At 39.3% G+C, this 115,343-nt stretch carries 118 protein-coding genes, 7 tRNA genes, 3 pseudogenes, 2 riboswitches and 1 other annotated feature (1 of these 131 cut by a window edge); of the genes and pseudogenes, 102 read left to right on the forward strand and 26 right to left on the reverse strand.

The genetic code is table 11. From position 1 onward, the window contains the following. Positions 1–26: 26 nt before the first annotated feature. Positions 27–770, reverse strand: a complete 744-nt coding sequence (locus ACIFPW_RS10835) for a GDSL-type esterase/lipase family protein (RefSeq protein ID WP_430244148.1) — start codon at positions 768–770, stop codon at positions 27–29. A 113-nt stretch (positions 771–883) separates the two neighbouring features. Continuing rightward, a complete protein-coding gene (yfkAB, locus tag ACIFPW_RS10840; protein ID WP_430244150.1) occupies positions 884–2,002 on the reverse strand; it encodes a radical SAM/CxCxxxxC motif protein YfkAB in 1,119 nt (372 codons plus the stop codon). Between the two features lie 187 nt (positions 2,003–2,189). Between yfkAB and ACIFPW_RS10845 the strand changes: the two genes are divergently transcribed. Then, complete coding sequence (locus tag ACIFPW_RS10845) at positions 2,190–2,357, forward strand: hypothetical protein (RefSeq protein WP_194219472.1); 168 nt, start codon at positions 2,190–2,192, stop codon at positions 2,355–2,357. A 67-nt stretch (positions 2,358–2,424) separates the two neighbouring features. On the opposite strand, the gene mnhG is transcribed toward ACIFPW_RS10845, so the two are convergent. Genes mnhG through ACIFPW_RS10875 form a run of 6 tightly spaced genes read right to left on the reverse strand, consistent with a single transcriptional unit; the run spans position 2,425 to position 7,685 of the window. Then, the gene (gene mnhG, locus ACIFPW_RS10850; RefSeq protein WP_194219473.1) at positions 2,425–2,790 is read right to left on the reverse strand and encodes a monovalent cation/H(+) antiporter subunit G; all 366 of its coding nucleotides are present in this window, start codon (positions 2,788–2,790) and stop codon (positions 2,425–2,427) included. Further along, a complete protein-coding gene (locus tag ACIFPW_RS10855; RefSeq protein ID WP_194219474.1) occupies positions 2,762–3,052 on the reverse strand; it encodes a Na(+)/H(+) antiporter subunit F1 in 291 nt (96 codons plus the stop codon). The genes mnhG and ACIFPW_RS10855 overlap by 29 nt, the downstream gene beginning before the upstream one ends. Next, entirely contained in the window at positions 3,049–3,525 is a 477-nt protein-coding gene (locus ACIFPW_RS10860) for a Na+/H+ antiporter subunit E (RefSeq protein WP_194219475.1), read from the reverse strand. Before ACIFPW_RS10860 ends, ACIFPW_RS10855 begins: the two co-directional genes overlap by 4 nt. A gap of 5 nt (positions 3,526–3,530) precedes the next feature. Then, on the reverse strand, positions 3,531–5,012 hold the full coding sequence (locus ACIFPW_RS10865) for a Na+/H+ antiporter subunit D (RefSeq protein ID WP_430244154.1): 1,482 nt from the start codon (positions 5,010–5,012) through the stop codon (positions 3,531–3,533). Then, on the reverse strand, positions 5,005–5,343 hold the full coding sequence (locus ACIFPW_RS10870; protein ID WP_194219477.1) for a Na(+)/H(+) antiporter subunit C: 339 nt from the start codon (positions 5,341–5,343) through the stop codon (positions 5,005–5,007). The genes ACIFPW_RS10865 and ACIFPW_RS10870 overlap by 8 nt, the downstream gene beginning before the upstream one ends. After that, the gene (locus ACIFPW_RS10875) at positions 5,343–7,685 is read right to left on the reverse strand and encodes a Na+/H+ antiporter subunit A (protein ID WP_430244156.1); all 2,343 of its coding nucleotides are present in this window, start codon (positions 7,683–7,685) and stop codon (positions 5,343–5,345) included. The genes ACIFPW_RS10870 and ACIFPW_RS10875 overlap by 1 nt, the downstream gene beginning before the upstream one ends. 178 nt (positions 7,686–7,863) lie before the next feature. Here ACIFPW_RS10875 and ACIFPW_RS10880 point away from each other — a divergent pair, with 178 nt between their 5' ends. Then, positions 7,864–8,322, forward strand: coding sequence for a hypothetical protein (locus ACIFPW_RS10880; protein WP_194219479.1), 459 nt, complete (start codon positions 7,864–7,866; stop codon positions 8,320–8,322). Between the two features lie 42 nt (positions 8,323–8,364). Here ACIFPW_RS10880 and ACIFPW_RS10885 read toward each other — a convergent pair whose 3' ends face one another. Then, positions 8,365–8,508 (reverse strand): sporulation histidine kinase inhibitor Sda, encoded by a 144-nt coding sequence (locus ACIFPW_RS10885; RefSeq protein WP_226614430.1) that lies wholly within the window; start codon positions 8,506–8,508, stop codon positions 8,365–8,367. A 354-nt stretch (positions 8,509–8,862) separates the two neighbouring features. On the opposite strand from ACIFPW_RS10885, the gene ACIFPW_RS10890 reads away from it, so the two are divergent. From ACIFPW_RS10890 to ACIFPW_RS10925, 8 genes are read left to right on the forward strand one after another with little or no spacing between them, the layout of a single operon-like run. Beyond that, positions 8,863–9,378, forward strand: coding sequence for a YqeG family HAD IIIA-type phosphatase (locus ACIFPW_RS10890; RefSeq protein WP_194219481.1), 516 nt, complete (start codon positions 8,863–8,865; stop codon positions 9,376–9,378). 2 nt (positions 9,379–9,380) lie between these two features. Further along, positions 9,381–10,490: a ribosome biogenesis GTPase YqeH gene (gene yqeH / locus ACIFPW_RS10895; RefSeq protein WP_430244159.1), complete on the forward strand. Its 1,110-nt coding sequence runs from the start codon at positions 9,381–9,383 to the stop codon at positions 10,488–10,490. A 10-nt stretch (positions 10,491–10,500) separates the two neighbouring features. Beyond that, positions 10,501–11,340: a shikimate dehydrogenase gene (gene aroE, locus ACIFPW_RS10900; protein ID WP_430244160.1), complete on the forward strand. Its 840-nt coding sequence runs from the start codon at positions 10,501–10,503 to the stop codon at positions 11,338–11,340. Then, positions 11,340–11,630, forward strand: coding sequence for a ribosome assembly RNA-binding protein YhbY (yhbY, locus tag ACIFPW_RS10905; protein WP_404681512.1), 291 nt, complete (start codon positions 11,340–11,342; stop codon positions 11,628–11,630). Before aroE ends, yhbY begins: the two co-directional genes overlap by 1 nt. Further along, entirely contained in the window at positions 11,630–12,220 is a 591-nt protein-coding gene (locus ACIFPW_RS10910; RefSeq protein ID WP_371018229.1) for a nicotinate-nucleotide adenylyltransferase, read from the forward strand. The genes yhbY and ACIFPW_RS10910 overlap by 1 nt, the downstream gene beginning before the upstream one ends. Further along, positions 12,207–12,773 (forward strand): bis(5'-nucleosyl)-tetraphosphatase (symmetrical) YqeK, encoded by a 567-nt coding sequence (gene yqeK / locus ACIFPW_RS10915; RefSeq protein ID WP_194219486.1) that lies wholly within the window; start codon positions 12,207–12,209, stop codon positions 12,771–12,773. Before ACIFPW_RS10910 ends, yqeK begins: the two co-directional genes overlap by 14 nt. 20 nt (positions 12,774–12,793) lie before the next feature. Next, a complete protein-coding gene (gene rsfS, locus ACIFPW_RS10920; RefSeq protein WP_194219487.1) occupies positions 12,794–13,147 on the forward strand; it encodes a ribosome silencing factor in 354 nt (117 codons plus the stop codon). 1 nt (position 13,148) lies between these two features. Further along, positions 13,149–13,877 (forward strand): class I SAM-dependent DNA methyltransferase, encoded by a 729-nt coding sequence (locus tag ACIFPW_RS10925; protein ID WP_430244358.1) that lies wholly within the window; start codon positions 13,149–13,151, stop codon positions 13,875–13,877. Between the two features lie 87 nt (positions 13,878–13,964). On the opposite strand, the gene comER is transcribed toward ACIFPW_RS10925, so the two are convergent. After that, positions 13,965–14,801, reverse strand: a complete 837-nt coding sequence (comER, locus tag ACIFPW_RS10930) for a late competence protein ComER (protein ID WP_430244163.1) — start codon at positions 14,799–14,801, stop codon at positions 13,965–13,967. A 101-nt stretch (positions 14,802–14,902) separates the two neighbouring features. Here comER and ACIFPW_RS10935 point away from each other — a divergent pair, with 101 nt between their 5' ends. The 4 genes from ACIFPW_RS10935 (at position 14,903) to ACIFPW_RS10950 (ending at position 18,456) form a co-directional block, all read left to right on the forward strand. After that, positions 14,903–15,544, forward strand: coding sequence for a helix-hairpin-helix domain-containing protein (locus ACIFPW_RS10935; protein ID WP_430244165.1), 642 nt, complete (start codon positions 14,903–14,905; stop codon positions 15,542–15,544). A gap of 67 nt (positions 15,545–15,611) precedes the next feature. Further along, the gene (locus ACIFPW_RS10940; protein ID WP_194219491.1) at positions 15,612–16,175 is read left to right on the forward strand and encodes a ComE operon protein 2; all 564 of its coding nucleotides are present in this window, start codon (positions 15,612–15,614) and stop codon (positions 16,173–16,175) included. Next, positions 16,175–17,926 carry a DNA internalization-related competence protein ComEC/Rec2 gene (locus ACIFPW_RS10945; RefSeq protein ID WP_430244167.1) on the forward strand — a complete coding sequence of 584 codons (1,752 nt, stop codon included), beginning with the start codon at positions 16,175–16,177 and terminating at the stop codon, positions 17,924–17,926. Before ACIFPW_RS10940 ends, ACIFPW_RS10945 begins: the two co-directional genes overlap by 1 nt. After that, entirely contained in the window at positions 17,905–18,456 is a 552-nt protein-coding gene (locus ACIFPW_RS10950; protein ID WP_430244169.1) for a ComEC/Rec2 family competence protein, read from the forward strand. Before ACIFPW_RS10945 ends, ACIFPW_RS10950 begins: the two co-directional genes overlap by 22 nt. 25 nt (positions 18,457–18,481) lie before the next feature. On the opposite strand, the gene ACIFPW_RS10955 is transcribed toward ACIFPW_RS10950, so the two are convergent. Continuing rightward, complete coding sequence (locus ACIFPW_RS10955; RefSeq protein ID WP_194219493.1) at positions 18,482–18,613, reverse strand: YqzM family protein; 132 nt, start codon at positions 18,611–18,613, stop codon at positions 18,482–18,484. A 403-nt stretch (positions 18,614–19,016) separates the two neighbouring features. Between ACIFPW_RS10955 and holA the strand changes: the two genes are divergently transcribed. After that, positions 19,017–20,039, forward strand: a complete 1,023-nt coding sequence (holA, locus tag ACIFPW_RS10960; protein ID WP_430244171.1) for a DNA polymerase III subunit delta — start codon at positions 19,017–19,019, stop codon at positions 20,037–20,039. 44 nt (positions 20,040–20,083) lie between these two features. On the opposite strand, the gene rpsT is transcribed toward holA, so the two are convergent. Continuing rightward, positions 20,084–20,350 (reverse strand): 30S ribosomal protein S20, encoded by a 267-nt coding sequence (rpsT, locus tag ACIFPW_RS10965; protein WP_194219495.1) that lies wholly within the window; start codon positions 20,348–20,350, stop codon positions 20,084–20,086. 156 nt (positions 20,351–20,506) lie between these two features. Between rpsT and gpr the strand changes: the two genes are divergently transcribed. The 12 genes from gpr (at position 20,507) to deoC (ending at position 34,502) form a co-directional block, all read left to right on the forward strand. Next, positions 20,507–21,625, forward strand: a complete 1,119-nt coding sequence (gpr, locus tag ACIFPW_RS10970) for a GPR endopeptidase (protein WP_430244173.1) — start codon at positions 20,507–20,509, stop codon at positions 21,623–21,625. A gap of 67 nt (positions 21,626–21,692) precedes the next feature. Beyond that, the gene (locus ACIFPW_RS10975; RefSeq protein ID WP_430244175.1) at positions 21,693–22,043 is read left to right on the forward strand and encodes a DUF3679 domain-containing protein; all 351 of its coding nucleotides are present in this window, start codon (positions 21,693–21,695) and stop codon (positions 22,041–22,043) included. A 248-nt stretch (positions 22,044–22,291) separates the two neighbouring features. Further along, the gene (lepA, locus tag ACIFPW_RS10980) at positions 22,292–24,124 is read left to right on the forward strand and encodes a translation elongation factor 4 (protein WP_194219497.1); all 1,833 of its coding nucleotides are present in this window, start codon (positions 22,292–22,294) and stop codon (positions 24,122–24,124) included. A 103-nt stretch (positions 24,125–24,227) separates the two neighbouring features. Then, positions 24,228–25,370 carry a radical SAM family heme chaperone HemW gene (gene hemW / locus ACIFPW_RS10985; RefSeq protein ID WP_430244178.1) on the forward strand — a complete coding sequence of 381 codons (1,143 nt, stop codon included), beginning with the start codon at positions 24,228–24,230 and terminating at the stop codon, positions 25,368–25,370. Between the two features lie 220 nt (positions 25,371–25,590). After that, positions 25,591–26,631 (forward strand): heat-inducible transcriptional repressor HrcA, encoded by a 1,041-nt coding sequence (hrcA, locus tag ACIFPW_RS10990; protein WP_430244180.1) that lies wholly within the window; start codon positions 25,591–25,593, stop codon positions 26,629–26,631. A 92-nt stretch (positions 26,632–26,723) separates the two neighbouring features. Beyond that, positions 26,724–27,296: a nucleotide exchange factor GrpE gene (gene grpE, locus ACIFPW_RS10995; RefSeq protein WP_194219499.1), complete on the forward strand. Its 573-nt coding sequence runs from the start codon at positions 26,724–26,726 to the stop codon at positions 27,294–27,296. 31 nt (positions 27,297–27,327) lie between these two features. Continuing rightward, positions 27,328–29,160 carry a molecular chaperone DnaK gene (gene dnaK / locus ACIFPW_RS11000; protein WP_194219500.1) on the forward strand — a complete coding sequence of 611 codons (1,833 nt, stop codon included), beginning with the start codon at positions 27,328–27,330 and terminating at the stop codon, positions 29,158–29,160. Between the two features lie 346 nt (positions 29,161–29,506). Continuing rightward, complete coding sequence (gene dnaJ / locus ACIFPW_RS11005) at positions 29,507–30,616, forward strand: molecular chaperone DnaJ (protein ID WP_194219501.1); 1,110 nt, start codon at positions 29,507–29,509, stop codon at positions 30,614–30,616. Between the two features lie 98 nt (positions 30,617–30,714). Further along, positions 30,715–31,659 (forward strand): 50S ribosomal protein L11 methyltransferase, encoded by a 945-nt coding sequence (gene prmA, locus ACIFPW_RS11010; RefSeq protein ID WP_194219502.1) that lies wholly within the window; start codon positions 30,715–30,717, stop codon positions 31,657–31,659. Between the two features lie 12 nt (positions 31,660–31,671). Then, positions 31,672–32,424: a 16S rRNA (uracil(1498)-N(3))-methyltransferase gene (locus ACIFPW_RS11015; RefSeq protein ID WP_430244184.1), complete on the forward strand. Its 753-nt coding sequence runs from the start codon at positions 31,672–31,674 to the stop codon at positions 32,422–32,424. Positions 32,425–32,428: 4 nt separating this feature from the next. Beyond that, a complete protein-coding gene (mtaB, locus tag ACIFPW_RS11020) occupies positions 32,429–33,784 on the forward strand; it encodes a tRNA (N(6)-L-threonylcarbamoyladenosine(37)-C(2))-methylthiotransferase MtaB (RefSeq protein WP_430244186.1) in 1,356 nt (451 codons plus the stop codon). 46 nt (positions 33,785–33,830) lie between these two features. Continuing rightward, on the forward strand, positions 33,831–34,502 hold the full coding sequence (deoC, locus tag ACIFPW_RS11025) for a deoxyribose-phosphate aldolase (protein WP_430244188.1): 672 nt from the start codon (positions 33,831–33,833) through the stop codon (positions 34,500–34,502). Between the two features lie 144 nt (positions 34,503–34,646). On the opposite strand, the gene ACIFPW_RS11030 is transcribed toward deoC, so the two are convergent. Then, the gene (locus ACIFPW_RS11030) at positions 34,647–35,582 is read right to left on the reverse strand and encodes a Na/Pi symporter (RefSeq protein ID WP_430244190.1); all 936 of its coding nucleotides are present in this window, start codon (positions 35,580–35,582) and stop codon (positions 34,647–34,649) included. Between the two features lie 307 nt (positions 35,583–35,889). Between ACIFPW_RS11030 and rpsU the strand changes: the two genes are divergently transcribed. The 25 genes from rpsU to ACIFPW_RS11155 all read left to right on the forward strand — a co-directional run bounded on the left by rpsU (position 35,890) and on the right by ACIFPW_RS11155 (position 59,410). Next, positions 35,890–36,066, forward strand: coding sequence for a 30S ribosomal protein S21 (gene rpsU, locus ACIFPW_RS11035; RefSeq protein WP_048312787.1), 177 nt, complete (start codon positions 35,890–35,892; stop codon positions 36,064–36,066). A gap of 17 nt (positions 36,067–36,083) precedes the next feature. Next, the gene (locus ACIFPW_RS11040) at positions 36,084–36,527 is read left to right on the forward strand and encodes a GatB/YqeY domain-containing protein (protein WP_194219507.1); all 444 of its coding nucleotides are present in this window, start codon (positions 36,084–36,086) and stop codon (positions 36,525–36,527) included. A 427-nt stretch (positions 36,528–36,954) separates the two neighbouring features. After that, on the forward strand, positions 36,955–38,241 hold the full coding sequence (locus ACIFPW_RS11045; RefSeq protein WP_430244193.1) for an NfeD family protein: 1,287 nt from the start codon (positions 36,955–36,957) through the stop codon (positions 38,239–38,241). A gap of 21 nt (positions 38,242–38,262) precedes the next feature. Next, positions 38,263–39,252 carry a flotillin-like protein FloA gene (gene floA, locus ACIFPW_RS11050; RefSeq protein WP_430244195.1) on the forward strand — a complete coding sequence of 330 codons (990 nt, stop codon included), beginning with the start codon at positions 38,263–38,265 and terminating at the stop codon, positions 39,250–39,252. Between the two features lie 35 nt (positions 39,253–39,287). Then, a complete protein-coding gene (locus ACIFPW_RS11055; protein WP_430244197.1) occupies positions 39,288–39,752 on the forward strand; it encodes a hypothetical protein in 465 nt (154 codons plus the stop codon). A gap of 154 nt (positions 39,753–39,906) precedes the next feature. Beyond that, entirely contained in the window at positions 39,907–40,197 is a 291-nt protein-coding gene (gene yqfC / locus ACIFPW_RS11060; protein ID WP_194219511.1) for a sporulation protein YqfC, read from the forward strand. 46 nt (positions 40,198–40,243) lie between these two features. Further along, positions 40,244–41,431, forward strand: coding sequence for a sporulation protein YqfD (gene yqfD, locus ACIFPW_RS11065; protein WP_430244199.1), 1,188 nt, complete (start codon positions 40,244–40,246; stop codon positions 41,429–41,431). Positions 41,432–41,437: 6 nt separating this feature from the next. Next, positions 41,438–42,400, forward strand: coding sequence for a PhoH family protein (locus tag ACIFPW_RS11070; RefSeq protein WP_194219513.1), 963 nt, complete (start codon positions 41,438–41,440; stop codon positions 42,398–42,400). Positions 42,401–42,602: 202 nt separating this feature from the next. Then, positions 42,603–44,732, forward strand: coding sequence for an HD family phosphohydrolase (locus ACIFPW_RS11075; protein ID WP_430244201.1), 2,130 nt, complete (start codon positions 42,603–42,605; stop codon positions 44,730–44,732). Continuing rightward, a complete protein-coding gene (gene ybeY / locus ACIFPW_RS11080) occupies positions 44,729–45,202 on the forward strand; it encodes an rRNA maturation RNase YbeY (protein WP_194219514.1) in 474 nt (157 codons plus the stop codon). The genes ACIFPW_RS11075 and ybeY overlap by 4 nt, the downstream gene beginning before the upstream one ends. After that, on the forward strand, positions 45,186–45,575 hold the full coding sequence (locus ACIFPW_RS11085) for a diacylglycerol kinase family protein (protein ID WP_194219515.1): 390 nt from the start codon (positions 45,186–45,188) through the stop codon (positions 45,573–45,575). Before ybeY ends, ACIFPW_RS11085 begins: the two co-directional genes overlap by 17 nt. 12 nt (positions 45,576–45,587) lie before the next feature. Continuing rightward, entirely contained in the window at positions 45,588–45,986 is a 399-nt protein-coding gene (locus ACIFPW_RS11090; protein WP_430244204.1) for a cytidine deaminase, read from the forward strand. Beyond that, positions 45,979–46,887, forward strand: coding sequence for a GTPase Era (gene era / locus ACIFPW_RS11095; RefSeq protein WP_430244206.1), 909 nt, complete (start codon positions 45,979–45,981; stop codon positions 46,885–46,887). Before ACIFPW_RS11090 ends, era begins: the two co-directional genes overlap by 8 nt. Before the next feature lie 101 nt (positions 46,888–46,988). Continuing rightward, the gene (locus tag ACIFPW_RS11100) at positions 46,989–47,126 is read left to right on the forward strand and encodes a YqzL family protein (protein ID WP_194219518.1); all 138 of its coding nucleotides are present in this window, start codon (positions 46,989–46,991) and stop codon (positions 47,124–47,126) included. Positions 47,127–47,165: 39 nt separating this feature from the next. After that, entirely contained in the window at positions 47,166–47,915 is a 750-nt protein-coding gene (recO, locus tag ACIFPW_RS11105) for a DNA repair protein RecO (RefSeq protein ID WP_430244208.1), read from the forward strand. A gap of 205 nt (positions 47,916–48,120) precedes the next feature. Continuing rightward, positions 48,121–48,762, forward strand: coding sequence for a helix-turn-helix transcriptional regulator (locus ACIFPW_RS11110; RefSeq protein WP_276511807.1), 642 nt, complete (start codon positions 48,121–48,123; stop codon positions 48,760–48,762). A gap of 14 nt (positions 48,763–48,776) precedes the next feature. Further along, positions 48,777–49,601: a pyruvate, water dikinase regulatory protein gene (locus ACIFPW_RS11115; RefSeq protein WP_194219519.1), complete on the forward strand. Its 825-nt coding sequence runs from the start codon at positions 48,777–48,779 to the stop codon at positions 49,599–49,601. 378 nt (positions 49,602–49,979) lie between these two features. After that, on the forward strand, positions 49,980–50,471 hold the full coding sequence (locus ACIFPW_RS11120; RefSeq protein WP_430244211.1) for a YaiI/YqxD family protein: 492 nt from the start codon (positions 49,980–49,982) through the stop codon (positions 50,469–50,471). Between the two features lie 19 nt (positions 50,472–50,490). Next, the gene (dnaG, locus tag ACIFPW_RS11125) at positions 50,491–52,311 is read left to right on the forward strand and encodes a DNA primase (RefSeq protein WP_430244213.1); all 1,821 of its coding nucleotides are present in this window, start codon (positions 50,491–50,493) and stop codon (positions 52,309–52,311) included. A 47-nt stretch (positions 52,312–52,358) separates the two neighbouring features. Next, on the forward strand, positions 52,359–53,474 hold the full coding sequence (gene rpoD, locus ACIFPW_RS11130) for an RNA polymerase sigma factor RpoD (protein WP_194219522.1): 1,116 nt from the start codon (positions 52,359–52,361) through the stop codon (positions 53,472–53,474). A gap of 366 nt (positions 53,475–53,840) precedes the next feature. Next, positions 53,841–54,980: an acyl-CoA dehydrogenase family protein gene (locus ACIFPW_RS11135; protein ID WP_430244215.1), complete on the forward strand. Its 1,140-nt coding sequence runs from the start codon at positions 53,841–53,843 to the stop codon at positions 54,978–54,980. A 226-nt stretch (positions 54,981–55,206) separates the two neighbouring features. Beyond that, the gene (locus ACIFPW_RS11140) at positions 55,207–56,862 is read left to right on the forward strand and encodes an AMP-binding protein (protein ID WP_430244217.1); all 1,656 of its coding nucleotides are present in this window, start codon (positions 55,207–55,209) and stop codon (positions 56,860–56,862) included. A gap of 215 nt (positions 56,863–57,077) precedes the next feature. Further along, a complete protein-coding gene (gene cccA, locus ACIFPW_RS11145; protein WP_194219525.1) occupies positions 57,078–57,440 on the forward strand; it encodes a cytochrome c550 in 363 nt (120 codons plus the stop codon). A 141-nt stretch (positions 57,441–57,581) separates the two neighbouring features. Then, a complete protein-coding gene (locus ACIFPW_RS11150; protein ID WP_194219654.1) occupies positions 57,582–58,292 on the forward strand; it encodes a tRNA (adenine(22)-N(1))-methyltransferase in 711 nt (236 codons plus the stop codon). Then, on the forward strand, positions 58,289–59,410 hold the full coding sequence (locus ACIFPW_RS11155) for a Nif3-like dinuclear metal center hexameric protein (protein WP_430244219.1): 1,122 nt from the start codon (positions 58,289–58,291) through the stop codon (positions 59,408–59,410). Before ACIFPW_RS11150 ends, ACIFPW_RS11155 begins: the two co-directional genes overlap by 4 nt. Before the next feature lie 35 nt (positions 59,411–59,445). Here ACIFPW_RS11155 and ACIFPW_RS11160 read toward each other — a convergent pair whose 3' ends face one another. Then, positions 59,446–60,390, reverse strand: a complete 945-nt coding sequence (locus tag ACIFPW_RS11160; protein ID WP_430244221.1) for a 4-hydroxy-3-methylbut-2-enyl diphosphate reductase — start codon at positions 60,388–60,390, stop codon at positions 59,446–59,448. Positions 60,391–60,483: 93 nt separating this feature from the next. Next, positions 60,484–61,092 carry a VrrA/YqfQ family protein gene (gene vrrA / locus ACIFPW_RS11165; protein ID WP_430244223.1) on the reverse strand — a complete coding sequence of 203 codons (609 nt, stop codon included), beginning with the start codon at positions 61,090–61,092 and terminating at the stop codon, positions 60,484–60,486. A 367-nt stretch (positions 61,093–61,459) separates the two neighbouring features. On the opposite strand from vrrA, the gene ACIFPW_RS11170 reads away from it, so the two are divergent. Together ACIFPW_RS11170 and ACIFPW_RS11175 are read left to right on the forward strand one after the other, a co-directional pair. Beyond that, positions 61,460–62,737: a DEAD/DEAH box helicase gene (locus ACIFPW_RS11170; protein WP_430244225.1), complete on the forward strand. Its 1,278-nt coding sequence runs from the start codon at positions 61,460–61,462 to the stop codon at positions 62,735–62,737. A gap of 152 nt (positions 62,738–62,889) precedes the next feature. Next, entirely contained in the window at positions 62,890–63,783 is an 894-nt protein-coding gene (locus tag ACIFPW_RS11175; RefSeq protein ID WP_430244227.1) for a deoxyribonuclease IV, read from the forward strand. Positions 63,784–63,809: 26 nt separating this feature from the next. Here the strand turns inward: ACIFPW_RS11175 and ACIFPW_RS11180 are convergent, their stop codons facing one another. Continuing rightward, entirely contained in the window at positions 63,810–64,070 is a 261-nt protein-coding gene (locus ACIFPW_RS11180) for a DUF2624 family protein (protein ID WP_194219531.1), read from the reverse strand. 205 nt (positions 64,071–64,275) lie between these two features. On the opposite strand from ACIFPW_RS11180, the pseudogene ACIFPW_RS11185 reads away from it, so the two are divergent. The 5 genes and pseudogenes from ACIFPW_RS11185 (at position 64,276) to ACIFPW_RS11205 (ending at position 68,336) form a co-directional block, all read left to right on the forward strand. Continuing rightward, positions 64,276–65,142 (forward strand): annotated as a pseudogene (locus ACIFPW_RS11185) (YitT family protein). Between the two features lie 79 nt (positions 65,143–65,221). Further along, on the forward strand, positions 65,222–66,022 hold the full coding sequence (locus tag ACIFPW_RS11190; protein ID WP_430244229.1) for a lytic transglycosylase domain-containing protein: 801 nt from the start codon (positions 65,222–65,224) through the stop codon (positions 66,020–66,022). A gap of 257 nt (positions 66,023–66,279) precedes the next feature. Then, positions 66,280–67,056 carry a metal ABC transporter ATP-binding protein gene (locus tag ACIFPW_RS11195; RefSeq protein ID WP_430244231.1) on the forward strand — a complete coding sequence of 259 codons (777 nt, stop codon included), beginning with the start codon at positions 66,280–66,282 and terminating at the stop codon, positions 67,054–67,056. A gap of 3 nt (positions 67,057–67,059) precedes the next feature. Then, entirely contained in the window at positions 67,060–67,899 is an 840-nt protein-coding gene (locus ACIFPW_RS11200) for a metal ABC transporter permease (protein WP_194219534.1), read from the forward strand. A 17-nt stretch (positions 67,900–67,916) separates the two neighbouring features. Continuing rightward, positions 67,917–68,336, forward strand: a complete 420-nt coding sequence (locus tag ACIFPW_RS11205; protein ID WP_430244234.1) for a Fur family transcriptional regulator — start codon at positions 67,917–67,919, stop codon at positions 68,334–68,336. Between the two features lie 16 nt (positions 68,337–68,352). On the opposite strand, the gene ACIFPW_RS11210 is transcribed toward ACIFPW_RS11205, so the two are convergent. Beyond that, on the reverse strand, positions 68,353–68,931 hold the full coding sequence (locus tag ACIFPW_RS11210; protein ID WP_430244236.1) for a hypothetical protein: 579 nt from the start codon (positions 68,929–68,931) through the stop codon (positions 68,353–68,355). 159 nt (positions 68,932–69,090) lie between these two features. On the opposite strand from ACIFPW_RS11210, the gene ACIFPW_RS11215 reads away from it, so the two are divergent. Then, on the forward strand, positions 69,091–69,498 hold the full coding sequence (locus ACIFPW_RS11215; protein WP_226614328.1) for a hypothetical protein: 408 nt from the start codon (positions 69,091–69,093) through the stop codon (positions 69,496–69,498). Positions 69,499–69,569: 71 nt separating this feature from the next. Here ACIFPW_RS11215 and ispG read toward each other — a convergent pair whose 3' ends face one another. Together ispG and ACIFPW_RS11225 are read right to left on the reverse strand one after the other, a co-directional pair. Then, positions 69,570–70,688 (reverse strand): flavodoxin-dependent (E)-4-hydroxy-3-methylbut-2-enyl-diphosphate synthase, encoded by a 1,119-nt coding sequence (ispG, locus tag ACIFPW_RS11220; RefSeq protein WP_194219537.1) that lies wholly within the window; start codon positions 70,686–70,688, stop codon positions 69,570–69,572. Between the two features lie 139 nt (positions 70,689–70,827). Next, complete coding sequence (locus ACIFPW_RS11225) at positions 70,828–71,163, reverse strand: hypothetical protein (protein ID WP_404681555.1); 336 nt, start codon at positions 71,161–71,163, stop codon at positions 70,828–70,830. Between the two features lie 182 nt (positions 71,164–71,345). On the opposite strand from ACIFPW_RS11225, the gene ACIFPW_RS11230 reads away from it, so the two are divergent. The 10 genes and pseudogenes from ACIFPW_RS11230 to ACIFPW_RS11275 all read left to right on the forward strand — a co-directional run bounded on the left by ACIFPW_RS11230 (position 71,346) and on the right by ACIFPW_RS11275 (position 79,272). Next, the gene (locus ACIFPW_RS11230) at positions 71,346–72,221 is read left to right on the forward strand and encodes a DUF1002 domain-containing protein (protein WP_430244239.1); all 876 of its coding nucleotides are present in this window, start codon (positions 71,346–71,348) and stop codon (positions 72,219–72,221) included. A gap of 69 nt (positions 72,222–72,290) precedes the next feature. Beyond that, the gene (locus ACIFPW_RS11235; protein ID WP_430244241.1) at positions 72,291–72,947 is read left to right on the forward strand and encodes an NfeD family protein; all 657 of its coding nucleotides are present in this window, start codon (positions 72,291–72,293) and stop codon (positions 72,945–72,947) included. Between the two features lie 116 nt (positions 72,948–73,063). Continuing rightward, positions 73,064–73,169, forward strand: a riboswitch (SAM riboswitch). Positions 73,170–73,265: 96 nt separating this feature from the next. Beyond that, positions 73,266–73,409: a YezD family protein gene (locus ACIFPW_RS11240; RefSeq protein ID WP_194222197.1), complete on the forward strand. Its 144-nt coding sequence runs from the start codon at positions 73,266–73,268 to the stop codon at positions 73,407–73,409. Positions 73,410–73,520: 111 nt separating this feature from the next. Next, positions 73,521–74,243 (forward strand): phosphoadenylyl-sulfate reductase, encoded by a 723-nt coding sequence (locus ACIFPW_RS11245; RefSeq protein WP_430244243.1) that lies wholly within the window; start codon positions 73,521–73,523, stop codon positions 74,241–74,243. 5 nt (positions 74,244–74,248) lie between these two features. Next, positions 74,249–75,314 (forward strand): annotated as a pseudogene (locus tag ACIFPW_RS11250) (inorganic phosphate transporter). A gap of 24 nt (positions 75,315–75,338) precedes the next feature. Further along, positions 75,339–76,487, forward strand: coding sequence for a sulfate adenylyltransferase (gene sat / locus ACIFPW_RS11255; protein WP_430244245.1), 1,149 nt, complete (start codon positions 75,339–75,341; stop codon positions 76,485–76,487). Between the two features lie 14 nt (positions 76,488–76,501). Continuing rightward, positions 76,502–77,110 (forward strand): adenylyl-sulfate kinase, encoded by a 609-nt coding sequence (gene cysC / locus ACIFPW_RS11260; RefSeq protein WP_430244247.1) that lies wholly within the window; start codon positions 76,502–76,504, stop codon positions 77,108–77,110. Positions 77,111–77,166: 56 nt separating this feature from the next. After that, positions 77,167–77,952 carry a uroporphyrinogen-III C-methyltransferase gene (gene cobA / locus ACIFPW_RS11265; RefSeq protein WP_283153972.1) on the forward strand — a complete coding sequence of 262 codons (786 nt, stop codon included), beginning with the start codon at positions 77,167–77,169 and terminating at the stop codon, positions 77,950–77,952. Between the two features lie 13 nt (positions 77,953–77,965). Continuing rightward, on the forward strand, positions 77,966–78,712 hold the full coding sequence (locus ACIFPW_RS11270) for a sirohydrochlorin chelatase (protein ID WP_430244249.1): 747 nt from the start codon (positions 77,966–77,968) through the stop codon (positions 78,710–78,712). After that, on the forward strand, positions 78,709–79,272 hold the full coding sequence (locus ACIFPW_RS11275) for an NAD(P)-dependent oxidoreductase (protein WP_430244251.1): 564 nt from the start codon (positions 78,709–78,711) through the stop codon (positions 79,270–79,272). Before ACIFPW_RS11270 ends, ACIFPW_RS11275 begins: the two co-directional genes overlap by 4 nt. 122 nt (positions 79,273–79,394) lie before the next feature. Here ACIFPW_RS11275 and metH read toward each other — a convergent pair. The 5 genes and pseudogenes from metH to ACIFPW_RS11300 all read right to left on the reverse strand — a co-directional run bounded on the left by metH (position 79,395) and on the right by ACIFPW_RS11300 (position 88,064). Further along, a pseudogene (metH, locus tag ACIFPW_RS11280) lies at positions 79,395–82,841 on the reverse strand (methionine synthase). Further along, entirely contained in the window at positions 82,822–84,678 is a 1,857-nt protein-coding gene (locus ACIFPW_RS11285) for a bifunctional homocysteine S-methyltransferase/methylenetetrahydrofolate reductase (RefSeq protein ID WP_430244253.1), read from the reverse strand. The pseudogene metH and the gene ACIFPW_RS11285 overlap by 20 nt, the downstream one beginning before the upstream one ends. Beyond that, the gene (gene metC, locus ACIFPW_RS11290; RefSeq protein WP_430244255.1) at positions 84,675–85,868 is read right to left on the reverse strand and encodes a cystathionine beta-lyase; all 1,194 of its coding nucleotides are present in this window, start codon (positions 85,866–85,868) and stop codon (positions 84,675–84,677) included. The genes ACIFPW_RS11285 and metC overlap by 4 nt, the downstream gene beginning before the upstream one ends. Further along, positions 85,855–86,985, reverse strand: a complete 1,131-nt coding sequence (locus tag ACIFPW_RS11295; protein WP_430244257.1) for a methionine biosynthesis PLP-dependent protein — start codon at positions 86,983–86,985, stop codon at positions 85,855–85,857. Before ACIFPW_RS11295 ends, metC begins: the two co-directional genes overlap by 14 nt. A 73-nt stretch (positions 86,986–87,058) precedes the next feature. Next, positions 87,059–87,169: riboswitch (SAM riboswitch) on the reverse strand. Between the two features lie 85 nt (positions 87,170–87,254). After that, complete coding sequence (locus tag ACIFPW_RS11300; protein ID WP_283153977.1) at positions 87,255–88,064, reverse strand: DUF1189 domain-containing protein; 810 nt, start codon at positions 88,062–88,064, stop codon at positions 87,255–87,257. Between the two features lie 237 nt (positions 88,065–88,301). Here ACIFPW_RS11300 and ACIFPW_RS11305 point away from each other — a divergent pair, with 237 nt between their 5' ends. The 10 genes from ACIFPW_RS11305 to ACIFPW_RS11350 all read left to right on the forward strand — a co-directional run bounded on the left by ACIFPW_RS11305 (position 88,302) and on the right by ACIFPW_RS11350 (position 92,334). Further along, positions 88,302–89,930: a Na/Pi cotransporter family protein gene (locus ACIFPW_RS11305; protein ID WP_430244259.1), complete on the forward strand. Its 1,629-nt coding sequence runs from the start codon at positions 88,302–88,304 to the stop codon at positions 89,928–89,930. Positions 89,931–90,031: 101 nt separating this feature from the next. Then, complete coding sequence (locus ACIFPW_RS11310; protein ID WP_430244261.1) at positions 90,032–90,514, forward strand: DUF456 domain-containing protein; 483 nt, start codon at positions 90,032–90,034, stop codon at positions 90,512–90,514. 134 nt (positions 90,515–90,648) lie between these two features. Beyond that, positions 90,649–90,723, forward strand: a tRNA-Asn gene (locus ACIFPW_RS11315). Positions 90,724–90,726: 3 nt separating this feature from the next. Further along, positions 90,727–90,803, forward strand: a tRNA-Met gene (locus ACIFPW_RS11320). A gap of 22 nt (positions 90,804–90,825) precedes the next feature. After that, positions 90,826–90,901: transfer RNA gene (locus ACIFPW_RS11325), tRNA-His, on the forward strand. A gap of 12 nt (positions 90,902–90,913) precedes the next feature. Further along, a tRNA-Ile gene (locus tag ACIFPW_RS11330) sits at positions 90,914–90,990 on the forward strand. Between the two features lie 10 nt (positions 90,991–91,000). After that, positions 91,001–91,093 (forward strand) — tRNA-Ser (locus ACIFPW_RS11335). Positions 91,094–91,149: 56 nt separating this feature from the next. Beyond that, positions 91,150–91,226, forward strand: a tRNA-Met gene (locus tag ACIFPW_RS11340). Between the two features lie 150 nt (positions 91,227–91,376). Beyond that, positions 91,377–91,452: transfer RNA gene (locus tag ACIFPW_RS11345), tRNA-Phe, on the forward strand. Between the two features lie 270 nt (positions 91,453–91,722). Further along, a complete protein-coding gene (locus tag ACIFPW_RS11350; RefSeq protein ID WP_194222182.1) occupies positions 91,723–92,334 on the forward strand; it encodes a superoxide dismutase in 612 nt (203 codons plus the stop codon). A gap of 48 nt (positions 92,335–92,382) precedes the next feature. On the opposite strand, the gene ACIFPW_RS11355 is transcribed toward ACIFPW_RS11350, so the two are convergent. Continuing rightward, entirely contained in the window at positions 92,383–92,673 is a 291-nt protein-coding gene (locus ACIFPW_RS11355; protein ID WP_430244264.1) for a hypothetical protein, read from the reverse strand. A 101-nt stretch (positions 92,674–92,774) separates the two neighbouring features. On the opposite strand from ACIFPW_RS11355, the gene ACIFPW_RS11360 reads away from it, so the two are divergent. The 16 genes from ACIFPW_RS11360 to ACIFPW_RS11435 all read left to right on the forward strand — a co-directional run bounded on the left by ACIFPW_RS11360 (position 92,775) and on the right by ACIFPW_RS11435 (position 109,124). Beyond that, positions 92,775–94,019, forward strand: a complete 1,245-nt coding sequence (locus ACIFPW_RS11360; protein WP_430244266.1) for an MFS transporter — start codon at positions 92,775–92,777, stop codon at positions 94,017–94,019. Between the two features lie 112 nt (positions 94,020–94,131). After that, positions 94,132–96,153, forward strand: a complete 2,022-nt coding sequence (locus tag ACIFPW_RS11365; protein ID WP_430244268.1) for a peptidoglycan D,D-transpeptidase FtsI family protein — start codon at positions 94,132–94,134, stop codon at positions 96,151–96,153. A 289-nt stretch (positions 96,154–96,442) separates the two neighbouring features. After that, positions 96,443–97,402: a PstS family phosphate ABC transporter substrate-binding protein gene (locus tag ACIFPW_RS11370; protein WP_430244270.1), complete on the forward strand. Its 960-nt coding sequence runs from the start codon at positions 96,443–96,445 to the stop codon at positions 97,400–97,402. Between the two features lie 79 nt (positions 97,403–97,481). After that, positions 97,482–98,414, forward strand: coding sequence for a phosphate ABC transporter permease subunit PstC (gene pstC / locus ACIFPW_RS11375; RefSeq protein WP_098444237.1), 933 nt, complete (start codon positions 97,482–97,484; stop codon positions 98,412–98,414). After that, positions 98,414–99,292, forward strand: a complete 879-nt coding sequence (gene pstA, locus ACIFPW_RS11380; RefSeq protein ID WP_160918775.1) for a phosphate ABC transporter permease PstA — start codon at positions 98,414–98,416, stop codon at positions 99,290–99,292. The genes pstC and pstA overlap by 1 nt, the downstream gene beginning before the upstream one ends. A gap of 41 nt (positions 99,293–99,333) precedes the next feature. After that, positions 99,334–100,155 (forward strand): phosphate ABC transporter ATP-binding protein PstB, encoded by an 822-nt coding sequence (gene pstB / locus ACIFPW_RS11385; protein WP_224883996.1) that lies wholly within the window; start codon positions 99,334–99,336, stop codon positions 100,153–100,155. A gap of 21 nt (positions 100,156–100,176) precedes the next feature. Next, the gene (phoU, locus tag ACIFPW_RS11390; RefSeq protein WP_194222174.1) at positions 100,177–100,836 is read left to right on the forward strand and encodes a phosphate signaling complex protein PhoU; all 660 of its coding nucleotides are present in this window, start codon (positions 100,177–100,179) and stop codon (positions 100,834–100,836) included. Between the two features lie 116 nt (positions 100,837–100,952). Further along, on the forward strand, positions 100,953–102,935 hold the full coding sequence (locus ACIFPW_RS11395) for a glycoside hydrolase family 15 protein (RefSeq protein WP_430244275.1): 1,983 nt from the start codon (positions 100,953–100,955) through the stop codon (positions 102,933–102,935). Positions 102,936–103,011: 76 nt separating this feature from the next. Beyond that, positions 103,012–103,161 carry a 50S ribosomal protein L33 gene (gene rpmG, locus ACIFPW_RS11400; protein WP_048308894.1) on the forward strand — a complete coding sequence of 50 codons (150 nt, stop codon included), beginning with the start codon at positions 103,012–103,014 and terminating at the stop codon, positions 103,159–103,161. A gap of 78 nt (positions 103,162–103,239) precedes the next feature. Further along, a complete protein-coding gene (locus ACIFPW_RS11405; protein WP_194222172.1) occupies positions 103,240–103,806 on the forward strand; it encodes a 5-formyltetrahydrofolate cyclo-ligase in 567 nt (188 codons plus the stop codon). Positions 103,807–103,900: 94 nt separating this feature from the next. Continuing rightward, on the forward strand, positions 103,901–104,572 hold the full coding sequence (locus ACIFPW_RS11410) for a DUF92 domain-containing protein (protein WP_430244277.1): 672 nt from the start codon (positions 103,901–103,903) through the stop codon (positions 104,570–104,572). Then, complete coding sequence (gene mobA, locus ACIFPW_RS11415) at positions 104,563–105,165, forward strand: molybdenum cofactor guanylyltransferase (RefSeq protein WP_430244279.1); 603 nt, start codon at positions 104,563–104,565, stop codon at positions 105,163–105,165. Before ACIFPW_RS11410 ends, mobA begins: the two co-directional genes overlap by 10 nt. Next, positions 105,166–106,185 carry a ThiF family adenylyltransferase gene (locus tag ACIFPW_RS11420; RefSeq protein WP_194222169.1) on the forward strand — a complete coding sequence of 340 codons (1,020 nt, stop codon included), beginning with the start codon at positions 105,166–105,168 and terminating at the stop codon, positions 106,183–106,185. Between the two features lie 112 nt (positions 106,186–106,297). Beyond that, positions 106,298–106,496: a binding site (T-box leader), on the forward strand. A gap of 86 nt (positions 106,497–106,582) precedes the next feature. Further along, positions 106,583–107,968: a Na+/H+ antiporter NhaC gene (gene nhaC, locus ACIFPW_RS11425; RefSeq protein ID WP_430244282.1), complete on the forward strand. Its 1,386-nt coding sequence runs from the start codon at positions 106,583–106,585 to the stop codon at positions 107,966–107,968. A gap of 54 nt (positions 107,969–108,022) precedes the next feature. After that, the gene (locus ACIFPW_RS11430) at positions 108,023–108,196 is read left to right on the forward strand and encodes a hypothetical protein (RefSeq protein WP_194222167.1); all 174 of its coding nucleotides are present in this window, start codon (positions 108,023–108,025) and stop codon (positions 108,194–108,196) included. Between the two features lie 220 nt (positions 108,197–108,416). Next, the gene (locus ACIFPW_RS11435; protein ID WP_430244284.1) at positions 108,417–109,124 is read left to right on the forward strand and encodes an HAD family hydrolase; all 708 of its coding nucleotides are present in this window, start codon (positions 108,417–108,419) and stop codon (positions 109,122–109,124) included. A gap of 8 nt (positions 109,125–109,132) precedes the next feature. Here ACIFPW_RS11435 and ACIFPW_RS11440 read toward each other — a convergent pair whose 3' ends face one another. Beyond that, on the reverse strand, positions 109,133–110,038 hold the full coding sequence (locus ACIFPW_RS11440; protein WP_430244286.1) for a hypothetical protein: 906 nt from the start codon (positions 110,036–110,038) through the stop codon (positions 109,133–109,135). Positions 110,039–110,151: 113 nt separating this feature from the next. Here ACIFPW_RS11440 and ACIFPW_RS11445 point away from each other — a divergent pair, with 113 nt between their 5' ends. The 6 genes from ACIFPW_RS11445 to ACIFPW_RS11470 form a co-directional block, all read left to right on the forward strand. Further along, entirely contained in the window at positions 110,152–111,204 is a 1,053-nt protein-coding gene (locus ACIFPW_RS11445) for a M42 family metallopeptidase (protein ID WP_430244288.1), read from the forward strand. Positions 111,205–111,311: 107 nt separating this feature from the next. Continuing rightward, positions 111,312–112,775, forward strand: coding sequence for a spore germination protein (locus ACIFPW_RS11450; RefSeq protein ID WP_430244290.1), 1,464 nt, complete (start codon positions 111,312–111,314; stop codon positions 112,773–112,775). Between the two features lie 123 nt (positions 112,776–112,898). Continuing rightward, on the forward strand, positions 112,899–113,099 hold the full coding sequence (locus ACIFPW_RS11455) for a YqgQ family protein (RefSeq protein ID WP_303530630.1): 201 nt from the start codon (positions 112,899–112,901) through the stop codon (positions 113,097–113,099). After that, a complete protein-coding gene (gene nfsA / locus ACIFPW_RS11460) occupies positions 113,096–113,845 on the forward strand; it encodes an oxygen-insensitive NADPH nitroreductase (RefSeq protein ID WP_430244292.1) in 750 nt (249 codons plus the stop codon). The genes ACIFPW_RS11455 and nfsA overlap by 4 nt, the downstream gene beginning before the upstream one ends. A gap of 27 nt (positions 113,846–113,872) precedes the next feature. Beyond that, on the forward strand, positions 113,873–114,844 hold the full coding sequence (locus tag ACIFPW_RS11465; RefSeq protein WP_430244294.1) for an ROK family glucokinase: 972 nt from the start codon (positions 113,873–113,875) through the stop codon (positions 114,842–114,844). Positions 114,845–115,137: 293 nt separating this feature from the next. Then, positions 115,138–115,343 carry the 5' portion of an LTA synthase family protein gene (locus tag ACIFPW_RS11470; RefSeq protein WP_430244296.1) on the forward strand. 1,669 nt of this gene lie beyond the right edge of the window, so only the first 206 of its 1,875 coding nucleotides appear in the window; its start codon is at positions 115,138–115,140; its stop codon lies off the right edge, out of view.

The raw sequence follows: 115,343 nt of genomic DNA on the forward strand, positions 1-115,343 counted from the left end.
AAAGCAATAACGCATTGAAGAGTTTATTATTTCTCCTCTGCGTTAGTGTTATATGTTGAGAGAACTTTTCGTGTCCATATTTTATATCCTTCTCCATTAAGATGAAGCCCATCAAATGTGAAATCTTTATTTAACTGACCAAACTCTACTAGCTCTGGATAAATATCAATAAATTGATAATCATACAGATTCGAAAGATCTTCTAGGCGTTTATTTAAATCCTTAATGATTGAATTATTTAGTGGGTGACCAGTTAATGCTGTGTTCACCGGAAATAAACTTTGCACATAAACTTTTGTGTTAGGTGATTGCGTTTTGAGCGTATCTAGAATTTGCTTATAATTGGTTTCAATTTTGTTTACTGACTGCCCAGCAATCATATCATTAATACCAATTAACAAATAAATCCGATCTGGCTTTGCTTTTACGACTTCTTCAATCCTGTTTAGAACTCCTGTAGTCGTATCCCCAGCAATACCGCGATTTAATACTTCATGGTCACTAAGAGCTTCCCCCCACTCATAATAATCAGTCAAACTATCACCGAGGAAAATGGTTTCGCTTTCCTCATGTTTATAAGAGTCATAAATGCTCTTTTTAGTCTGATAATATTTAGTATAATACGTAATGTTTTTCTTCTTTGATTCTGAATCATTTTCGGGCATTTCATTTGCATTGGTTCTTAGAAAATCTGTTTGGTTCTCAGCCAATGCAAGCAAAATAACAAGAGATCCCGCAACTAGAATCAGAATCCATGTCTTTTTCTTCACAACTATCACACTCCTATAGATTACGATAGGTATTATACCCTATCTGAGTTAATGCGAAAGCTGAAAATGGTATTAAATTTAAAAATGAGTAAAAAAACCCCCAAAATTGGAGGTTATAGCGAGATGTTTGTCTTTTTTTGTAAGAAATCAACATCCTGATAGTAAGCATCCTTTACAAGAAGGTTGGGTCCTAGACACTTTACTGCAGGGCAATGACAACTTATGCTTTGAGCCATTTTACTTTCTTGCCATTTTTCGTAAGCATCATTCAGATTAGTATCTTTAATATTTCCAAGTGGTGGCGTATCTCCAAAATCAGTTACGATAATATCGCCATCGAAAATATTCATATTTAATCTAGAACGTCCATCTGGGTCATTTCTAACAGTGACATTAGGTTCTGAATATAATCTTTCGAGAAGTCTAAGGTCTTCTTGATTGGAACTGCATGGGTAAAATGGAAGGGTACCGAATAAGAGCCAAACATCTGGATCTCGATTATCTAATAAACGGTGAATTCCTTCTCGAATTTCATCCAAAGAGGCAATATCAAGACCTGAAGCGAAGTCTGACGGATACATCGGATGAACTTCATGACGCTGGCACCCCATGTCTGCTATTTGTTGATGAATGCTCACGATATTTGGAAGAGTTCTACGATTAATCATTGTCTCCGCTGATACGATGACACCTTTAGATGTTAAATCTTTTGCATTCTCAACCATACGATGGAAATAAGCTTCCCGCTGTTTGAGAGATGGCTTCCTTTCCATAACAGCGAATCCAATGTCAGTGAAATCGTCTATGCTTCCATAATTATGTGAAATATGTAAAACATCAAGATAGGGTATGATCAAATCATATCGCTTACGATCAAGCGTTAAATTTGAATTGATTTGTGTTCTCGCTCCGCGTTCATGAGCGTATTTAAGAAGTGGAGCTACATATTGCTTAACCGATTTCATGGAAAGCATTGGTTCACCACCCGTAATACTTAACGCCCTAAGTTTTTCTACTTCATCAAGACTACGAGTAATAAGGTCTAGAGGAAGTGGATCAGGATCCTTTGGTTGCAATGTATAACCAACTGCACAATGTTCACATCTCATATTACATAAAGTAGTCGTTGTTAGTTCTATGTTGGAAAGAATCATATTTCCATATTCTTCAACATCCATATAAGCTTCCCATGGGTCATAGCTAGGCGTTATTGTTTTCATTGGTGTTATCATTTAAATCGACCCCTTAGTGTTAGTTCAAGGCTTACACCCTTCTATAATTGTAGAACATAAAATGAAGGATGAACAGATGTAGTAATGAATTTAGAAAACTCCGCCAATGTCCATACATTTTTGATCAACCTATCATAGACTGTAATATCTACCAATAGATTGTTTGAAGGAGAGAAGGAGGGGGAGCATGAGTTACGGTTATCCCGGTTGTGGTTATCCTTATCCGCCTTACCCATACCCATATCCAGGCTATGGCGGAGGATATTTTGCCTTAATCGTTGTTCTACTAGTATTACTACTTGTTATTGGCGGAGGATACTATTACTACGCTAATCATTATGGAAGCTATAAATAACTTGATAAATCTATAACAATAATTTCAAGGACACGGTCAACATGTAAAAAAGCAAGTACGAAAGGGTTTAACCCTTTTTCGTACTTGCTTTTTGGTTTTGTGCTTTATCAAGATCATCTCTCGTAGTTTTATCCCAGAGCGGAACACCTTTTTGATAAGCAGCTCTAGAAATCATATGTCCAGAAACTGGAGCTGTCATCAAAATGAAAATAATACCGAGAATGAGCTTTCCACTTACCATTTGTTCTTCAAAGATAAAATAAAGGAAAGCGGCAATGAGGATTCCAGCTACTCCTAGAGTAGCGCTTTTTGAAGCAGCATGTAGACGAGTATAAACGTCAGGAAGTCGAAAAATTCCAAGTGCTCCAGAAAAAAGGAAAAACGTGCCAATGATCATAAAAATGCTAATCACGACTTCTTTCAATGATAACACCCTTTTCCAGAAATTTAGCAATAGCTACTGTGCCTATAAAAGCGAGAATTCCAATAAGAAGAATAATATCATTGAAATACGCTGTTTCCAGTTTGATTGCTAGAATACCCGCTATTGCCATAAGATTAATGCCGATTGTATCCAGTGCAACAGCACGGTCAGGATTTGAAGGTCCTTTTATTGCTCGATAGAGTAAAAATAGGGTAGAGATTGCGATGATGACGATACAAATGGTTGATACAGTAGATAAAAGAGAAGTCATCTCGTCACCTCCATAATTGCTTTCTCAAATGTGCCTTTAATTTCTTTAATAACCTCATCTGCATCAGGTGCGTCCATAGCATGGATATAAATGTGCATATTATCTGGAGCGACTGAAACCGTTAGTGTCCCTGGTGTTAATGTAATGAGATTTGCGAGCATCGTAATTTCCCAGTTTGTTCGAACATCAATGGGTACAGCGATAATGCCTGGTTCCATTTTAAGTTTGGGACTATATACGAGCTTAACAACCTGAACATTAGCCATAATCAGCTCTTTAATAAACAAAAACAATAACTTAAGAATCGCCCAAAGACGATAAAAGTAAAAGCGGTCTGGAATGAAACGCTCCATTAATAGAAGTAATCCGATTCCAAATAAATAGCCTACAAAGAACGTACTAAAAGAGTAACTTTCAAAAAGAAACATCCAGAGAACGGCAATAATCAGGTTTATGATAATTTGTATTGGCATGCCATCTACTCCTTCATAACCGAATCAATATAATTTGCTGGATCAATCATTTGATCCGCAATTGTTTGAACCGTAGGATAAATAAATTCTGCACCTAATCCAAGAAATATCGTGAAAATGAGTAAGAAAGTAGCAGGCATTATTTTACCTTTAGTAGAGTTAACTGTTGAAACATATTCCTGCTTTGCCTCTCCCCAGAATCCATTAATAAAGATGCGGATAACAGAAAGAAGAATTAAAAGACTGGTCACTAATCCTATAATCGCTAGTACATAATGTCCTTCCTCGAAAGCACCTCTTAGAATAAGGAGTTTACCGATAAATCCACTAAATGGCGGTAATCCAGCAAGCGCTAATGCTGCAATGAAAAAGAGCCATCCAAGGACTGGTTGATTTTTAATAATGCCACCCATCTTTCTTAAATCTGATGTGCCGGCGTAAGCCACCATAGCACCAACAAGGAAGAAGAGTGCTGCTTTAATAATCATATCATGAAGCAAATAATAAATTGTGCCTGCAAGAGCAGTTGCTGAGAACGTGCCAATACCAAGAATCATATAACCAACTGCTGGAATGATATTATAGGCAATAATCAATTGCACATTATTCGTGGAAAGGGCCCCAATCACACCGAAAACAAGCGTGAATCCTGCCAGTACAAGCAAAATTTGATGCGTAACTGTAAGGTTATAGACGAAGATCAGAGAGAAAACTCTTAGTATAGAATATACCCCAACTTTGGTAAGTAACGCTCCAAATAATGCTGAAATAACAGTTGGTGGAACTGTATAAGACTTAGGGAGCCAGAAATATAATGGGAAAAGCGCACCTTTCGTTGCAAAAACGATCAATAACAAAATGCCAATGGTCGTTAACACACCATCCTGTTGAACTTCACCGATCCGTTCAGCTAACTGAGCCATATTGACTGTCCCAACTACTGCATATAGAAAGGCGATCGTTGTAACAAACAGCATAGATGAAAATAGATTGATAATGATGTATTTAAAGGACTCTCTGAATTGTTCTTTGGTCCCACCAAGAACGATTAATCCGTATGAAGCAATAAGCAGTACTTCGAAGAAGACGAATAAGTTAAATAGGTCTCCTGTTAGAAACGCACCACTAACACCCGCAATGAGAAGTTGAAAAAGCGGATAAAAGTAAAACCGTTCGCGTTGTTCATCAAGCGAATTAAAAGCATAAAAAGCACATGCAACCGCAATGATATTCGCAGTGACGACTAACAACATAGCAAGCGGATCGGCGACCAGAACAATGCCATAAGGCACTGTCCAATCCCCGGCTTTTAATACGATCGTGCCGTTTTGAATCACATTAAATGCGATGACAGATACAACTGCGAGATTGACTAGCACCATAATGCGTGTAATCAATCGTACAAGTGGCAACCGTTTATTGAGGAATACAAGAATGATTCCAGTTAATAACGGTAATAAAATTGGTAGTATAGCTAGATTACTCATTTTCGTTACCCCTTAACTTCTCCATATTATCAGTACCGTTCGTTTGATATGTCCGATACGCTAGCACAAGAAGAAACGATGTCACACCGAAACTAATAACGATGGAAGTTAATATAAGTGCCTGTGGCAACGGATCAACATAACTTGTTACGCCTTCTGCAAGGATAGGAGGTTTTCCACGATTTAACTTTCCCATCGTAATAATAAAGAGGTGTGCTCCATGAGACAACAGTGCCGTACCGATAATGATTTTAAGAATTTGTTTTTGCAGCATCATGTAGACACCTGCTGTAAAAAGCAGACCTGCAAGTACAGACATGATAATTTCCATTAATCATTTCCCTCCTTCTTACTCGGACGCAATTTAATCATTGTGAAGATGCCGAGCGCAGCAAGTCCAAGTACAAGGATTTCAAGCATCGTATCAAGTCCACGGAAGTCAACAAGAATAACGTTAACAACGTTGTCTCCTCCGCCCAATTTATAGGAGTTTTTAAGAAAGTACTCTGAAATTGGTTCAAACAATTTCGTACTGTGTGAAGCGATTCCTATCATAGTTACAAGAACCCCTACAGATATAGAGATGACCCAGTTAACGGCGTTTGTTCTTTTGGATTCCTTCTGTTTATCAAAATTAGGCAAGTGATAAAAACATAGAAGAAATAGTGCAACCGTTACGGTTTCTACAATAAGCTGAGTGAGCGCTAAGTCTGGTGCTCGGAAGAAGACGAATAATAGGGATAATCCATACCCTACGATTCCAAGTACTAGAATAGCGGCAATACGATTCTTCATAAAAATCGTTCCAAAAGCAGCGCCGGCCATCACAATCGCTATAAGTAACTCAGGAATAGCAATCGGGGCCAGGTCATCAAATGACATTTCGAAGCCTCCAGTAACACTTATGGTGATGGAGACAAGAGCTATGAAGAAGATTAGGATATATATCATGTAATGCCTGAGAGATCCAGTCATATAACCATTCGTTAATTTCTTAGATCCATTTATGATGCCGTTTATAATACCATCATAGGCTTTAGCTGCAGAAAGTTTACCAGGTAAAATAGTGTATATACGTTCCCATTTTGTACGGGTCAGATAGAAAACCGTTCCTAGCAAAAGTACAGCTAAACTCATGTAAAGAGCAGGCCCTAATCCGTGCCAGAATTTAATATGCGTTTCACCAGCTGAACCGGCTATGGAATCCACCATTGGCGAAAGAAGAGAATGCCCAAAAACGTTCGGAACAAAAGCAATGACGATCACAAGAAGTACAAGAATGATTGGCGAGATAAGCATACCAATCGGTGCTTCGTGTGGTTCTTTAGGTAATTTATCCCTTTGTTTACCGGTAAATGTTCGGAAGAAAAGCATAATGGAATAAACAAAAGTGAAGATACTTCCGCCAACTGCTAAATAAGGGAAATAAGGTGAAACAGCTTCAACAATTGTAGATGCATTTTCAAAATGCAGGGACGATTCAAAGAACATTTCTTTACTCAGGAAACCGTTTAGAAAAGGTAGCGGGAATCCTGCCATTGAGAATGTGCCAAAGAATGCTAAGGTTGCAGTGATTGGCATGAACGTAAATAGGCCTCCGAGCCTTCTAATATCTCGAGTGCCTGTCTCGTGATCAATAATACCTGCGACCATAAAGAGACTCCCTTTGAACGTAGCGTGGTTCAAAATGTGGAATACCGCTGCAAGAATAGCCACTTCAGTACCAAAACCTAACATAGCCATGATCATACCCAGTTGACTAATCGTCGAATAGGCGAGGATAGCTTTAAGATCTGTTTGTCTAACCGCCATATAAGATCCCCAGCATAGCGTGAGCAATCCAAATCCACTAACAATCAAGAAAAAGAGATCGGTACCTGCGAAGATGAGGCTTAACCTCGCAACAAGGTAGATACCAGCTTTAACCATAGTAGCTGAGTGTAGGAAGGCACTGACTGGTGTTGGTGCTTCCATTGCGTCAGGTAACCATGTATGAAATGGAAACTGAGCTGATTTCGTAAAAGCTCCCAGTAGTACGAGTACTAAGATGAATGGGAAAAGGGAAGACGTAACAATCATCTCTCCGCTTTCAATAATCCCCCTAATACTTGCCGTTCCTGTGATATCTGCCATGAGTAAAAAACCACCGAGCATGGCTAGACCGCCAAAAACAGTAATCATCATGGATTTAAGGGCACCAGATGTTGATTTCTCTCGTTGGTACCAGTATCCAATTAGCAGGAATGATGAAATGCTCGTTAATTCCCAGAATGTGTAGAGAACAAATAAATTATCCGACAACACAACCCCGAGCATGGCTCCCATAAACAATAGGAGATAGACATAAAAATGGCCAAGCTTTTCGGCTTTACTTAAATAATAAATGGAATAGAGAACAACGAGTGATCCAATTCCAGTGATCAAAAGCGCGAAAAACAGGCCAAGACCATCAATATAGAATGTAACGTTCACTCCGAGTGATGGAATCCACTCAAACGTTTTAAGTGTATGTACACCCTGCGTAACTTCTTTTATAAACGTAAGAAAATACCCAAACAACACTATCGGAACTAAAAGAACAAACCATCCTAAATGGACTTGTTTGACGCCCCGATAAAGTAACGGGATGAAAAACGCTGCCAGAAAAGGTAGCAAGACAGCTGCATGAAGCATTCTACAAAAACCTCCCCACTAATGCTCAATATGATAAAAGTTCAAATGAACTCATATTGCGATACTTCAATTGTAATCAAAAACCGACACGTTTATCAACTTTTCCTGTTTAAAAAAGCAACTTTCCCGTATAAGTTTTCCAAACATCGCCGATTCTATTTGCGAAAGGAGGATTCACGTGATAAAATCCATTTCTATTCTTATTCCTATCCTTATATTGTTAACGGCGTGTCAAACGATATATAAAAGCGAGGATCAATCTCCATTTGGGCCAAGAGAATATTTTCGCTCAATAGAAATGGCTCCCATCGGAGCCGCAATAATGAAAGATCATAAACCGTTAAGTTCATTAGAAGCTATTCGGAAAAAAATAAAAAACGAGTCTGCTATAAATGATGTCATTATTTTATCCCGTAATGACCAAACGGTGGTGGCGTTGAAACCTTTTGCATATACAAGACAAGATATAGAGCCATTGCTTACAGAGTACAAGGAATGGTTTCAAGCAGAAGGATTGGCGGTTGTCTTCTTATCAGAACCTGATCACTTTCGAAAAGCGAAGAAAATGAAGACGACTGATGAAGTAACAAGCGAAGAGTGGACTTCTTCATGGGGGAACTACTTTGAAATCGAATAAAACAAAAAGGCCAACCCTGGATACGATCAAGGTTGGCAATGTTTAAATCCCGATAAGAGAAACTTGCTTATCAAGTCTGCGCCTTTCGATCTCACGTTGAATAAGACCAATAAAGTCGCTACTTAGCTTTAATTCTTTTGCCTTATAAAAGGATTCAATCAATAAGTCATCTGATAACTTTTCCATGATTAAGCACCTCCTGAATAAGGTTCTATTCTCCGTCTAGTCCGCATATTGTGTATGTGGATCTTTTATTTGCAGTAAGCTTACCACGTAAACATACGGAGAACAACCGTTCCGTTATCCACAGTGAAGAGTGGATAATTTGTGGGTATCATGTTTATATCTTAGTCATTCACAATGATTTTATGGTTTGTTTATGTTAATAATGTTATCCACATATTTTGTGAATGACATAATGTGTCGAAAAATTTTGATTTTATTATTTTGTTTTCATTTTGTTCATTCGTAAGTTAATAGTTGTACGAGGTGAAAATATTGATACAATAGGGATGTCACTAATAGTAGGAGTGTTGCAATTTGCTAAATAAGTTTTTACCAAATGAACATGTACAAGACATCTTTCAAATAAGTCCAGAATTATTGAAAGAGCGAGGCATTAAGGGCATTATTACTGATCTCGATAACACCCTTGTGGAATGGAATAGAGCTGACGCCACACCTAAGTTGCTAAAATGGTTTAAGCAAATGAGTGATGAGGGCATTCTCGTTACCATTGTTTCGAATAATAATAAGACAAGAGTAGAAAAGTTTGCCTCACCAGTTGAGGTGCCATTTATATATGAAGCTCGAAAACCGATGACTAAAGCTTTTCGGAAAGCGTTGAAGGATATGAATCTTAGCGCAGATGATACTGTAGTTATTGGAGATCAAATTTTCACGGATGTGGTCGGAGGAAATCGCATGGGCCTTCATACAATTCTTGTCGTGCCGGTTGCAAGCACAGATGGGTTCTTTACGAAATTCAATCGAAAAATAGAAAGCATTTTCCTTACCTGGATGAAACGAAAAGGGAAGATAAATTGGGAGGAATAAGTTTGGACAACGAACAAATTATTTGCGCCGGATGCGGTGTACACATTCAAACAGAAGATAAAAACGTACTTGGCTATGCACCACCGTCTGCACTTAATCGAGACGTCATTATATGTCAGCGTTGTTTTCGTTTAAAGCACTATAATGAAATTCAAGACGTTTCTTTAACAGATGATGACTTTTTGAAAATACTAAATGAAATTAGCCAAACGGATGCTCTTATCGTCAAGATTGTCGATATCTTCGATTTTAATGGAAGTTGGCTTCCTGGTATTCAGAGATTCGCAGGAGGAAATCCTGTTTTATTAGTTGGAAACAAAGTAGATTTGTTGCCCAAGTCAGTAAACAAATCAAAGTTAGTAAAGTGGATGCAAACAAGCGCCAAAGAGAATGGACTAAAGCCTGCTGATGTCATGTTAATGAGTGCAGAAAAAGGCGATAGCGTTATGGATGTAGCAGGTGAAATTGATCGCTTGAGAGATGGAAAAGATGTTTATATAATTGGCTGTACAAATGTTGGTAAATCAACTTTTGTAAATCAACTTATACAAGAGTTTGGCGGAGATGAAGAGCAAATGATTACAACAAGTCAGTTTCCAGGTACAACACTTGACTTGATTGATATTCCGCTTGATGATGGAAACACATTATATGACACTCCAGGTATTATTAATCATCATCAGATGGCACACTTTGTCAACGCTGAGGAATTAAAAGTGATTAGTCCAAAGAAAGAAATTAAGCCTAAAGTATTTCAGTTAAATGAAGGACAAACGCTGTTTTTCGGTGGACTTGCACGCCTTGATTTTGTTGAGGGCGGAAGACAGTCTTTTATTTGTCATGTGTCAAATGATCTCTATATCCATCGTACAAAAATTGAGAAGGCTGATGATCTTTATGATGAGCATCTAGGAGAACTTCTTTATCCTCCAGGAGATCAGTCAAAGAAAGAGCTGCCTGCTCTAGTTGGTCATGAACTCCGGATCAAAGAGGAAAAGATGGATATCGTTTTTTCAGGTCTAGGATGGGTAACCGTATCCGGTAAAGGAACAACTGTGAAAGCATATGCACCTGAAGGAGTGGGCGTGTCTATTAGAAAATCACTCATCTAGGAGGCAGATAATGGGGAAGTTATATGGACTGATTGGTCATCCTATAGGACATTCGATGTCACCGGTCATGCATAACGGTGAATTTAAAGAGCTTGGTTTATCGCATCATTACCATGCATTTGATCTATCGCCAGAACAGCTGGAAGATGGTGTGGATGCAATGAAAATGCTTGATATTCAAGGTTTCAATGTGACCATTCCACACAAAGTCGCCATTATTCCATTACTAGATGAGGTGGAGCAAGAAGCTATTGATATTGGTGCGGTTAATACGGTTTATAAGCGTGATGGTAAATATATCGGTACGAACACTGATGGATCAGGTTATTTACTTTCGTTGCTCACTTTGATTGGAGAAAAAAACTTGAGCGGAAAGAAAATCCTTGTTATTGGTGCTGGAGGCGCTGCTCGAGCAGTTGCTGTTTCTGTTTCCCAATCCGAGGTAGCATCTTTAACGATTGCCAATCGAACACTTGAGAAAGCAGAAGAGCTATCAAAATTATGTCAACATTACAGCGTTGCAAATGCTATAACGCTATCTGAAGCAGAGACTTCATTGGGACAGTTCGATATCGTTATTAATACAACGTCTATTGGTATGAGCCCTCACCTTGATCGAATGCCAATATCACTTGAACATATAAGATCAGGTACGGTTGTTAGTGATTTGATTTATAATCCACTAGAAACAAAATGGATGAAGCTTGCAAAATCAAAAGGCGCAGTCACTGATAATGGCATCTCGATGTTCGTTGAACAAGGGGCGCTTGCATTTGAAAAGTGGACAGGAGTCTCGCCTGATCGGAAACGAATGCGAAATACGGTTTTAAAAGAGCTAGGAGGATATTAATGTTAACAGGAAAACAAAAGCGTTTCTTACGCGCAAAAGCTAATCGTCTAAACCCTATTTTCCAAGTAGGAAAAGGTGGCGTGAATGAGAATATGACAAAACAAATTGAAGAAGCATTAGAGGTTAGAGAGCTTATTAAAGTAAGCATTCTTCAAAATTGTGACGAAGATCGCAATACAGTTGGGGAACAACTATCAACTGAAACAGGGGCGGAGCTCGTACAAATTATTGGGAATATGGTTGTTTTGTATAAAGAATCAGAAGAGAATAAAGAAATTATTCTTCCATAATGACTGTTGAGAAAAAATTAAGAGTCGGCCTACTCGGTGGAACATTTGACCCCCCTCATCTCGGTCATCTTACCATTGCGCAAGGGGTGCTCGAAACTTGCCAAATGGATGAAATTTGGTTTATGCCAAGTCATCGACCTCCACATAAAAATGGTAGTCATATTACTGATAATCATCACCGTGTGAAGATGGTACAGTTGGCAATAGAGGGGAACCCTTACTTTAAGCTTTCTTTAATCGAATTTGAACGTAATGATCGATCCTATACAATTGATACAATTGAAATATTGAAAGAAAATTATCCTAATATCGATTTTTATTTTATCATTGGTGGAGATATGATTGAGGATCTCCCCAATTGGCATCGAATTGATGAGTTGTCTTCGATGATTTCATTTGTAGGAGTAAATCGACCTGGGTATGATCCAGATAAAGAACGTTACAATGTTTCTGTTATAGACGTTCCTCAAATCGATGTTTCTTCAAGTGAATTAAGAGACGATTTACGCCATAGAAAGAGTGGACGGTACTTGCTTCCAGAAGCCGTCCGAACTTTTATTGAAGAGAAGGGATTATATGAATCGAACTGAAGCGTTAAAGTTAGTTGAGCCTCATTTAACTGAGCATCGCTACGTTCATACTGTTGGAGTAACGGATACTGCAATTGAGCTTGCAGAAAAATATGGCGCAGATCGTCAAAAGACAGAAATTGCGGCTATTTTTCATGATTATGCTAAGTTTCGTCCAAAGGATGAAATGCGCCAGGTTATTATTGATCAAGGATTTCCTGAAGATTTGCTGGAGTATTCGCCTGAACTCTGGCACGCTCCAGTTGGAGCTTATTTAGTACGTTGTGAGATAGGGATTGAGGATGAAGAAATTCTAAATGCCATCAAATATCATACTTCAGGTCGTCCTGAAATGACATTAATGGAAAAATGTGTGTTTATAGCTGATTACATTGAACCAGGACGGTCATTTCCTGGTGTAGATGAGGTCAGAGAAATGGTTCAACAAGATCTCGATCAAGCTATTGCGTTGTCTCTCAGGAATACTGTGCAGTTTCTAATGAAGAAGAATCAACCCGTTTATCCGGCGACGTTCTTAACATATAACAGCATTGTAAAATCATTGAACGCCTGAGAAGAATTGGAGGAAACAATATGAATGAAAACCAAATGATTAACCTTGCTGCAAAAGCAGCCGATGATAAAAGAGCTGAAGATATTGTAGCCCTTAATATGAATGGAGTTTCTTTAATTGCAGATTACTTCTTGATTTGTCACGGGAATTCAGAGAAGCAAGTTCAAGCTATTGCAAAAGAGGTTAAAGACCAGGCATTAGAGCAAGGTATGGATGTGAAGAGGCTTGAGGGATATGACCAAGCGAGATGGGTTCTTGTTGATTTAGGGAACGTCATTGTCCATATTTTTCATAAAGATGAGCGCAACTATTATAATCTTGAGAAATTATGGGGCGATGCACCGCATTTAAGCCTTGAAGAAATTCTGGCATAATATGCAATCGTATGAACGCTTTTCTTATGTTTACGATCGTTTGATGGAAGAAGCTCCTTATGAGAAATGGTCTGCTCTTGTTAAAGGGGAATTGTCTCATGGTCGTATTTTGGATTTAGGATCTGGTACTGGAGAATGTTCAATTAGACTTGCGTCAGCGGGATATGATGTTACTGCAGTGGATCTTTCAGAACATATGCTTTCCGTGGCGCAAGATAAAGCACTAAAATACAATCTTCCTTTAAACCTGCTCCAACAAGATATGAGAGAACTTGATACTGGTGAAACGTACGACATAGTAACGATTTTTTGTGATTCTTTGAACTATGTCACAGATGAAAATGGTGTTCAAGATTCTTTTCGAAGCATTTATAAGCATTTAAAACCAGGTGGGGTTTTGTTATTTGATGTTCACTCTCTTCACAAAATGGAAAACCATTTTATTGGTCATACTTTTGCGAGTAGTGAAGATGACATTTCTTATATATGGAATAGTTATGCCGGGGAAGAAGAGGGATCTGTTGAGCATGAATTAAGCTTTTTTGTAGAAAATGAAGAAGGTCTCTATGAACGATTTGATGAGCTTCATTTTCAAAGAACGTTCCAAACGGATGATTATATAGCCTGGTTAACAGAGGTAGGCTTTTCAAATATTTCAGTAACAGCTGACTTTACTGAGCTAGCTCCAACTCCTACATCTGAGCGCCTGTTTTTTAGAGCTGTGAAATAAAAAAAGAGTGATTTCAATTGAAATCACTCTTTTTTTATTTGGTTAAAGGAAACGGCTAAGTTTTGACGAATGAACTTTAAGTAGTTATTATTTTTGTCTCGATTCTTCCTTGAATTGAATTTTAATTCCTTCGCGATCTTCATCAAATTTTTTATGAGTGCTCTGTATTAAATGACGAAACATCTCTCCAGTTTCCGCTTCGAGAACTTTCAACCCTTCTCCAGTTACGCCTCCTTTTACAGTTACTTTTCTCTGCAATGTTTCAAGTGAAAAATAATCTTTTTCAAGAAGCTTCCCCATCCCGATCAGCATTTCAGTAGCCAAAATGGAAGCCTGTTCATTTGATAAGTCTGTTTCAGCTACTGCTCCTTCGATGAACTGTTGGATCAAGTAACTTAGAAAAGCAGGACCACAACTGACAATATCAGATGAAACTCTAGTGATTTCTTCTTCTGTTTCGATCGGCGTTGAAATTTGTGACATGAGGTAAAGCAATTTCACTTTATTTGCTTCAGAACACTGACTGCTGAATGTTACGAGTGAAGCGCCGCTTAGGGCCCTGTTTGTAATGCTTGGGATGGCTCTTGCAACATCACATGGAACAAACGATTGGAGTTCACTCACCTTTATTGGACTTGTGATGGAAACAACAAGATGCTGGGGTTTAAGTCCAGGTCGAATTTTCTTTAAGAGTGGGAAATACTCATGTGGCTTTACACAAACAAAGATCATATCAGATTTTTTCACTACTTCTTCTGCGCTTCTCACAAGGTTTAACGAAGGGTACTGCCTTTTTAATGTTGCCGCTTTTTCGATTGATCGATTTACTATTGTGAGATGGGAAGGTATTACGGCGCACGAATCAATAAAGGAAGAAATAAGAATTGTCCCCATATTGCCGGTACCAATTACACCGATTTTCAATTTACTCCCCCTCCTTCCATACTCATTTCTCCTACAACATATGTATGAAAGTCTCAATATATGTTTAAGACCATGAAACATTAGAAAGGTATGAGAGAAGAATGAAGTATTTTCGAAATTTAACTGTTCGTGAAAAAGTAATTCTTTCTATTCTGGCCGTTTCGGTTGGTATTAGTTTCCTCTTTTATTTTAATGTATTTGCAGAAAATCAAGACAATCTCTCATTTGATCATGCGCTTTTAGAAAGTGAAGGTGGTGAACTCCAAGAAACAAAAGAAACGGTTGTAGAGAAGCCGGATGAAGTAGTTAGTGTCGTACTGGTAGACGTGAAAGGAGCTGTAGTAGCGCCAGGCGTGTATGAAATAAATAGCAATGGGCGCGTAAAGGATGTCATTAAAAAAGCTGGAGGATTTCTTGAAGATGCCGATCAGGTTCAGCTGAACTTAGCAAGCAAAGTAGTGGATGAAATGGTCATTTATGTACCAATAGTTGGGGAAGTGACATCTAGTTCAGTTAGTTCAGTTAGTGAGAAGCCAAGTGTTGAATCACAGCTCGTTTCAATTAATTCAGCTGATTTAAATGAGCTTCAAAAACTGCCGGGGATAGGTCCTGCCAAGGCTGAAGCAATTGTCCAATTTCGAGAAGACAATGGTAGTTTTACTGCAATAGAAGAATTGATGAACATCAGTGGGATCGGGGAGAAAACGTTTGAGAAATTAAAGGATTTGATTACGGTTCAATGAGATAGATTGACGAGACAGTTTATTTAGATCAAACTAATAGAAGATAAAAGACATTGGGGGGAGAACCTTGGAACGCATTTCGTGGGATCAATATTTTATGGCGCAAAGCCATTTACTTGCACTTAGGAGCACATGCACTCGTTTAACTGTAGGGGCAACAATTGTGAGGGATAAGCGTATGATTGCTGGCGGATATAATGGATCTGTGTCAGGTGGAGTGCATTGTATTGATGAAGGATGTTACGTCATTGATAATCATTGTGTTCGTACCATTCATGCTGAAATGAATGCAATTATACAATGTGCTAAATTTGGTGTGCAAACAACTGATGCTGAAATTTATGTTACTCATTTTCCCTGTCTCAACTGCTGTAAAGCAATTATACAGGCTGGAATTAAAACGGTCATCTACGCTGAGAATTATAAAAATCATCCTTATGCGATTGAATTATTTGAGGATGCAGGAGTAAGTGTTAGACAAGTTGAGCTGGAAGAAATGATTTTGGATACAAATAGTCAAGAGAAACTTGATTTAACGGCTGATTTGTTAAGAAAAGTATCTGATGCTGGACTCGATCCAACAGAAGTAAAACCTTTATATGAGAAAGCTTCAAAACTATACGGCATGTAATGAAAGGGAATTTGTGGGTCATAGCAGCTGCTGCATTCATTGGCGTAATGAGTGTCAATTTTTCAGGCGCCTTTTTTGTATTATTTGTAGTATTACTATGGTTATGGAAGGGCAAGCGAAAGCTATTAATGCTGTTAGTTTGCCTAACCTGCATTCTTTTCTTTAGTTATACAGTTATTGTGAATGTTTTTAATGTAACATCCTTAAAGGAAGGGCCAAGTATTATTCTAGGAACCATTTCGTCAATACCAGAAATTGATGGCGATTTCATGTCATTTGAACTAAAGACTGAAAAAGAGAAATTGAAGGTCAATTATTATATCTCCTCTATACAAGAAAAAAATGAAGTTGAGCAATTAGAAGTTGGTTATACATGTTACCTTTCTGGGTCGCTAGAGCCTCCATCCCCTCTCAGAGTTCCCTCTTTATTTGATTATGAGCGTTATCTTTATTACCAAAACATTCATTGGATTTATGAACTAAAATCAAAGCCTGAATGTCACAAATTATCAAAGTCATTTTTTTCTTTAGTTCAGCAATCTCGTCAAAATGTTTTATCGACCATTGTTTCAGAATACCCAGCCCGCCTTCATGGATTGGCTGCTTCTTTGTTAATAGGCGAACGAAGCCTATTACCAGATGAAGTTGAGGAAGCTTATCAAGTTTTAGGATTAAGTCATGTTCTGGCTGTTTCGGGGTTACACGTTGGCGTTGTGGGAGGGGTGTTCTTTTGGTTATGTATCCGTTTAGGACTAACCAGAGAAAAAGCGTATACTTCACTCATTGCATTTTATCCGATTTATATGACTCTAACAGGATGTGCTCCTTCTGTTATGAGAGCTTCATTAATGGCTATGCTAGTTGTCATCAGCTTGCGGCTAAAGTTAAATGTCAATCCGCTTGATGGTGTTTCATTCGCTTGTGTGGTTATTTTATCTGTAAACCCATATTACGCCTACCATATTGGATTTCAGCTTTCTTTTCTCATTGCGTTTGCTTTAATTGTTTCTTCCAAATCGATCATTAATCGTTCAACTCATCCATTCGCTCAGCTTCTTTCTCTTTCTGTTCTCCCTCAAATTATTTCATTCCCCGTTGTTATTTATCACTTTCATCAAATTTCCATTCTAAGTCTTGGATTAAACCTCATATATGTTCCAATTATTTCAGTCATTGTATTACCAGGTTTGATGCTTACCTTTCTATTGCATTTCCTCCACTTACATTTTCTTTTTCAATTTATTTCTGAAATTCTCGTTTTTTTTATAGATCATATTCATACTTTCTTTGTATTTATTGCAGGTAAGGATACGATTGTTGTATTCGGGAAAATATCAGCCATAACGCTAATTGTCTCATTAGGCGTAAGTATTGGTATTTTGCTTTTGTGGGAGCGTGGAAATGTTCTCTTAGGCGGAACTTTGTGGAGTGTATTTTGCATCGTATTATACGTTATGCCTTATTTGAATCCATATGGAGAAGTGTCGTTTATTGACGTGGGTCAAGGAGATAGTATATTAATTACATTGCCTTTTCAAAGGCAGGTCATCTTAATTGATACAGGAGGAAGACCGATGTATGGCAATGAGGAAGAGTGGCAAAAAAGAGCTTCATCATTTGATATAGGGGGTGATGTAGTCCTTCCATATATCAAGTCTAAAGGAATTCGTGCCGTTGATTTGTTAATTTTGACACATGGGGATTATGATCATGCGGGGGGGCCAAGGAGTTGCTTGAAGGGGTCTCTGTAAGAAGGTTATTACTCGATCACAGCACAGAACAAACGGCATTAGAAAAAGAGTTGATTCATATTGCGAAAGAAGGGGGGACCACTATTTCTTTAGCGGAGGCGGGGCAATCCTGGTCTCTGAATGACGCTCGATTTACAATTTTTCAGGCTTTAGAGAAAGCAGAAGAGAACGACGGTAGCATTATACTTCATGCACGATTAGGCGGATATAGTTGGCTATTTACAGGAGATCTGGAAGAAGAGGGAGAACGTCGATTGCTTTCAAGTGGTTACCTCAAAGAAATCGATGTACTAAAAGTAGGGCATCATGGAAGCCCTACATCCAGCTCTAAAGAGTTTATTGAGCATTTATCACCTGAGTTTTCGATTATTTCAGTAGGTGTAAATAATCGATATGGTCATCCAAACGAAGAGGTTTTGAAAAGGTATGAAGAACTTCATATTCCAGTCCTCAGAACAGATGAGAATGGTACGGTGAGATACATCTTTAGAAACAACAAAATTGGAAGGTGGTCTGTGATGTTAAATTGAAAATAGACTGCCTGGGGCAGTCTATTTAGCCTAGCGCTTTAATAATTACAGCCGTGAAGAAAATGATGGAAAAGAATAAAAATGGTACTGCAAAGCCAACAGCTGATTGAACAGCGTCGTTCTCCTTAGCTTGAACATCTTTTTCGAACTCGTTCATTTGCCTTCCCTCCTGCTTCCCCAATAGTATTCACTGTTAACTACCTATGTAGTCTTTATGTAGGGGTTTTCCTTTAAATGTACATTTCAAACAATATTGTATCATGTATTATTCCTCATGTCTTTATTATCCATGAACTGTTTACGTTTTTAATGAACGTAATTTATGCGAAAAAATCACTCCCTTTCCTGTAAAGAGTTGTCACCCATACTTTAACTTTGCATAGGATATCCTATCTACTACACACCGAACATCGTTGCTTGGTAAGAGTCCTAGGCCTTACGGAGCAGCGTTTACTATAAATGGGAGGCTGGTTGTAGCAGCCGGCTTCCCTTTTCTACTTGCCAACTTTGTTGTCTGCTATTAGGATAGGAATGGACGAATAAAATCGAGGTGTACATAAATGTCCATTTCAGACTTAAAAAAGAAAATCAAACAGAACAAGTTAGATCCACTATATCTCTTAACAGGAACAGAAGCTTTCCTAATTGATGAGCTGCAAAAAATGATCATTGAACAGGCACTACCTGAAGAGGAAAGAGAATTTGGACTTGCTTATTATGATCTAAACGAAACCCCCGTACAAGCTGCCGTGGAAGATGCTGAAACGCTGCCGTTTCTCGGGGAGAAACGGGTGATAATAGTAAAGAATCCTTTGTTTTTAACAGCTGCTAGGGACAAAAGCAAAGTTGAGCATGATCTTGATTCCCTTCAACGATATGCTGAAAACCCTTCTCCTTTTACGATACTCATTATTGAAGCACCTTATGAAAAGCTGGATGAGAGAAAAAAATTGGTAAAATCAATTAAAAAAGCAGGAGCCTTTGTGAAGGCTGAGGCTTTACAAGAAAGTCATCTTGGAGACTGGCTTCAGCAACGAGCAAAAGAGAATGGTGTTACATTTGACCAGGAAGGCGAAGAGAGGCTTGTTCAATTAACAGGTAGTCATTTGATGTTATTGCAGCAGGAAATTGATAAAATGGCTCTATACGTTGGTGAGGGTGGAGTTGTCAATGCGGAGGTTGTTGATCTCCTTGTTGCAAGAACATTAGAAAATGATATTTTTGCGCTAATAGACCGGATTGTTAGAAAAGACCTAGATAAAGCCTTTCGTATTTTATATGATTTATTAAAAATAAATGAAGAACCAATCAAAATTCTTTCTTTAATCGGCAGGCAGTTTCGAATTATATACCAGGTTAGTGAACTTTCTAAGCGAGGTTATGGTCAAAAGCAAATGGCTTCGACACTTAAATTGCATCCTTACGCGGTTAAAATTGCACAGCAGCAAAGTCGAAGTTTTCATGAAGAAAAGTTGCGTTTTATTCTAGACCAAATCGCAGAATCGGATTATGAAATGAAAACAGGTAGAATGGATAAAAAACTTATTCTTGAATTGTTAGTTACTAAAATTAAAAACACATAAAAAAGCTGTTGGGTTGCCCCAACAGCTTTTAACGTTTTAAGGAATTACGCTGAAATCTCGTTGTACATTTTAGTTAGACGAGATTTTTTACGTGCTACTGTGTTTCTATGAATGATTCCTTTATCAGCAGCTTTGTCGATGCGCTTAGAAGCTTGGTTAAGAGCTGTTTTCGCAGCTTCAACGTCTTTTGCTTCAACTTTCGCTTCAAAAGTCTTGATTGCAGAACGCATTTCAGATTTGAAAGCGAGGTTATTAGCGCGACGATCAGATTGAGTTCTAACGCGTTTAACCGCAGATTTAATATTTGGCATACCTTTCACCTCCTTGCAAGGCTTAACAATTCCATGTCATATCCGTGCATAGAACAAGAAACATTCTATCAAATAGCACAATGAATTGCAATAGAGAATGAAAACCTTATTTCAGGGTTACGCTAACATGTAACAGATAGAATGAGAGGTGATCTGATGGGATTCGTTGATCTAGAAAAATATCAGGTGAGAACAGATCTTGCGGTTGAAGCGCAAGAAATGGTGAAAGAGAAAAAAGCAAAAAGCATGAAAGAAGATAAGCCTGATGGGCTTAAAGGCGTTATTGTGAAAGAAAGAAATGAAAAGGGAGTAAATATTACAACCGTTGAAGTGACAGAAGAGGGTGAGAAAGAGATAGGAAAAAAAGCTGGTCATTATCTTACCTTCGAGGTACAGGGAATTCGTCGAAAAGACTCCGCTCTTCAACAAACCGTTCAGGATGTCTTTGCTCATGAATTTGCGGCTTTCCTTAAACAACAAAATATTGCGAAAGAAGCGAGTTGTCTTATTGTTGGGCTGGGTAATTGGAATGTTACCCCAGATTCACTAGGGCCATTAGTTGTTTCAAATCTGCTCATTACAAACCACTTATTTGAGCTTCAACCAGAAACCGTTTCAGAAGGGTTTCGCCCTGTAAGCGCAATTACTCCAGGTGTTATGGGGGTAACAGGAATTGAAACGAGCGATATTATACATGGGGTTATCGAAAAAGCTAAGCCAGACTTCGTGATTGCAATAGATGCGCTTGCTTCAAGATCAATCGAGCGTGTAAATACAACTATACAAATTTCTGATACAGGAATCCATCCCGGTTCGGGTGTAGGAAATAAGCGTAAGGAGCTAAGCTTTGATACCCTCGGCATACCAGTAATAGCGATTGGCATACCAACAGTTGTTGACGCTGTCTCTATAACGAGTGATACGATTGATTTTATTTTGAAACATTTTGGAAGAGAGTTGAAGGAAAAAGGAAAGCCATCGAAATCATTAGCTCCTGCAGGAATGACTTTCGGAGAAAGAAAAACATATACAGAGGATGATCTCCCTGATGCAGAGAAAAGACAAACATTTCTTGGCATGATTGGGACGCTAGAAGATGAAGAAAAACGTAATTTAATCCGAGAGGTTCTTGCTCCTATGGGACACAACTTAATGGTTACACCTAAAGAAGTAGATGTTTTTATAGAAGATATGGCGAATGTCATATCTGGAGGGCTTAATAGCTGCCTTCATGGGGAAGTAAACCAACAAAATAGTGGAATGTATACCCATTGAGTATATTTTGGTTTTTTTTGCATAGGTATTACTGAAGGACGAGCTATTTCAGGAAGGGGCTAAAGTGATGGCATCTTTTTTTCTTAAATGTTTTCTTCTTGTTACATTGCTTTTATTTGGTGTGCTTCTTGGAATGGAACAAGCTTCTAGAAATATGAATTATATGCAGGATCATGAGAGTACTGGAGCTTTTCAAATCAAGACTGCATCCAATGGTGTTGAAGCTGAAATTTTAGGAACATCCATTACACAAAGCGATCTCCAAAATAAACAAGAAACGTTAGAAGGTGCAAATGAGTTTAATGTGCTAGGAGACCTCGGTTCAAAGCTTAGTAACTGGTTATCAGCATTAATCAAATCCCTTTTAGCGTTTGTATTCACATTAATTACGACAGTTCTTTCCTTTTTTCAATCATAAAGGTCGCATTTGCGGCCTTTTTTAAATTATTGGCTATGTAAAAAATCGAGAATCGAAAGTATAAGCTTAGTTATTCTATATTATTTGAGTCTCGAAAGGTAACAGAGTGTTATGCTTTCTTGTGAAAAAGAGAGGAATTTCTAAGAGAAATTCATAGTCTATGTAAATGGGCGGATTCCGGATTGAATCTGGACAGCGGTATTGCTATAATCTATACTAGCGTAGTTTCGCCTTAGGAGTGATTGTAGATGAACCTTGAAGAAAAATTGAAAAGACAGTCCAGGATTCGAAATTTTTCCATTATTGCTCATATCGACCATGGAAAATCGACTCTTGCAGACCGCATTTTAGAACGGACAGGTGCGTTAACTGACCGTGAAATGAAAGCTCAAACGCTCGATGCGATGGATCTCGAACGTGAAAGAGGAATTACGATTAAACTGAATTCTGTTCAGCTTACTTATACAGCGAAAGATGGAGAAGAGTACATTTTTCATTTAATCGATACACCAGGACATGTCGACTTCTCTTATGAAGTATCTAGGAGCCTGGCAGCTTGTGAAGGAGCATTATTAATTGTTGATGCAGCACAGGGAATTGAAGCTCAAACGCTAGCGAACGTTTACCTTGCTCTTGATAATGATTTAGAAATCCTTCCAGTTATTAATAAGATCGATTTACCGAGTGCTGAGCCTGAACGAGTGAGGCAAGAAGTAGAAGATGTAATTGGATTGGATGCTTCTGACGCAGTGCTTGCTTCAGCTAAGTCTGGAATTGGTATAGAAGACATTCTAGAACAAATTGTGGAGAAAGTACCCGCGCCACAAGGAGATCCTGAAGGGCCGCTTCAAGCGCTTATCTTTGATTCTCTTTATGATCCATATAGGGGAGTAGTTGCTTATATTCGAATAACAGAGGGATCTGTTAAGGTCGGCGATAAGATCCGTATGATGGCGACAGGTAAAGAATTTGAAGTAAATGAGCTTGGCGTGTTTAATCCTAAGCCGGTATCTAAGAAAGAACTTTCTGTCGGCGATGTTGGTTTCCTTACTGCAGCGATTAAGAATGTGGGAGATTCTCGTGTAGGGGATACAATTACAGCTGTGAAAAATCCTGCTGCAACTCCTCTGCCTGGTTATCGGAGAATGAATCCAATGGTATACTGTGGTCTTTATCCAGTAGACTCAGCGCAATACAATGATCTCCGCGAGGCTCTTGAACGTCTTGAGTTAAACGATTCTTCGCTTCAATACGAAGCAGAAACATCTCAGGCCCTCGGCTTTGGTTTCCGCTGTGGTTTCCTTGGACTTCTTCATATGGAAATCGTGCAGGAGCGGATTGAACGAGAATTTAACATTGATTTGATTACGACGGCTCCGAGTGTTATTTATCAAGTTAAACTAACAGACGGAGAAGAAGTGATTATCGATAACCCTGCAATGATGCCTGATGCGCAATCTATTGCGGAAGTGCAAGAACCATATGTAAAGGCGACAATTATGTCACCTAATGATTATGTCGGTGCTATTATGGAATTATGTCAGGGTAAACGCGGTGACTTTATCGATATGCAATATATGGATGAAAGTCGTGTGAATATTGTCTATCATATTCCTCTTTCCGAAATTGTTTATGATTTCTTTGATCAATTGAAGTCAAGTACGAAAGGCTATGCGTCCTTCGACTACGAATTAATTGGGTATAGAGCTTCAAACCTTGTTAAAATGGACATTCTTCTTAACGGTGAGACAATTGATGCTCTATCCATTATCGTTCACAGAGACTTTGCCTATGACCGTGGTAAAGACATTACTGAGACATTGAAAGACCTTATCCCAAGACAGCAATTTGAAGTCCCGATTCAGGCTTCTATTGGACAGAAAATTGTTGCCCGTTCTACAATCAAAGCTATGCGTAAAAACGTACTAGCAAAATGTTACGGTGGAGATATTTCTCGTAAGCGTAAGCTTCTTGAAAAACAAAAAGAAGGTAAGAAACGAATGAAAACGGTAGGTAAAGTAGAAGTGCCTCAAGAAGCATTTATGGCTGTCCTCCGTCAGGATAACACGAAGAATAATTAAGGTGCTTTAGTTGAAGTGCTGAGTTGATTTTTATACTATGTAGGTTAGAAGACCGCAGAGCGTTTCTGCGGTCTTTACATTATGCCAGAAAGCAGTGATTGAAATGGTTAACGCTGTTTATTTACACATTCCGTTCTGTGACTATATATGCCACTATTGTGATTTTAATAAAGTTTTTATGCAAGGTCAGCCTGTGGATGACTATTTAGCTCATATGGATACTGAAATGAAAAATACATTGGAGCGATTCCCGACCAATCGAATAGACACAATATTTGTAGGTGGAGGAACACCTACAGCATTAAACGAAGCGCAGCTTGAGCGCTTTTTAAAAGACGTTCAAGAACGCTTTGGTCCGTATGTATCCGAGCACCTCGAGTTTTCAATGGAGGCAAATCCTGGGAGTGTCACACCTGAGAAGCTTCGAATTATGAAGAAGTACGGTGTGAATCGATTAAGTATCGGAGCTCAGGCATTCCAAGATACGCTTCTAAACAAGCTTGGCAGAGGTCATTCCGTTGAAGAAATCGGAGAAATTGTTCAGATGGCTCAGAGTGAGGGCTTTGTTAACCTCTCACTGGATCTGATGTTTGGATTACCAGAACAAACTATTGAACAATTCTCAGAGTCGATTACAAAAGCAATTGAATTAGGGATTACTCATATTTCTTCTTATTCCTTGCAGGTAGAGAAGAAAACAGTGTTTTATAACAAATGGCGTAAAGGAGAATTACCTCTTCCAACGGAAGAAGCTGAAGCTGATATGTATGAGCTTCTAATGAAACGCCTTGAGGAAGCTGGTCTTTTGCAGTATGAGATTAGTAACTTCGCAAAGCCTGGATACGAGAGCCGACACAACATAACGTACTGGAAGAATAATGAGTACTATGGAATAGGTGCGGGTGCTCACAGCTATATTGATGGGGTACGACGAGCAAATGCTGGTCCGCTTAAGCAATATATGACTAAAATAGATGAGAACAAGTTTCCGTATAAGGATGACAATGTTCTAACGAAAAACGAACGAATGGAAGAAGAAATGTTTATGGGCCTTCGAATGAAAGAGGGCGTTTCAAAAGAGACGTTTAAGTATAAATTTAATCAGTCGATTGAGGAAGTTTTTAGTGAACAAATTGAAAAGTTAGTCCGAAGCGACCTCTTGAAAGATACTGGATCACATATTGCATTGACAGAGCAAGGCTTCTTTTTAGGCAATGAAGTATTTCAAGAATTTCTTGCTATCTAGTGACATCGTTGTCAATTAGGGCCTTAGGTTGTTAACTAAGGTAGTGATGGTGGTCTTCAGAGTACCCCGATAAAGCGATAATTAAGAGCCTTTCTATTGTTGGAAATGTTTAGTCACAATAATGATTAACGTAATGATTGACAACTAAAATAAGTTTCTGTTACCTTATTAATAGATTTAGCACTCAGCACATTAGAGTGCTAACAGAGGTGATGAGGAGATGTTAACAGAACGTCAACTATTCATTTTGCAGTTATTGATTAATGACTACATTCAAACGGCTGAGCCTGTTGGATCACGCACGATTTCCAAGCGTGAAGATGTGACATTCAGTTCTGCAACCATTCGTAATGAACTTGCGGACCTTGAAGAGATGGGCTACATCGAGAAGACACATAGTTCTTCTGGAAGAGTACCTTCTGAAAAGGGATATCGTTTTTATGTTGATCATCTTCTGTCTCCACCTGTGCTTTCGAAAAAAGATGTGAATAACATTCATTCTCTTTTTGCAGAGAGAATGGTGGAAGTAGAGAAAGTGATTCAACAATCTGCTGGAATACTTTCAGAGCTAACTCAATATACGTCCATTATTCTTGGACCTGAAGTATTTGAAACGAAACTTCGACAAATTCAGATCATTCCCTTGTCAAAGGATACGGCCGTTGTGATTTTGGTAGCTGACAGTGGACATGTCGAGAACCGAACAATGCAAATCCCGCCTTCGGTCAGTATGTCTGATATTGAAAAAGTTGTGAACATCATGAATGAACGCTTGAAGGACGTTCCACTAATCTCCTTGAAGTTGACAATGATGAAAGAAATGGCAACTGTCTTAAAGAAACATATTGAAAATTATAATCAGGTTAATACAATGCTTGAAAATCTTTTTCTCTATACCAATGCTGAAAAAGTGTATTACGGAGGCAAGACTAATATTCTGACCCAACCTGAATTCAAAGATATTGATAAAGTCAGGTTGTTACTTAATACATTTGAACAAGAAGACGTTATGTATAACATACTTCGACCTGAGAAAAATGGAATTGAAGTTAAAATTGGTCAGGAAAATGATCTTGAGGCGATGCAGCATTGTAGCATCGTAACCGCCGACTATTTCATAGAAGGCAAGCGAATGGGCTCTATCGCTTTGCTTGGCCCGACTAGAATGGAATATCATCGTTCAATGAGTATTCTTGGTTTTCTAGCAAATGATCTTACTCGAACCTTGACCGATCGATATCAAAGTTTCAAACACTGGTAAATTGGTAATAGTGAAGAAGGTGGGAGAAACATTTCTTCCATCCTTTTCTATGGGAGAAAGATTTGTTATATTTCGTTAGGGAGGTGAAATTCGTGGAAAAGCAAAACAGTCATCAAGAGGAAGAAGAACTTCTAACTGAAGAGGAAGAGAATCTTGAGCAAAATGCTGAAGAGAATGATGAACCTGAAGTGATTGAAGTATCTGAAACCAATGAAAATGAAGAGCTTGAGAACTTGCAACAGCAGGTTGAAGAGCTTGAGAATAAATATATGCGCACTCAGGCAGAATACGATAACTTCCGCCGCAGAACGCGTGAAGAACGAAATGCAGATGCAAAATACCGTTCTCAAAAATTAGCTGAAGGGTTACTCCCAGCTATGGATAATTTCGAACGTGCACTAGCTGTTCAAAGCGATAGTGAGCAAGTAACGTCATTGCTTACCGGAATGGAAATGGTGTATCGTCAGTTGAAAGAGGCACTTGCTAATGAAGGTGTCGAAGAAATTGGTTCTGTAGGAGAAGCATTCAACCCGCATCTCCATCAGGCTGTCATGCAGGTTGAATCAGATGAACATGATTCAGATGTGGTTGTAGAGGTCTTACAAAAAGGCTATCAACTAAACGATCGCGTCCTTCGGCCAGCAATGGTAAAGGTAAGCTCTTAACTACATATTAAGAAATAGGAGGTAGAATGTAATGAGTAAAATTATCGGTATTGACTTAGGTACAACAAACTCTTGTATTGCAGTAATGGAAGGCGGAGAAGCTACTGTTATCCCGAACCCGGAAGGTAGCCGTACAACTCCATCTGTCGTTGCATTTAAAGATGAAGAACGTCTAGTAGGTGAAGTTGCGAAGCGTCAAGCAATCACAAACCCAAACACAATTCAATCCATTAAGCGTCATATGGGTACTGATCATAAAGAAGACGTTGAGGGTAAATCATTTTCTCCTCAAGAAATTTCTGCGATCATTCTTCAGAAGCTAAAATCTTACGCTGAAGATTATCTTGGTGAAGGCGTTGAAAAAGCGGTTATTACAGTGCCTGCTTACTTTAACGATGCTGAGCGTCAAGCAACAAAAGATGCTGGTAAAATCGCTGGACTTGAAGTAGAGCGTATTGTAAACGAACCAACTGCTGCAGCGCTTGCTTACGGTCTTGATAAAGAAGATGAAGATCAAACAATCCTAGTATTTGACCTTGGTGGCGGTACTTTTGACGTATCAATCCTTGAACTTGGCGGAGGCGTATTTGAAGTTAAGTCTACTGCTGGTGATAACCGTCTTGGTGGTGACGACTTTGACCAAGTTATTATCGATCATCTAGTAGCTGAATTTAAGAAAGATACTGGTGTTGACCTAGGTCAGGATAAGATGGCACTTCAACGTTTGAAAGATGCTGCTGAAAAAGCGAAGAAAGATCTTTCAGGCGTAGCACAAACTCAAATTTCTCTTCCATTTATCACAGCGGATGCTTCAGGTCCTAAACACCTTGAGCTTAACCTAACTCGTGCTAAATTCGAAGAGCTTTCTGCAAATCTTGTAGAGCGTACAATGGCACCTACTCGTCAGGCTCTTAAAGATGCTGGAATGTCTCCATCTGAACTTGATAAAGTAATTCTTGTTGGTGGATCTACTCGTATTCCTGCAGTACAAGATGCGATTAAGAAAGAAACAGGACAAGATCCACACAAAGGCGTTAACCCTGATGAAGTCGTTGCACTTGGTGCAGCAATTCAAGCTGGTGTTATTGCTGGAGATGTGAAAGACGTTGTTCTTCTTGACGTAACTCCACTTTCTCTTGGTATTGAAACAATGGGTGGCGTATTTACGAAGCTTATCGAGCGTAATACAACGATCCCAACTAGTAAGTCACAGACTTTCTCAACTGCAGCTGATAACCAACCTTCAGTTGACATTCATGTTCTTCAAGGTGAGCGCGAAATGGCTCAGTATAACAAGACTCTTGGTCGCTTCCAGCTGACTGATATTCCTCCAGCACCACGAGGAACTCCGCAAATCGAAGTATCATTTGATATCGACAAAAACGGTATCGTGAACGTTCGCGCGAAGGATCTTGGTACGAATAAAGAACAGTCTATTACAATCAAATCTTCAAGCGGTCTTTCAGATGACGAAATTGAAAACATGGTGAAAGACGCTGAAGCTAACGCTGAAGAAGATAAGCAGCGTCGTGAAGAAGTTGAAACACGTAACGAAGCTGATCAGCTCGTATTCACTACTGATAAAACTCTAAAAGACCTTGAAGGTCAAGTAGAGGAAGAAGAAGTGACAAAAGCTAATGAAGCAAAAGATAAAGTGAAAGCAGCTCTTGAAAATGATGACATTGAAGCAATTCGCACTGCGAAAGATGAGCTTCAAGAAATCGTTCAAGCCTTATCAATGAAAGTCTATGAGCAGGCTGCACAAGCTCAACAGGCTCAAGCTGGCGAAGAAGGCGGAGCTGAACAAGCAGATGATAACGTCGTTGATGCTGAGTATGAAGAGGTAGACGACGACAAAAAGTAAGAAGATGATACGAAAAAAAGTCAAAGTCAGGCGTATCTTGACTTTGACTTTTTTCGTTTAAAATGAAATGCAAACCATTCAATTCCATATAATACGTATGCTAAGAATGTTGTTTGCAGTTGAACAATAACTAATCACAGGTCACGTTTTCTCCATACTTGAAAAATTCTAAAAATCGGGTGGAAGCGACGTATCATGGTAATATTCACCAATTAACTTTTGGGTTATTATCCAACTTTGCCCAATTTGCTATTAGCGTTCACTGGTGCTTACGATAGAGTATTGCAGAGCGTATAAACTCAATGATATGATAAACGTTATGTGAAGAGAATCGGGAGTGGATACGATGAGTAAACGAGATTATTATGAAGTGCTGGGCGTAAGTAAGGATGCTTCTGATGCCGAGCTGAAAAAAGCTTATCGAAAGCTTGCTAAGCAATATCACCCAGACATCAACCAGGAGCCGGGTGCAGATGAGAAGTTTAAAGAAGTAACGGAAGCTTATGAAGTATTAAGTGACTCTCAGAAAAAAGCTCAGTACGATCAGTTTGGGCACGCAGATCCAAATCAAGGATTTGGTGGCGGAGGAGCTGACTTCGGTGGCTTTGGCGACATTTTTGATATGTTCTTTGGTGGCGGAGGTCGCCGTAATCCAAATGCTCCGAGACAGGGTGCTGACCTTCAGTATTCAATGGAACTAACTTTTGAAGAAGCAGCATTTGGTAAAGAGACGGATATCTTTATTCCAAAAGAAGAAGAATGTTCAACATGTGATGGTTCTGGCGCAAAACCAGGAACTTCACCTGAAACTTGTTCACACTGTGGTGGAGCTGGTCAATTGAATGTGGAGCAAAATACTCCGTTTGGCCGAGTAGTTAATCGTCGCGTGTGTCATCATTGTGAAGGTACAGGCAAACTTATTAAAGATAAGTGTAAGACGTGTCGCGGTAAAGGGAAAGTTGAAGTTAAAAAGAAAATTCACGTTAAACTCCCTGCAGGAATCGATGAAGGTCAACAAATCCGCATAACTGGAAAAGGGGAAGCTGGCGTTAACGGTGGACCTCCAGGAGACTTATTTGTAGTTGTTTATGTGAGATCACATGACTTTTACGAACGTAGTGGCGATGATGTGTTATGTCAAATGCCGATCACCTTCTCACAAGCAGGTCTTGGAGATGAAATTGAAGTGCCGACCCTTCATGGTAAAGTGAAGCTTAAAGTGCCAGCTGGTACACAAAGTGGAACTAATTTCCGTCTAAAAGGGAAAGGTATTCAGAACGTACGTGGTTATGGCCAGGGAGATCAACATGTTAAAATTCAAGTGATTACTCCTAAGCACTTAACTGATCGACAAAAAGAGCTTCTACGAGAGTTTAGTGAAATTTCCGGACAGGTACCTGACGAACAGCATGAGAATTTTTTCTCTAAAGTGAAAAAGGCGTTCAAAGGAGAATAAGTAAGGTGAAAGCTGGTAACAGATTGCAGGCTACTACTTCAAGTGGCCTGCCTGTTTCCTTTCCGAAAAAAAGGATCCAAAAGAGGAGTGGGCAATGAATGAAATGGTCTGAGATAAGCATTCATACGACAAACGAAGCAATTGAAGCAGTATCAAACATTCTACATGAAGCAGGTGCCAGTGGGGTAGTCATTGAAGACCCAATGGATCTTGTGAAAGTATGGGATACTACTTTCGGAGAGGTTTATCAGCTCAATCCAGATGATTATCCTGAAGAAGGCGTTATCTTGAAAGCTTACTTGCCTGTCAATAGTTTTCTTGGTGAAACGGTTGAACAAATTAAAGAAGCGATTAATGGACTACTTGTCTATGATATTGATTTAGGGCATAACACTGTTCAAATCAGTGAAGTGAATGAGGAAGAATGGGCTACAGCGTGGAAAAAATATTATAAACCTGTCAAAATATCTGAACGAATTACGATTACACCCACATGGGAAGATTACAAGCCTGTCACAACAGATGAAATTATTATTGAGCTTGATCCTGGCATGGCTTTCGGTACAGGAACACATCCGACAACGGTATTGTGTGTTCAAGCGCTTGAAAAAATCATTGAGCCGGGTCAGCGTGTGATTGACGTTGGTACGGGGTCAGGTGTTTTAAGTATCGCGGCTGCTAGTCTTGGCGCTGAATCAGTTGATGCTCTTGACCTTGATGAAATAGCTGTTAAAAGTGCTGCGTTAAATACTAAATTAAATAAAGTTCATCACAAAATTAATGTCAGTCAAAATAATCTTCTTGAGGGTATTGATGAAACTTACGATGTCATTGTCGCTAATTTACTTTCAGAAATTATTATTCGCTTTACAGACGATGTGGCTCGCGTCCTTAAACCAGGTGGTGCATTTATCACCTCGGGTATTATCTCTGCGAAAAAGCAGGAAGTAAAACAGTCGATCATTGAACAGGGTCTTATCATTGAAGAAACGCTCCAAATGGAAGATTGGGTTGCGTTTATTGCCAGAAAACCCCACGAGTAAGGAGGTAGAACGATGCAACGATATTTCATTTCTGCCTCTCAAGTTCAAGACGATCACGTTACTATTGAAGGGGAAGATGTGAAGCACATTTCGAAAGTGATGAGAATGACAGTGGGTGACAACATCATATGTTGCACTGAAGACGGTAAATCAGCCCTATGCGAATTAGAAGAAATTAATTCGGACTTAATCAAAGCTGTTCCATTAGAATGGTTGGAAGAACAAAAGAAACTCCCTGTTCATGTTACAATTGTTCAAGGACTGCCTAAAGGAGATAAACTAGAAACAGTCATACAAAAGGGCACAGAACTAGGTGCAGATCAGTTTATCCCTTTTAAAGCTGAGCGTTCTATTGTAAAATGGGATGAGCAAAAAAGCGCTAAAAAGTTGCAAAGGCTAAAAAAAATTGCAAAAGAAGCGGCTGAACAATCCCATCGAACAACCATTCCATTGATTGAAATGCCTCATTCCATTTCATCACTTATTAAAGCAAGTGAGTCTTATGATTATAAATTAATTGCTTATGAAGAGGAAGCGAGAGCAGGAGAAACTGCTGCGCTTGTTCAAACGCTTCACGAGGCAAATGTGAATGACCGAATAATGGTCGTATTTGGACCAGAGGGCGGACTTTCAGATAATGAAGTAGCCAGTTTAATTCAAGCTGGTTTTGCTTCATGTGGACTTGGTCCAAGGATTTTGCGAACAGAAACGGCTGCTATGTACGTGCTGGCAGCAGTTTCTTATCATTTTGAACTAATGAGGTGATTATATGCCTTCAGTTGCTTTCCATACATTAGGCTGTAAAGTAAACCATTACGAAACGGAAGCGATTTGGCAATTGTTTAAAGATCATGATTATGAACGCGTTGAGTTCGATCATGCATCGGATGTTTATGTTATTAATACGTGCACAGTAACGAATACTGGGGATAAAAAAAGCAGACAGGTTATTCGTCGTGCGATTCGTAAAAATCCTGATGCCGTCATTTGTGTAACAGGTTGTTATGCTCAAACTTCACCTGCAGAAATTATGGCTATTCCTGGAGTGGATGTTGTTGTAGGAACTCAGGATCGCGTTAAAATGCTTGATTACATTGAACAGTATAAGCGCGAACGAGAGCCTGTAAATGGCGTAGGCAATATTATGAAAGCGCGTGTATATGAGGAGCTTGAAGTTCCGGCTTTTACAGATCGCACCCGAGCTTCTCTTAAAATTCAAGAAGGTTGTAACAATTTCTGTACTTTCTGTATAATTCCTTGGGCAAGAGGCCTTCTCAGATCTCGTGAACCGGAAGCGGTCATTTCACAAGCTCAACAGCTTGTTGATGCCGGTTATAAAGAAATCGTTCTAACGGGTATCCATACAGCAGGTTATGGAGAGGATTTGAAAGATTACAACTTTGCTCAGCTTCTTCGTGACCTTGATGCTAAAGTAAAAGGTCTTAAGCGAATTCGGATTTCTTCTATTGAAGCCAGTCAGGTAACTGATGAAGTGATAGAAGTATTGAATCAATCTGAAAAAGTTGTTCCGCATCTTCATATACCGCTTCAATCTGGATCCAATACAGTACTACAGCGAATGAGAAGAAAGTATACAATGGAAATGTTTGGTGAGCGCTTAGAGTGTTTGAAAAAAGCACTTCCAGGATTAGCAATTACGTCCGACGTTATTGTCGGCTTTCCTGGTGAAACAGATGAGGAATTTAAAGAGACATATGACTTTATTGCAAAGCATAAATTCTCAGAACTTCACGTTTTCCCATTTTCAAAGAGAACAGGTACGCCTGCAGCTCGGATGGAAGACCAGGTTGATGATGAAGTTAAGAACAAGCGTGTTCATCATTTAATTGAGCTTTCAAATCAACTTGCGAAAGAGTACGCATCCCATTATGAAGGTGAAGTGCTTGAGGTAATTCCGGAAGAGAAGTACAAGGATGACCCAGAATCAAACTTATTCGTTGGTTATTCAGCGAATTATATGAAAGTAATCTTTGAAGCATCTGAAGAAATGATTGGAAAAATTGTTAAAGTGAAAATTACTAAACCAGGATATCCTTATAATGAAGGTCAATTTGTTCGCGTTATGAACGAGGACGAGCCAACTGCTGCAGTTGCTTCATTTTAAGCTATTAACTTAACCTAACTAAAACAGAATCGGAAGGATGACTATCATGAATAAAGAACTAGCAAAAATGATTGATCACACAGCACTAAAACCAGATACTAGCAGAGCGCAGATCGAAAAGCTTTGTGAAGAAGCAAGAGAATTTAATTTTGCTTCAGTTTGCGTTAATCCTACTTGGGTTTCCCTCGCAGCGGAAATGTTGCAAGGTGCTCAAGCTAAAGTTTGTACAGTAATTGGTTTCCCTCTAGGAGCCGTTACAACAGAAACAAAAGCCTTCGAAACAAATGATGCGATTCAAAAGGGTGCTACTGAAGTAGATATGGTTATTAACATTGGTGCACTTAAAGACGGAAATAACGACCTTGTAGAACAAGATATCAAAGCTGTTGTTGAAGCGGCAAAAGGTAAGGCGCTTGTTAAGGTAATTATTGAGACTTGTCTTCTAACTGATGAAGAAAAAACACGCGCGTGTGAGCTTTCGGTAAAAGCTGGGGCTGACTATGTTAAGACATCAACTGGTTTTTCAACTGGTGGAGCTACAGTTGAAGATATTAAACTAATGAGAAATACAGTTGGGCCGAACATTGGTGTGAAAGCTTCTGGAGGAGTTCGCGACCTAGAAGGTTCTCAAGCAATGATTGATGCAGGAGCTACACGTATTGGAGCTAGTGCTGGAGTCAAAATTGTGCAAGGTGAAACAGCAGATACGGATTATTAATATAACGACCCCATTACTTCTATTAACAGAAGTGATGGGGTTTTTTAGATATTATGAAGGAGAGGGAATATCGTTTTGCTCAGTAGATAATAAGGTGACAGTCAATTGAACTAAGCCTGAGAATTTATGCTGAATTCGCTAGCTTTATATTAGATTGTTTTTTGAGTGTACCCTTTCTATGGATAGTGCTAACAAACCAGTTACAGGTAAAAAGAGTAATGAAGACAAGACGTTAAAGAGGATAGAAACGTGAGCAAGTTGAACGTCAGGAAAGGAAGTAAGGGTAGAAGCTATCGTGCCAAAAATCCCTATTAACGGATAGAAGATGACTACACCTATAATGTTTATCCAAACGTGAGCATAAGCAGCAAGTTTAGCTTCTGCACTGCTTCCAATACTTGCTATGACCGCTGTGATACAAGTGCCGACATTCGCTCCATAAAGGATGGCGATCGCTGAGGAAAGAGTAAGTAAGTCCTGATTAATAAAGCTCATTGTAATTCCCGTTGTTGCTGTACTTGATTGGATGACTGCAGTTAATAATGTCCCAATTCCAATACCATACATAAGATTTGAATTCGTATTATGGATAACATCTTTAATAAATGATAAAGTCGATAAAGGTATAGCAAGTGCTTCTAGCCCATGCATAGCAACGAAAATGCAACCTAAGCCGAACAGAACTGTTCCAATGCTGAAAAGCAGCTGTTTTCTAACTTGAAGCAAGATAAAGCCGCTCAATAATAGCGGTATGACAAGTTGATCAGGATTAAGAGTCATTAATTCAGCTGTAATGGTAGTCCCAATATTCGTGCCAAGAATAATTCCAATTGACTGTCTAAAGGTAAGCAGCTTAGCAGCAATTAAGCTTATTGTAATGACCATCACAGCAGAGCTGCTTTGTAGCAGGGCTGTTATAACAGCGCCGGTAATAAGTCCGCGTAAAGGCGTTGAAGCAGCCCGATAAAGCCATGTTTGTAGCCTGGAACTGGAGATGGTATTTAGTCCAACGCGGAGCACAGCCATTCCAAAAAGAAAAATACTAATGAAGACGATGAAAGATGCAATATATTGACTCAATTTAGCACTTCCCCTTTCCATTGAAAGTTTATGGACAGGATCCGTGTTACATGCTCGTTTTTTCTCATTGCTATGGAAAAAGTTTTCATTATAACCATCGCTCATTCAAATAGTTAAATTTACACTTAGTTGCGGTTTTAAAGCAATTATGTGTGAAAAACAAAAAATCTTTAATAAGACTAAAAGAAATAAAATATACGAAAGAAATGTTGATAAACAGGACGGGATGTATTATAATTGCAGGTGACATGTCTTTGTTAGAAAGTCATGTGTTATGATTGTCTATGTTTTGGAGGGAGGGATAGAGATGGCGGAAACTCGCGTGCGTAAGAACGAGTCGATCGATGATGCTCTGCGTCGCTTCAAGAGAACGGTTTCTAAAGAAGGCACTATGGCTGAAGTAAAGAAGCGCAAGCACTATGAAAAGCCAAGTGTAAAGCGTAAAAAGAAATCTGAGGCAGCAAGGAAAAAGCGTAAGTTCTAAGAGAGGGTGTTAGGTCAGTGAGTCTAAATGACCGTTTAACAGCAGATATGAAAGTAGCGATGAAGAACAAAGAGAAGAACAAACTATCTGTTATTCGGATGGTGAAATCTTCAATTCAGAATGAGTCCATTAAATTGGGTCATGATCTAACTGAAGAGGAAGAACTTACCGTTCTCACTCGCGAAGTCAAGCAACGTAAAGACTCCCTCCTTGAATTTGAAAAAGCTGGCCGAAGTGATCTTGTGCAGAATCTCGATGAAGAGCTGTCGATTTTATCTGTCTACCTGCCGAAACAACTCTCTGAAGAAGAAGTTGACCAGATTGTTCAGAAAGTTATTTCTGAAACTGGCGCGTCTTCAAAGAAAGATATGGGTATGGTAATGGGTGCGCTAATGCCTCGAGTAAAAGGCAAAGCGGACGGCGGACTTGTTAATCGTCTTGTACAAAAAAACTTATCATAAAGTGATGCTGTCACTTTAGAAGATTATCTGTTTTCTAAAGATGACTAGTTGAAACAATCAGACCTTGAGGCGTGACTGGGTGTTCACTTCCCTGTTAAAGAGAAGAAGAACTTAGTTATGCATTAAGTGTTGGATAAATATGATCAAGCGCAAACACGCCCTGTATGAACAGGGCGTGTTTTTTTTATCAACGCTCGCTCATACATACGATACAAGTGAAAAGGAAAAATAGTTATGTTATATTTCAAAGAATTTTGATCCATATGCCATTTCAAACTAGTATTTTCTAAATCCTTTTGTCATACTAAAGATATTCTTCTACATAAAATTGAAACTTCATGATGATCTCATTCGTATACTTAGGAAGTTGGAGGGAGGGATTACTATCGGAAAAAACATAGTCAGGTTTTTAGTGTGTATTTGCTTCATGATGATGGTTTTTCTTCCGTTCTTTGGGGAGTTAGTTTTGGGTGAAGGCGAAGGAGATCTCGTTACATTTATACCTGTGGAGCAGGAAGTGGAGCGGGGGTTGGAAGCATTTCTAAAACGGTCGATCCAGGATGCGGAGGACCAGGGAGCTGATCACATTGTGTTAGAAATTAACACGCCTGGAGGGGCTGTGAATGCGGCTGATAATATTGCCAAGATTATGAAAGCATCAGATGTTCCGATTACAGCATATGTTACGAATCGAGCACTTTCAGCTGGTGCTTATATTGCTTTAAATGCGGATCAGATTATTATGGAACCAGGAGCACTTATGGGATCGGCTGCTATCATTGATCAATCTGGCAATACGGCAGGAAAGAAAGCAGAGTCTTTCTGGCATGCGGCTATGAAGTCGGCCGCAGAACTTAATGACCGAGACCCAAAGTATGCGCTAGCAATGGCTGATCCTGATGTAGATCTTCCGGATTATAACGCACCTAAAGGTGAGCTTTTAACGCTTAACGATCAGGAAGCTGTGAAAGTTGGATATGCCGAAGGGACTGCAGAAGATCGCACAGAACTACTAAGCGTTCTAAATCTTAAGGATGCCGAAGTAAGTGATGCTGAAGTTAGTATTGCAGAGAGAATTGCACGTTTTGTTACAAATCCTATCATTATTCCCATCTTATTATCTATAGGGAGTTTGGGACTTGTATTGGAACTATATTCACCTGGATTTGGAGTACCGGGATTTATGGGAGCGGGTGCTCTTCTACTGTTCTTCTTTGGTCATATGATTGCTGGTTTTGCTGGATGGGAATCTCTTCTTCTATTGATTGTCGGAGTTGTGCTGATCATCGTCGAGATATTCATTCCTGGCTTTGGGATATTCGGCGTTCTTGGGGCGGTAGGTGTTGTAGCAAGTATTGTTCTTGCTTCAGGACAATCGATGCAATACGTTTTAATTGCGGTCCTTATTGCCGTTGCCGTTACAATTGGTGGTTCTTATCTGTTCATTCGGCTATTCGGCTATCGTGGCTTCTTCAAAAAAATCGTTCTTTCTGATTCAACGAAGTCAGAATTTGGGTATGTCTCAAATGCTACTCGGGAAGAACTGCTTGGAATGGAAGGTGTAGCGGTGACTCCGCTTAGACCATCGGGCATAGCGGAGTTTGGAGACGAACGTCTGGACGTTGTAACGGAGGGGAGTTTCTTAACAGCTGGGACAGCAGTAAAGGTTGTAAAAACAAATGGATCTAGAGTCATTGTAAGAGAAAATATATAGTTTAAATCAGGGAGGAAAATTATGGATACTGGAACGTTAGGTTTATTAGTTATAGTAGGGTTAGTTATTATTGGTTTAGCGATTCTTTTCACGTTTGTACCTGTTATGTTGTGGATTTCAGCATTAGCAGCTGGTGTGCGAGTTAGTATTTTCAATCTTGTGGGGATGAGATTACGTCGAGTTATCCCATCACGCGTTATTAATCCGTTAATTAAAGCTGTAAAAGCGGGACTTGAGTTAAGTACAAATCAATTAGAAAGCCACTACCTTGCTGGTGGTAACGTTGACCGTGTTGTTAATGCGTTAATTGCAGCGCACCGCGCGAATATAGAACTGAGCTTTGAACGAGGAGCTGCGATTGATCTTGCGGGTAGAGATGTATTAGAAGCTGTGCAAATGAGTGTTAACCCGAAAGTGATTGAAACCCCTTTTATCGCAGGTGTTGCGATGGACGGAATTGAAGTAAAAGCAAAAGCAAGAATTACAGTGCGTGCTAACATTGACCGCCTTGTAGGTGGAGCTGGTGAAGATACTGTTATTGCTCGAGTAGGCGAAGGTATTGTTAGTACAATTGGTTCTTCTCAAAATCATAAGAAGGTACTCGAGAACCCAGATATGATTTCTCATACGGTTCTTTCCAAAGGGTTAGATGCAGGTACGGCATTTGAGATTCTCTCGATCGATATTGCTGACATTGATATCGGTAAAAACATCGGTGCGGTTCTACAAACGGATCAAGCTGAAGCAGATAAAAATATTGCACAAGCGAAAGCTGAAGAGCGTCGTGCGATGGCTGTTGCCCAAGAGCAAGAAATGCGCGCTCGCGTAGAGGAAATGCGTGCTAAAGTTGTTGAAGCAGAGGCTGAGGTACCGATGGCAATGGCTGAAGCCCTAAGAGCTGGTAATATTGGAGTAATGGACTATATGAATTTAAAGAACATTGAAGCAGATACAGATATGCGTGACATGATCGGGAAACCGAATCAGGAAGAAGATGAGGATGATCGCTAAACTGTTTCCTAAGTCCTGTGGTGGAGGTGATCTTGTTGGATAATCTGATTGAACTGCTTCTAAATAATTTTGTTTTTGTGTTGGTCGCTATTGGGGGAATTATTAGTTTCCTTAAGCGAATGGGCAGTGAGGAAGAAAAACAGAAATCGAAGCCCACTGCTAACAATCGCCAGCAATCACAAAGACGGAGAGAGCAGGGAAATACCGCCTCAGGCCGTTCAGAGTCTAATGGGATAGGGGAAGAGGGAACTCCTCAATCTGAGACTGTCAGTGCTTATCAAGAAGCTCTAGGACGGATGGCGAAGCGGGAGAATCGATATTCAGAGAACGATATTAAAGTTCAAAAGAATGTGAAGCAAACTTCTTATAAGAATGATAAGAATCTTTCGATAAATAAGAAGAATGTAAGGGATGGTATAATCTGGTCGGAAATCCTTGGGCCGCCGCGCTCAAGAAAACCGCATCCCTCGATGATAAGCATGAAACAGATGAAGAAATAAAATGTTCAAAAGACGCCGATTGGCGTCTTTTTTTGTTGGAGCGCGATCATTCATTTTAAGTTTGCATAAGATGAGAACAGGATTTTTAATCAAATGTAAGTGGGATAGTTTTGCGATTCTTTTCATAAAGATGAAGGGAGAGGGGGGAGCATCCATGGCAAAGTGGAAGCATGGTCTAAAAAGCTGGTTAACCCGAAGGTTAGAGCTTCCTGCAGATGCAGTCATGGATTTACCACGAATAACCATGGTAGGGCAGCTGCATATCTACATAGAGAATCATCAAGGTGTTTTAAAATTCTCTAATGAAGAAGTTCGCCTCCTTCTTAAGAATGGCCAATTGTTGATTAAAGGAAAAGATTTTATGCTTAAGACAATTCTTCCAGAAGAGATACTTCTTGAGGGTAAAATTGAACATGTTTCTTACCTTGATCGACCTAATAACTGATGAGAAGCCTTATGATATCCTTGGGCTGACTATACAGGAGGCTGCTATGAAGGAATACTTACGAGAACTTTTTTCAGGATTTGTTCGAATTAAAGTAGTGGGTTCTTATTCAGAACTCTTTATTAATCGGTGTATTGAGTACAACATACCAATTTGGGATATTGTTCGTTTGGATAAAGATACTATTATTCTTTCGCTCTATACTTCTGATGTAAAGAGAATTAGGCCGCACTTAAAGAGGACAAGGTGTAGAATTCGAATTCATGAAAGAAAAGGTTTTCCATTTGTAATTAAAAGGATCATATATTCTAGAGGCTTTCTCAGTGGAGTAATTGGATGTTTAGTATTGATATTCATTTTATCAAACATGGTTTGGTCTATTACAGTAAATGGTGCTACACCTGAAGTGGAGCATAAACTAAAGCAGGCAGCAGTCGAGCTAGGAGTAAAGAAGGGTAAATTTATCTTTCAATTGCCTTCTAATCAAGAGCTTCAGCGCGAGATTACAGAGAGTTTAGAAGAAATTACGTGGGTTGGTGTTAAGCAAAGCGGGACTACCTATCATTTCGAAGTTGTGCAAAAACAGCTTCCTGAAAAAGAACCTGCGCTAAGTCCGAGGCATATCGTTGCGAATAAGAAAGCGATCATTACAAAAATGTATGTTGAGGAAGGTCAGGAGCAGGTAGAGGAAAACACATATGTCAAACCGGGTCAATTGCTTATTTCAGGCTTTATTGGAAAAGAAGATAAGAGTGAACTTGTTCCTGCAAGAGGCGAAGTTTATGGAAAGACGTGGTATGTAACTAATGTTTCCATTCCACTTGAATCTACTTTTCAAACAAACACAGGAGAATCAGAAAGGAAATACGCGATTGGATTGTTTGGCTTACGCATCCCAATATGGGGCTTCTCTAAACCAGATTTTGAACACTACGAAGAGCTCAAAAGAGAGACTGATTTTCATTTTTTGAAGTGGGAAATCCCGATAGCTTTTCAAACGACAGAGGTGCTGGCAACAAAGGAAGTGACAAGAAAATACACAGAAAAAGAAGCACTGAATGCGGCGCGTAGTGTTAGTCGGGAGGACATCCTAAATAAAACCTCCAAAGAAGCTGAAATTAAAGAGGAAAAGATTTTGCACCATGAGGTAGAGAATGGTAAAGTAAACGTAAAGATACACTATGAAGTAATAGAAGAGATCGGGAAAGACATACCGATTATTCAAGGAGATTGATGGCTATTGGCAGAATCTTATGTTGATCTTACATTGCAGTTAGAAAATTCTAATGAAGCTCAAAGCTTATTTGGTCCTGGCGATGAGCATTTAAAGATAATTGAGGAATCACTTGAAGTTTCACTTGTTACTCGTGGAGAAGGCATATCCGTAAAAGGTAATGAAGAAACCATCGCCATGGTAAAGGAAGTTGTCCACACACTTCACACCCTTATAAAACGCGGAGCAAGTATCTCAGGGAGAGATGTCGTTTATGCTTGTCAACTTGTTCAACAGGGAATGCTAGATCAGCTTCTTGAACTTTACCAAGAAGAAATCACAACGAACGCTAAAGGGAAACCGATTAAAGTTAAGACGCTGGGACAGCGTCATTACGTTTCGGCTATGAAGAAAACCGATCTGGTATTTGGGATTGGGCCAGCTGGAACTGGCAAGACGTATCTTGCTGTTGTAATGGCGGTAACAGCTCTCAAGTACAACCAGGTGAAGAAAATTGTGCTAACTCGTCCAGCAGTTGAAGCTGGAGAGAGTCTTGGGTTTTTACCAGGGGATTTGAAGGAAAAGGTGGACCCATACTTACGTCCATTGTACGATGCGCTTCATGATGTACTTGGTGTTGAACAAACGACGCGCTTAATTGAACGTGGCACGATCGAAATTGCTCCACTTGCCTATATGAGAGGTCGGACGCTTGACGATAGCTACGTTATCTTAGATGAAGCACAAAATACAACTTCTCAGCAAATGAAAATGTTCTTAACACGATTAGGATTTGGTTCTAAAATGGTCATCACTGGAGATATAACGCAAATTGACCTTCCGAAAGGTAAAGAATCAGGCCTTGCTGCTGCCGAAAAAATCCTTAAGAGAGTAAAAGACGTTTCATTTATTTACTTACAGCAAACGGATGTGGTCCGGCACCCATTAGTTCAACGAATTATTGACGCATACGAGCATGAAACGAAATAAGCTTTCAAAGGCCCGTGAAAAACGGGTCTTTTTTTAGCCTTTAAGAATTCAACAAGATACCTTTATCTTTTATGTTTTCATCAAGTTGAACTGACTAGCAATCAGTTTAACTTATTGTGAGATTCCGCTCCATTTATTAGTGAATTCTGATAAAATATGAAGAAGAGTAGTAGAGGCCAGAACTTATGAGGTGAAGGAAGCTATGGTTGCGAAGATTAAACGTCTGTTTCAGGATAATCTCCGTAATATTGAACGAATTAAAATGGTGAAATGGTCTCTTTATGGCCTAGTTGCTCTCATCATGTATTTAACGATGCTTTCAAATGTCATTCCTGAATCATTGGACGTTTCTCTTTATTCAAGAGCAGATCATGATATAGCTTCGCCTATTACGATCGAAAATAAAACAGCCACAGAAGATGAACGATCGAAAGCAGCTCAAATCGACGCAAAATATGTTTACAGAGATGAAGTTTCTCAGTCACAGGTCGATCAATTAAATGATTTGTTTTCAGGTATTGAAAAGGTTAAAAAAAATGATAGTGATGACGCTGAAACGACAGAAGAGAAAATAACAGAACTTGAATCTTTGCTATCTGTGTCGATGTCAGCAGAACTTTCAAACGAAACTCTCGTGCCGCTTCTTGAAGCGGAATTGTCTCAAATTAGCTTAATTAAAGAGCTGACACTATCTGAAGTAATGGAAGTCATGACTGATAGAGTGTCTATTGATAATTTAGAGCAATCTAAAACGGATGTGGAAGATCGGTTATCCCTTACTTCTCTACCTACTGAGCAGAAAAAAGCAATGATAACAGTAGCACAGCAGAGTATTGTGCCTAATTATTTTCTAGATCCAGAACAAACCGAACAAAGTCGTCAAGAAGCAATAGAAGCAGTTCAGCCGGTTATGATTCGTGAAGGCCAAATTATCGTTGAAGAAGGAGCGATGATTAATAGAGAAGTGATGGAGCAATTAAGACTAGCTGGTCTTCTTGATGAGGGGTTTGATGCAGTTCCTTATATCGGCCTTGCATTGCTAGTTGTCCTTCTTACTGGTTATTTGTATTACTTCTTTCAGGATGTAAATTCAAGAGTCCGCTCAGCCAATACAAATTTATTGATTCTCGTTCTCATTTATCTCAGCACACTGCTTGTTCTGAAACTATCAAGCTTGATGCAGGGAATTGAATTGCCGGGTATTGCTTATATTGTTCCTGTAGCGGTAGGTTCTATGCTCATCAAAATGCTCTTTAATGAACAATTAGCCATTGCATCAAGCTTCCTCTTTGGAGTATGTGCTGGCGTGTTTTTCAACGGAGAAATAACGGGACCAATGAATGCGTCACTTGCTTTCTATGTATTGATGAGTTCTTTATCGGGAGTCTTTTTCCTCGGTAAAAGAAATCATCGATCCAACATATTGAAAGCAGGATTACTAGTATCCTTAATAAACATCGTTTCAGTGGCTATATTATTAATGTTAAAGAACGGACAATACAGTGGTATCGAATTAAGCTACCATTTCTTGTTTGCATTTGTATCAGGTTTTCTTTCATCTATGTTAACACTGGGACTTATGCCTTTCTTTGAAGCAGGTTTTAGGATCATCTCGACTACAAGATTAATCGAATTATCTAATCCAAACCATCCACTTCTGAGAAAAATTCTTGTTGAAACACCGGGAACATATCACCATAGTGTAATGGTTGCTAACTTATCGGAGGCAGCATGTGAATCGATTGGAGCCAACGGTTTACTAGCAAGGGTGGGAGCCTATTACCACGACATTGGTAAAACAAAACGCCCCCACTTTTTCATTGAAAATCAAATGAATATGGAAAATCCGCATGATAAAATTTCTCCATATTTAAGTAAAACAATTATCGTTTCTCATGCCACTGACGGGGCGGAGTTGCTCAGGAAGCATCGATTGCCAAAAGAAATTGTGGATATAGCTGAACAACATCACGGAACGACACTGCTGAAGTTCTTTTATTACAAAGCAAGTGAACAATCTGATCAGCAGGTGTCTGAAGCTGAATTCCGCTATCCTGGACCAAGAGCTCAAACGAAGGAAGCCGCTGTTGTTGGAATTGCAGACTGTATCGAAGCGGCAGTGAGGTCGATGAACAAACCAAACCCTGATACCATAGAATCGCTCGTAAGAAAAATTATTACTGAAAGACTTGAAGATGGACAGTTTGACGAATGTGATTTATCTCTCAGAGAGCTCGACATTGTTGCAAAAACAATATTAGAAACATTAAATGGTATTTTTCATAGTCGAATTGAATATCCAACAGAATTAAAAAAGAAGGTGACTTCATGAATTTAACGATAGACTTTGTTGATGAGACGAACTCAATTAAAAAAGAGCAGCTTGAGATGCTCGAGAATTTATTAAACCATGCTGCAAAGGAAGAAGAGGTTAGACCGGGAAGTGAGGTGTCGGTTATGTTTGTGGATAATGAACGTATTACCGAGATCAATCGCGAATATCGTGGGAAAGATCAACCGACAGATGTCATTTCCTTCGCACTTGATGATGAGGAAGAGGGAGAAGAACCGCTTATTATTGGTGAAGAACTACCGCATTTACTCGGAGAAATTGTTATTTCCGTTCCAAAAATAGAGGATCAAGCTACTGAATATGGACATAGTTTTGAGCGGGAGCTTGGCTTTTTAAGTGTTCATGGTTTTCTTCATTTACTTGGTTATGATCATATGACCGAGGAAGATGAGAAAGAAATGTTCGGAAAACAAAAAGTGCTGTTAGAACAATATGGCCTCACGAGATAATCGGTCTAGGTTGTTACGGTTTTTACGTAGCTTTCTATATGCTTCACAAGGCTTTCGTTATTTAGTGAAAAATGAACAAAATTTTCTATTTCATCTTATTGCAGGTAGTTTCGTTCTGATAGCGGGGCTAATTCTTGAGCTATCTGTGATAAAGATGAGCATTTTATTAACTGTAATCGGTATCATGTTAAGCTTAGAAGCGTTAAATACAGGGATTGAGAGGTCGATTGACTTAATTACCGAAAAAGAACATCCTATAGCGAAAGTGGCAAAAGATGTTTCAGCCGCTGCAGTCTTTCTTTTTGCGGTCATTTCAGTTATAATCGGTATCCTTCTCTTTTTCGAACCGATTGTTCACTTGTTTCAGTCATAAGGAGGAATAGTAATGGATAAGCAAATGTTGATTGATGAAGCTAAAAAGGCAAGAGAAATGGCTTACGTTCCCTATTCAAAATTTAAAGTAGGTGTGGCTCTTCTTTCTGAAGATGGCACAGTATTTGGTGGATGTAACATTGAGAACGCTGCATACAGCATGTGTAATTGTGCGGAGCGTACAGCCCTTTTTAAAGCTTACTCAGAAGGTCATAAAGCATATAAAGCGATTGCAGTAGTTGCAGATACTAAAAGGCCAGTCCCACCATGTGGTGCGTGTAGACAGGTGATATCTGAACTTTGTTCTCCAGATATGCAAGTTATCTTAACAAACTTAGATGGAAAAATACATGAATTAACCGTCAGCGAATTGCTTCCTGGCGCATTTTCACCGGAGGATTTGAATGAGTAAAGAAGTATTTAAGTCAGGATTTGTATCAATTGTTGGTAGACCAAATGTAGGGAAATCTACTTTGTTAAACGAAGTGATTGGCCAAAAAATTGCGATTATGAGTGACAAAGCTCAAACAACGCGCAACAAAGTTCAAGGCGTTTATACGAGAGATGATGCACAAGTTGTCTTTATCGATACGCCAGGGATTCATAAGCCAAAACATAAACTAGGCGACTTTATGATTAAAATGGCTCAAAGTTCATTAAATGAAGTCGATTTAATATTGTTCGTTATTAATGCTGAAGAAGGTTACGGAGCTGGGGATCAGTATATTATTGATCGCTTGCAGAATGTAGAAAGTCCAGTCTTCCTAGTCATAAATAAAATCGATCAAGTCCACCCTGATCAATTGTTCCCCATGATTAATTTTTATAAAGATAAATATTCATTTGCCGAAATCGTTCCGATTTCTGCTTTGCAAGGAAATAATGTGAATACACTTTTGGAGCAAGTAGTTGGCTACCTTGAAGAAGGACCCCAATATTACCCAAGTGATCATGTAACCGATCACCCTGAACGATTTATTGTGGCAGAGCTTGTAAGGGAAAAGGTTCTTCATTTGACAAGAGAAGAAATCCCTCACTCAGTTACAGTTGTCACAGAACAAATGATCAAACGTGAAGGTTCTGATGTCATTGATATTCATGTTACCGTCGTCGTAGAACGCTCTTCTCAAAAAGGCATTATCATCGGGAAACAGGGGAAAATGCTAAAAGAAGTAGGGAAGCGAGCAAGGCAAGATATTGAAGCCCTTCTTGGTTCGCGTGTATTTATGGAGATCTGGGTGAAGGTAGTAAAAGATTGGCGAAACAAACCATCATCATTACGTGATTATGGTTACCGGGAAGATGACTATTAAGTGAAATTTTGTTAAATATTCCATCACATAAACCGACATATGTCAGGTCAAGCTAGAGGTAAGAGAAAAACTTTTTTACAAAATGAAAGGTGGGATCTAAAGTGTTAGAGTTTACCTGGAAAATATTTTGTGAAACAGGAAACATTGATACTTATCTTCTTTTGAAGGAAATGGAAACACCGAGCGATGAAGAGGGAGAATCTCTTATCGATTTGGAAGAAGTAACTCGCCTCACTTGACCTTATGGAATGTTAACAGGAAACGGTTGGTGAATGTTCTTGTTAAAAAAGGTTGAAGGAATTGTGATTCGAACCGTAGACTATGGTGAAACAAATAAAATACTAACACTTTTTACAAGAGGGACGGGTAAGGTTGGCGTTATGGCAAGAGGCGCAAAAAAACCTAAAAGCCGTCTTTCTGCTGTTTCTCAACTTTTTGTATATGGTCAGTATCTTTACCAGCATACATCCGGTCTTGGGGGACTGAATCAGGGAGAAATCATTGATTCATTTCGTTCCATTCGCAATGATCTTTTTCTTACCTCATATGCTGCTTATGCGGCAGAGCTTGTTGACAAATTAACAGAGGAACGAAAGCCTAACCCCTATTTATTTGAGATGCTCTATCAGGTGCTGCACGCGTTAGATGAAGAAAAAGACCCTGAAGTAGTGGTGTTTATATTTGAATTAAAAATGCTACGTGTTGCTGGAATAACCCCTCAACTGGATCGTTGTGCGAACTGCGGCCTTCCTGAAGGGAAATTCCACTTTTCAATTAATGAAGGTGGGTTGCTGTGTCACCGTTGTCTTTCAGTCGATCCTTATCATCTTCCAATGACAAAACGAACGGCAGAGCTTCTTCACCTGTTTGCCCACATTGATCTCGGAAGATTAGGAAATATTTCACTTAAAGATGAAACTAAAAAAGAGATTAGGCACATTCTTAATTTGTATTTTGACGCTTATTCGGGCCTTTACCTAAAGTCAAAACGATTTTTGGATCAGTTAGACAAATTCAAACTGGAGTAAAAAGTCTGCGGAGAGAGAACCCGGAGGCTTTTTATTTTCAATAGAGCTAAATCAACGATGTTCCATCATATAGCTTTTATTTACTTCACAATATCACTTAAAAAGTTTTTATGGCTTGATTTTTTCAAATACAGGCTCGATGCTTTCGTTCAAATGGTATAATCGTATATAATAATGAAAATACAGTATAACATTTATAGTAGAGGTGGTGATTCTTATCCAACTGAATAATCGACAGGAAACAATCCTTCAGATCGTAAAAAACGAAGGACCTATTACAGGCGAGCATATTGCTGAAAAGCTTAGTTTGACTCGCGCAACGCTTAGACCTGATCTTGCTATCCTTACAATGGCAGGTTATCTTGATGCACGGCCAAGAGTTGGGTATTTTTATACAGGGAAAACAGGCTCACAACTTCTTACTGAGAAAATAAGAAAAATTAAAGTTGACGATTATAAGTCTATACCAGTAGTTGTCCAAGAGAACGCAAGCGTATATGATGCGATTTGCTCGATGTTTCTTGAGGATGTAGGTACGCTGTTTGTTGTAAATGAAATGGCTCATTTAGTCGGTGTTTTATCAAGAAAAGACCTATTAAGAGCTGCGCTCGGTAAGCAAGATCTTGGTAGTATTCCAGTAACAATTATTATGACAAGAATGCCCAATATTACTGTTTGCTCACGAGAAGATCTTTTAATTGAAGTGGCAAATCAGCTAATCGAAAAGCAGATAGATGCCTTACCGATTGTAAAAGATGTAGAGAACGGCATAGAGGTTATCGGAAGAATTACGAAAACAAATATTACCAGAGCTCTTGTAGATCTGGCTAAGGATGAAATTATTTAGCTTAGGAGGTTTATATGACAAATACAACAAATCGTGCAATTGTGTATGTTATTTCAGACTCGGTTGGTGAAACGGCGGAGCTTGTCGTAAAGGCGGCAGCAAGTCAGTTTGACCCTACCGATTTCGATGTTAGAAGAGTTCCTTATGTAGAGGATACGGCTACAATACATGAAGTGATGACACTTGCAAAAGAAACGAAAGCGATCGTAGCGTTTACCCTAGTGGTGCCTGAATTAAGAAAATTTCTTCTTGATGTCGCCTCAAAAGAAAATATTCAGGCTGTTGATATTATTGGTCCTATGATTGATCATATGCAAGAAGTTATTGGTAAAGCTCCGCGCAATGAGCCTGGACTGGTACATAAACTCGATGAAGATTATTTTCGTCGAGTAGAAGCAATTGAGTTTGCTGTTAAATATGATGATGGGAGAGACCCACGAGGAATTGCACTAGCAGATATTGTTCTTGTGGGAGTTTCAAGAACATCGAAAACACCGCTATCTCAATACTTAGCTCATAAAAGGTTGAAGGTGGCTAATGTGCCGATTGTTCCTGAGGTGGACCCACCTGAAGAACTATTTACTGTTGGTGAAGGTAAATGCTATGCCCTTAAAATAAGCCCCGAGAAATTAAACAATATACGCAAAGAAAGGCTAATTGCTCTTGGATTAAATGCCGAAGCGAGCTATGCAAATATGACAAGAATAAAAGATGAGCTTGAATATTTTGATACGATTATTAATAAGATGAATTGTCAGGTGATCGATGTTTCTAATCGTGCTGTTGAAGAAACAGCTAATTTAATTCTTAGCTTACATAAAGGGAAGCATACTTCTTAAAAATAGCTTGGATAGAATGATTGGTTTCATCTACATTTTCACCAAAAGCTATTTGATCTAATTTTATTGATATCTCGCCTTTTAGCTATGCTGAAAACTTAACCAGTGATGAACAAACATGAAGATAGCTTGAAAATCAATGAATCACACCATCATCGGATTGAATCTGGTCACGATGATGGCGTTTTTTTATCGTTTTTACCTGTTCAATTTAATATTTTTAGTATATAATCAAATATTGTCAATAAAAATTGTCTATAATCATATAAGAAGGCTTTAATAAGATTCTTAAACTATTGAGGCTTGAACTAAAATTCTGAAAGTTAAAACATAAATTTCAAAAGAAGGATAACTCAGGGAGATGTAGAATACAGAATTATGACGAAAAAGAAACTGACGCTTTTTGTCGATGCAGATGCATGTCCTGTTCTAATTAAAGAAGAAATGATGTCTTTTCAACAAGCTTTATCAGAAACCGAAATCGTTTTTGTGGCATCGTATGCTCATATGAGCACGACGTTCCGTGAAGCGAGGTGGGTTATGGTAGACTCTGAAAAGGAAGAAGCTGATCTCTACATCCATCGTCATGCTAAGAAAGGTGATTTAGCTGTAACTCAAGACTATGGACTAGCAAGTATACTTCTTCCAAAGGGTGTTTTTGTCCTTTCTCCAAGAGGAAAAAGATACACTGAAGAGAACATTTCTACTCTTCTACATACGCGTTATTTAGCATCGAAAAGTAGAAGAGCAGGTAAGCATACAAAAGGTCCGCGTAAGTTTACAAATGAAGATCGAGATGAGTTTCGGAAAGAATTAATTAAAATTTTGTCGAATTATGAAGGAGTTTATTTCTATTTGTCGAAATTATAGAACCTGTTGGTGATAATTAATGAGTGGCAGAATCCCGGAAGAGAAAATTGAAGCGATTCGCAAATCCACCGATATCGTTGATGTGATTAGTGATTATGTCCAACTGAAGAAACAAGGAAGGAATTTCTTCGGTCTTTGCCCTTTTCATGGGGAGAGTACTCCTTCATTTTCAGTAGCTCCCGATAAGCAAATATATCATTGTTTTGGTTGTGGCGCTGGTGGTAATGCATTTTCATTTTTAATGGAAATTGAAGGTTACAACTTCATAGAAGCTGTTGAAGCACTTGGGCAGAAATCAGGGATAGAACTACCTGAAGTTCAAGACAATCAAAATAGTAATCCAAAGACAACATCTGAGAATGAGGTCATCTATAAGGCTCATGATTTTCTAGCTAAGCTTTATAATCATTGCATGGTGAAGACGCCAGAAGGCGAAAAAGCTCGTGATTATCTGAGTGAGCGAGGCTTTACAAATGAAATGATTGAGAAGTTCCAACTTGGCTTTGCCCCTGATTCGTGGGATTATGCAACGGGATATTTGGAGAAAAGAAACTATCCTATAGAAAAAATTGCAAATGCCGGACTTCTTGCGAAAAGGGAATTTGATGGAAAATATTTTGATCGTTTTCGTAATCGTATTATGTTCCCAATATGGGATCCAAAAGGAAGACCGGTCGCATTTGGAGGTAGGATATTAGGGGAAGGTGAACCGAAATACTTGAATAGCCCTGAAACAAAATTGTTTCAGAAAGGGAAGTTTTTGTATGGTTTTCATCTTACCCGTTCTTCTATCCGCTTAAAAGACCAGGCTATCCTTTTAGAAGGTTACGTGGATGTGATTACAGCGTACGGGAATGGGGTACAAAACGTTGTAGCGAGTCTTGGGACAGCATTAACCAAAGATCAGGCTAAACTTCTACGAAGACAGACAGAATCAGTGGTGATTTGTTATGACTCAGATAAGGCGGGGATTAATGCTGCTACAAGAGCCGCGGATGAATTAGTCCAAGCCGGTTGCTATGTTAGAATCGCAAAAATGCCAAACGGACTTGATCCCGATGACTATATCCGAACATACGGTGCAGAACGGTTTGAAAAGGATGTAATAGGGGCAGCGTCAACAGTAATGGCTTTTAAAATGGAAGTTTTTCGATCAGGAAAAAATCTATCGGATGAAGGAGAACGAATCCGCTACATCGAAGAAGTACTTAAAGAAATTAGCGGCCTTTCAAACCCTGTCGAAAGAGACCATTATCTTAGACAGCTATCGGAAGAATTCTCGCTTTCACTCGATGCGCTAAAGCAGCAAGTTACCCAATTTTATAAAGAGGGCAAGAAAAGTAAGGATAATGCTCCTCCTAAAAGGGATAATAATGCTAGGAAAAATTTCTATGTGAAGAAAAAGCTTCTGCCTGCTTTCCAGAATTCAGAGCGAATCTTACTTGCATATATGATGCGAGATCTGGATGTTGCAGAAAAAGTACAGGAAGAGGTTGGCAGTTCGTTTAATATTGACGAGCATAGTGCGATCGCTGCATATTTGTATAGCTTTTATGCTAACGGCCATGAGGCGGACATTAGTCAATTCATGGAGCAGCTTACTGATCCTAACCTTGTCAAAATTGCTTCTGAACTGGCCATGATGGATTTAAATGAAGACGTGTCGGATAAAGAACTTCATGATTATATTCGGCAGGTGTTAAATTATCCAGAATGGATAAAGATAGAAGAGAGAGAAAAAGAGAAAAAAGAAGCGGAAATGAAGCAAGACTTTGTCCAGGCAGCTAAGATCGCTATGGAAATTCTTGAAATGAAGAAGAACTTAAAAAATTCATTTTAAGAAATTAACTATTTTTATTGTTGAGATGTATGGAAGGAGGGGATCGAATGGCTGAAAAACCAACTCGCCAGCCGGCGGAAGGTGAATTAACCATCGATCAAGTGAAAGAGCAGTTAGTAGAGCTTGGAAAGAAAACAAGCTTAATTACTTACTCTACGATCGTAGAACGGTTGTCCCCGTTTGAACAGGATTCCGATCAAATGGATGAATTCTTTGAATATCTAGAGGAACAAGGTGTAGAAGTCATCGAAGATAGTACTGAAAACCCTTCGCCTCAAGAAGTGAATAAGGAAGAAGAATTTGATCTTAATGACTTAAGTGTTCCTCCGGGTGTCAAAATAAATGATCCCGTTCGTATGTACCTTAAAGAGATTGGCCGAGTAGACCTTCTTTCTGCAAAGGAAGAGATTAGTCTAGCACAACGTATTGAAGAAGGTGACGAAGAAGCAAAACGTCGTCTTGCTGAAGCAAACCTTCGACTTGTTGTTAGTATTGCGAAGCGTTACGTTGGTCGTGGGATGCTTTTCCTTGATTTAATCCAGGAAGGAAATATGGGCCTTATTAAAGCAGTTGAGAAATTTGATTACCGTAAAGGTTACAAATTTAGTACTTATGCAACGTGGTGGATCCGTCAAGCTATCACTCGCGCAATTGCAGACCAGGCTAGAACGATTCGTATTCCAGTTCATATGGTTGAAACAATCAATAAATTGATTCGTGTGCAGCGCCAGCTTCTTCAGGATCTTGGCCGTGAACCTGCTCCTGAAGAAATTGGTAAGGAAATGGACCTTTCTCCTGAAAAAGTCCGTGAAATTCTTAAGATAGCTCAAGAACCAGTATCTTTAGAAACGCCTATTGGGGAAGAAGACGATTCCCACCTCGGAGACTTTATTGAAGATCAAGATGCATTGGCACCATCCGATGCTGCAGCTTATGAACTACTCAAGGAACAGCTTGAAGACGTACTAGATACGCTGACTGATCGAGAGGAAAATGTTCTTAGACTGCGTTTCGGACTTGATGATGGACGTACAAGAACCCTAGAAGAAGTAGGTCGCGTCTTTGGAGTTACACGTGAGCGAATTCGCCAAATCGAAGCGAAAGCACTTCGCAAGCTCCGTCATCCAAGTAGAAGCAAACGACTCAAAGATTTTCTTGAATAGAATGGATCACTCTCTGTCTGCTCATGCAGTCAGAGAGTTTTTTTATGGCTTAATGAATCACATTCTTACAATATGTGAAAACGGTTTAGTTAAAAACTCTTTTTTATCGTTAGTGGAACGGATTAATAAAGAATACAATTCCTGTCATTTATTTTACTGATTTTTCTTTCGTTTTGCAAATGCCGCTTTTTGTATAAAAAGCGTTAACGCCCGTTGTAGTAGGCTTCTCAAAATAGTTTGGCAAAAAAATAATATATAAAATTATTTTTATATTCTAAAATGTTGAAAAAGTAGCAATCAAAGGAGATAATGAAATGTAAGCGCATTCACATTATTGGATTTTTATTTACAGGAGGTTATTTGTTCATGAACTTTGACTTAACGAAAGAACAAAAAATGATTCAGAAAATGATTCGAGAATTTGCTGACGAAAAAGTGGCGCCAGGTGCCGAACAACGCGATAAAGAGAAAAGGTTTCCAAAAGAGATATTTCAACAGCTTGGTGACTTGGGGATTATAGGGCTTCCATTTCCAGAAGAATATGGAGGAGGCGGTGCAGATACCGTCAGCTTTGCAATCGTAGTAGAGGAATTGAGTCGTGCGTGTGGTTCAACTGGAATTACATACTCTGCGCACGTATCACTCGGAGGAGCACCGCTGAACTTATTTGGTACTGAAGAACAAAAGCAGAAATATCTTGCGCCAATCTGTTCCGGTGAGTCATTAGGAGCCTTTGGTTTAACAGAACCTAATGCTGGTTCTGACGCAGGTGGGACCGAGACTGAAGCCGTACTGAAAGATGGAGAATGGGTAATTAATGGAAGCAAATGTTATATAACGAATGCTTCGTATGCTGATCATCTTGCATTAACCGCTATTACTGATCGTAAGGATGGTAATAAAGAAATTAGTGCAATCATTGCGCCTACTTCTGCACCAGGATTTAGAGTAGTTGATAACTATGAGAAGCTTGGACTTCATTCTTCAAACACAACGGAACTTGTAATGGAAGACGTGAGAGTTCCAGAAGAAAATCTGCTGGGGAAACGCGGAGATGGCTTTAGACAGTTTCTCATTACTCTTGATGGTGGTCGAATTGGAATAGGTGCTATGGGAGTAGGGATTGCTCAGGCAGCTTATGAGAAGGCGTTACAGTATGCTAATGAGCGTAAGCAGTTTGGTCGTGCGATTTCACGCTTCCAGGCGATTCAATTTAAGCTAGCGGATATGGCGATGAAAATTGAATTAGCGAGAACGATGGTATATAAAGCAGCCTGGTTGAAAGATCAAGGGAAGAAATTCACGAAAGAAGCTTCTATTTGTAAGCTCTATGCTTCAGAAATTTGTATGGAAGTTTGTGATCAAGCTGTTCAGATTCATGGAGGAAATGGATATATGCGCGATTATCACGTTGAGCGTTATTTTAGAGATGCAAAACTACTTGAAATTGGAGAAGGTACTTCAGAAATCCAAAGAATGGTTATTGCTCGAGAAATTGGTTGTTAAACTGAACGAGCGCTCGATTAGTTGTTACTCTTGAAGTTTCTTTATTATTGTCTTTTTCATAACATGAATTTATTAGTGAACCCCATTAACTAGTTATTTTTGGTTCAAGTCGTAAAGGAGCCAAAACCAACACTGATTATTAGCTAAGCAAATACCCATGGTCCAGAAGAGAAGAAGATGATCTCTTTATCTCTTCTGGATTCTTAATGATGATAGGAGTGTTACTATGACGGAATTGCTTCATGAGACGATCGGATCGATGCTCGAAAGACAAGTGGATCAGTTTGGTAATAAAGAAGCTGTCGTCTACTCAAAAGAAAAAGTTCGATACACGTTTGAAGAGTTCAATAATGAAGTGAACAGAGTTGCTAAAGCGTTGCTAGGGTTGGGTGTTACTAAAGGAGAGAACGTAGCAGTTTGGGCTACGAATGTACCGGAATGGTTACTTTTGCAATTTGCCACTGCAAAAGTGGGGGCGGTTCTTGTCACGATTAATACGAATTACCAATCATCAGAGTTAGAATATGTCCTAAAGCAGTCAGAATCCACTCGTCTCTTTTTAATTGATGGCTTCAAAGGCACTTCTTATCCTGAGGTTTTCTTGCAACTTCAAAAAAGCAATGATCAACTGACTGTTGGGAAATGTGCGATAGTTGGTCTTCCATATTTGAAAGATGTTGTTTATATTGGTACAGAAGAACGTTCTTCGTTCATGAAGTGGCGAGAGTTTCTCAAGGGAAGCGTATCGGTGACGGATAAAGCATTAGAAATGAGAAATGGAGAACTTGATCCAGACGATGTCATTAATATGCAGTATACGTCAGGAACGACCGGCTTTCCAAAAGGAGTGATGCTCACTCATAATAATATTCTCAATAATGGCTACCAGATTGGCCAATGCATGGAGCTCACTCATAATGACCGACTTTGTATTCCTGTTCCATTTTTCCACTGTTTTGGTTGTGTGCTCGGAACTTTAGCGGCTTTTTCTGCAGGAGCGACGATCTTTCCGATCATTGAGTTTGAACCAGAACTGGTACTAAGAACTGTGGAGAAAGAAAGATGTACAGCACTTCATGGTGTACCAACGATGTTCATTTCCGAACTCAGTCTTGCTGAATTTGAATCCTATAATCTAAGCTCGTTAAGGACTGGCATAATGGCTGGAAGCCCATGTCCGATAGAAGTGATGAAAAACGTCATGAAAAGAATGAATATGGTAGAAATAACAATAGCTTATGGACAGACTGAAGCTTCACCAGTAATTACCCAAACAAGAACCAATGATCCGCTCGAGTATAGAGTTAATACAGTGGGAAGAGCCTTACCAGGTGTCGAAGTGAAGATAGTTGATCCCGTATCAGGCCTCGAGGTTCCATCTGGCGAAGCTGGTGAGCTATGCACGAGAGGGTATCACGTGATGAGAGGGTACTACAACATGCCTGAGGCTACGAATCAAGTGATTGATGAAGAAGGATGGCTTCATACTGGAGATATCGCTAAAATGGACTCAGAGGGCTATGTAGAGATTACAGGACGTTTGAAAGATATGATTATACGCGGGGGAGAGAATGTTTACCCCAGGGAGATTGAAGAATTTCTGTATACCCATTCGTCTGTTCAGGACGTTCAGGTTATTGGAGTACCAGATGAGAAATACGGTGAAAAGGTAGTAGCATGCATTCAATTAAAAGAAAAAGGAGCAGTTAATGCTTCCGATATTCTTTTATACTGTAAAGGCAAAATTGCAAGATATAAAGTACCTGCACACGTCTTCTTTGTAGATGAGTATCCAATGACAGCTTCGGGGAAAATACAAAAATACAAGTTACGTGAATCAGCAGTTGAATGGGCAAACCTTAATTCAGAAATATCCAAATAAAAATAATTGTTGGCATCAGTGATTGTGCTGATGCCGTTTGTTTTATTAGAAAAATTTGCTATGATAAGTATAGAGTGAAATCAATGACAAATATGTGATTTGCCTCGCTTCCCCTTTTCTTTCATAGCGTTTTCAAGTAAAATAAGTTATGATTTGTTTACTCTTACATAATTGGGGAAAACGATATCAGCGAATCGGTACAAGGAGGAAAAGAAATGAAAAAGAATCCGCTTATTCCATTTGCATGGACGGCAGTTATCGGATTAATTCTCATTATTGGTGTTTCTTTCTGGGCATTGCAACAGGGCGGCGAAGAAAGTGCTGAAGGTGAAGGCGAGAAGCAAGAACAAGCTGAAGCAGCAGCACCAGAAGATATTTACGCTCAGAACTGTGCTTCCTGTCATGGCGGTGATCTAGGCGGCCAGGTTGGACCAGCTCTAAATGCTGTTGGCGGAAAGTACTCCAAAGATGAAATTCTCGACATTATTAATAATGGTAAAGGTTCGGGAATGCCAGCTGGAGTTATTCAGGGAGAACAAGCTGAAGCAGTAGCTCAGTGGTTATCTGAGAAAAAATAAGAAGGAAAAAAGCTTTCTGTGAGAACAGGAGGCTTTTCTATTTGTATGTCAATTAACCTTTACGGAATGCAAATTCTTGTTAGCTTGCATGCAGAGAGGGTAAACTATAGAGAAGAAAACTGGATAAGTAGTGGTGAAAAAATGAACGATAAATTATTATCTGAACGTTTGAAAATGGTTGCGAATTTTGTTCCAGAGGGAAGTAGTGTGGCTGATATTGGATCTGATCATGCCTATTTGCCATGTTATTTGATGAATCATCAACGTATTACTATGGCGATTGCCGGAGAAGTGAACGAGGGTCCATACCAATCGGCAATCAAGCAAGTTAAGCGAAGCGGATTCACCAATGAAATAACAGTACGTAAGGGAAATGGCCTTGAAGTCATCTCGCCTGGAGAAGTGGATGTGATTACAATCGCAGGAATGGGAGGGCAACTCATACGGGATATCTTGCTAGGCGGAGTAGAGAAGCTAGAAAATGTAAAGCGGCTAATCTTACAACCTAATGTTGCGGCACATCTTTTACGTGAACGACTTGCGGATTTGAACTGGGAACTTGTCGACGAACGGATTCTTGAGGAAGATGATAAAATTTACGAAGTCCTTGTATTTGATGCTGGCAATGGAAAGCAACCCTACGCTGGAATGGATGGCAAAGAACTTCAAAAGAATTTACTTGCGGGCCCCTTTCTCCTAAAGGATAGAAATGAAGCGTTTATGAAAAAATGGCAGATTGAATTAAAGAAAAGAGAACGGATCTTACAGTCTCTTACAAATACAGAAGGTGTTTCTGACAAAGAAGCGCAGGTAACGAATGAGCGTGACATCATTAAGGAGGTACTCTCATGAGCAAGATAGCTTCAGCTCAGGCGATTATTCAAGAATTTGAGGCCTGGTCAAAAAAGAAGTATGCCGAAAATGGAGATCCAATTGGATTGCAAATCGGAAGCTTAAACAAAAAGGTTAAAAAGGTAATGACCGCGCTTGATGTTCTTCCCAACGTGGTAGACGAAGCGGTTCGAGAAGGGGTAGATTTAATTATTGCCCATCACCCCATTCTTTTCCGTCCTCTTAAGAAAATCAATTTGGATACAGAACAGGGGAAAATGGTTGAGAAGCTAATTAAAAATGACATCACTGTTTACGCGGCACATACAAATTTAGATGTTGCACCTGGTGGCGTGAATGATATGCTAGCGGATGCATTAGGACTACAAGAAACGAGCGTTCTTGTTGAAACATTTCAACGAGAACTAAAGAAAATAGCTATATTCGTTCCAATTACACATCAGGAACAAATTAGAACAGCTCTTTCGAAATCAGGAGCAGGGTTTATAGGTGAATATAGTGATTGTACATTTACTTCTCAAGGAACTGGCCGATTCAAGCCCACAGTTCAAGCGCAGCCATTTATTGGTGAATCAGGAGAGTTAGAAGCTGTTCAAGAGGTGAAAATTGAAAGCATTTTTCATGCAGATCAACAAGCGAAGGTTTTAAATGCTGTTAAAAAGGCGCATCCTTATGAAGAAGTAGCTTACGATATTTATCCTTTAGAAAATGAACCAGAAAAGCTTGGGCTGGGAAGAATAGGTCATCTTGATGCAGAAATGACATTAGAAGATTTTGCTGGTTTTGTGAAAGAGAGGCTTGGCGCAAGTGGTGTTAGAATTGTAGGCAATCTTACTTCTAAAATAAAAAAAGTTGCTGTGTTAGGTGGAGACGGTAATAAATTTATTAGTGCAGCTCGATTTAGTGGAGCAGATGTATTTGTATCAGGTGATATTTATTACCATGTAGCTCACGATGCTATGATGGAGGGGCTCCAAATTATTGATGCAGGCCATAATATTGAAAAGATTATGATTGAGGGTGTACGGGAAAAATTGCAGGCTTTTGTAGAAGAGAAAAATTTTGATACGGTTATTATGTCTTCACAAGAAATAACGGACCCCTTTCAGTTTAGATAAACAAAAATCCCGCCTAAAAGTAGGTGGGATTTTTGTTATTTTTTCACTTTCACTTTAGGGAGAATTTTAGAAGAAGGAACGCTTAGCTCACGAGTCCACGTTTCTTCGTTGTCAGGATCATATTGATCAAGAAAACGTATCACTTCTTTTGTAATCGGAGTTGGTGTAGAAGCACCTGCAGTTACTCCAACTGATTCAACACCTTCAAGCCATTCAAGCTTTAATTCAGAAATGTCCGCAATCCGATAGGCTGGTGTGCCAGCAACTTCAATGGAAACTTGGGCAAGTCTATTAGAGTTGTTACTCTTAGGATCTCCAACTACAAGAACTAAGTCTGTATCACCTGCTTGTTGGGCTACGGCTTCCTGACGAACTTGAGTGGCATTACAAATTTCATTATGAATAACCGCATGTGGATAACGTTCCATTGCTTTTTCCATAATTTCTTGAACATCCCACTGACTCATGGTCGTCTGATTTGTAATAATGATGTTATCACAATCGATTTCAAGTTCATCAACTTCTTCAGGCTTTTCAACAAGATGCACAATGTCAGGAGCAATCCCCATCGCACCTTCAGGCTCAGGATGGCCTTTTTTGCCAATATAAATGACGTGATAGCCCTCTTTTTGTTTTTCGCGAATTAAATCATGTGTCACTGTTACATCTGGACAGGTAGCGTCAAGTACAGTTAGGCCCTTTTTCTCCGCTAGCTCTCGAACCTGAGGTGAAACACCATGCGCAGTGAAAATGACAGTTCCTGATTCTACTTTTTCGAGAATTTCCATCCGATTTGGTCCATCAAGTGTAATGATACCATCATCTTCAAATGCATCTGTCACGTGTTTATTATGAACGATCATCCCGAGAATAAAGATCGGGCGCGGTAATGTTTTATCTAATGCAGCATTTCGTGCAATTACCATAGCATCGACAACACCATAGCAATAACCTCTTGGCGAAATTTTAGTTACTTTCATCGAGTACCTCCTCAACCCAAATACGGATTGTTGTATAACTGATCTTACTTAATTATAAAGGAGATTCCGAGATAACTCAATGAATCACGATGTTCATACATAGAGTTTCGGCTTAGACTTAATACTGATTTCATTTGAGCTTGTCGTTATTGTTTTTTTCTTGGCTTTTACTCCAGCGGGCTGCTTAGTTGATTTTTTCTTTGGGGTTTTTTTCTGCTTGATCGTTTTTTCTTTGACTTCATCCTCTGTTTCATCCTCTTCACTTGACCCTGAAGACTTCTGATATTCCTTAAACAAAGCAATCATTTCTGGGAGCTGCTTAACCATTGGACCGTATTGTTGTACCATTGGTTTAATTGTATCAGCAGCCTGCATCACTTTTTGAACATTTTGGATCATTCCCATCATATCCATGCCACCCTGTCCGGCACCCGGAAGGATTCTAGAGAGCATGCCGGCTTGTTGGGGTAAACCTGGGATGGTACCTCGTTGCATGGCTGGAAATGCTCCTGGAGGAGTCGGGAGTCCCTGACTTCCTTGAGGAGCGCCTCCTCCTAAAAACCTGGATAGCAGACCGCCGCCACCTCCTGTTTGCTGAGGCTGTGTAAATCCTGGCCCAGGACTTTGAAACCCTCCTCCGGAAAATGGAAAGCCCATACCTGGACCCGGACCACTTTGGGGGGAGGGAGGAAATTGATTCATGTCTTACCCTCCTTATGATAACTTGACCATAATAAGCTCTTGGTATTAATATGGTATGCCACAAAAATAGAAGGTGTGAGAATAGAGATTAATGGGCAATACAAGTAATGAGAAGTTGTATGAAGTGAAATTAGTTAGGGCCTCGCTTTACTAATAAAATGGTGTTCGACGATCCAATCTTATAGTTTTCTGTTGTTCTTGTTCGGTGACTATGGCAAACGTGTAGCAAAATTGAAAAACGATCACTTTCATCGAATTTATGGCTTTCTAAAATAAATAAGAGGATCGCTCTTCCCTTAACGTATGGCGCTTTGAGCAAAAATGTTCTATAATACAAGTTGGATTAATGGATGGAGGAACAATAATAATGAAACACTTTGATAGATTAGGGCTTAAGCCTTTTTTAGTTGATGCTCTAGAAGCTCAGAAATTCAACAGACCAACCGAAATACAGGAGAGACTGGTCCCAGCGATACGTAATGGTGACAGTGCGATCGGACAATCGCAAACAGGATCAGGCAAAACGCTTGCTTTCTTACTCCCACTTATTCATCGAATTGATAGTGGAATAAATGAATGTCAGGCTGTTATTACAGCGCCTACGAGAGAATTGGCCGATCAAATTTACAACGAATCGTTAAAATTGATCTCTACCCTCCCTGAAGAAGAAGCAATTTCTATTAAAAAGGCTGTAGGTGGAACTGATCGTAAACGTATGATTAGTCGTATGAAAAATACACCCCATATTGTCATCGGCACTCCTGGGCGTATTAAGGATCTTGTCGAAGAGCAGGCGCTAAGCGTTTTTCCTGCAACGATGCTTGTTGTTGATGAAGCGGACCAAATGTTGGACATGGGATTCATTGAAGATGTAGACTATATCGCATCTCGAATGGCAAAACAATTACAAATGCTTGTTTTCTCTGCAACTATTCCAAAGAGCTTGCAGCCATTTTTGAAAAAGTACATGGACAATCCTAAATTTGTAGAAGTGAATGCAGAACAAGTGACGGCTGATAAAGTAGAAAACATTTTTATTCCTGCACGATATAAAGAGAAGAAAGAGCTACTTTTAAATGTGACTAAGGCAATTAATCCTTATCTTGCTCTTGTCTTTACTAACACTAAACAAACGGCAGATGAAGTGGCTGACTTCCTTATCGAAAATGGCCATAATGTTGAAAGACTTCATGGTGGTGTTCAAGCACGTCAGCGTAAACAAATCATGAAGAAAATTCAGGAAGCTGAATGTCAGTATGTAGTCGCAACTGATCTTGCTTCAAGAGGGATCGACATTAAGGGCGTTTCACACGTGATTAACTTTGAACTACCAAAAGATCTTGATTTCTATATTCACCGAGTAGGACGTACAGCAAGAGCAGGTCACGATGGAATAGCATATACATTGGCAGAACCATCTGATCAACAAGCTATACAAAAGCTATCTTCAAAAGGCATTAGCATTGAGTACAAAGAAATTAAAAATGGTGAGTGGGTAGAAGCGAAGCCCGTAACTCCAAGAAAAAAGCCTACCTCATCAAAACCTGAGGTTTTTGTACCTAAGCCTAAGAAAGTAAAACCAGGCTATAAAAAGAAAATGCAGCAGGAAAGAGATCGTATTCAGCAAAAGCGCGGTCGGAAATAATTCAAAACCCTCTTATGACAGAGGGTTTTTGTCTGCTTAATCGTATGAGAGGGCATGTGTTAAGTTTACTTTTTCAATCGACATGAATAGATGGCAGATTAGCAAAAAAGGTATAATAAAATGATGAAGTGAAAAGGGAAGGATTGAAGATAATGTTAAAAATAGGTTCACATGTTTCAATGAGCGGTGATAAAATGCTTCTAGGAGCAAGCGAAGAAGCTGTTTCATATGGCGCTACAACCTTTATGATTTACACGGGTGCACCTCAGAATACGAGGCGTAAAGCGATTGAAAAGCTTAATATTGATAAAGGTTCGGCCCATATGAAAGAGCATTGTATCAGTGACATTGTTGTCCATGCGCCATACATTATTAATATTGGTAACACTACAAAACCTGAAACCTTTCAACTCGGAGTTGATTTTCTCAGATCTGAAATAGAGCGTACACATGCTCTTGGTGCTCGTCAAATCGTGCTCCACCCTGGTGCTCATGTAGGTGCTGGGGCAGATAAAGGAATTCAGAAAATTATCGAAGGATTAAATGAGGTGCTAACAGCCGATCAAGAAGTTCAAATCGCTCTTGAAACAATGGCCGGTAAGGGTTCTGAGTGCGGAAGAAGCTTCGAAGAACTAGCTCAAATTATTGATGGTGTTACACATAATGAAAAGTTATCCGTTTGTTTTGATACTTGCCATACGCACGATGCAGGCTATGATATTGTGCATGACTTTGACGGGGTTCTAAATGAATTCGACCGAGTAATCGGAGTGGATCGGTTAAAGGTGCTTCACGTGAATGATAGTAAAAATGAGCGTGGTGCGTCTAAAGACCGTCATGAAAATATTGGGTTTGGTTATATTGGCTTTGATGCACTTAATAAGGTGATTCATCACCCTCAATTGAAAGATGTTCCGAAGATCTTAGAAACGCCTTATGTAGGAGAAGACAAGAAAAATAAGAAGGCGCCTTATAAATTAGAGATTGAAATGCTTCGAAATCAAAAGTTTGATGAAGATTTAAAAAGTAAACTAATGTCTGTCTAACAAAAAACCGCTTAAGCGGTTTTTTGTTATTGGGTAAGAAAAGAGAGAATTAACTTGTTTACGCGTGACGCAACCGAAGGACTAACTTCACGACTAATTTTCATTAATATACGTTTTCGTTGCGTTTGGTTCGCAATATCAATATTCTCTTGTTTTAAAATTTGCACAATTTTCTTTGCATCTGTTGCTGAAAGTGTAATACCATATTGGTTAGATAGTTGAAGCAATTCCTCTGTTGTAATACGATTCAATTTGAAATTTACAAGTTGAAGCTGTATTGGATTCATCACGATGCCCCCTTTGCCTATCTCATACTATGCACACAGTTCACGATGGTGTTCGCTAAAAGAACATTCTAAACTTTTAGGATCAGGTTATTTTATTATCGTTTTCTTGACTTTTGACTCATGACTTGTCGTGAATGAGCCAATAGACAATCATGCTCATTAACATAGGCTTCAAAGAAATAAGAGACATACTTTGGAGGGTCCCATGGAGAAAAAACAGCATAGGAAAGAAAGTAAAACGCATTTAATTTATAGACTTTTTATGATTATGATTGGCGCTTTTCTCGCTGCCGCAGCCATTGAATTATTTTTAGTTCCAAATCAGTTGATTGACGGTGGAATTATAGGGATATCCCTTATTTTAGATCACCTCACAGCATTTAATTTTGCTATTCTGGTTGTCGTGTTAAATCTTCCATTTATGTATTATGGTTATAAGCAAATTGGTAAGACGTTTGCCTTTTCAACATTATTCGGGATTATCGGGCTTGCTACATTCGAAACCTTTCTTCACCATACAGATCCATTTACAACGGAACCTATTCTTGGTACGGTTTTTGGCGGATTGACATTAGGACTAGGCGTTGGATTGGTGATTAGACATGGCGGTTCAATGGATGGAACTGAAATATTAGGGATTTTGTTAACGAAAAAAATTCCTTTTTCAATTGGCGAGTTTGTTATGTTTACAAACATATTTATTTTTACGTAGGCTGGATTTGTTTTCAGTTGGGAGAATGCGATGTATTCTGTAATGGCGTATTATATCGCTTTTAAGACAATTGATACGGTGATTCAAGGTCTTGATGAAACGAAAGCTGTATTGATTGTCTCGGATTTATACGAGGAAATTTCGAATGCTATTTTAGATCGACTTGGTAGAGGAACGACAAAACTCGTTGGTAAAGGTGGTTATACTGACGAGGAGAAAGAAGTTATATATGTAGTTATAACAAGGTTAGAGGTGACGAAACTAAAAAGTGTGATCTACGACATTGACCCTCATGCATTTATTACAATTACGAATACTCAAGAAACAAGAGGGGCGAAGTTCAAATCTCCAATTCATTAGACTTCCTATACCGGGGGTCTTTTTTCTTATGAAATTGTAATGATTTATGAGCAAAATAGTAGAAAGGTTTGAGAAAAAGATGATAGGGTATTACCTTAACTGGTGCTCTTCAGCTTTATTAATACCAGTTGAAAAGGAGTGCAACACTATTAATTTTATTCAAAACAATATTAAAAAACCTCTGTCTATGATCACTGTAATTGTTCTAACACTTGTTCTAGCACTAGTCCTTGTACAATCTCATCTATTTAATGAGCAGGTGGCCGATGCTGAAACAACTGTCGGTGAATTGAATCAGAAATCATCCCAGAATGATCAGATGAAAACACAGACAGCTATTAGTAAATTAGAAAAAGAAACGGGTTACTCACTTGACCCAAACTCAGTAAGTGTAGAAGAGTGGAAGCAGGCGAAAGCTTACTCTGAACAGTTCTATCAAGATAGTGAGGGGAAGTTTAGTAAGAAGTGGGGATTGTTCTTAACGTATCAGGCTATGAAAGAAGATATTGATCCTACAATCGTTTATGAGCTTCTGAAAATTGAGACAGGAAATACGTTTGACCCTGAACTCGTTGGGCCAGAAACAAAGTATGGGCATGCTTATGGGATGGCTCAATTCATGACAAATACGGCTCCATGGATTGCCGATATGGCGGAGATTGATTATTCAGAGGACAAGCTATTTGACCCTTATTTTTCAATAACACTTTCCGTCACCTATCTTGATTATCTTTATGAAAAATACGAGAATTGGGATGAAGCTCTGACAGCTTATAACCGAGGCATCGGCGGATTGAAGGCTTATGTAGCAGAAAAAGGAACACCGAAAAGTAGCTATTCAGAAGAGATTCAGGAGATGGCTAGCCTTCATGAAATGTAAACACAGCTTAAAAGCACCTTCGTTTCTTTCTCCGAAGAAGCGTAAAGATGGCCACAGCTTTCAAGTCTGAAAGCTGTGGCCATTTAATGTTATTGAGGAACTTCCTATACGATTTATGACCAATCAAATTACGGGGGGGCGACTACAATAAGTTATCTGAGATAGAATATCATCAAGGAAATTTACAAATGTTCATCATGTAAGGTATACTACATAATGTAAATCGTAATGATTCTTATAGATGGAAGGTTTTATTTATGGCAACTTCTCAAAATATCATTGATCTTCAGAATATCTCTTTTCATTATGGGGATGGATATGTTCTTGAAGACATTACTTTTTCTATTCCTAGTGGAGCCTTTGTAGGACTTGTAGGTCCGAATGGTTCAGGTAAATCAACTTTAATTAAAATCATATTTGGACTATTGAAGCCTCAAAAGGGACAAGTGAATATATTCGGCAAGAAGATGAATAAGTTCCATGAGTGGAGCAAAATCGGTTATGTCTCTCAGAAAGCAAATAGTTTTAATTCAGGATTTCCTGCTTCTGTATTTGAAGTCGTTTCGATGGGATTAGCGAGTAAACTTGGATTATTCAAATTTATGAAAGCAGCGCATCGAAAAGCAGTTATGGAGGCCCTCAAACAAGTAGGAATGAGTGATTATGCATCAAGTAATATTGGAGAACTTTCTGGTGGACAGCAGCAGAGAGTGTTTATTGCAAGAGCGCTTGTCAGTAAACCAGAAATTCTTATTCTTGATGAACCTACGGTGGGGGTAGATGCTAATTCAACGAGTGATTTCTATGAACTTCTTGGTAAGCTTAATCAGGAGAATGGCATTACCTTGCTTCTTGTGACACATGATATCGGTACGATTACGGATAAAGTAACGCACGTGGCATGTTTGAATAAAACCCTTCACTTTCATGGTGAAACAAATGAATTTGAACAGTTTAATGATCGTGAACTATCTGGATTTTATGGCCATCATGTTCACGTTCTAAGTCACGACCATGATCACGGAGGCATTTAGAAAATGATAGAAGCTTTATGGAAATTTGAGTTTTTGCAAAACGCTTTTTTGGCTGGCATATTAATTGGAATTATTGCGCCGCTACTTGGAGTGTTTATTGTTGTTAGAAGACAGGCGTTAATAGCGGATGCTTTATCACATATTACTTTGGCAGGAATAGCTGCTAGTTTACTACTAGGTAAGTATTTTACATTCTGGCAGGGCGTTAATCCTGTTTATATGGGAATGGGATTTTCAGCAGCGGGTTCGTTATTTATTGAGCAACTGCGAAAAGTGTACAAGCATTTTGAAGAGCTAGCGATCCCCATTACTTTATCTGGGGGGATTGGACTTGGGGTCGTATTCTTATCATTAGCAGATGGATTCAATTCTGATCTATTTAATTATTTATTCGGAAGCGTCATTGCCATTAGTCGAAGTGACTTAATGGCTGTGGCAGTGATAACGATTATTGTCGTACTTGTTGTGATTTTATTATACAAAGAACTATTTTTTCTCTCATTCGATGAAGAGCAAGCAATCGTATCAGGCGTTAGAGGAAAGTGGATTCATTTCATTTTTATTTTACTTGTCGCGTTCGTGATTGCCGTTTCGATGCAGATTGTAGGTGTACTACTCGTTTCGGCGCTTATGACGCTTCCTGTTGCTGCAAGTATTCGAATTGCTAGAGGATTTAAGCAAACAATCGCATACTCCATTATTTTGGGAGAAGTTGCGGTGCTTGGTGGACTGGTTCTGGCGTATTATCTAGATATTGCCCCTGGTGGAACAATTGTTATTCTATCAGCGTTGATCTTGTTGTTCGTTCTTCTATTCAAAAGATTAAAACAGTGGAAATCTTAACATAATGAGGTGGATATATGAATGTCTCTACAGCATTGCGTATTTTAAAGGATGAAGGTTATAAATACACTGAAAAACGGGAGGATCTCGTCACTCTTTTCGCCAAAGAAAAGAGGTATCTTTCAGCAAGAGATGTGCTGAACCATATGCAAGAAAGCTATCCCGGGATGAGTGTTGATACGATTTACAGAAATTTAACTCTGTTTGCGGATTTGACGATATTAGAGGAGACAGAATGGAACGGTGAAAAGCGCTATCGTCTTAGCTGTTCAACGAATACGCATCATCATCATCTCATTTGTCTGGATTGCGGTAAAACTCGCCAAATAGAATCATGTCCAATGGAGAACATCCCAGTAGGGGACTCTGAGTTTGAAGTAACAGGACATAAATTTGAAGTGTACGGTCGTTGTGGTGCATGTCAGGCATATGCCTAAAAGCGGAAGAGCATAGTTATGCTCTTCCGCTTTTATTATGGTGCTTAAGCCACTGTTGAGCTTCTGGCCAGGTTTCCAATCGAGATACATTAGAAGGCACTGTTCCCTGGTTGTATGGAGTATCAAAAAGGATCACTGGGATCTCACATTCCTCTGCAATCGCACATGCATTATCGTATTTATCCTCAAAAAAAACGTCAACGCTATGTTCTTTAATGGAATCAATTTTATCATGTTTTCCAATAAGTTCGATGTGATGATAAGGGACGGCATTTGATGTAAACCAGTCTTTTGTTGTGTTGAGTAAATGATCCCCTCTTGCACTAATGTAGAAAAGTTCATAATCCACTTTCCATTCTTCTAGGATAGGATGAGCTTGATCTGCGATAAGGGCATTTGCGTAAATTTTCTCTTCATTTATTTTTAACCACTCAAAAAACTCTTTTTGAGGAATGCCGAGAAGGTTAGCAAGATTGTACTGTGTAATATCATGTAATGATAATTCTTTATTAAATGAAGAATTTAAATAAGGAAGAAAGGTTTTAGGACTTGTTACAGTTCCATCAATATCAAGTCCTAGTCTTTTGATCGTCATAATAAAACTCCTTTTTGATTTGCTCTCTTTTCATCATAACATAGAAAAGAAAGGCAATAAGAAGGAATTGGGATTATCTTACTGATTGAACGAACATATTCTTACACTCACTGACAAATACTAATCATGCTCCACAACAAGGTAAAGTGAGGGATGTATATGACAGAAGACAGACATGATGACGATCTGGACTTTATCGAGGAGCGCGAAGTTCGCAGCGAATCGGAAGAGGAATATCTTGAGGAAGCTGCAGCTGAAGTAGCCCCTGGTGTATTAGACCGTCCTTATTTACAGTCGCCTGAAAATGAACGTCCAACTGCTGAGGAGCATCATGAACACTTTGAAGCTAAAAGACAGGAACAGGATCGAACAGGAGTGGGAGTGGGTGTAGCTGCTCTTGCTTTATCGGTTATTTCCTTGTTCATACTTCCCGTCATTCTTGGAGCAGCGGGAATCGTCGTAGGATTTGTTGCTAGGAGAAAGGGACTAACAACGCTCGGATCATGGGCGATTGGTGTTGGTGCCGCTTCAATGATCATCAGCTTATTCTTCGCACCGTTCTTTTAGTTGAAAACCTTAATAGAAAAGCCAGGCACTTTAAAAGTGCCTGGCTTTTCTTCTTTGATCAAGAAAAAGAATTAAGAGTTAGCTTCAGCTTTCTCTTTTTCTTCTGCCATTTTCTTGTAATGTTCTTCTGCTATTTTGTCGACTTCTTTTTTCAACTCTTCTACCATGGTTTCCTCAGGAACTTTACGGATAATTTCACCATGTCGGAAGAGGAGACCTTCACCACGTGCACCTGCAATACCGATATCAGCTTCACGCGCTTCACCTGGACCATTCACTGCGCATCCAAGCACGGCTACTTTAATAGGTGCTTTGATTGTTGAAATGTACTCTTCGACTTCATTTGCGATTGAAATAAGGTCAATTTCGATACGACCACAAGTTGGACAAGAAATTAATGTGGCTGCATTCGCTGCAAGTCCAAATGATTTAAGAAGCTCTCTAGCTACTTTTACTTCTTCAACCGGATCCGCACTAAGAGAAATACGTGCCGTATTTCCGATTCCTTTTGAAAGAATAACACCAAGACCGGCTGCGCTTTTAACTGTACCTGCAAATAGAGTGCCTGACTCTGTAATTCCGAGATGCAGTGGGTAATTAAAAGAACGTGCTGCCAGTTCATATGCTTCAGTTGCAAGGTTAACATCGGAAGCTTTCATGGAGACGATGATATCGTAGAAATCAAGGTCTTCAAGAATTTTGATATGGTGGAGGGCACTTTCTAGCATTCCCTCAGCTGTAGGATAGCCGTATTTTTCAAGGATTTTTCGCTCAAGTGAACCAGCATTAACGCCAATGCGAATCGGAATGCCTTTTGCTTTGGCTGCTTTTACGACAGCTTCCACTTTTTCGCGACGTCCAATATTACCAGGGTTAATACGTATCTTGTCTGCTCCACCTTCAATGGCTTTTAGTGCTAGCTTATAATTAAAGTGAATATCAACGACAAGAGGGATATTAATCCTCTTTTTGATTTCAGGGATTGCATCTGCTGCCCTGTCATCTGGACAAGCTACTCGTACAATCTGACAACCAGCTTCTTCAAGACGATTGATTTCAGCAACTGTTGCTTCCACATCGTGAGTTTTGGTTGTTGTCATACTTTGAATAATAACTTCATCGTTACCGCCTATTGTTAAAGGACCTACTTTAACAGGTCTAGTTTGACTACGGTGGGTAATTTCATTCATGCGAAAATCGCTCCTTTTACATGTAGGATTGCTTACCTCATGATTTAGATCGCTTTTATATACTCCCTTGTAGGGAATAAGACTCATCTGTAATACTATCCCATTGTAGCAACTTTAGAGAGCTATTGACAAGAAATAATCATTGAGCAGATGTTTGGTCATAAGTTGGTATCCTATATTCTTTCCCAATTTGTATAAGAGTTGGATGAATTTTATTTAATGTTTCAAAATCGTGAACGACCGTTTCAATCGGAACCGGTATTGAGCCGTTCGCTTTTTCTACTAAAGAAAGAACAGTATCGCCAGCATTTATTTTATAAACCACATAGGGAGAGTTTTTTTCAGGTGACCCCACTTCGACTGCTTCTGATACTTCTGAAATAGCTCTGTTATTTGTAAGAGTTCCTGTTGTTAAATCATAATAAGTTGTATGAAGGACAAGCAGAAATAGGGAACTTAACAATAGTTTTCGCATCTCTCGCAACTCCTTCAGAATGATTTCCTTTGTACTACGATATGCTTGTCCTTCCATGATATGACAGATTTCCTAGTTAATTATCTTTTCTTTCGATCGAGTGTCGAGTAGAATATTAAGAGATGGGGAGATTAACTGAGTTACTCTTCATTAGAGCCCCACGTTAAAAGGAGACCAAAAACATGCTTAAAAAAGGATTGCCGTTTTTATTGTCGATGGTGTTAATGATGTCTATTATTCCTATGGTGGCACAAGCGGATGCGAGCGTCGGTGATGTCATCGTTACACTTGGTGAAGATCTATCTGAAGAGCAAAAACAGAAGCTAGTTGATGAAATGGAAGCTCCGGAAAATGCAATGACGGTAACGGTATCAAATGAAGAAGAGCATAAATATCTTGGGAATTATATAAGTAAAGCGCTAATCGGTACCCGCGCCTTATCTTCTTCTTCCATAACCATTGGTGAAAAAGATGCTGGTTTAAGCGTTGACACAAAAAATATTAATTGGGTAACAGATGAAATGTACGCAAATGCTTTAATAACAGCTGGAGTAAAAGATGCTGATGTTTATGTGACAGCACCAATGGAGGTTTCAGGTACGGCTGCATTAACTGGTTTAATCAAAGCTTATGAGTTAAGCACAGATGAAGTGATACCTGAGGAGCAAAAACAAGTAGCAAATGAAGAGCTTGTCACTACTGCAAAATTGAGCGATAGTATTGGCGCAGATAAAGCAACAGAGCTAATGACTAAGATTAAGGATGAAATTGCTACAAACCCACCTGAGACGGAAGATGATTTAAGAACAGTTATTAAACAAATTGCTAACGATTCAGGTATTGAATTGACTCAAGATGAGTTGGATGGTCTTGTTGCACTGTTTAATCGAATGAAAAATCTTGATATTGATTGGGATCAAATGAAGAGTCAGTTGCAGAACGCGAGAGAAAACCTGGACGAGTTTTTAAATAAAGACGAGACACAGTCATTTATTCAAAAAATCATTGATTTCTTTATTGCGATTATTGATGGAATAAAAGGGGTATTTCAATCGTAAGGTGACAAGTGACTGAAACTTTCTTCCCTTTTGAACGTATAAGAGAAGAAGGAAAAGGAGGGAGCGAGGATGGAGATTCTATCTTTGCCAGCAGTTGGCTTTCTTATCGTTTTACTTAGCGTGCTATTCTTGTTTGCTGAGTTACTTGTCCGTGTAAAAGGTATTTTTGGATTGATCGGAATACTATTGCTCACATTTTATTTTAGTTTCCATCTTACTTCTTTATCATCAATTCTCTGGATGGGACTTGTGTTTGCTGTTGGTTTAGGCTTAGTTATTCTTGATGGGAAATTACTCAATGATGGTACATTTGGTTTGATTGGATTAATTATGATGGTTACAGCCGTAGCCATTCCTTCTCCGACTTTCCTTTATGGCCTTCTCGTTTCTAGTGGTTTTTTAATTGGTACGGCTGCTTCATTCCTGTTTTTGCGTGTTTTCCCCGCACGTTCTATGTGGACGAAAATGACGTTAAAGGATCGGTTAAGCAGTGAAATGGGGTATAATTCCATGAACGCTGAGTATAAGAATTTAGTTGGAGAATCGGCTATGACAATTACTCCATTTCGACCAAGTGGAACAATACAAGTCAATGAGAAAAAGTACAGCGCCATTTCTGTTGGAAGTTGGATCGACAAGGATACGGCAGTAGTTATTACGTCTGTAGATGGTACGCGTATCTTAATAGAAGAGAAAAAAGAAGAAAGTAAACGTCATCCAATTTAAAAATGGTCCCCGAGTCATAGATTCGGGGTTTTTTTCATATTCTTTTCTAATCCCTTTATCCCGATCTCTAAACTAGGGTTGACATATTGTTAGATAATAGTTAAGATTTAGAAAATAACTTATCAAGAGAGACCGAGGGACTGGCCCGTTGACGTCCAGCAACCTGCCTGATTGGCAAGGTGCTACTTCCAGCAAAATGGAGTCCATTTTGGAAGATAAGGTGAATTAAGGTAACCTGATCTGTCTTTCCAATTTGGGAAGGCTTTTTTCATTTATAAGCTTCTCCTCATGATTATTACGACTAAGGGAGGTTGCATGATGGGAACGAAAGACCAGAATTTTTCAGACGTTGCTGTACGTATAGAACGAATGCTAAGTTCGTTAAAATTTGGGTCAATTACGCTTGTTGTTCAAGATGGGAAAGTTGTTCAACTTGAAAGAAAAGAAAAAGAACGACTTTAATATTGGCGCTGACTAGAGAAACTAGAGGCGGTTCTAACCCTAAAGGTTAGAACCGCCTCTTTTTTTAAACTTTTAAATATATTTCCTTGATCGGAATTGGGAGGGTTAGAAATGAATTGGTTCTATAATAATTGGTCGGGTAAGGAACCTGAATTCGACGTTGAATCAGAAACGAAAGGGGCTCTTGAAGTTCTGGAGTGGGCGTATCAAATATACCAAGATGATATTGTATATGCTTGTAGTTTCGGTGTTGAGGGTGTCGTTCTAATTGATTTGATTTCCCGGGTAAACCAGAACGCGAAGATTGTTTTTCTGGATACAGGTCTCCATTTTGATGAGACTTATGAGCTAATTAATAAAGTGAAAGCTAAATATCCATCTCTAAATATTAAGTTAAAGCAACCAAAGGAGTCGGTCGAAGAACAGGCATTAAGTAAAGGGGATGCTCTATGGGAGCGAGACCCGGGACAGTGCTGCAACTTGAGGAAAATCATACCATTGCATGAAGAATTAGATCATGTAAGTGCATGGATCTCAGGTTTAAGGAGAGAGCAGTCGCCACTCAGACAAAAGACAAATTATTTCAATAGAGATGATAAGTTTCAGTCGATTAAGGTTTGTCCACTTATTCATTGGACATGGAAAGATGTTTGGAGGTACGTGTACGAAAAGGATTTACCATACAATTCTCTTCATGATAAAGGGTACCCAAGTATAGGATGTGCGGTATGCACTGAAAGAGTATTGGAAGGTAGTGATTCTAGAGCTGGGAGATGGGCAAATCAGGAAAAAACGGAATGCGGCTTGCATTTTGATTCAGCACCAAATCGGTGACGGTCATGACAACCCTAGTTATTACAGTGGCTCTCTTTTTTGCTATGAATATTGGGGCTAGTGGAGCTGCGGCATCGATGGGAGTGGCTTACGGGGCTGGAGCGATTAAAAGAAGAAGCGTAGCACTGAGTGTTTGTGCGATTGGGATTGTTGGTGGTGCCACATTAGGTGGAGGTAATGTTATTAAAACAATGGGGAGTGGCATTATACCTTCTTCCGTACTCAGTCTAAAGGTTATCTTGATTATTTTTATTTCAGCTACAACAGCGCTCTTTCTAGCAAATATGATGGGGATTCCATTATCAACAAGTGAAGTTACTGTGGGCGCAGTGGTAGGAGTTGGTATTGCTTACCGTGCTTTGTACTTTCAGAATGTGATGTTCATTATGTTGTTGTGGATCGTTATACCGGTTATTGCTTTTGCGACAGCTCTCAGTGTTGGGAAAATTTTTGGTCTTTTAAAACAAAGAATCAATCTTACTTCAAAGTGGCAAAAGCCACTCACCATTTTTTTAATTGTAGCCGGTTTTCTAGAAGCCTTTTCAGCGGGAATGAATAACGTCGCAAATGCGATTGGACCGCTAGTTGGAGCGGGAGTTTTATCCCTTTCTCACGGCGCATTTTTTGGGGGAGCTTTTGTTGCTTTAGGTGCTTTAGTTTTTGGTAAACGTGTCATTGAAACGAATGGTTATCGCATCACAAAATTTTCACTTGGTGAAGGTTGTGCTATATCAGGTACGAGCGCTGGACTTGTGATTGGAGCTTCCTTATTTGGGATTCCGGTGCCGCTTACCCAGATTACCACCTCATCGATCATTGGTATCGGAACTGCTAAAGATGGATTTCAGCTTTGGCAGAAAGATGTCATTACGCGAATGATTAAAGTTTGGGCAGTTTCACCGGTTTTTTCTTTAGTTATTTCTTATAGTATGATCAAACTTTTTTTTAGAAAGTGATTTATATACATTAATTGCAATTGGCAGCGTTATTCTAGCGACGCTTGGGTCAGGAAGTTTAATTCGATCGATTCGCTCTCAAAAGAGAACATTACAAGACGAAGGAAGCTTATAATAAATTCAATTTGGAGGGATTAAGATGGCAACAATTAACGCGCATGGAGGAACATTGATTAACCGTTACAAACCTAATACTGAAATTGATGGAATTATTCAAGAAATTGAGTTAGACGCTACTGCGTTAAGTGATCTGGAATTAATCGGAACAGGAGCGTATAGTCCGTTAACTGGTTTTCTTAATGAAAATGAGTATACGTCAGTCGTTCATCACCTCAAATTAGAAAGCGGGTTGCCATGGAGCATTCCTATTACGTTGCCAGTTACGCACGAACGAGCTGCTGAGATCGCAATTGGTGATAAAGTGAAGTTAACTAATAATGGGACTGTGTACGGCACAATAGAAGTGGAATCCAAATATACTCCTGATAAGGGAGTGGAGGGGCGCCACGTGTATTTAACAGAGGACAGTGAACATCCAGGAGTGAAAAAAGTTTACGATAGACCAGATGTTTACATTGGTGGACGAATTACGCTTATTAAAAGAACCGAAAAAGGCAAGTTTGACCGCTATCATTATGATCCATCTGAAACAAGAGAGTATTTTGAACGTCAGGGCTGGAAGAAAGTTGTAGGATTTCAAACAAGAAATCCGGTTCATCGAGCGCACGAGTATATTCAAAAGACCGCACTTGAAACAGTGGATGGCTTGTTCTTGAATCCTCTTGTAGGTGAAACCAAATCAGATGATATACCAGCAGAAATTCGAATGGAAAGTTATGAAGTTCTACTTAAGAACTATTACCCTGAAGATCGTGTGCACCTTGGTGTCTTTCCTGCTGCTATGCGCTATGCAGGGCCAAGAGAGGCAATCTTTCATGCGCTTGTTCGAAAAAACTTTGGATGCACACATTTTATTGTGGGGAGAGATCATGCCGGAGTAGGTGATTACTATGGCACTTATGATGCCCAGAGAATCTTTAGTCAATTTACAAGCGAGGAATTAGGAATTACACCACTCTTTTTTGAACACAGTTTCTACTGCGAGAAGTGCGATAGCATGGCTTCGGCCAAAACGTGCCCTCATGGAAAAGAACATCACGTCATTTTATCAGGTACTAAAGTACGTGCCCTTTTACGAAATGGGGAGCAGCCTCCAGCAACATTCAGTCGTCCTGAGGTAGTGGAGGTATTAATTAAAGGGATGAGTGAGAAGACAGTGAACGCATAAGGGGGAGATTTGAGATGACAGTGAACAATAACTTAACCTGGCACGATACAGTGATAACAAAAGAAATGAGGCAGCAGAGGAATCAGCATAAAAGTGCAGTACTCTTCTTTACAGGTTTGTCTGGTTCCGGGAAATCAACGCTGGCAAATGATGTTTCAAGGAAGCTTCATGAATTAAACGTCCAAAGTTATGTACTAGACGGAGATAATATCCGTCAGGGTTTAAATAAGGATCTTGGTTTTCGAGAAGAAGATCGCAAGGAAAATATTAGACGTATTGGGGAGGTGTCTAAACTACTAGTTGATAGCGGTCAATTCGCAATCACTGCATTTATTTCCCCGTTCAATAGTGATAGACAAGTAGTACGTGAACTTCTGCAACAAGGTGAATTTATTGAGGTATATGTGAAATGTCCAATAAATGAGTGTGAGAGTCGAGATCCTAAAGGATTATACAAAAAAGCTCGTAGTGGCGAGATTCCTCACTTCACAGGCGTATCATCTCCTTACGAAGAACCGATCAATCCCGAAATCACCATTGATACCTATAACGACTCAAGAGAAGAATGTGCTGATAAAGTGATGTCCTATTTAGTAAAGCAAGGGTTGATTATAAATCAATAACTTTTGATCTTAAGTGATTTTTAAGAATAAAATCATCTCGTGGAGGAGGAAATCAGATGGGGAAAGTTTATCTAGTTGGCGCAGGACCAGGAGACATCGACTTAATTACAGTGAAAGGCGTAAAGTGTATTGAGCAGGCAGATGTGATCCTCTATGATCGCTTAATCAATCAAGACCTTCTCGATTACGCAAAAGAAGGGGTCGAGTTAATATACTGCGGTAAGCTACCTGATTACCACACGCTAAAACAGGAAACCATAAATCGTTTTCTCGTAAAGCATGCACTTAAAGGGAAAGTGGTCACAAGGTTAAAAGGAGGAGACCCTTTTGTTTATGGTCGAGGTGGTGAAGAAGCCGAAGTCCTTTCAAACCATGGAATCCCCTTTGAAATCGTTCCAGGAATTACTTCTGGTATTGCTGCCCCTATGTATGCAGGCATTCCAGTAACACATCGTGAACTAAGTTCAACATTTGCATTTGTAACTGGTCATCGTAAAGAAGGCGAAGAAGAAGAATTACGCTGGGAGAGTCTCGCAAAAGGTATAGATACACTCGCCATTTATATGGGAGTGAAAAATCTACCTTATATTTGCTCGATGCTTCGAAAATATGGAAGAAATAAAGAAACTCCTGTTGCGCTTGTTCACTGGGGAACAACACAAACGCAACAAACCGTAACGGGTACCCTTGAGACAATAACAGAAGATGTAAAGAAAGCAGGAGTGCAAAACCCAAGCATGATTATCGTGGGTGAAGTGGTAAACCTAAGGTCGAAACTGAATTGGTTTGAGAAAATGTCACGAGATGAACAAAGCACTAAGTCGGTCGTTAGCGCCTTATAGGAGGTGGTGGATAGTGAAAGCCGTTCTATATATATGTCACGGTAGTCGCGTAAAAGAAGGAAGAAATCAAGCGGTAGAATTTGTTGAGAAGTGTAAAAAAGAACTTGAGTATCCAATCCAAGAGACGTGTTTTCTTGAGCTTTCGAAGCCAGATATTTATCAGGGTATATCAACATGTGTACAACAAGGTGCGAAAGAAATTGTGGTAGTACCCGTCTTATTACTTGCAGCAACTCATGTAAAGAAGGACATTCCGAACGAAGTAGAGCGCGTCTCTGGAGAATTTCCATCGATAACTGTTCACATGGGATGTCCTTTAGGAGTACACGATAAGTTGATCTCTATTATAGAAGAAAGAGTTAGGGAGACAGGAGTTTCCATTCAACAAGATGCAAGTGCTCTACTTGTAGGGAGAGGAAGTAGTGATCCTGATATAATAAGAGATTTAGATCGAATCGCAAGGCGAATCCTTGAAAAGATGAGATTTAAAAAGGTCTCTGTGTGCTATCTTGCAGCTGCAACTCCAACCTTTGATGAAGGAATTAAACACGCTAAAAACGGCACTAATAGTCAGGTCTTTGTCATTCCTTATCTTTTATTTACAGGTGTTCTAATGAGAGAAATGGAACATAAAATAAGTAGGTTAGATGGAGATGGTCCAGATTTCTATCTTTGTCATTACCTCGGCTACCATGAATTTTTGAAAGATGTATTGAAAGAAAGAGTAATAGAAGCATATGAGATGGAGGTAAAGGTATGAGGGAATATCCAGTTACCCTTAACCTGGTAGGAAAAAAAGTTGTCATTGTTGGAGGGGGTCGTATCGCGCTTAGGAAGCTCAAAGGTCTACTTGGTTGCGGTGCGAATCTAAAAGTAGTAAGTCCTGATATTCACAGTGATATTAAGAAATATGTGGATTCTGACAATATTACCCTCGTGGAACGCGCAGTTAGGGAGTGTGATATACATAATGCGTTTTTAATTATTGTAGCGACCAATTCGTATGAAGTGAATGAATTTGTTGTCAAACATGCCGAAGATAATCAGCTAGTTAATGCATCACATCAGGCTGACAGAGGTAACGTGTCTCTACCTGCAACGTTGAGGCGAGGAAGACTAGTGATATCTGTTGTTACAGGTGGAGCAAGTCCGTTGCTCGCAAAGAAAATTCGAGATGACCTTTCGTTGCAATATGACCAGTCATATGGACAGTATGTAGAGAGTTTATATAAGAAAAGGCTGGAAATAAAGAGCAATAACATGTGTGAAAGTGAAAAGAAGGACATTTTAGAAAAAGCTATGAATAAGACATTTCTATAATCACATGCTATTGATTCGCTTAGACTATTTTTCTGTTTCAAGATCATCAATGATACGTTTGAAACGATCCTAAAATTACCATAAGATAAGAAAGGAGGAGCCCTGGCTCCTCCTTTTGTTTCTTATAAAACGTTAAAGTATCTTCCTTCTGGGTGAGCGAAAACCATTGCAGTGACAGAGGCTTCGGGCTCCATCATACATCCATCCGTTAATTCAATCCCAATGTCTCGGGGATGAATGAGTGCAAATAACTTGTTTTGATCTTCGAGTTCGGGGCAAGCAGGGTATCCAAAGGAAAAGCGTTGCCCCTGATATTTTGCTGAAAATCGATTCTGCATAGTGAAATCTGTGGGGTCTGGGAATCCCTATTTATCTCTCATCAACTGATGAATGTGTTCAGCAAGACCTTCAGCAGTCTCTAGAGCTAATGCTTGTAGTGCATGACTTTCCAAATAATCACCTTTATTTTTTAACTCTAGAGAACGTTCTCGAATTCCTCTTCCCGCTGTAACAGCAAAGAATCCAACATAATCCATTTCACCACTTGATACCGAACGAAGGTAGTCAGCAAGACATAAGAAAGGTTCTTTTTGCTGACGAGGAAACGAAAACCGTTCAATAACTGTTTGATAATCATGTGGAGAGTAAATGATCACTTCATTCCCATTGGACTGTGCTGGGAAGAATTGATACTTCGCTGAGGGCTGTATCCAATTTTCTTTTTTCGCTCGAGTTAACAGCTGGTCAACCACTTCTTTTAAATGAACAGCCTTCTCGTTTTTTTCCTTTAATAGTCTTGATACCTTCCCTTTAAGACCCAGGTGATGTCCAATTAACATCTGCATATTTATATATGGCTCAATATGTGCAACAGAGTAATTTCTTAAAATATGCGGCTCGAGATCGTATGGCTGATAAACCTGCACATCAGTCGTTACATTAGAAACAGGTTTAACAGCAACGGCCGTTCCGTTATTAGAGCTAGTTTTCCTTTCTATGACAGGTTGAGTAGCTCTTTTTTTAGATTGCTCTTCCATAAGAGTTCTTTTTTCTTCTTCATTACTTAGCCGATTGGAAAGCGATAGTCCTTCCATTGCGTCCTTTGCATAAAAAACAGGTCCATCATACTCAGCTGAAATTTTATTATCGGTAAATTTACGTGATAGAGCCGCACCGCTTACCATAATTGGTATAGATATTTTAGCTTGCTTCATATCTTGAGCGGTCAGAACCATTTGTTGGGCAGATTTCACTAATAGTCCTGAAAGTCCAACAAAATCTGGCTGTTGCTCCTGAATCTGATGAATAAGATCGGTAGGGGTAACCTTGATTCCAAGGTCAACCACCTCGAAACCATTATTACTTAATATTATTTCAACTAGGTTCTTACCAATATCATGAACATCGCCTTTAACGGTTGCTAATAATACTTTCCCTTTGGTATGGGAGGCATCTTCTTTTTCCATGTGAGGTTCGAGGAAAGCGACGGAAGCTTTCATCACCTCTGCACTTTGGAGTACCTCAGCAACAATTAATTGGTTATCATTAAATAATTTACCCACCTCTGCCATCCCATTCATTAGAGGTCCATTGATAATTTGAAGTGGAGAACTGTATTCATTAAGGGCTTTTTCTAAATCCTGCAGCAAACCTTCTTTTGTTCCTTCTACTACATATAAACTAAGTCGTTCTTGAAGCGTGAGGTTCGACGTTTGTACTTTGCTTTCTTTCTTTTTACCACGATAATAAGCTGTAAAATCAGCAAGAGTCATGTCGTTTGTTTCGAAAAGAAGTTCATCTGCAAGCCGAACTTCTTTATCAGAAATGGAAGCGTATCGTTCTAATTTCTCAGTGTTCACAATTGCGTAATCTAATCCTGCTTTTGTACAGTGGTACAAATAGGCAGCGTTTAATACTTCTCTCCCTACAGGAGGAAGCCCAAATGATACATTGCTAATTCCGAGTATAGTCTGACAGTCCGGGAGCGCTTCTTTAATAAGCTTTATCCCTTCAATTGTTTCAGAAGCTGAGCCGATGTATTGTTCATCGCCTGTTCCGATTGGAAAAACAAGTGGATCAAAAATGATATCTGAAGATTTGAGACCGTATTTAGAAACGAGTAGCTCATGTGAGCGTTTGGCAACTTCGAGCTTACGTTCAGCTGTTATCGCCATCCCTGACTCATCAATAGTGCCAACTACAACGGCGGCGCCATATTTATGAATAAGAGGAGTGACAGCTTCAAATCGTTCTTCTCCATCCTCGAGGTTAATTGAGTTGATGATCGCTTTTCCTTGTGAATAAGAAAGGGCTTTTTCAATCACCGCGTCATCTGTTGAGTCAATGATAAGAGGGGTTTTTACTTTATTTACAACATATTTCATGAAATTCTCAATATCTGCAAGTTCGTCACTGTCAGGATTTGCTAGGCAAATATCGATAACCTGCGCTCCTTTTTTTACTTGTGATCGAGCAATTTCAGAAGCCTCTTCAAATTTCTCCTCAGCTATAAGACGTTTGAATTTCCGTGAACCAATCACATTTGTCCGCTCTCCGACAAGAACAGGTCTTGTGTTTTCGTCATAGATAAATGGCTCAATCCCTGAAATTGCGTGCGGGTGGGAGTGAGGCGCTTTTCTAGGCTGAACATTCTTCACAGAATCTGATATCGCTCTGATATGAGCAGGTGTCGTTCCACAACAACCGCCAACTACATTTAGCCATCCTTTTTCCGCAAATCCTCTAATTTTTAATGCCAAACTTTCTGGCGTTTCATGATAATGCCCCTCTTCATCTGGAAGACCCGCATTTGGATAGCAACTCACAGAAGTTGTGGCAAGATCTGATAGAGAGCGGAGGTGATCTCTCATAAATTCTGGTCCTGTTGCACAGTTTAGACCAACAACAGCCGGGTTCATGTGTTCAAGTGATAAATAAAAAGCTTCAATGCTTTGACCTGCGAGAGTTGTTCCCATCGGTTCGATAGTACCAGAAATGATAAGGGGAACAGAACGATTGCTTTCTTTAAAAGATTTTGAAATCCCAATAAAAGCGGCTTTAACATTTAGCATATCCTGACTTGTTTCAACAAGGAGGAGATCTACGCCACCTTCTAGTAATCCTTTTGCTTGTAATTGATAGGATCGGCATAGAGCTTCAAATGTAGTGCCACCTGTAACAGATAATGTTTTTGTTGTTGGCCCCATTGAACCAGCTACAAAACGGGGCTTATCAAATGTCGTCACTTTTGAAACTGCTTCTTTTGCTAGAATGGCAGATGTGTAGTTAAGCTCTTCAGCAAGATGGCCAAGATTATATTCGTCGAGAATGAGATCGGTCGCTCCGAAAGTGTTCGTTTCAATAATATCAGCACCACAAGCTAAGTAATCATCATGTATTGAGGAGATAAGGTCTGGTCTTGTTAAAGATAAGTATTCGTTGCAGCCTTCGTAATCTTCACCACCAAAATCAGCGGGCTTAAGATTAGCCTGTTGAATCATTGTTCCCATGGCTCCATCAAGAACAAGAATTCTCTTCTTAAGTAGATCTTCAAATGAGGGGTAGACCACTATGAATCTTCCTTTCTTCTTCAATACGAGTTTTTTCTTTAATGTAACGAGTTAATTCTACTGTTAATTCGTAGCGCAAAAACGGTGTTATTAAATAAATGCCATTGAATAAATCGAATGCTGCATCAATTAAGGACTTTGCGATGGCGAGTCCTTCATTTTGTGACTCACTGGCATCGGTGGCTGTGGACATTCGCTTACGTATTGAATCAGATAATTTTATTCCTGGTACTTCATTATGCAGGAATTCGGCATTTCGATAGCTTGTTAACGGCATGATTCCGATGTAAATAGGGCACGTTAAATGTTTTGTAGCTTCATGTACTTCGATTAATTGTTCTTCGCTATAGATAGGCTGACTAATAAAATAATCCGCCCCATACTGCTGTTTTTTCTCAAGTCTTGCGACAGCTCGATCAAGATGGCGAACATTAGGGTTAAAAGCTGCTGCGATCGAAAAGGAAGTCTTCATCCCAAGTGATTTACCGGAACAAGATAACCCGTTGTTGAATTGTTTGATTAACCGGATAAGGTCGAAAGATGATACGTCATATACAGAAGTTGCACCTGGAAAATCTCCTATTTTTGTAGGATCTCCAGTAACAGCGAGTACTTGATTAATTCCCAGTGTATGAAGCCCCATTATATGCGATTGTAATCCGATGATATTCCGGTCTCTACAAGCTATGTGCACGAGAGGGCGAACATTAAATTGTGACTGAATAGTTGATGCCATAGCTGTATTGCAAATACGAGGTGAGGCAAGGGAATTATCAGCTAGTGTAATAGCATCTACTCCGACTTCTTGTAGGGCCTTCGTACCTTGGAGATACTTCTTTGTATTTAGCTTCTTAGGCGGATCAAGCTCTACGATAACAGAACGTTGCTTTTGAGCAATTTCATGCAAGTGGGGCAAACGTTCTATGTTGTTTTCGGTTTGTGTGACTTCTTTAGCTATTACTTCTATTTTTTTATGAGTAATAGGTTTTGTTCCCTTTAAAGCTTTTGAAACAGCAGCAATATGTTCTGGTGTTGTACCACAACATCCTCCAATTAATCGAACACCTTGTTTGCGGAGAGATTCAGCACTTTGTTTAAAATAATCAGGGGCAGTGGGGTAAACCAATCGTCCCTCCTCATAGTCAGGTAAACTTGCATTTGGATAAGCAGAGAGATAACTAGTTGAAAGGGGGACCTCTTCAAAAGCTTGAATCATGTGATATGGCCCTAGTCTACAATTAACACCTGTCACATCTGCTCCAGACTTTTCTAATTGTTTAAGAGCAGATGGAAGGGAGGTCCCGTTTTGTAAAACCCCGGGTTCATGCATGGAAACTTGAGCTATTATGGGGAGGTTCGTTTGTTTTCGAGCAATCCCAAGGACTGATGAAATTTCTTCAAGATCGTAATAAGTTTCGAGTAAGATCCCGTCAACGCCCTCAAGTAGAAGACAGTATAACTGTTCTCTAAAGCTACGTTTGATTTCATCAAGAGAAGTCTTTTGAGTATTGATTCCTCGTATGCCACCGATCGTTCCAAATACATAAGTCGCTTTGTTTGCTGCTTGTCGAGCTAATTTAACAGCTTCAGTGTTCATTTCTTTTACAAGATCTTCAAGACCATATCTCGCTAATTTACTGTAGTTTGCTCCATAGGTGTTCGTTTGTATCACGTCTGAACCTGCTTCTACATATGCGCGGTGTATGTTTAATACTTGCTCTGGATGCGATAGGTTTAACTCTTCAAAACATTGATCTACCCCATATGAATAGAGAAGTGTTCCCATCGCGCCATCACCGATTAGAATATTGTTTTTTAATTTATTAAGGAAACTCATAGTTGACCACTCGCTTCGGAAGCGGAGTATTGCTTTCTAATAGCTGCAAATCCATTTTTGAAATCTTTTAATAAATCATCAGGATTTTCAAGTCCCACAGACAATCGCAATAATCCATCTGTGATGCCTCGTTTTCTTCGTTCTATAGGAGGCATAGAAGCATGTGACATTCTAGCTGGATAGGAGAGAATTGATTCTACGGCACCAAGACTTACCGCGAAAACAGGAATTTGAACATGCTTTGTGAATAGACGCACGGCATTTTCATCAGGTAACCGAAAGGACAAAACTGCACCAGGACCAGCGGCTTGATAAATATGAGTGGAGTGACCAGGGTGATAAGAAAGCCCTGGATAAAAGACTTCTTCTACCATCTTTTCTTTAGTAAGAGCATGCGCAAGACGAAACGCAGATCTAGACGATTGATCTAGCCGACAATGCAATGTTTTTAAGCCACGGAGAACTAACCAGGAATCGTGAGCGCTTAAAATCGATCCAAACGAGTTTTGCAGGAATGCAAGCTGTTCCGCTAATTCCTCACTTTTTACGGCAGCAAGACCAGCGACGACATCGCTATGTCCTGAAATGAATTTCGTAGCACTATGCAATACGATATCGGCTCCGAAGTCTAACGGACGTTGTAGAGCAGGTGTCATAAAGGTGTTATCGACAAATGTTAAACAATTATTCGCTTTAGCTAATTTAACAACGGCTTGAATGTCAGTTACCTTCAGCAAAGGATTAGAAGGCGTTTCGATATAGATTACTTTAGTATTGGATTGAATACCTCTCGCCACTTCATTTAAATCTGTCATGTCTACAAAAGTATGTTTAATTCCAAATCTCCCGAGAACGTCATGAATCATGCGATACGTCCCACCGTAGACGTCTTCAGATATAAGAACGTGATCGTTTTGTGAAAGGAGCATAAACGAGGTGGCGATAGCGGCCATCCCAGAAGCAAACGCAAATCCCTTAACCCCACCTTCAAGATTGGCAATTGTTTCTTCAAGCGCTTCGCGAGTGGGGTTGCCTGAACGACTGTAATCGTATTTTCCAGGTTGGTCAAAATCCATCTGATGAAATGTAGAAGCCTGTTGGATAGGGACGCTAACAGCTCCCGTAGCTTTATCAAATTTGTGATCGTTATGAAGAAGTTTTGTTTGAAATGTATAATCAGTATTTGTCAATTTGAACAACCTCCTCTTTAAAAATGGACAATGCTTGATTCAGGTCCTGTATTAAGTCATCAATGTTTTCAATCCCAACAGAAAAACGTAGCAGTCGATTGCACACCCCTTTTTCAAGTCTGATGTCTTCTGGTATCTCAGCATGAGTTTGCGTTGAAGGATATGTGATAAAGCTTTCTACCCCTCCAAGACTTTCAGCAAATGTGACAAGTGTTAATTTTCTAAGAAAGAGATCTACCCATTCTTCGGACCGCAATCTGAAAGAAAGCATCCCACCTTTATCTGGATAAAAAACGTCTGTTATTGCTTCATGATTTGTTAAAAATTCAGTTACCTTTCTGGCATTCTCTTCATGCTGCTTCATTCTGAGTGGCAAGGTTTTCATGCCTCTCATTAATAACCAGGAATCAAAAGGAGAAAGCACAGCGCCTGCACCGTTTTGGTATTGTTGGATTTCAGCGCAAATATTCTCACCTTTTGCAACCACAAGCCCTGCGAGAATATCATTATGACCGCCTAAATACTTAGTGGCACTATGCACGACGATATCCGCCCCAAGCAGTAGTGGGTTTTGTAGAAGAGGGGTGAACAAAGTATTGTCTACAATAAATAATAGGTCCCTGTTTTCTGCTATCCGTGCAATTTTTTCAAGATCTGTTAATTTCATTAATGGATTAGATGGATTTTCAACAAAAATGGCTTTTGTACGGTGAGTTAGGAGTGATGAAAGTTGTTCATTTCTTTGTGTATCAAAATATGTGAAGGAGATACCATAATGTTTTTCAGCGTGGGCAAATAATCGATAAGTCCCACCATACAAATCATCTGAGACGAGAATATGGTCGCCGCTTTTGAATATGGCAAGGATTGCTTGAATCGCAGCCATTCCGGAACTAAAAGCAAATCCCTGATCACCATGTTCGAGTTCTGATATAGCGGATTCTAAAATGGATCGTGTCGGGTTTTTGGTTCTTGAATAATCGAATCCGGTGGATTGACCGATGCCTTCATGGCTATACGATGTGGAGAAGTACACTGGAGGATTTACCGCACCGGTTTTAGTATCTGAATGATTACCTAATTGGACAAGTAGTGTTTCTAACTGTTTATTCGACATAATCAATCTCCTTTTCATTGAATAAGGGCAATAAAAAAAGCCCTCTATAAGAAGAAGACTTTGGTTGCTCTTCTTCTTATCTTCCAAGTTGAAATCAACTTGCTGGAGTTAGCACCTTACCAGAAAATATCTGGTGGTTGCTGAAGCTTCATAGGGCCAGTCCCTCTGCTTCTCTTGATAAGAATTGAAAATATATGGAATTTTATTGTGTCGCTTTTTTCATAATCTACATCACTTTAAAGTGAAAAGCAAGGGATTTGAGTAAATTATCAAAATTTTTCTTCTGTTGAATCATTTGCTCGCTCGTTCGTTACACGTTTTTTTGGTAACGGGATTTCTTTAATCGTAAGATAAAGTAGCATGATGGCCACAATCCAATAAAGTAGGAATCCTAAAGGGACTGCTGTTTTAATGAGTGCCATAATCGCAAAGAAGAGCGTTGGAATTGTTACTGAATAAACAGATAAGACCCAAAGTTGTTTATAAGAAGCTTTTCTTCCGGTAATACTTCTCAATAGTAGTCCAATTGTAGCTAGTACGGTAACTCCTATAAACTTAAGGCCGGTTTGAAACAAATAGATAACGAATATCAGTAACGGAATAAAGATAGGGAGCAGGTTGTCCAGATTATTACTTAGCTCATTAACATCTTGCTTCGTGAAAGTCATCGAACTAAAGTTACTGTAATTAAACTCCTGTCTAGCACCGCTATCTACAACGATTACACGATCTTTTAGGAATGCGATAACGGAATCATATTGATCAACATCATCAGGCTTTGTCTGGTCTGTCGCATCAAAAATAAAAGTATTTTCATCATTTTGTCGAATAAGCGGTTCAGACTGTTCACTTGTTAAAGATCCGTCCTCTAAAGTGAATTCTGGTAGATCTGACATATGTGTTTTGAGATCCTCATAAGCGTTTGTAAAGGATAGAGCCGTCATAATTCCTACTGGCACAGAAGAAAGGAACATAAGTAAAAACACGTACAATATTGGCTTGCCTAGCTTTTGAAAACGGAATCTGGCCATCATCTTAGGGGAAAATAAGCTGTAGTAAAGTTGTTTAAAAACGTTCAAATTAATAATCTCCTTTCTAAATGTGGAGCGTTTCTCCACCCAATCAGTTTATCTTATATAGAGAGAAGGGAACAGTATTCTTGGTGAAACTTTATTGAAATAAATTTGTTTTCAGCATAATATCTTTACAAATCTATATTAACTCTTTACAAAGGGGGGAGCGATGTAGATAATAGACAAGGGACTTTGTTGAGTATTGTCGAAAAAAATAAAACGTAAGTGCAAGGGGTTGAAATGATGGAACTCAACGTTCAGGAGATGATCTTTCAGTTTGTGGGAGGTCTTGGTATTTTCCTGTTTGGACTAAAGTATATGGGAGACGGCCTTCAACGATCAGCAGGTGATCGATTAAGAGACATTCTCGATCGTTTTACGACTAACCCGTTTATGGGTGTGCTCGCTGGGGTCATTGTAACTATTCTCATACAAAGTAGTTCAGGAACAACGGTTTTAACAGTCGGTCTTGTTAACGCAGGATTTATGACTCTGAAGCAAGCAATTGGCGTTGTAATGGGTGCGAACATTGGTACAACTGTTACAGCATTTATTATTGGTTTTCCTATTAAAGATTACGCACTTCCAATTATAGCCATCGGTTCTTTGTTAATTTTCTTCTTTAAAAACAAGAAAATTAACTACGCTGGTCAAATCGTCTTCGGATTTGGTGCGTTGTTCTTTGGACTTGAATTAATGAGTACGGGAATGAAACCACTTCGTAGCCTTGAGGCTTTCCAAGAATTAACAGTAAGCATGAGCTCGAACCCACTGTTAGGCGTTGTGATCGGTACAGTATTTACTGTCATTGTACAAAGTTCCAGTGCGACAATTGGTGTATTGCAAGGTCTTTATTCACAGAACGCAATGGATATTCAAGCTGCATTACCAGTTCTGTTTGGAGATAATATCGGTACAACGATTACCGCAGTTCTTGCTTCTATCGGTGCATCCGTTGCCGCTAGACGTACAGCACTGACTCACGTTATTTTCAATTTAATTGGAACGGCGCTTTTCCTAATATTCTTATTCGCCTATACGCCGTTTATTGAATACTTAAGAGATGTATTAAACTTAACACCGGAAATGACGATTGCATTCGGACACGGGATCTTTAACATTACAAATACTGTTATCCAGTTCCCATTCATTGCCGGACTTGCCTATCTCGTTACAAAAATTATTCCTGGTGATGATGCAACGATTGAATATAAGCCAAAACACCTTGATCCAGTATTTATCGAACGCTCTCCATCTGTTGCATTAGGACAAGCTAAAGAAGAAGTGATTCGAATGAGCGGATTTGCTTATAAGGGTGTTAAAGAAGCATCAAATTATTTAACATCTAAGAGTCAGAAGAGCGCTGAAAAAACCGCTCAGTATGAAGAAGCTATTAACAACCTGGATAATAAAATTACAGATTACCTTATCCAATTATCAGCAACTTCTCTGTCTGGAGATGAGTCGACACGACACGGTATGCTAATGGACTCAGTTCGTGATATCGAGCGTATTGGCGATCATATGGAGAATATTGTTGAGTTGGTTGATTATCAAATAAGCAATAAAGTGAAGATGACTGACGTTGCTATGAAAGACCTTGATGAAATGTTTAATCTGACTCTTTCTGCACTCAATGAAGCCTTTGATGCACTTGATAAATGGGATGTAGCTAAGGCGCAGGAAGTTGTTAAGCTAGAAGATAAGATCGACAAAATGGAAAGAACGCTTCGTAAGCAGCATATCCTTCGTCTAAATGAGGGTGAATGTACTGGAAGTGCTGGAATTGTTTTTGTTGATATCATCAGTAACCTTGAGCGTATTGGTGACCATGCGGTTAATATTGCAGAAGCCGTCATTGGAGAAGAATAAATGTGGGAAGCAGAGGGATGCCTCTGCTTCTTTTTATCATTATATAGAAGAAAAGTGACATCTCCGCTAAAATAGAGTCAAGTTGAAGGGAGGTTAAAAGCGTGGATATTCTATTATGGTGCCTGATCATTGCGTCATTCATCATTGCATTTGTGGGATTGATTTATCCAATTATTCCAGCCGTACTATTTATTTATGTTGGGTTTATCCTGTATGGGGTGTTTTTTGATTTTGGTTCAATGACTATTTCCTTTTGGATTGTTGAAGTTCTGCTGACGATGCTATTATTTGTTGTGGACTATGCTAGTAATTTATTTGGCGTGAAGAAGTATGGAGGGTCAAAGGCGGCGATATGGGGGAGTACAATTGGTTTACTTGTTGGCCCATTTGTCATTCCGTTTGCAGGGATCATCCTTGGACCATTTATCGGGGCTATCTTAGCTGAACTAGTTATTCATCGAAAAGCTTTTAAAGAATCTGTTCAAGTAGGTGTAGGTTCATTGCTTGGTTTTCTTGGTGGAGCTGTTATGAAAGGATTACTCCAAACGATTATGGTGGTTGTGTTCCTAGTGTATGTCCTATAAGTTCTTGATGACAAAATGAAAGCGTGATATAGTATTTTCATAATTGAAATTAAGATTAATTCAATTAAATTTGAAAAACTTATTGACTCTTTCTTTATCCATATGATATATTAGTTCTTGTCGTTAAGAAATATTCCACAGTAGCTCAGTGGTAGAGCTATCGGCTGTTAACCGATCGGTCGTAGGTTCGAATCCTACCTGTGGAGCCATATGGCGGTGTAGCTCAGCTGGCTAGAGCGTACGGTTCATACCCGTGAGGTCGGGGGTTCGATCCCCTCCGCCGCTACCATATATTTCAACGATACAACATGGCGGTTGTGACGAAGTGGTTAACGCACCGGATTGTGATTCCGGCATTCGTGGGTTCAATTCCCATCAGCCGCCCCACTTATTACATAAGGACCCTTAGCTCAGCTGGTTAGAGCTGACGGCTCATAACCGTCCGGTCGCAGGTTCGAGTCCTGCAGGGTCCACCAAATGCATATCGGAGGAATACCCAAGTCTGGCTGAAGGGATCGGTCTTGAAAACCGACAGGGGCTTAGTCGCCCGCGGGGGTTCGAATCCCTCTTCCTCCTCCATTTTCTAAAAGTTAGCTTTCTAAAAAATGGATGCAAATTAGGTTCTTTTACATCATCGCGGGGTGGAGCAGTTCGGTAGCTCGTTGGGCTCATAACCCAAAGGTCGCGGGTTCAAATCCTGCCCCCGCAACCAAAATAAAATTCTTACTACGTCGAACATACTTCTTTGTTAGAATTTAAATGGAGTGCTCTAGGGGCAACCTAAGCTCATAGCAACTCCAAATTATTTTGAATGTAAATGCAAACTACATACTAATTAAAATTAATACTGATAACATGATTCGGCTCTGTAGCTCAGTCGGTAGAGCAGAGGACTGAAAATCCTCGTGTCGGCGGTTCGATTCCGTCCGGAGCCACCACTCAATAAAGATCCCACTCGTCAAATAATGACGAGTTTTTTTATGTTTTATGTATGTTATTACGATGTTAATTCTCGATTTTTTCTTTTAAGATGTTTAATTCCATATACTGAGGGGAAACTTTATCTGTGTTGCGGAAATTCAAAGGTTTATTATTTGAAAACGCATGACAATTCTGCTAGTGTAAACTTGTGACGACATCATGTTCAAGTGGTGGCTAACGCTACCCTAACAGCAAGTTACATACTATATTTAAGGAGGAGATTCACAATGGCTAAATTTGAACTACCAGAACTACCTTACGACTACAATGCACTAGAACCACACATCGACGAAGAAACAATGAAGATCCACCACGACAAGCACCATAACGCATATGTAACAAAATTAAATGGTGCACTAGAAGGTCATGAGGAGCATGCATCTAAGAGCCTTGAAGATCTTCTTGGCAACCTTGACGCACTTCCTGAAGGCATTCGCACTGCTGTTCGAAACAATGGTGGCGGGCACGCTAACCACTCACTTTTCTGGCAATTGCTAAGCCCTAACGGTGGCGGCGAACCATCAGGTGATCTAAGCGAAGCACTTAAAAAGAAATTTGGTAGCTTTGAAAGCTTCAAAGAAGAATTTGCTAATGCTGCAGCTGGTCGTTTTGGCTCAGGCTGGGCTTGGCTAGTAGTAAAAGGTGGAGAACTTGAAGTAACAAGCACTCCAAACCAAGATACTCCAGTAATGGAAGGTGTTACACCAATTCTTGGGCTAGATGTTTGGGAGCATGCTTATTATCTTAAGTATCAAAACAAACGTCCTGATTATATCGCTGCATTCTGGAATGTAGTTAACTGGGATGAAGTTGCAAAGCGTTACGAAGCAGCTAAATAATTTACCAAGCTTTCAAAACCCCCGACATTTATGTTGGGGGTTTTTCTATTATGGTTCGATTAAGGTATAAATTGTTCCTAAATGGTGTAGCATGAAATTTATTATAAAATCTGTAAAATCACAGCCAGTTTCAAAATCATGAGGTGTACAAATCAGAACTTGATGATCTGTGATGGTTAAAGAGATGAGATCAATTCGATATTGGATTTGAAGATAGTGCCTCATCCTATAAATAAAGAACGAGTGTTCATCATCTCCTATAAGATGTTGAACGCTTTGAAGTAGTTGGATTTGACTGTTTTCAGAAATGTAGTCTGTCCGATATAGAAAGTAATACATACCCAGTCCCCTTTCAAAAACAGTTTATCCTTTTTGTTTCATCCGCATAACGAACAGAATTTAAGTCAAAATAAGGGTGGATGAAAAAAGGGGAGTTTGTTATGAAAGTTATAAAACATATGATTGGTGAGATAGAGGTAACAAAAGATTTGTTGTTATTACTTACAATCGGTGGTTTATACGCGCTGAGTATTGCGCTCTCAAATACGTTCGTAAATGTTTACTTGTGGAAGCAGTCTGGTGATTTTGCGGATATAGGTATATACAACCTTGCTGCGGTTATAAGTCAGCCGCTTACCTTTATTCTCGCAGGTAGATGGGCTAAAAAAATGGATAGAGTTATTGTATTGCGGATTGGAGTGATTTTTCTCGCTCTTTTCTATATAACAGTGCTTTTTCTTGGTCAGAACGCTAGTCATTTGCTTATCTTACTGGGCGCTTTACTCGGAATAGGGTTTGGCTTTTATTGGCTTGCATTTAATGTGCTAACATTCGAAATTACAGAACCGGACACAAGGGATTTCTTTAATGGATTCCTTGGTTTAATTACATCTTTCGCTGGGATGATTGGGCCAATATTTGCTGGTGTTATTATTTCAAGTCTAGAAGCATTCACGGGGTACAAAGTAATATTTGCCGTCTCACTTGCTTTGTTTTTCGCAGCTGTAATCTTAAGTTTCTTTCTCGAACGTCGTTCTGCCAAAGGGACTTTTTCATTTACACGTGTTTTTCAAGAAAGAAAAGCGAATACAGATTGGCTTAACATTTTACACGCGCATTTTTTTCAAGGTATAAGAGAAGGTACCTTTATTTTCATTATCGTTGTCCTAGTTTTTATTACGACGGAAAGTGAGCTTGCAATTGGTACTTTTGGACTTGTTAATTCAGGAGTATCGTTTTTAGCTTATTATTTGGCGACGAGATTGATTAAACCGCGATATCGTAAGAAGGCTATTTTATATGGCGGACTTATTCTTTACGCTTCGGTTTTTTTACTTGTATCCGACCTAACGTTTGCCCGGTTGTTAATGTATGGTGTTTGTATTTCTCTTGCTTATCCACTTTTACTTGTCCCCTACATTTCGCTTACGTACGATGTGATCGGTAAGGCTTGGAATGCAGTTGAAATGCGGATTGAGTATATTGTCGTTCGAGAGGTATACTTAAACTTAGGACGAATTGTTTCCGTTCTTTTATTCTTAATAACAGTAGCGTTATTCGACGATGAAACGAGCATTCCGATTTTATTATTAATTGTTGGTGCTGGCCATTCGTTTATTTACTTATTTGTAAGAAAACTTCAAGCTCCCCATCCCCCAAACCCTTCTCCTGACACCGTACAATAGCTCATTAGACCCTTTACTTTTTTTATATCACTAAGTATAGTAAGTAGAAGAGAGAGCAGAGACACCTGTCTGGAACAGGTGTCTATATTTGTTTAAGGGAAGGGAGTCTATCGTGAACACGAAGAAAAAGAAAAATCATGTGCCTTTAAGGCTAAATATATTATTTTTATCTGTATTCCTTTTGTTTTCTATATTAATTCTTCGACTGGGCGTTATACAGATTGTAAACGGTGAAGAATACGAGCGTGTTTCTGAGCAAACTGAGAATGTTACAGCAGAATCAACAGCACCTCGTGGGAAAATGTATGACCGTTATGGGCGAGTTCTGGTTGATAATAACCCTGAATTTGCGCTTACATATATCCGAACGCAGAATACTAAGCAAGCTGAGAGGCTTGAATTAGCTCAGAAATTAGCTGGGTATATTGAAAAAGATACAGATGATGTCATTGATCGAGATCTTAAAGATTATTGGATTGTAACGAATCCGGAAAAAGCGAAGGCAAAGCTAACGGAAAAAGAGTGGGAAGAACTTGAGTCGAGTGAGGCTTATCAACTCCAAATTGAACGGATTAATGATGATGATTTAGAAGAGATTAAGAACGATCCACAAGAGCTTGAGGTAGCTGCTATCAAAAGGGCGATGGATACTAGGTACGCTTTATCATCTCAAACAATTAAGATTGGTTTAACTGAAGATGAAATTGCTAAAGTAAGTGAAAACCTTGGTTCACTACCTGGAATAGAAATTCAAGCAGACGCAACTCGAGAATATCCCTATGGAAATACTCTTCAAACAATTTTCGGAAGGGTCGGACCAATCCCTAAGGATGAGTTAGATTATTATGGTTTGAGAGATTACGAAAGAAATGACAAAGTGGGGATTAGCTATCTCGAGAAAGAATATGAAGAGTACTTAAAAGGTCAAAAAGAAAAGCAAACCTACGTGACCGACAAATCAGGAGAGCCAATTGGTGAACCGAAAGTAATTGAAGGACAAAGAGGAAACGATTTGGTCCTCTCATTAGACATCGATCTTCAAAAGGAAGTCGAGAAAATTCTCGATGAAGAGCTTCGTGATGCAAGACAATATGGGGCAACACGAGGCTATGTAGTCATGATGGATCCCAAAACAGGTGAAATTCTTTCTCTTGCTGGTAAGGAATATAGCAACGGAGAGTTTAAAGACCGAACGTTTGGAGTGATCGGTGACTCCTACGCAATGGGATCGACTGTTAAAGGAGCAACTGTTTTAACAGGTTATCAGTATGGTGTTATTAACCCGAATACGACGCTTGTGGATGAAGTTTTATACTTTAAGGACGAAGGTAAAAAATCTTCATATACGGCTAATGCAATGGGGCCTATATCAGACCTAGTTGCTTTACAAAGATCTTCAAACGTATATATGTGGAAAATCGCGATGAAGATGGCTGACTATGACTATGCTCCGTACGAAAGTAGTAGTTATGACCCTTCAGCTTACGATGAGCTAAAAGAGTCATTCTCTCAGTTTGGTCTAGGCGTTAAAACCGGGGTTGATCTCCCTGGTGAAAGTGCAGGATTAAACGGAGGTGTGAATGAATTTGGTAAAATTCTCGATTTTGCAATTGGACAGTATGATACGTATACACCAATGCAAATGGCTCAGTATACCTCTACAATCGCAAATGGCGGCTATCGTATTGAGCCACACATATTAAAAGAAGTTCATGAACCTTCTGAAAAAGATGGTCTATCAAATACTATTCTTTTCCAAAACACTCCAGAGGTGTTAAACAAAATTAAAATGAGTGAAGAAGAAGTGACACATGTCCAAAAGGGGATGTGGATGGTTATGAATACGGCAAATGGAACCGCAGGTACACATTATCCTTATTTCCAAAGTGATGATTATCAAGCTGCTGGGAAGACTGGAACAGCGCAAATCGGAGATGGATATAATTTGACCCTTGTTGGCTATGCACCTTATGATAATCCCGAAGTAGCCTTTTCTGTAGTAGTTCCAGAAGTAAATGATTCTTCTTCAGGATATGTTAATAAAAAAATAGGTGGACGCGTTCTAGATGCTTATTTTGATTTAAAAGATGAAGCGAAGAAACCTATTGAGGCTAACAAAAAAGAAACAGAATAGCATTTCATGAAAAACCGCTGAAAAGCGGTTTTTTTTATTGTTTAAGGACAAATTAATGAATAATATCTGTCAGATTGAGGTGAAGTGATAGGCTGAATGCATTGCAAAAGTAAGGTATGCACCAAAAAGACTAATTAAAACGTTTTCCGACACGCATTTACAATCTCTTTACATTCGGTTTATACGACATTAATATCTAGCCTGTATTCTAAGAATTGTGATTGAGAGGCCAATACACAAACAACCTGGTTGGTCACAAAGTACAAACATCCATTTAGGGGGAAATTACATGAAGTTCAAGGGCATTATGCTTATGGTAGTTATGTCGATGGTAATGATTTTCGCAGCAGCTTGCGGAAATAATTCTGGTAACACAAACAGCGGCGGAGAAGCTTCTGGTGAAGAAGTATCTGGCGAAGTTCTAATGGACGGATCTTCTACAGTATTCCCGATTATGGAAGCAGTTGCTGAAGAATACGCTTCTGTACAACCTGATGTAAAAGTTAGTGTAGGTGTTTCAGGTTCTGGTGGTGGATTTGAGAAATTCTCTGCTGGTGAAACAGACATGAGTAACGCTTCTCGTCCAATCAAGGAAGAAGAAACAGCTGCACTTGAAGAAGCTGGTATTGACTTCACAGAATTTGAAATTGCAAAAGACGGTCTTTCTATCGTTGTTAACTCTGAGAATGATTGGGTAGATCAGCTTACAATTGACGACTTAAAGAAAATCTGGTTAGGCGAAGCAACGATGTGGAGCGACGTTAACCCTGAATGGCCTGAAGAAAAAATCGAATTATTTAGCCCTGGTACAGATTCTGGAACGTATGACTACTTTAATGAAGTAGTACTAGAAGATGAGCAAATGGTGAAAGAAGCAACACTTTCTGAAGATGACAATGTACTTGTAAATGGTGTAACTGGCTCTAAAAACGGTATGGCATTCTTCGGTTATGCTTACTACCTTGAAAACAAAGATAACCTTAACATTGTTCCAATCGTTAATGGTGACGGTGAAGCTGTAGAACCAAATGCAGAAACAATTCAAGATGGAACATATGAGCCACTGTCTCGCCCGCTATACACTTATGTGAAGCACTCTGCAGTAGAAGAAAATCCTGCAGTATATGATTTCACTAAATATGCACTAGAAAACGCTGGTGAAATGGCAGAAGCAGTTGGATATGTAGCTCTTCCAGAAGAAAAGTATACAGAAGACATGAACAAACTAGAAGAAATCGCTGGTAAGTAAGAATAAAATGAAACAGATTGGTGAGGAGTTACGGCTCCTCACTTTATCCTGTTTTGCTCTTTGTGAGGGGGAGTAATAAATGCAAAGCTCTGTTCGTCAGATGATTAAAGACAAAAAAGAGAAAAATCAATCACGAGCGAAGTTTATGGAGAAACTTGTACCGGGCTTATTGCTTTTATGTGCAATTATCTCTGTATTAACAACGCTTGGTATTGTTTTTACATTGATTGTAGAAACAATTACGTTTTTCAACCGTGTTTCAATTATTGAATTCTTTACGAATAAAGATTGGTACCCGTTTTTTGGAGACAACCCTGATTATGGAATCTGGCCACTGATTTCTGGAACATTAATGATTACCGGGATCGCCATGCTCGTTGCCATTCCGTTAGGTTTAGCAGCAGCCATTTATTTGAGTGAATATGCAAGTGATAGCGTTAGAAGAATCATTAAGCCGATTCTGGAAGTATTAGCAGGTATTCCTACGATTGTATATGGTTTCTTTGCTTTAACTTTTGTTACACCAGTTCTACAAAATATTATTCCGAGTCTTCCTATTTTCAACGCGTTAAGCCCCGGTATCGTTGTAGGGATTATGATTATTCCTATGGTTGCATCTCTCTCAGAGGATGCGATGAGCTCTGTACCGAACGCAATTCGAGAAGGTGCACTCGGACTTGGCGCTACACGATTTGAGGTTGCTGTGAAAGTAGTTCTACCAGCAGCATTATCAGGAATTATTGCATCTTTTGTACTTGCGATTTCAAGAGCAATCGGTGAAACAATGATCGTAACAGTCGCAGGTGGTGCAACACCAAAACTTACTCTAGATGTAACGGAGTCTATACAGACAATGACATCTTATATTGTGCAGGTAAGTCTAGGGGATGCTGGTTATGGAACAACAATTTACTACAGCATTTATGCTGTTGGGATGACGCTCTTCCTTTTCACACTTATCATGAACCTTATCGCGCAATATATTTCTCGTAGATTCAGGGAGGAATACTAATGCAATTAGTAGATCAGGCAAAAGTAAAAAGTAAAATGCAAACCAGACTGGCTCAAAATAAGATTCTTAAAGGAATTTTCTTTGGAGCAACAATGCTAGCACTCGTAGTGCTTGTTATCTTGTTATATCGGATATTCACTCAAGGAATTGGTTACTTAAATCTTGAGTTCTTTCAAAATTTCGCGTCTCGTTTCCCTGAAAAAGCAGGGATTAAAGCAGCATTTTTCGGTACTTTATGGATGATGGCAGTGATAGCTCCAGTGGCACTTACAATTGGAGTTGGAACCGCGATTTATCTTGAAGAATATGCAAAGAAAAATAAGTTTACAACGTTTATTCAAATAAATATTTCAAATTTAGCAGGTGTGCCCTCGATCGTTTTTGGTTTACTTGGTCTAACTGTATTTGTTCGGATGTTGGAAATGGGGCGCAGTGTTCTAGCCGGTGGTTTAACGATGAGTTTATTAATTTTGCCAATAATCGTTGTTGCTGCTCAAGAAGCTGTACGTTCGGTTCCAAAAGAGCTTCGAGAGGCTTCTTATGCGATGGGTGCTACGAAATGGCAAACAATCAAAAAGGTTGTATTACCAGCTGCGATCCCTGGGATTTTAACAGGAGGAATTCTTGCGCTATCACGCGCAATCGGTGAAACAGCGCCACTTCTTATGATTGGTGCATTAACGTTTGTAGCTTACTTGCCTGAGAATTTCTTGTCCGGCTTCACCGTTATGCCAATCCAAATTTTCAACTGGACAAGTCGACCTCAGACAGAGTTCCATGATGTTGCGGCAGCTGGAATTATCGTTCTTCTTGCGATGTTGCTCATTATGAATTCAATTGCTGTCTTAATTCGAAATAAGTTTTCTAAAAGACTGTAGCTACGTAAAACTCTCATCAATGTGTAAAGGGGATTTTGAAAATGAAAACAGTTATGGATGAAAAGAAAGTCGTAAAAGCTCCGCGGTCAGAAGAACAGATAAAAGAAAAAGATTCTGTATATAGCATTCAAAATTTTAATTTATGGTACGGAAAAGACCAGGCTCTAAAAGATATTAAATTCGAAATTCCAGAAAAACAGGTAACAGCCATTATCGGGCCATCCGGTTGTGGTAAATCCACGTTTATTAAAGCTCTTAATAGAATGGTTGAAATGGTGCCAATTGTAAAAATGTCTGGTGATATTAACTATCGTGGGAAAAATATTTTTGAGAACAAATACAAAGTAGAAGATTTGCGCACAAAAGTGGGGATGGTTTTCCAAAAGCCGAATCCATTTCCAAAATCAATCTATGAAAATGTCGTTTATGGTCCCAAAATTCACGGCATTAAAAACAAAAAAGTACTTGATGAAATTGTCGAAAAAAGCTTAAAAGGTGCAGCGCTTTGGGAAGAAGTAAAAGATCGTCTTAGCGAAAATGCTTACGGTTTATCTGGTGGTCAGCAACAGCGCCTTTGTATCGCTCGCTGTCTCGCAATTGAGCCTGATGTTATCTTGATGGATGAGCCAACATCTGCGCTTGACCCAATCTCTACTCTAAAAGTAGAAGAACTTGTTCAAGAGTTAAAGAAAGATTTCAGTATTATTATCGTAACGCACAACATGCAACAAGCAGCTCGTATCTCTGATAAAACCGCCTTTTTCTTAAACGGTGAAGTCGTTGAATTTTCTGATACGAATCAGCTGTTTTCTAATCCAACTGACAAGCGTACAGAAGATTATATTACAGGCCGTTTCGGTTAATAAATTCGGGGGTGAGCAACTATGGTAGTAAGAGAGAATTTCCAGGAACAGTTAGATGAGATAAAGTCACAACTACTTGAACTCGGATCACTAGCACAAATAGCAGTTGATGATGCGATTACAGCATTAAAAGCTCAGGATGTTAACAAAGCTCTTGAGATCATTGAAAATGACCATAAAATAAACAGACTTGAGGAAGAAATTAATGAAAGAGCGATCTGGTTAATTGCCAAAGAGCAGCCGCTTGCAACAGATTTGAGAAGACTCATCTCAGCACTTAAAATTACAACAGATGTTGAGCGTGTTGGAGATCTTGCGGTCAACATTGCAAAGTCGATTATCCGTATTGGCGACAAGCCATTCGTAAAGCCAATCGAAGAAATCCCAGCGCTAGCTGAGAAAGCAAATAACATGTTGAGAGAAGTTCTTGCGTCTTTCTATGATGAAGATGTGAATAAGGCTATGGCTGTTGCTGATGCAGATGATGAAATTGACAACATGTATGGTCGTCTTGTGAAGGAGCTACTTGAGTTAATGACCGAACATCCTGAAAGTGTTAGTCAAATTCAACAGCTTTCATTTATATGCCGCTATGTTGAACGTATTGGTGATCACTGTACGAACATTTCCGAAAGCGTGATTTATGTTGTGAAGGGGAAACGATACGACCTTAATGCATAGTGATCGAACCACACTCTAAATTAGAGTGTGGTTTTTTCATATAATTAGAAAGCTTAAGTAATGACCTGTCCACTCGTGCAATAAACTAGTGTAGGAGATGGATAGGAGGTAGCAAAATGCCAAGACACTTAGTAATAGGAAATGGACAATTGCTTATAAATATGGACCAGTTTCTTCAAATACGAGATATTTATTATCCGTATGTTGGGCAGCAAAATCACGTTCAAGGTCATGCAAATCGTATAGGGGTTTGGGTAGATGGGAAATTTTCATGGTTACATTCATCTGAATGGGAGATTCAGCCTAATTATGATCAAGACACGCTGGTAACATATAGTACGGCTGTCCATCCTCATCTCGGAATTAAGCTTGTGTTTGAAGAGGGGGTCCATCAGCGTGAGATGCTGATGATTCGTAAGATTACGATTCATAACCTTGAAGGTCAAAGACGTGACGTTAGGATTTTTTTTCATCAAGATCTGAATATTTATGAAACTGAAGTAGGCGATACAGCTTATTATTGTCCGGATACTAAGTCGATGATTCATTACAAACGATATCGATATTTTCTTTTTAATGGTGAAATAGATGGGGCGGGGATTAAACAGTATACTTCTGGTGTGAAACGATTCCAGGCTGCTGAAGGTACGTGGCGCGATGCTGAAGACGGCCACTTACATGTGAATCCCATCGCACAGGGATCAGTAGATAGCACATTTTCTTTGGAAACGAAGCTGGAACCCAACAGTGAGAAAGTAGCCTATTATTGGATGACAGTTGGAAGAACGAAGGAAGAAGTTAGTAGTATTCATGAGTATGTAAGTGAGATTGGAACACAATTGACTGTTGAAAAAATTCGGATGTACTGGAACCGTTGGGTGAATAAGTCGGTGTTACCTGAGACAGACTTAGGATCGGACATTCTTTCACTTTATAAAAGAAGCTTATTAATTGTTCGAACGCAAACCAACCAAAATGGAACGATTATTGCGGCGAATGATTCAGACATTTTGCATTACAATAGAGACCATTATAGTTATATGTGGCCAAGAGATGGCGCGCTCATTGCTTCAGCGATGTCAAAAGCAGGTTACCATGGAATGGTGGCGAACTTCTATCGCTGCTGTGCAGAGCTTCTTTCAAAAGAAGGGTATTTACATCACAAATACAATCCTGATGGCTCTGTAGGATCGAGCTGGCATCCCTATGTGGATCGTTTAAAGCAATCTCAGCTTCCAATACAAGAAGATGAAACTGCTCTTGTTCTCTGGGCTTTTTGGGAGCATTATCAATCGACAGGAGATATTGAATTTGCTCAATCGCTCTATAAGTTCTTAGTACGGCCAGGAGCTAAGTTCTTGTTGCAATTTATGGATGAAGCGCTAGATTTACCACTTCCTTCTTACGATCTTTGGGAAGAGCGATTTGGAATTTTTAGCTTTACAGCTTCAGCTTGCTATGGAGGTTTGATGGCAGCTCATTCGTTTGCAAGGCTATTTGGTGAAGATGACCGCGCTGATAGCTATTTTGAAGGGGCACAGCGGATCAAAAAAGGAATTGAGACACATTTATATGATAAGACCCGTTCCTGCTTTATTCGGGGGTTATACCGCAATGGTGAGACTGGAGAGATAACGAAGGATTATACAATAGAAAGCAGTTTGTTTGGTCTATTTGCTTTTGGAGTATTCCCTGCAGATGATCCAAGGGTCGTTCGTACAATGGAAGAAATTGAAAAACGCCTGTCTGTCAAAACAAGTATAGGCGGTGTAGCACGTTATGTTAGTGATTATTATTTTCAACAATCACAAAATGTAGAAGAAGTACCAGGGAATCCTTGGGTTATTTGTACTCTATGGATCGCCAAATGGAAAATTTCTAGTGCTCAAACGATTGAACAACTTCGCGATGCGAAGAATCATATTGATTGGGTATTTAAGCAGGCCCTCACAAGTGGTATACTACCAGAACAGGTTCATCCTTACACGGGTAAACCACTATCTGTAGCACCCTTAACCTGGTCGCATGCAACGTACGTAGATGTGGTGAAGGATTATCTTGAGAAATATGAGTCACTTTCTTCAACAAAAACAACTTGATTGAATGAGATATGTTTGTTATCATAATGAAGTATGTTGTTAAATGAACAGTTTGATAGGATTTGGAGGGATATTCATGCGCGTACAAATTACATTGGCTTGCACTGAAACAGGCGATCGTAACTACATCACGACGAAGAACAAACGTACTAACCCTGATCGTCTTGAACTTAAAAAATACAGCCCAAGACTTAAAAAGCAGACGTTACATCGCGAAACAAAGTAAGCAGTAGGATATCCTACTGCTTTTTTATTTGCACATTTTCTCGTAAACTAATAGAAGAGAAAAGTAGGAGGAATGATGATGCAATCAAAACATGAATGGCGAACAAACATGAAAGTGAAATTAAAAGAAATTAGTGCTGATGAGAAAATATTGCTTGATGAACAAATACGTGAACGTCTTTATACATATGAACCATTCAAAAAGGCTGAAACGATCGGATTAACCGTGGCAATGAAAGGTGAAATAAATACGAAGAAAATTATAGAAAAAGCTTGGACTGATGGAAAGAGAGTAGCAGTCCCGAAGTGCAATCCGAAGACGAAGCAGATGACTTTTCGCTACTTAACAGAGTGGGATCAGCTAGAAAGCGTTTATTTTGGGTTGGAAGAACCTCGCCCCGATAAAACAGTAGTGTGTCCCCCAGAAGAAATAAATCTTTTGCTTGTTCCTGGTCTCATTTTTGATCTTAATGGATTTAGGATTGGATTTGGTGGCGGTTTCTATGATCGATATTTGCAACACTATTCAAACTCAACCGTATCCCTTGCCTATCAATTTCAAGTCGTTGAAAAGGTGCCAACCGAATCTTTTGACGTACCTGTGGAAGCCATCATTACTAATGAACAGCTTGTTAACGTAAAATGATCATTTACGCTTTTTTAAGTGCTATAACAGGTATTCTAGGATATAAAGTTCATGCACTTTCGAGAAATGGAGCAATAGCCGCCACAGGTGTTGGGTGCGCGATCGCACTAGGTTTTGGCTGGAAAGGGCTCTTGCTTCTTGGTATCTTTTTTTTACTTCTACTATATGGAGTAAGTATAAAGCGCAGTTAAAAGATGGGGTGGAACAAATTGTAGAAAAGGGCGCTTCGAGAGATCAGTATCAAGTTCTTGCAAATGGAGGGGTTGCTGCTTTCGCTGGAATAATGATGCTTTTATTCCCTGGGGATGTATGGCTGTTTATTTTTCTAAGTGCGATTGCCACTTCTAATTCTGATACCTGGGCATCTGAACTTGGCGTTCTCTCAAAGCGACGCCCCCTTCATATAATAACGATGAAATTCGTTCCGGCAGGCACTTCTGGAGCTATTAGTATGCCAGGTATATTGGCGTCTTTGCTCGGAGCTGGTTTAATTGGAGGAGTTGGTTCACTTGTTTTTGACTTATCTTTTCTGGGGTTAGTTATTGTTACGGTCGCAGGATTTGTCGGCTGTTTAAGCGATACGCTAATTGGAGCAACCTTGCAAGAAGAGTTAAAATGTCAGAAATGTGGTTCAAAAACTGAACGCCATATGCATTGTGGAAATAGGACAGTCAAAATCAGCGGTATAAAAGGATTTAATAATGACGTGGTCAATTTCGCCTCGTCTATGATTGGCGCTCTTGTGGGAGGTGCATGGTGGTTATAAAAATAATAGGTACATTGCTAGCAGGAGGGGAGTCCAGAAGGTTTGGATCCCCAAAAGCATTTGCCACTTATCACGGCAAGCCTTTTTATGAAGTGGTACTGAATCAACTTCACCCTGTTGTAAATGAATCCATTATCGTAACAAATAGAGATTTATTAGAGCAGTTTAGCATGAGCACATCAAAAGATATAAGAGTGATAAGAGATGAGGAAAAATTTGTAGGGATGGGACCGCTAGCAGGTCTTTATTCTGGGATGACTCAAACGAATGGTGATCTTTATCTAACGGTCGCTTGTGATATGCCGTTCGTAACGGATGGTCTATTTTCTACACTAATTGAAGAAATGATCAAACATCCAGAAGCAATGGCCGTCATACCGGTGAGCTCTGGAAGAAGCCAGCCACTCTGTGCTATCTATCATTCTTCCTGTCAATCCATTATCGAAGAGCTTCTTTTATCAGGAAAAAGAAAAATGAATGATCTTTTTGAATTAATTAATGCCCAATATATAACAGTTGAAGAACTGAAAAAGCAGTTTTTAAATGTAAATACAAAAGAAGAATATAAATTTGTTCAAAAGGAGAGAGATTAAATGGATGACTTTAAAAGGTATTCAAGACAAATGCTGTTTTCTCCTATAGGCGAAGAAGGCCAAAAGAATTTCAGTCAATCACGGGCTCTTGTTGTAGGAATGGGTGCACTAGGGACAGCGATTGCCAATCATCTTGTGCGAGCGGGCTTCGGTCATGTAAGAATTGTCGATCGTGATTATGTTGAGAAGAGCAATCTTCAAAGACAAATGCTATTTGACGAAGAGGATGTTTCGGCAGCGTTACCAAAAACAATTGCAGCCAAAAAGAAACTAGAAAAAATGAATTCCTCAGTTGAAATCGAAGCGATCATAGCGGATGTTAATGCAAGTAACGTAAGTGACCTTATGGAAGAAGTGGACTTTGTTATGGACGGGACCGATAACTTTTCCACACGTTTTCTTTTAAATGATGCTTGTTTTAAAATGAATATTCCTTTTGTATATGGTGGGGCGGTAAGTTCAAGGGGAATGACAGCACTATTTGTTCCTGGTGAAACGCCTTGCCTTCGTTGCTTTATTCAGGGTGGCGAAGGAACGACTGGTGAAACGTGTGACACGATCGGGGTTATTTCTCCTATCGTTGATATTATCGCATCGTATCAAGTGACTGAGATTATGAAATATATAGCGGGAGACCATGAGAAGCTTCATCGCAGCCTAATGACAATGGATATTTGGCATAATCATAGTTATGCGATGAAATTTTCTTCGCCTAAAGAAGGTTGTCCAACATGCCAAACAAACGAATATCCATCATTAAAAGCGGGAGCTAAGCAGGATATCACCTCTCTATGTGGAAGAGAAACGATTCAGATACAGCTTGAAAGTCATTTTGATTTAAAAGAATGGGCATCAAAGCTAGAAAAAACAACTACAGTAAAGAAAACTCCTTTCTTACTTAAAGCACAACTTGAGGAGGGGGAAAGACTAGTGTTATTTCCTGATGGACGGGTACTTATTCAAGGAACAGAAGATAGTGGAAGAGCAAAAGCACTCTATTCAAGATATATTGGCATGTAAAAAGCATCAGCCTTAGGCTGGTGCTTTTTTACATCTTAACTCTTATCCTTGACATAGCTCATATTCAATTATAGAATAACGATGTTACTTAAACGCACAAAAGCATAAAAGTACAAAAGCGAAGATTCAGAAAAAGTAGCTTCTCTAGATAAGCAGTCGAAGAGACCTGGTGGTTGGTGAAAACTAGGGCGTCTAGGAGTGAAATTACATTTGAGGAGCTAGGTACGGGTGATCCTCCCGATATTGAGGATATAAGTGGGCAGTTATTACTGTCAATAAGGGTGGTACCGCGAAAAAATTTCGTCCCTTCAATTATTGAAGGGCTTTTTTTAATGGAAAAAGACAGATAGAGCAAAACTAATCGGTGAGAGAACATAGATCAAGGGAGAGAAAGAAAATGAAAAAAATATCATTTCCAATAGCGCTTGTTGTGATTGCGCTATTAATGAGCTGGATGTTGTTTAGTATTATTGGCTTAAAGGTAGAACCGCATATTCCTCTTCTTGCTGGCATAGTAGGAATGGGGATATTGGGATTAATTCTTGGTATGAAGTGGGAAGAAATAGAGAAGGCTTTACTGCAGAGTATAACTACGGGCTTAAAGCCAATTCTCATTCTTTTTGTAGTAGGAATGATGATCGCCGTATGGATGCAGAGTGGTACGGTGCCAACATTGTTATATGGAGGGCTTCAGTTCATCCAGCCTGAGTGGTTTCTCATCAGTGCATTGATCGTGACCATTATCGTTTCAAGCTTTACAGGCAGTTCATTTACTACAATCGGTACCATTGGCGTAGCGATGATGGGAATAGGAGCAGCAATGGGGGTTAACCCGGCTTTGGCCGCTGGAGCTGTTATTTCAGGTGCATGCTTCGGAGACAAAATGTCTCCCCTCTCTGATACGACCAACTTTGCTCCTGCTGTTGCAAAAGTAGATCTGTTCACTCATATTCGACATATGACACAGACTACCATTCCAGCCATTGTCGTAGCAGTAATCTTCTTTTTTATGATGAGTAAAAATTTATCTACTTCCGTTAACCCGGAGGATTTGAACAAAGCTATGTCGGTTTTGCAAAGTGAGTTTAATATATCACTCTGGACGTTAATTCCTCCTGTTATCGTGCTCGTTCTTGCTGTAAGAAGAGTGCCTGTCCTAGTCACTTTGTTTGCCGGGCTTCTTGCGGGAATTATCGTATCAATGTTAACACAAGGCGTGTATTCAGCTGGTTCAATTCTTGGAACGATGCAAAATGGTTTTGTGAGTGGTACATCAAGTGACCTTGTAAATGGAATCGTAAATAGAGGTGGCCTTCAATCAATGATGTGGAGCGTCTCACTGATTATTTTAGCATTAGCACTTGGTGGCGTTCTGCAAGTGATGGGAATCATTCAATCCCTCATGAGCGGGTTAACAAAGCTTCTAAATAAGCGAGGCCATTTAATTTCTGCCACAGCCACATCTGCAATTGGAGTGAATTTGTTAACAGGTGAGCAGTATTTGTCAATTCTTCTTCCTGGTCAAACGTTTGAGCCGTTTTATGATAAAGCAGGCGTGGATCGGAAATATCTTTCCCGTACATTAGAAGACGCTGGGACGCTCATTAATCCGTTAATCCCATGGGGAGTATCGGGTGCCTTTTTTGCAGAAACGTTAGGGGTATCGGTGTTAAGCTATCTTCCGTTTGCAGTCTTTCTATGGCTATCACCATTATTTACTGTGATTTTGGGCTATTGGAATAATAAGAAATTAGGTGAAGACTCCTCTGTGAATCATGGATAAAAACGTCATTACCTGCAAACAGTAGAGATATAGTACAGTTTCAGGAGGAGAATGATGAAAATAACGAAGGTTCTTGTTCTATTATCTTTAGTAGTCGTGTTGTATGAATACCGATACCGATTATTAAATGGGCTGCTAGGCGTCGCAGTGATAAGGCGCTTTGTCGTCGGAAATTCGTTGAAATTTCCAGGTTTACGTAACAAACTTTTTAGCTCTTTTCTATCTTAACCTCTACCTCACCGGTGGGGGTTTTTCTTTGTTCTAGTGTATGTTAATGTACGCAGTTGATTTTGGCTCATTTATACACTGTGATGACCACTCGAATGAGGCAAAAGTCGAGAATCAACAATATAAGCTAACAAAGCTTTCTTCTAAAAATTGAAAAGGTTAGAATAGGGGGAAGACAATAAGGAATAGTTTGATTAACCGGAGACTGGGGGAGCTTTAGATGAAGTGGACACACATCTACTTTGATTTAGATAACACTCTTTATGATCACGAAAAGGCCTTTAAAAAAACCATTTTGCATTGTGCAGAAAAAATGTTGCTAAATAAAAGTAAATCTGTTTCAGTTGAGCAGTGGTTTAATGTATTCAAATCTAATTGCGATCAATATTGGAATGCCTATGAAGAAGGTAGATGGTCAAGAGAATGGTACCAGGTGAAGCGATTTTGTAAAACGAATGACTATTTTAACTTAACTTGCTCTGAGGAGGAAGCGTTAGAGTTCCAAAGAGAATATCAATCTAAAGTTGCCTCCTTCGCTGAATTATATGACGGGGTTTCCTCTATTCTATCTACTTTGAGGGATAGTGGAATAGAGCTAGGCATTATTACAAATGGTGGGCAGGAAACACAGCTAGCAAAAATTAAAGCTCTTCAATTGCTTCAATGGATCCCTCATGAGAATATTTACATTTCAGAAACTGCAGGGATTGAAAAGCCAGACGTTGACATATTTCAATATGTTCTTGGAAGTATGGGGCATTATCTTTACATAGGGGATACGTGGGATCATGACATTAAGCCTGCTATAGAAGCAGGCTTTGATGCAATATATTTTAATTCCAGGAATGAAGCTGTTGACCACTCAATTCGGAAAGATATTCCAGAAATATTGACTTATGAAAAACTGAAGAAAGTATTAATCAATTAATCCTTTCTTTATTCTTCTGTATCTTGTGGCTCTAATATAGGCTCGTTAAGGTATTGAATAAGCTCAATGTTCTTTCCACTTTTCGTTTGGAATAGGATGAGTAAATATGGTGAATGTTTATGAAGCAATATGATTGGAATTGTACTGCCAATAGGTGATTCTGTCGGGCCATTCGGAGGAATTATGCCAAGGAAATAGTTTTTGTATAGACCTTCCCAAATACCTCCGATCGTATCAGCAGTCTGTTTCTGAGATAGTCCTGGGAGCGTTCGCTGTTGATATTGATCTAACGAGGTTAGCGGGAAAATATAATAGTCTTCAGGATGAAGATTATATTCTGTTACCATAGCTTTGAAAACCAACTGGGCTTGTTGATCCATGGCATGATCGAGAATGTATTGCCACTCTTTTTCTTCTTCACTTGAAGCCTTTTTAAAAGATTCAAGTGGTGTCATCGGAGAGTCAATGACGTAAAGTTGGTCATAACTCAATTGCTGGGCACTTTTAATTACATCATTAGGGTAATGGATTTCTCCATAATGGTAGGTAATCGCTTCATAATGTCCACTATCTTCACTTGTAGATTCTTTTTTTTGACGAAGTGTAGCCGTATTTTCTTTCCAAATTGACATGGAATCAATCAGGCGACCTTCTTCATAGAGAAATGATAAATCTTGACGAAGGTAAGCCACTTCAGAAAGACTTGATTCTGTCTTCCAATCCAATGTGTATTCATCTTCATCGTCCTGCGTTAGAATAGTAAGAGATGTGCTTGCTGAATCAAATGTGACTTCTGGATCAGGTGGGAAATACGTAAATGATTCCCTAACAGGATTACTACTAGTGTTAACAAGGATGAGCGCAAAAAAACCAATCATACCTAGCATGATAACGTAGTGAATTCTTTTGATCATCCCGATACCTCCAAATGAGTAAGCTTGTCATCATATGTATGTGATAGTTAACTGAAATATGAAGAAGGATTCGTTTGCTTTTCCAATTAATTCAATTTGAGAGGATGAAATCAATGAGTGATTTATTTCATGCAGAAGAACTTCTACAAACTACGAAAGAATTAGTTAGTATTCCAAGCCCATCTGGTTACACTGATGAAGTCATTAGTTGGGTTGAGGGGAGAATGCAAGAGCTTGGAGTAGAGACAAAACGAAATAATAAGGGTGGACTCATTGCTACTATTGAAGGGGCAGATTCGTCGCGTCAACGGATGTTAACAGCTCATGTTGATACATTGGGAGCGATGGTGAAAGAAATTAAGAGTGATGGTCGCCTGCGCTTATCTTTAATTGGTGGTTTTCGATTTAATGCAATTGAAGGTGAGTACTGTGAGATTATCACCGGAGATGGCAAGCGTTTTACTGGAACGATTCTTTTACACCAAACCTCTGTTCATGTTTATAAAAACAATGGGGAGGTCAAACGAGACGAACAGAACATGGAAGTGCGTCTTGATGAGCGGGTCTTTAATCCTGAAGATGTCATGAATTTAGGAGTGAGTGTTGGTGACTTTATTTCTTTTGACCCTCGTGTCCAAATTACCGATTCTGGATTTATCAAATCACGCCATTTGGATGATAAAGCTAGTGTAGCTCTTCTTCTTGCAAACATTAAGAAACTAAAAGAAAACAACATCAGGCTTCCACATACGACGCATTTTCTAATCTCGAATAATGAAGAAATTGGTTATGGTGGTAATTCCAATATCCCTGATCAAACCATCGAATACATAGCTGTGGATATGGGAGCACTCGGAGATGGACAAACTTCTGATGAATATACGGTTTCGATCTGTGCCAAAGATTCAAGCGGTCCATATCATTATCGCTTACGTAAACATCTTGTGAAGCTTGCAGAGGAAAATAAGATTGAGTATAAACTCGACATTTATCCTTATTATGGGTCAGATGCATCAGCTGCCATTCGGGCAGGAGTGGATGTTCGTCATGCGCTTATTGGTCCTGGTATTGATGCTTCCCACGCATATGAGCGAACACATCAGGATTCAATGCTTCATACAGCACATTTAATTTATCAGTACCTCTTATCGGAAATGATCGATTGAATGAGATAACCAGCCTTTCTTAAAAGGCTGGTTTTTCTATGCCCAATTTCCCAATGAGGTATGCATAATGTAAGAATGGTGAATGATGGAAGGGAGGAGGGGGAACTATGTCTCAAAAAAAGATCATTCATCCCGTTAGTCGTTCATTTGAGGAAAATATCGATTTCCTTCATAAAGAATTAGGTGTTGGGAAAAGTTTTGATGTTATTCAACTAGATCTTGATTACGCAGGTAGAAAAATGGCGATGTTTTTAATCGATGGCTTTGTCAAAGATGATATTCTTCACTATCTTATGAAGTTACTATCAAGACTTGAACCTTCCCAACTTGATCCTGATCCACTTGAGAAGCTCATGAAAGTACATATCCCATACGTTGAAATTGATCGACAAAAGGATCTGGATGTTGTAATGGATTTAGTGCTTGCTGGTCCAACTGCCCTTATTGTAGAAGGTATGAGCGAAGTTATTATGATCGATGCAAGAACGTACCCGGTCAGAGGACCACAGGAACCAGATTTGGAGCGTGTAACAAGGGGCGCGAGAGATGGCTTTGTAGAAACAATCGTATTCAATACATCACTGACGAGAAGAAGAGTGAGAGATAAAACGTTAAGAATGGAATATATGCAAGTAGGTAGAAGGTCCAAAACAGACATTTGTATTAGTTATATTGAAGATATTGCTGATCCTGAAATCGTAAATAGAATTAAGGATTCTGTTAGTAACATTGATACAGATGGCTTACCGATGGGCGAAAAGACGATTGAAGAGTTTATTTGTGGAAGACATTTAAATCCATATCCTCTTGTGAGGTACACAGAGCGTCCCGATACAGCAGCTATTCACCTTTATGAAGGTCACGTTTTGATCTTTGTAGATGGATCGCCCAGTGTGCTTATTACACCTACTACTTTCTGGCATCATCTGCAACATGCTGAAGAGTACAGGCAAAAGCCGCTTGTTGGCGGATATTTGAGACTTGTTCGTTTTATAGCCGTTTGGATCGGAATTTTCATTTTGCCGCTATGGTATTTATTTGCTACAAACCCACGGTTACTCGGTTCAAATATGCAGTTTATTGGGGTAGATCAAAACGGAACATTGCCTCTGTTCGTTCAATTTTTACTTATAGAAATAGGGATTGATATACTCAGGATGGCAACCATTCATACTCCAACCTCCCTTGCGACTGCGCTTGGTCTTGTATCGGCCATCTTGATTGGACAAGTAGCAGTAGAGGTAGGACTGTTTATTAATGAGGTCATTTTATATTTGGCCCTTGCAGCAATGGGGACATTCGCAACACCATCCTATGAATTAAGTCTTGCTAATCGACTTTTTCGTCTCTTATTGCTCATTTTGACCGCAGCTTTTGGCGTAATTGGATTTGTTGGAGGATTTACACTATGGATAATGCTTTTAATTCGTACAAAATCGTTTCATATTCCTTATCTATGGCCGTTTATCCCGTTTTCTTATCGGGCATTTCGAGATGTTATATTCAGATCACCTATGCCACTTAAAAATCGTAGACCTACGGTATTACATCCTAAAGATCCGGATCGTTAATATCAATGACTTATTTACAAGATGTAAAGCAGAGACTACATTTCTTAAACGGGAATGTGGTCTTTTTGTGCGTAATTATTTTTTTGGCGCTAGGGATTGCTATAATGAACAATGGTGAAGAAAATGAAAACATTTTATGATATACAGCAGCTTTTAAAGCAATATGGCATGATTGTTTATACTGGAACTCGACTTGGGGACCTTGAACTAATGGAAGGCGAGATCCAAGAGTTATACGATATGAAAATTCTCGAGAATGAGGATTACCTCGTCGCCAGAATGATCATAAGAAATGAAATTAGCAAGGAGAGGGACAAAACATGAATCAGACAATTGAAACGATGCTTGCTCACCGCTCAATTAGAGCATTTAAAGATAAGCCATTAACAGAAGAGCAAATTCATACGTTAGTAAAAGCAGCGCAATCCGCTTCAACTTCAAGCTACATACAAGCATATTCGATCATTGGTGTGGAAGACAAAGAAAAGAAAAAGCAGCTTGCTGAATTAGCTGGTGGGCAAAGTTATGTTGAAAAGAATGGTCACTTCTTTGTTTTTTGTGCAGATTTCAATCGTCACCATGCAACAGCTGAAATGCATGGGACAGATGTAACGGAAACGACGCAAACAACTGAAAAGTTCATGGTAGGATTAATAGATGCAGCGCTTGCTGCACAAAACGCCAGCATAGCAGCAGAGTCAATGGGACTAGGTATTTGCTATATTGGTGGCATTCGGAACGACCTTGATAAAGTGAGTGAAGTATTGAATCTTCCTCAATTTGTTATTCCTTTATTTGGTCTTTGTGTTGGATATCCCGATCAGGATCCAGATGTAAAACCACGATTGCCCTTAAATAACATTTATCATATTGATGAGTATGAGCAGGATGCAAATGCATTTAAAGAAGGATTAAATAAATATGATGAAGTTATTTCAGGTTATTACACGAATCGAACGGGAGGACAACGATCAGCAGGATGGACTTCTATGATGGCACATAAATTAGCGACGCCTGTTCGAACGTATATGAAGAAATTTCTTGAAAAGAAAGGTTTTCCTCTGAAATAAAGTGTTACTTGCGAAAGGTGGATTAAGATGAAAGAAGAAAAATGGCTCATTGGTGTTGATTTAGGTGGAACAACAATCAAGCTTTCATTCCTTGACTTTTATGGTGAAATTATTAGTAAATGGGAAATTCCTACTGATAAATCTGAAGCTGGTCGTCATATCACAACTCACATAGCTCGTGCTATTGATGATAAGATGGAAGAAATGAATGTTAGCAGAAAGAAGTTTTCTGGTATCGGTATGGGAGCTCCAGGTTTCATTGAAATGGATTCAGGCTTTATTTACCACGCAGTTAACATAGGATGGCGAGACTTTCCTTTAAAAGACAAGCTTGAAGTTGAAACGGGGTTACCAGTTATTATTGATAACGATGCGAACATTGCTGCTCTTGGTGAAATGTGGCGTGGCGCAGGTGATGGAGCACGTGATTTGCTATGCGTCACGCTTGGGACTGGAGTAGGCGGAGGCGTTATTACGAATGGAACAATCATTCATGGAACGAATGGCATGGCGGGGGAAATCGGTCATATTACATCCATCCCTGATGGTGGAGCGCAATGCAATTGTGGCAAAACAGGCTGCCTTGAAACAGTAGCCTCAGCGACTGGTGTTGTTCGTATTGCGATGGAAAAACTTATGTCGCATCAGGACAGTGTCCTATATCATATTTATCAAGAAAAGAATGAAATTACTTCTCGTGATATTTTTGAAGGCGCTGATGCCGAGGATCCATATGCTGTTGAAGTAGTGAATAATGTAACTTTCCATCTAGGACTTGCGATTGCAAACCTGGCTAATTCTTTGAATCCTTCTAAAATTGTAATAGGTGGGGGCGTATCAAAAGCAGGAGATGTACTTCTAACCCCCTTAAAAAAACAATTTGAAAAATATGCATTGCCAAGAGTTAGAGAAGGTGCGGATTTTGCAATTGCCACACTCGGCAATGATGCTGGCGTAATAGGAGGAGCGTGGCTCGTAAAAACGAAATTGATGAAATAGTCCTAGTTTTTCATGTTTCAGCCTGCTATAACAAGGGAAGAAGAGATCAGTTAAGTTAGATCTTTTCTTTTTTTATGTAAAAAAATTGCCCAAATGAAACTTTTTGTCCTTTTCATTCGTTATTACTAACAGACAGGCTGCTCAGAATCAAAATAATTGTGAAAGAAATACTAAAATAAGGACAAAAGTTAGTTGATTAAATTTCGAAAACATACTATCATTGCGATTATGTATGGTCGTAGAAAGTAATGGTAGCTTTTCCTTATATTCAACTAAGGAGGTACTAAGAAAACATGAAAAAGCTACAAAATAAGTATTCTTTTTTCCTAATCGTAGCCTTTATGCTGTGGTTAAAAACGTATTTGGTGTATGAATTTGCTTTCAACATTGAACCTGAAAATAAAATGGAAGGGTTTATTTTACTGCTAAACCCACTTAGTTCTGTATTGCTATTCCTCGGTTTTGCCCTATTTGCCTCACCAAAGTATCGCAACAGAGT

Origin of the sequence: Pseudalkalibacillus sp. NRS-1564 (assembly GCF_050467905.1) — a bacterium.
Classification (GTDB): Bacteria; Bacillota; Bacilli; order Bacillales; family Guptibacillaceae; genus Guptibacillus; species Guptibacillus hwajinpoensis_B.

What these genes read in the sequence shown, in the direction of transcription:
- ACIFPW_RS11135 (WP_430244215.1), top strand. Translation starts at nt 53,841, where the DNA reads ATGAACTTTGACTTAACGAAAGAACAAAAAATGATTCAGAAAATGATT.
- ACIFPW_RS11195 (WP_430244231.1), top strand. Translation starts at nt 66,280, where the DNA reads ATGGCAACTTCTCAAAATATCATTGATCTTCAGAATATCTCTTTTCAT.
- mtaB (WP_430244186.1), top strand. Translation starts at nt 32,429, where the DNA reads ATGCCTTCAGTTGCTTTCCATACATTAGGCTGTAAAGTAAACCATTAC.
- aroE (WP_430244160.1), top strand. Translation starts at nt 10,501, where the DNA reads ATGGGGAAGTTATATGGACTGATTGGTCATCCTATAGGACATTCGATG.
- holA (WP_430244171.1), top strand. Translation starts at nt 19,017, where the DNA reads ATGTCCATTTCAGACTTAAAAAAGAAAATCAAACAGAACAAGTTAGAT.
- ACIFPW_RS11455 (WP_303530630.1), top strand. Translation starts at nt 112,899, where the DNA reads ATGAAAACATTTTATGATATACAGCAGCTTTTAAAGCAATATGGCATG.
- ACIFPW_RS10845 (WP_194219472.1), top strand. Translation starts at nt 2,190, where the DNA reads ATGAGTTACGGTTATCCCGGTTGTGGTTATCCTTATCCGCCTTACCCA.
- pstC (WP_098444237.1), top strand. Translation starts at nt 97,482, where the DNA reads ATGCAAAGCTCTGTTCGTCAGATGATTAAAGACAAAAAAGAGAAAAAT.
- ACIFPW_RS11140 (WP_430244217.1), top strand. Translation starts at nt 55,207, where the DNA reads ATGACGGAATTGCTTCATGAGACGATCGGATCGATGCTCGAAAGACAA.
- ACIFPW_RS11430 (WP_194222167.1), top strand. Translation starts at nt 108,023, where the DNA reads ATGAAAATAACGAAGGTTCTTGTTCTATTATCTTTAGTAGTCGTGTTG.
- pstB (WP_224883996.1), top strand. Translation starts at nt 99,334, where the DNA reads ATGAAAACAGTTATGGATGAAAAGAAAGTCGTAAAAGCTCCGCGGTCA.
- ACIFPW_RS10975 (WP_430244175.1), top strand. Translation starts at nt 21,693, where the DNA reads ATGGCATCTTTTTTTCTTAAATGTTTTCTTCTTGTTACATTGCTTTTA.
- lepA (WP_194219497.1), top strand. Translation starts at nt 22,292, where the DNA reads ATGAACCTTGAAGAAAAATTGAAAAGACAGTCCAGGATTCGAAATTTT.
- ACIFPW_RS11175 (WP_430244227.1), top strand. Translation starts at nt 62,890, where the DNA reads ATGTTAAAAATAGGTTCACATGTTTCAATGAGCGGTGATAAAATGCTT.
- yqeK (WP_194219486.1), top strand. Translation starts at nt 12,207, where the DNA reads ATGAATCGAACTGAAGCGTTAAAGTTAGTTGAGCCTCATTTAACTGAG.
- ACIFPW_RS11355 (WP_430244264.1), bottom strand. Translation starts at nt 92,673, where the DNA reads ATGTATTACTTTCTATATCGGACAGACTACATTTCTGAAAACAGTCAA.
- ACIFPW_RS10885 (WP_226614430.1), bottom strand. Translation starts at nt 8,508, where the DNA reads ATGGAAAAGTTATCAGATGACTTATTGATTGAATCCTTTTATAAGGCA.
- ACIFPW_RS11090 (WP_430244204.1), top strand. Translation starts at nt 45,588, where the DNA reads ATGGATAAGCAAATGTTGATTGATGAAGCTAAAAAGGCAAGAGAAATG.
- rpsT (WP_194219495.1), bottom strand. Translation starts at nt 20,350, where the DNA reads ATGCCAAATATTAAATCTGCGGTTAAACGCGTTAGAACTCAATCTGAT.
- gpr (WP_430244173.1), top strand. Translation starts at nt 20,507, where the DNA reads ATGGGATTCGTTGATCTAGAAAAATATCAGGTGAGAACAGATCTTGCG.
- ACIFPW_RS11210 (WP_430244236.1), bottom strand. Translation starts at nt 68,931, where the DNA reads ATGACGATCAAAAGACTAGGACTTGATATTGATGGAACTGTAACAAGT.
- ACIFPW_RS11200 (WP_194219534.1), top strand. Translation starts at nt 67,060, where the DNA reads ATGATAGAAGCTTTATGGAAATTTGAGTTTTTGCAAAACGCTTTTTTG.
- ACIFPW_RS11440 (WP_430244286.1), bottom strand. Translation starts at nt 110,038, where the DNA reads ATGATCAAAAGAATTCACTACGTTATCATGCTAGGTATGATTGGTTTT.
- ACIFPW_RS11295 (WP_430244257.1), bottom strand. Translation starts at nt 86,985, where the DNA reads ATGTCGAATAAACAGTTAGAAACACTACTTGTCCAATTAGGTAATCAT.
- ACIFPW_RS11395 (WP_430244275.1), top strand. Translation starts at nt 100,953, where the DNA reads ATGCCAAGACACTTAGTAATAGGAAATGGACAATTGCTTATAAATATG.
- ACIFPW_RS10945 (WP_430244167.1), top strand. Translation starts at nt 16,175, where the DNA reads ATGAAAGGGAATTTGTGGGTCATAGCAGCTGCTGCATTCATTGGCGTA.
- ACIFPW_RS10910 (WP_371018229.1), top strand. Translation starts at nt 11,630, where the DNA reads ATGACTGTTGAGAAAAAATTAAGAGTCGGCCTACTCGGTGGAACATTT.
- ACIFPW_RS11240 (WP_194222197.1), top strand. Translation starts at nt 73,266, where the DNA reads ATGGGAACGAAAGACCAGAATTTTTCAGACGTTGCTGTACGTATAGAA.
- ACIFPW_RS11305 (WP_430244259.1), top strand. Translation starts at nt 88,302, where the DNA reads ATGGAACTCAACGTTCAGGAGATGATCTTTCAGTTTGTGGGAGGTCTT.
- nhaC (WP_430244282.1), top strand. Translation starts at nt 106,583, where the DNA reads ATGAAAAAAATATCATTTCCAATAGCGCTTGTTGTGATTGCGCTATTA.
- rpmG (WP_048308894.1), top strand. Translation starts at nt 103,012, where the DNA reads ATGCGCGTACAAATTACATTGGCTTGCACTGAAACAGGCGATCGTAAC.
- ACIFPW_RS10875 (WP_430244156.1), bottom strand. Translation starts at nt 7,685, where the DNA reads ATGCTTCATGCAGCTGTCTTGCTACCTTTTCTGGCAGCGTTTTTCATC.
- ACIFPW_RS11230 (WP_430244239.1), top strand. Translation starts at nt 71,346, where the DNA reads ATGCTTAAAAAAGGATTGCCGTTTTTATTGTCGATGGTGTTAATGATG.
- era (WP_430244206.1), top strand. Translation starts at nt 45,979, where the DNA reads ATGAGTAAAGAAGTATTTAAGTCAGGATTTGTATCAATTGTTGGTAGA.
- ACIFPW_RS11180 (WP_194219531.1), bottom strand. Translation starts at nt 64,070, where the DNA reads ATGAATCCAATACAGCTTCAACTTGTAAATTTCAAATTGAATCGTATT.
- ybeY (WP_194219514.1), top strand. Translation starts at nt 44,729, where the DNA reads ATGAATTTAACGATAGACTTTGTTGATGAGACGAACTCAATTAAAAAA.
- dnaK (WP_194219500.1), top strand. Translation starts at nt 27,328, where the DNA reads ATGAGTAAAATTATCGGTATTGACTTAGGTACAACAAACTCTTGTATT.
- ACIFPW_RS11285 (WP_430244253.1), bottom strand. Translation starts at nt 84,678, where the DNA reads ATGAGTTTCCTTAATAAATTAAAAAACAATATTCTAATCGGTGATGGC.
- ACIFPW_RS11435 (WP_430244284.1), top strand. Translation starts at nt 108,417, where the DNA reads ATGAAGTGGACACACATCTACTTTGATTTAGATAACACTCTTTATGAT.
- ACIFPW_RS11405 (WP_194222172.1), top strand. Translation starts at nt 103,240, where the DNA reads ATGCAATCAAAACATGAATGGCGAACAAACATGAAAGTGAAATTAAAA.
- ACIFPW_RS11150 (WP_194219654.1), top strand. Translation starts at nt 57,582, where the DNA reads ATGAACGATAAATTATTATCTGAACGTTTGAAAATGGTTGCGAATTTT.
- cysC (WP_430244247.1), top strand. Translation starts at nt 76,502, where the DNA reads ATGACAGTGAACAATAACTTAACCTGGCACGATACAGTGATAACAAAA.
- dnaJ (WP_194219501.1), top strand. Translation starts at nt 29,507, where the DNA reads ATGAGTAAACGAGATTATTATGAAGTGCTGGGCGTAAGTAAGGATGCT.
- deoC (WP_430244188.1), top strand. Translation starts at nt 33,831, where the DNA reads ATGAATAAAGAACTAGCAAAAATGATTGATCACACAGCACTAAAACCA.
- ACIFPW_RS11170 (WP_430244225.1), top strand. Translation starts at nt 61,460, where the DNA reads ATGAAACACTTTGATAGATTAGGGCTTAAGCCTTTTTTAGTTGATGCT.
- cobA (WP_283153972.1), top strand. Translation starts at nt 77,167, where the DNA reads ATGGGGAAAGTTTATCTAGTTGGCGCAGGACCAGGAGACATCGACTTA.
- ACIFPW_RS11350 (WP_194222182.1), top strand. Translation starts at nt 91,723, where the DNA reads ATGGCTAAATTTGAACTACCAGAACTACCTTACGACTACAATGCACTA.
- ACIFPW_RS11045 (WP_430244193.1), top strand. Translation starts at nt 36,955, where the DNA reads ATGATGATGGTTTTTCTTCCGTTCTTTGGGGAGTTAGTTTTGGGTGAA.
- ACIFPW_RS11015 (WP_430244184.1), top strand. Translation starts at nt 31,672, where the DNA reads ATGCAACGATATTTCATTTCTGCCTCTCAAGTTCAAGACGATCACGTT.
- ACIFPW_RS10855 (WP_194219474.1), bottom strand. Translation starts at nt 3,052, where the DNA reads ATGACTTCTCTTTTATCTACTGTATCAACCATTTGTATCGTCATCATC.
- rsfS (WP_194219487.1), top strand. Translation starts at nt 12,794, where the DNA reads ATGAATGAAAACCAAATGATTAACCTTGCTGCAAAAGCAGCCGATGAT.
- rpsU (WP_048312787.1), top strand. Translation starts at nt 35,890, where the DNA reads ATGGCGGAAACTCGCGTGCGTAAGAACGAGTCGATCGATGATGCTCTG.
- ACIFPW_RS10925 (WP_430244358.1), top strand. Translation starts at nt 13,149, where the DNA reads ATGCAATCGTATGAACGCTTTTCTTATGTTTACGATCGTTTGATGGAA.
- ACIFPW_RS11360 (WP_430244266.1), top strand. Translation starts at nt 92,775, where the DNA reads ATGAAAGTTATAAAACATATGATTGGTGAGATAGAGGTAACAAAAGAT.
- ACIFPW_RS10955 (WP_194219493.1), bottom strand. Translation starts at nt 18,613, where the DNA reads ATGAACGAGTTCGAAAAAGATGTTCAAGCTAAGGAGAACGACGCTGTT.
- ACIFPW_RS10860 (WP_194219475.1), bottom strand. Translation starts at nt 3,525, where the DNA reads ATGCCAATACAAATTATCATAAACCTGATTATTGCCGTTCTCTGGATG.
- ACIFPW_RS10935 (WP_430244165.1), top strand. Translation starts at nt 14,903, where the DNA reads ATGAAGTATTTTCGAAATTTAACTGTTCGTGAAAAAGTAATTCTTTCT.
- vrrA (WP_430244223.1), bottom strand. Translation starts at nt 61,092, where the DNA reads ATGAATCAATTTCCTCCCTCCCCCCAAAGTGGTCCGGGTCCAGGTATG.
- ACIFPW_RS11160 (WP_430244221.1), bottom strand. Translation starts at nt 60,390, where the DNA reads ATGAAAGTAACTAAAATTTCGCCAAGAGGTTATTGCTATGGTGTTGTC.
- ACIFPW_RS11420 (WP_194222169.1), top strand. Translation starts at nt 105,166, where the DNA reads ATGGATGACTTTAAAAGGTATTCAAGACAAATGCTGTTTTCTCCTATA.
- ACIFPW_RS11235 (WP_430244241.1), top strand. Translation starts at nt 72,291, where the DNA reads ATGGAGATTCTATCTTTGCCAGCAGTTGGCTTTCTTATCGTTTTACTT.
- hrcA (WP_430244180.1), top strand. Translation starts at nt 25,591, where the DNA reads ATGTTAACAGAACGTCAACTATTCATTTTGCAGTTATTGATTAATGAC.
- yhbY (WP_404681512.1), top strand. Translation starts at nt 11,340, where the DNA reads ATGTTAACAGGAAAACAAAAGCGTTTCTTACGCGCAAAAGCTAATCGT.
- hemW (WP_430244178.1), top strand. Translation starts at nt 24,228, where the DNA reads ATGGTTAACGCTGTTTATTTACACATTCCGTTCTGTGACTATATATGC.
- ACIFPW_RS11155 (WP_430244219.1), top strand. Translation starts at nt 58,289, where the DNA reads ATGAGCAAGATAGCTTCAGCTCAGGCGATTATTCAAGAATTTGAGGCC.
- nfsA (WP_430244292.1), top strand. Translation starts at nt 113,096, where the DNA reads ATGAATCAGACAATTGAAACGATGCTTGCTCACCGCTCAATTAGAGCA.
- ACIFPW_RS10865 (WP_430244154.1), bottom strand. Translation starts at nt 5,012, where the DNA reads ATGAGTAATCTAGCTATACTACCAATTTTATTACCGTTATTAACTGGA.
- ACIFPW_RS11115 (WP_194219519.1), top strand. Translation starts at nt 48,777, where the DNA reads ATGACAAATACAACAAATCGTGCAATTGTGTATGTTATTTCAGACTCG.
- phoU (WP_194222174.1), top strand. Translation starts at nt 100,177, where the DNA reads ATGGTAGTAAGAGAGAATTTCCAGGAACAGTTAGATGAGATAAAGTCA.
- ACIFPW_RS11245 (WP_430244243.1), top strand. Translation starts at nt 73,521, where the DNA reads ATGAATTGGTTCTATAATAATTGGTCGGGTAAGGAACCTGAATTCGAC.
- cccA (WP_194219525.1), top strand. Translation starts at nt 57,078, where the DNA reads ATGAAAAAGAATCCGCTTATTCCATTTGCATGGACGGCAGTTATCGGA.
- ACIFPW_RS11075 (WP_430244201.1), top strand. Translation starts at nt 42,603, where the DNA reads ATGGTTGCGAAGATTAAACGTCTGTTTCAGGATAATCTCCGTAATATT.
- yqfC (WP_194219511.1), top strand. Translation starts at nt 39,907, where the DNA reads ATGGCAAAGTGGAAGCATGGTCTAAAAAGCTGGTTAACCCGAAGGTTA.
- prmA (WP_194219502.1), top strand. Translation starts at nt 30,715, where the DNA reads ATGAAATGGTCTGAGATAAGCATTCATACGACAAACGAAGCAATTGAA.
- dnaG (WP_430244213.1), top strand. Translation starts at nt 50,491, where the DNA reads ATGAGTGGCAGAATCCCGGAAGAGAAAATTGAAGCGATTCGCAAATCC.
- ACIFPW_RS11085 (WP_194219515.1), top strand. Translation starts at nt 45,186, where the DNA reads ATGGCCTCACGAGATAATCGGTCTAGGTTGTTACGGTTTTTACGTAGC.
- floA (WP_430244195.1), top strand. Translation starts at nt 38,263, where the DNA reads ATGGATACTGGAACGTTAGGTTTATTAGTTATAGTAGGGTTAGTTATT.
- ispG (WP_194219537.1), bottom strand. Translation starts at nt 70,688, where the DNA reads ATGAATGAAATTACCCACCGTAGTCAAACTAGACCTGTTAAAGTAGGT.
- ACIFPW_RS11215 (WP_226614328.1), top strand. Translation starts at nt 69,091, where the DNA reads ATGACAGAAGACAGACATGATGACGATCTGGACTTTATCGAGGAGCGC.
- ACIFPW_RS11225 (WP_404681555.1), bottom strand. Translation starts at nt 71,163, where the DNA reads ATGCGAAAACTATTGTTAAGTTCCCTATTTCTGCTTGTCCTTCATACA.
- ACIFPW_RS10870 (WP_194219477.1), bottom strand. Translation starts at nt 5,343, where the DNA reads ATGGAAATTATCATGTCTGTACTTGCAGGTCTGCTTTTTACAGCAGGT.
- ACIFPW_RS11275 (WP_430244251.1), top strand. Translation starts at nt 78,709, where the DNA reads ATGAGGGAATATCCAGTTACCCTTAACCTGGTAGGAAAAAAAGTTGTC.
- pstA (WP_160918775.1), top strand. Translation starts at nt 98,414, where the DNA reads ATGCAATTAGTAGATCAGGCAAAAGTAAAAAGTAAAATGCAAACCAGA.
- ACIFPW_RS11190 (WP_430244229.1), top strand. Translation starts at nt 65,222, where the DNA reads ATGATAGGGTATTACCTTAACTGGTGCTCTTCAGCTTTATTAATACCA.
- yfkAB (WP_430244150.1), bottom strand. Translation starts at nt 2,002, where the DNA reads ATGATAACACCAATGAAAACAATAACGCCTAGCTATGACCCATGGGAA.
- ACIFPW_RS11450 (WP_430244290.1), top strand. Translation starts at nt 111,312, where the DNA reads ATGTCTCAAAAAAAGATCATTCATCCCGTTAGTCGTTCATTTGAGGAA.
- ACIFPW_RS11370 (WP_430244270.1), top strand. Translation starts at nt 96,443, where the DNA reads ATGAAGTTCAAGGGCATTATGCTTATGGTAGTTATGTCGATGGTAATG.
- ACIFPW_RS11205 (WP_430244234.1), top strand. Translation starts at nt 67,917, where the DNA reads ATGAATGTCTCTACAGCATTGCGTATTTTAAAGGATGAAGGTTATAAA.
- ACIFPW_RS11445 (WP_430244288.1), top strand. Translation starts at nt 110,152, where the DNA reads ATGAGTGATTTATTTCATGCAGAAGAACTTCTACAAACTACGAAAGAA.
- rpoD (WP_194219522.1), top strand. Translation starts at nt 52,359, where the DNA reads ATGGCTGAAAAACCAACTCGCCAGCCGGCGGAAGGTGAATTAACCATC.
- yqfD (WP_430244199.1), top strand. Translation starts at nt 40,244, where the DNA reads ATGAAGGAATACTTACGAGAACTTTTTTCAGGATTTGTTCGAATTAAA.
- ACIFPW_RS11465 (WP_430244294.1), top strand. Translation starts at nt 113,873, where the DNA reads ATGAAAGAAGAAAAATGGCTCATTGGTGTTGATTTAGGTGGAACAACA.
- sat (WP_430244245.1), top strand. Translation starts at nt 75,339, where the DNA reads ATGGCAACAATTAACGCGCATGGAGGAACATTGATTAACCGTTACAAA.
- ACIFPW_RS11120 (WP_430244211.1), top strand. Translation starts at nt 49,980, where the DNA reads ATGACGAAAAAGAAACTGACGCTTTTTGTCGATGCAGATGCATGTCCT.